The 113112-nt window shown below is 70.6% G+C and carries 105 protein-coding genes and 1 pseudogene (2 of these 106 cut by a window edge); 58 read left to right on the top strand and 48 right to left on the bottom strand.

Annotated elements, in window-relative coordinates; translation table 11 throughout:
• The 5 genes and pseudogenes from abc-f to ACN26Z_RS19285 form a co-directional block, all read left to right on the top strand.
• Window positions 1-293, top strand: partial view of a ribosomal protection-like ABC-F family protein gene (gene abc-f, locus ACN26Z_RS19305; RefSeq protein ID WP_421462653.1) — the 3' end only. 1345 nt of this gene lie to the left of the window's left edge; only the last 293 of its 1638 coding nucleotides appear in the window; the start codon falls outside the window, past its left edge; it ends in the stop codon at window positions 291-293.
• 95 nt (window positions 294-388) lie between these two features.
• Window positions 389-574 (top strand): annotated as a pseudogene (locus ACN26Z_RS19300) (TetR family transcriptional regulator); the annotation flags it as partial.
• Between the two features lie 33 nt (window positions 575-607).
• Window positions 608-1093, top strand: a complete 486-nt coding sequence (locus ACN26Z_RS19295) for a hypothetical protein (RefSeq protein ID WP_421464680.1) — start codon at window positions 608-610, stop codon at window positions 1091-1093.
• Window positions 1094-1237: 144 nt separating this feature from the next.
• Window positions 1238-2152 (top strand): ABC transporter ATP-binding protein, encoded by a 915-nt coding sequence (locus tag ACN26Z_RS19290; RefSeq protein ID WP_282238090.1) that lies wholly within the window; start codon window positions 1238-1240, stop codon window positions 2150-2152.
• Complete coding sequence (locus ACN26Z_RS19285; protein ID WP_421462652.1) at window positions 2152-3813, top strand: ABC transporter permease; 1662 nt, start codon at window positions 2152-2154, stop codon at window positions 3811-3813. Before ACN26Z_RS19290 ends, ACN26Z_RS19285 begins: the two co-directional genes overlap by 1 nt.
• A gap of 91 nt (window positions 3814-3904) precedes the next feature.
• Here the strand turns inward: ACN26Z_RS19285 and ACN26Z_RS19280 are convergent, their stop codons facing one another.
• Together ACN26Z_RS19280 and ACN26Z_RS19275 are read right to left on the bottom strand one after the other, a co-directional pair.
• Window positions 3905-4354 (bottom strand): hypothetical protein, encoded by a 450-nt coding sequence (locus ACN26Z_RS19280; RefSeq protein ID WP_093407065.1) that lies wholly within the window; start codon window positions 4352-4354, stop codon window positions 3905-3907.
• Window positions 4355-4459: 105 nt separating this feature from the next.
• Window positions 4460-5026 (bottom strand): nucleosidase, encoded by a 567-nt coding sequence (locus ACN26Z_RS19275; protein ID WP_421462651.1) that lies wholly within the window; start codon window positions 5024-5026, stop codon window positions 4460-4462.
• A gap of 94 nt (window positions 5027-5120) precedes the next feature.
• On the opposite strand from ACN26Z_RS19275, the gene ACN26Z_RS19270 reads away from it, so the two are divergent.
• A complete protein-coding gene (locus ACN26Z_RS19270; RefSeq protein WP_093407178.1) occupies window positions 5121-6197 on the top strand; it encodes a PIN domain-containing protein in 1077 nt (358 codons plus the stop codon).
• A 44-nt stretch (window positions 6198-6241) separates the two neighbouring features.
• Here ACN26Z_RS19270 and ACN26Z_RS19265 read toward each other — a convergent pair whose 3' ends face one another.
• Together ACN26Z_RS19265 and ACN26Z_RS19260 are read right to left on the bottom strand one after the other, a co-directional pair.
• Window positions 6242-7009 carry an ABC transporter permease gene (locus ACN26Z_RS19265; protein WP_421462650.1) on the bottom strand — a complete coding sequence of 256 codons (768 nt, stop codon included), beginning with the start codon at window positions 7007-7009 and terminating at the stop codon, window positions 6242-6244.
• Window positions 7006-7746, bottom strand: coding sequence for an ABC transporter ATP-binding protein (locus ACN26Z_RS19260; protein ID WP_421462649.1), 741 nt, complete (start codon window positions 7744-7746; stop codon window positions 7006-7008). The genes ACN26Z_RS19265 and ACN26Z_RS19260 overlap by 4 nt, the downstream gene beginning before the upstream one ends.
• Before the next feature lie 111 nt (window positions 7747-7857).
• Here ACN26Z_RS19260 and ACN26Z_RS19255 point away from each other — a divergent pair, with 111 nt between their 5' ends.
• Window positions 7858-8961: a sensor histidine kinase gene (locus ACN26Z_RS19255; RefSeq protein ID WP_421462648.1), complete on the top strand. Its 1104-nt coding sequence runs from the start codon at window positions 7858-7860 to the stop codon at window positions 8959-8961.
• Window positions 8958-9602 (top strand): response regulator, encoded by a 645-nt coding sequence (locus ACN26Z_RS19250; protein WP_282238096.1) that lies wholly within the window; start codon window positions 8958-8960, stop codon window positions 9600-9602. Before ACN26Z_RS19255 ends, ACN26Z_RS19250 begins: the two co-directional genes overlap by 4 nt.
• Before the next feature lie 54 nt (window positions 9603-9656).
• Here ACN26Z_RS19250 and ACN26Z_RS19245 read toward each other — a convergent pair whose 3' ends face one another.
• The gene (locus ACN26Z_RS19245) at window positions 9657-11000 is read right to left on the bottom strand and encodes a glycoside hydrolase family 18 protein (protein ID WP_421462647.1); all 1344 of its coding nucleotides are present in this window, start codon (window positions 10998-11000) and stop codon (window positions 9657-9659) included.
• A gap of 205 nt (window positions 11001-11205) precedes the next feature.
• On the opposite strand from ACN26Z_RS19245, the gene ACN26Z_RS19240 reads away from it, so the two are divergent.
• The 7 genes from ACN26Z_RS19240 (at window position 11206) to ACN26Z_RS19210 (ending at window position 16039) form a co-directional block, all read left to right on the top strand.
• Window positions 11206-11724 (top strand): DinB family protein, encoded by a 519-nt coding sequence (locus ACN26Z_RS19240; protein ID WP_282238098.1) that lies wholly within the window; start codon window positions 11206-11208, stop codon window positions 11722-11724.
• Window positions 11725-12035: 311 nt separating this feature from the next.
• Window positions 12036-12821: a cellulose binding domain-containing protein gene (locus tag ACN26Z_RS19235; protein WP_421462646.1), complete on the top strand. Its 786-nt coding sequence runs from the start codon at window positions 12036-12038 to the stop codon at window positions 12819-12821.
• A gap of 104 nt (window positions 12822-12925) precedes the next feature.
• Window positions 12926-13564 carry a transporter gene (locus tag ACN26Z_RS19230; protein WP_421462645.1) on the top strand — a complete coding sequence of 213 codons (639 nt, stop codon included), beginning with the start codon at window positions 12926-12928 and terminating at the stop codon, window positions 13562-13564.
• A complete protein-coding gene (locus ACN26Z_RS19225; protein WP_093407038.1) occupies window positions 13561-13872 on the top strand; it encodes a transcriptional regulator in 312 nt (103 codons plus the stop codon). The genes ACN26Z_RS19230 and ACN26Z_RS19225 overlap by 4 nt, the downstream gene beginning before the upstream one ends.
• On the top strand, window positions 13869-14768 hold the full coding sequence (locus ACN26Z_RS19220; RefSeq protein ID WP_282238101.1) for an ABC transporter ATP-binding protein: 900 nt from the start codon (window positions 13869-13871) through the stop codon (window positions 14766-14768). Before ACN26Z_RS19225 ends, ACN26Z_RS19220 begins: the two co-directional genes overlap by 4 nt.
• A gap of 9 nt (window positions 14769-14777) precedes the next feature.
• A complete protein-coding gene (locus ACN26Z_RS19215) occupies window positions 14778-15515 on the top strand; it encodes an ABC transporter permease (RefSeq protein WP_421462644.1) in 738 nt (245 codons plus the stop codon).
• Between the two features lie 32 nt (window positions 15516-15547).
• On the top strand, window positions 15548-16039 hold the full coding sequence (locus ACN26Z_RS19210) for a molybdenum cofactor biosysynthesis protein (protein ID WP_282238102.1): 492 nt from the start codon (window positions 15548-15550) through the stop codon (window positions 16037-16039).
• 6 nt (window positions 16040-16045) lie between these two features.
• Here ACN26Z_RS19210 and ACN26Z_RS19205 read toward each other — a convergent pair whose 3' ends face one another.
• Entirely contained in the window at window positions 16046-19399 is a 3354-nt protein-coding gene (locus ACN26Z_RS19205; RefSeq protein ID WP_421462643.1) for a BTAD domain-containing putative transcriptional regulator, read from the bottom strand.
• Between the two features lie 146 nt (window positions 19400-19545).
• Here ACN26Z_RS19205 and ACN26Z_RS19200 point away from each other — a divergent pair, with 146 nt between their 5' ends.
• Window positions 19546-20442: an alpha/beta fold hydrolase gene (locus ACN26Z_RS19200; RefSeq protein WP_282238104.1), complete on the top strand. Its 897-nt coding sequence runs from the start codon at window positions 19546-19548 to the stop codon at window positions 20440-20442.
• A gap of 489 nt (window positions 20443-20931) precedes the next feature.
• Here the strand turns inward: ACN26Z_RS19200 and ACN26Z_RS19195 are convergent, their stop codons facing one another.
• Window positions 20932-23025, bottom strand: a complete 2094-nt coding sequence (locus tag ACN26Z_RS19195) for a glycoside hydrolase (RefSeq protein WP_421462642.1) — start codon at window positions 23023-23025, stop codon at window positions 20932-20934.
• A 257-nt stretch (window positions 23026-23282) separates the two neighbouring features.
• Between ACN26Z_RS19195 and ACN26Z_RS19190 the strand changes: the two genes are divergently transcribed.
• A complete protein-coding gene (locus tag ACN26Z_RS19190; protein ID WP_421462641.1) occupies window positions 23283-23888 on the top strand; it encodes a DUF998 domain-containing protein in 606 nt (201 codons plus the stop codon).
• A gap of 76 nt (window positions 23889-23964) precedes the next feature.
• Here the strand turns inward: ACN26Z_RS19190 and rph are convergent, their stop codons facing one another.
• Complete coding sequence (rph, locus tag ACN26Z_RS19185) at window positions 23965-26616, bottom strand: rifamycin-inactivating phosphotransferase (protein ID WP_421462640.1); 2652 nt, start codon at window positions 26614-26616, stop codon at window positions 23965-23967.
• A 180-nt stretch (window positions 26617-26796) separates the two neighbouring features.
• Here rph and ACN26Z_RS19180 point away from each other — a divergent pair, with 180 nt between their 5' ends.
• Complete coding sequence (locus ACN26Z_RS19180) at window positions 26797-27462, top strand: TOPRIM nucleotidyl transferase/hydrolase domain-containing protein (protein ID WP_421462639.1); 666 nt, start codon at window positions 26797-26799, stop codon at window positions 27460-27462.
• Between the two features lie 55 nt (window positions 27463-27517).
• Window positions 27518-27985 (top strand): NUDIX hydrolase, encoded by a 468-nt coding sequence (locus ACN26Z_RS19175; protein WP_421462638.1) that lies wholly within the window; start codon window positions 27518-27520, stop codon window positions 27983-27985.
• Between the two features lie 53 nt (window positions 27986-28038).
• On the opposite strand, the gene ACN26Z_RS19170 is transcribed toward ACN26Z_RS19175, so the two are convergent.
• Both ACN26Z_RS19170 and ACN26Z_RS19165 read right to left on the bottom strand, forming a co-directional pair.
• A complete protein-coding gene (locus ACN26Z_RS19170; protein ID WP_421462637.1) occupies window positions 28039-29118 on the bottom strand; it encodes a tartrate dehydrogenase in 1080 nt (359 codons plus the stop codon).
• Window positions 29115-29804: a GntR family transcriptional regulator gene (locus ACN26Z_RS19165; RefSeq protein ID WP_421462636.1), complete on the bottom strand. Its 690-nt coding sequence runs from the start codon at window positions 29802-29804 to the stop codon at window positions 29115-29117. Before ACN26Z_RS19165 ends, ACN26Z_RS19170 begins: the two co-directional genes overlap by 4 nt.
• Window positions 29805-29905: 101 nt before the next feature.
• Between ACN26Z_RS19165 and ACN26Z_RS19160 the strand changes: the two genes are divergently transcribed.
• The 6 genes from ACN26Z_RS19160 to ACN26Z_RS19135 all read left to right on the top strand — a co-directional run bounded on the left by ACN26Z_RS19160 (window position 29906) and on the right by ACN26Z_RS19135 (window position 36051).
• The gene (locus tag ACN26Z_RS19160; protein ID WP_421462635.1) at window positions 29906-31180 is read left to right on the top strand and encodes an MFS transporter; all 1275 of its coding nucleotides are present in this window, start codon (window positions 29906-29908) and stop codon (window positions 31178-31180) included.
• Between the two features lie 10 nt (window positions 31181-31190).
• Complete coding sequence (locus ACN26Z_RS19155; protein WP_421462634.1) at window positions 31191-32123, top strand: NAD(P)-dependent oxidoreductase; 933 nt, start codon at window positions 31191-31193, stop codon at window positions 32121-32123.
• Entirely contained in the window at window positions 32120-33730 is a 1611-nt protein-coding gene (locus tag ACN26Z_RS19150; RefSeq protein WP_421462633.1) for an FAD-binding dehydrogenase, read from the top strand. The genes ACN26Z_RS19155 and ACN26Z_RS19150 overlap by 4 nt, the downstream gene beginning before the upstream one ends.
• A 6-nt stretch (window positions 33731-33736) precedes the next feature.
• A complete protein-coding gene (locus tag ACN26Z_RS19145) occupies window positions 33737-35098 on the top strand; it encodes an acyclic terpene utilization AtuA family protein (protein WP_421462632.1) in 1362 nt (453 codons plus the stop codon).
• The gene (locus tag ACN26Z_RS19140) at window positions 35095-35412 is read left to right on the top strand and encodes a DUF4387 domain-containing protein (protein WP_421462631.1); all 318 of its coding nucleotides are present in this window, start codon (window positions 35095-35097) and stop codon (window positions 35410-35412) included. Before ACN26Z_RS19145 ends, ACN26Z_RS19140 begins: the two co-directional genes overlap by 4 nt.
• A gap of 111 nt (window positions 35413-35523) precedes the next feature.
• A complete protein-coding gene (locus tag ACN26Z_RS19135) occupies window positions 35524-36051 on the top strand; it encodes a hypothetical protein (protein WP_282238115.1) in 528 nt (175 codons plus the stop codon).
• Window positions 36052-36175: 124 nt separating this feature from the next.
• On the opposite strand, the gene ACN26Z_RS19130 is transcribed toward ACN26Z_RS19135, so the two are convergent.
• The 5 genes from ACN26Z_RS19130 to ACN26Z_RS19110 form a co-directional block, all read right to left on the bottom strand.
• Window positions 36176-36970 carry a carbohydrate ABC transporter permease gene (locus ACN26Z_RS19130; protein WP_421462630.1) on the bottom strand — a complete coding sequence of 265 codons (795 nt, stop codon included), beginning with the start codon at window positions 36968-36970 and terminating at the stop codon, window positions 36176-36178.
• An 83-nt stretch (window positions 36971-37053) separates the two neighbouring features.
• Window positions 37054-38076, bottom strand: coding sequence for a carbohydrate ABC transporter permease (locus ACN26Z_RS19125; RefSeq protein WP_093406991.1), 1023 nt, complete (start codon window positions 38074-38076; stop codon window positions 37054-37056).
• Window positions 38077-38086: 10 nt separating this feature from the next.
• Window positions 38087-39385: an extracellular solute-binding protein gene (locus ACN26Z_RS19120; protein ID WP_093406988.1), complete on the bottom strand. Its 1299-nt coding sequence runs from the start codon at window positions 39383-39385 to the stop codon at window positions 38087-38089.
• Window positions 39386-40029: 644 nt separating this feature from the next.
• Window positions 40030-40761 (bottom strand): hypothetical protein, encoded by a 732-nt coding sequence (locus tag ACN26Z_RS19115; protein ID WP_282238116.1) that lies wholly within the window; start codon window positions 40759-40761, stop codon window positions 40030-40032.
• Window positions 40754-41329 carry an RNA polymerase sigma factor gene (locus ACN26Z_RS19110; RefSeq protein WP_421462629.1) on the bottom strand — a complete coding sequence of 192 codons (576 nt, stop codon included), beginning with the start codon at window positions 41327-41329 and terminating at the stop codon, window positions 40754-40756. The genes ACN26Z_RS19115 and ACN26Z_RS19110 overlap by 8 nt, the downstream gene beginning before the upstream one ends.
• Window positions 41330-41409: 80 nt before the next feature.
• Here ACN26Z_RS19110 and ACN26Z_RS19105 point away from each other — a divergent pair, with 80 nt between their 5' ends.
• Window positions 41410-42657 carry a YncE family protein gene (locus ACN26Z_RS19105; protein WP_421462628.1) on the top strand — a complete coding sequence of 416 codons (1248 nt, stop codon included), beginning with the start codon at window positions 41410-41412 and terminating at the stop codon, window positions 42655-42657.
• A 70-nt stretch (window positions 42658-42727) separates the two neighbouring features.
• On the opposite strand, the gene ACN26Z_RS19100 is transcribed toward ACN26Z_RS19105, so the two are convergent.
• The 3 genes from ACN26Z_RS19100 to ACN26Z_RS19090 all read right to left on the bottom strand — a co-directional run bounded on the left by ACN26Z_RS19100 (window position 42728) and on the right by ACN26Z_RS19090 (window position 47019).
• A complete protein-coding gene (locus ACN26Z_RS19100; protein WP_421462627.1) occupies window positions 42728-44185 on the bottom strand; it encodes a hypothetical protein in 1458 nt (485 codons plus the stop codon).
• Entirely contained in the window at window positions 44182-46029 is a 1848-nt protein-coding gene (locus ACN26Z_RS19095) for a dynamin family protein (protein ID WP_282238119.1), read from the bottom strand. Before ACN26Z_RS19095 ends, ACN26Z_RS19100 begins: the two co-directional genes overlap by 4 nt.
• A 96-nt stretch (window positions 46030-46125) precedes the next feature.
• Window positions 46126-47019, bottom strand: a complete 894-nt coding sequence (locus ACN26Z_RS19090) for an IniB N-terminal domain-containing protein (protein WP_421462626.1) — start codon at window positions 47017-47019, stop codon at window positions 46126-46128.
• Between the two features lie 297 nt (window positions 47020-47316).
• Between ACN26Z_RS19090 and ACN26Z_RS19085 the strand changes: the two genes are divergently transcribed.
• The 3 genes from ACN26Z_RS19085 to ACN26Z_RS19075 are packed head-to-tail and all read left to right on the top strand — an operon-like array spanning window position 47317 to window position 51606.
• Complete coding sequence (locus tag ACN26Z_RS19085) at window positions 47317-48609, top strand: Hsp70 family protein (RefSeq protein WP_421462625.1); 1293 nt, start codon at window positions 47317-47319, stop codon at window positions 48607-48609.
• Between the two features lie 5 nt (window positions 48610-48614).
• A complete protein-coding gene (locus ACN26Z_RS19080; protein ID WP_421462624.1) occupies window positions 48615-51134 on the top strand; it encodes a LuxR C-terminal-related transcriptional regulator in 2520 nt (839 codons plus the stop codon).
• A gap of 49 nt (window positions 51135-51183) precedes the next feature.
• Window positions 51184-51606 carry a roadblock/LC7 domain-containing protein gene (locus ACN26Z_RS19075; RefSeq protein ID WP_282238123.1) on the top strand — a complete coding sequence of 141 codons (423 nt, stop codon included), beginning with the start codon at window positions 51184-51186 and terminating at the stop codon, window positions 51604-51606.
• A gap of 10 nt (window positions 51607-51616) precedes the next feature.
• Here ACN26Z_RS19075 and ACN26Z_RS19070 read toward each other — a convergent pair whose 3' ends face one another.
• Entirely contained in the window at window positions 51617-52021 is a 405-nt protein-coding gene (locus tag ACN26Z_RS19070) for a DUF2267 domain-containing protein (protein ID WP_282238124.1), read from the bottom strand.
• 165 nt (window positions 52022-52186) lie between these two features.
• Here ACN26Z_RS19070 and ACN26Z_RS19065 point away from each other — a divergent pair, with 165 nt between their 5' ends.
• Together ACN26Z_RS19065 and ACN26Z_RS19060 are read left to right on the top strand one after the other, a co-directional pair.
• Complete coding sequence (locus tag ACN26Z_RS19065) at window positions 52187-53056, top strand: AraC family transcriptional regulator (RefSeq protein WP_421462623.1); 870 nt, start codon at window positions 52187-52189, stop codon at window positions 53054-53056.
• Between the two features lie 120 nt (window positions 53057-53176).
• Window positions 53177-55234: an alpha-glucuronidase gene (locus tag ACN26Z_RS19060; RefSeq protein WP_421462622.1), complete on the top strand. Its 2058-nt coding sequence runs from the start codon at window positions 53177-53179 to the stop codon at window positions 55232-55234.
• A 49-nt stretch (window positions 55235-55283) separates the two neighbouring features.
• Here the strand turns inward: ACN26Z_RS19060 and ACN26Z_RS19055 are convergent, their stop codons facing one another.
• On the bottom strand, window positions 55284-55934 hold the full coding sequence (locus ACN26Z_RS19055) for a class I SAM-dependent methyltransferase (protein WP_421462621.1): 651 nt from the start codon (window positions 55932-55934) through the stop codon (window positions 55284-55286).
• Window positions 55935-56075: 141 nt separating this feature from the next.
• On the opposite strand from ACN26Z_RS19055, the gene ACN26Z_RS19050 reads away from it, so the two are divergent.
• Entirely contained in the window at window positions 56076-56960 is an 885-nt protein-coding gene (locus ACN26Z_RS19050; protein WP_421464679.1) for an AraC family transcriptional regulator, read from the top strand.
• Between the two features lie 73 nt (window positions 56961-57033).
• Window positions 57034-57630 carry a TIGR03086 family metal-binding protein gene (locus ACN26Z_RS19045; protein ID WP_421462620.1) on the top strand — a complete coding sequence of 199 codons (597 nt, stop codon included), beginning with the start codon at window positions 57034-57036 and terminating at the stop codon, window positions 57628-57630.
• Between the two features lie 65 nt (window positions 57631-57695).
• Here the strand turns inward: ACN26Z_RS19045 and ACN26Z_RS19040 are convergent, their stop codons facing one another.
• Window positions 57696-58154 carry a GNAT family N-acetyltransferase gene (locus tag ACN26Z_RS19040; RefSeq protein ID WP_396885367.1) on the bottom strand — a complete coding sequence of 153 codons (459 nt, stop codon included), beginning with the start codon at window positions 58152-58154 and terminating at the stop codon, window positions 57696-57698.
• Between the two features lie 96 nt (window positions 58155-58250).
• Between ACN26Z_RS19040 and ACN26Z_RS19035 the strand changes: the two genes are divergently transcribed.
• On the top strand, window positions 58251-58733 hold the full coding sequence (locus tag ACN26Z_RS19035; RefSeq protein WP_282238130.1) for a GNAT family N-acetyltransferase: 483 nt from the start codon (window positions 58251-58253) through the stop codon (window positions 58731-58733).
• A 46-nt stretch (window positions 58734-58779) separates the two neighbouring features.
• Here ACN26Z_RS19035 and ACN26Z_RS19030 read toward each other — a convergent pair whose 3' ends face one another.
• The 3 genes from ACN26Z_RS19030 to ACN26Z_RS19020 form a co-directional block, all read right to left on the bottom strand.
• Window positions 58780-59898, bottom strand: coding sequence for a phytase (locus ACN26Z_RS19030; protein ID WP_421462619.1), 1119 nt, complete (start codon window positions 59896-59898; stop codon window positions 58780-58782).
• Window positions 59899-59900: 2 nt separating this feature from the next.
• Entirely contained in the window at window positions 59901-60137 is a 237-nt protein-coding gene (locus ACN26Z_RS19025) for a hypothetical protein (protein WP_421462618.1), read from the bottom strand.
• Window positions 60138-60238: 101 nt separating this feature from the next.
• Window positions 60239-61000, bottom strand: coding sequence for an SDR family NAD(P)-dependent oxidoreductase (locus ACN26Z_RS19020; RefSeq protein WP_282238131.1), 762 nt, complete (start codon window positions 60998-61000; stop codon window positions 60239-60241).
• A gap of 77 nt (window positions 61001-61077) precedes the next feature.
• Here ACN26Z_RS19020 and ACN26Z_RS19015 point away from each other — a divergent pair, with 77 nt between their 5' ends.
• Both ACN26Z_RS19015 and ACN26Z_RS19010 read left to right on the top strand, forming a co-directional pair.
• Complete coding sequence (locus ACN26Z_RS19015) at window positions 61078-61527, top strand: MarR family winged helix-turn-helix transcriptional regulator (RefSeq protein ID WP_282238132.1); 450 nt, start codon at window positions 61078-61080, stop codon at window positions 61525-61527.
• 89 nt (window positions 61528-61616) lie between these two features.
• Window positions 61617-62408 carry an aminoglycoside N(3)-acetyltransferase gene (locus ACN26Z_RS19010; RefSeq protein ID WP_282238133.1) on the top strand — a complete coding sequence of 264 codons (792 nt, stop codon included), beginning with the start codon at window positions 61617-61619 and terminating at the stop codon, window positions 62406-62408.
• Window positions 62409-62526: 118 nt separating this feature from the next.
• Here ACN26Z_RS19010 and ACN26Z_RS19005 read toward each other — a convergent pair whose 3' ends face one another.
• The 6 genes from ACN26Z_RS19005 to ACN26Z_RS18980 form a co-directional block, all read right to left on the bottom strand.
• Complete coding sequence (locus tag ACN26Z_RS19005) at window positions 62527-63210, bottom strand: DUF624 domain-containing protein (protein WP_282238134.1); 684 nt, start codon at window positions 63208-63210, stop codon at window positions 62527-62529.
• The gene (locus tag ACN26Z_RS19000) at window positions 63207-64727 is read right to left on the bottom strand and encodes a GH39 family glycosyl hydrolase (RefSeq protein WP_421462617.1); all 1521 of its coding nucleotides are present in this window, start codon (window positions 64725-64727) and stop codon (window positions 63207-63209) included. The genes ACN26Z_RS19005 and ACN26Z_RS19000 overlap by 4 nt, the downstream gene beginning before the upstream one ends.
• Window positions 64728-64798: 71 nt before the next feature.
• On the bottom strand, window positions 64799-66436 hold the full coding sequence (locus tag ACN26Z_RS18995; RefSeq protein WP_282238136.1) for an extracellular solute-binding protein: 1638 nt from the start codon (window positions 66434-66436) through the stop codon (window positions 64799-64801).
• A gap of 45 nt (window positions 66437-66481) precedes the next feature.
• Window positions 66482-67417, bottom strand: a complete 936-nt coding sequence (locus tag ACN26Z_RS18990) for a carbohydrate ABC transporter permease (RefSeq protein ID WP_421462616.1) — start codon at window positions 67415-67417, stop codon at window positions 66482-66484.
• Window positions 67414-68394, bottom strand: a complete 981-nt coding sequence (locus ACN26Z_RS18985) for an ABC transporter permease (RefSeq protein ID WP_282238138.1) — start codon at window positions 68392-68394, stop codon at window positions 67414-67416. The genes ACN26Z_RS18990 and ACN26Z_RS18985 overlap by 4 nt, the downstream gene beginning before the upstream one ends.
• Window positions 68391-70790: a glycoside hydrolase family 3 N-terminal domain-containing protein gene (locus ACN26Z_RS18980; RefSeq protein ID WP_421462615.1), complete on the bottom strand. Its 2400-nt coding sequence runs from the start codon at window positions 70788-70790 to the stop codon at window positions 68391-68393. Before ACN26Z_RS18980 ends, ACN26Z_RS18985 begins: the two co-directional genes overlap by 4 nt.
• 295 nt (window positions 70791-71085) lie before the next feature.
• Between ACN26Z_RS18980 and ACN26Z_RS18975 the strand changes: the two genes are divergently transcribed.
• The 3 genes from ACN26Z_RS18975 to ACN26Z_RS18965 all read left to right on the top strand — a co-directional run bounded on the left by ACN26Z_RS18975 (window position 71086) and on the right by ACN26Z_RS18965 (window position 74890).
• Entirely contained in the window at window positions 71086-72117 is a 1032-nt protein-coding gene (locus ACN26Z_RS18975; protein WP_093406934.1) for a LacI family DNA-binding transcriptional regulator, read from the top strand.
• A gap of 21 nt (window positions 72118-72138) precedes the next feature.
• On the top strand, window positions 72139-73185 hold the full coding sequence (locus tag ACN26Z_RS18970; protein ID WP_093406932.1) for an acetylxylan esterase: 1047 nt from the start codon (window positions 72139-72141) through the stop codon (window positions 73183-73185).
• A 262-nt stretch (window positions 73186-73447) separates the two neighbouring features.
• On the top strand, window positions 73448-74890 hold the full coding sequence (locus ACN26Z_RS18965) for an endo-1,4-beta-xylanase (protein ID WP_282238140.1): 1443 nt from the start codon (window positions 73448-73450) through the stop codon (window positions 74888-74890).
• Between the two features lie 97 nt (window positions 74891-74987).
• Here ACN26Z_RS18965 and manD read toward each other — a convergent pair whose 3' ends face one another.
• The 3 genes from manD to ACN26Z_RS18950 form a co-directional block, all read right to left on the bottom strand.
• Window positions 74988-76196 (bottom strand): D-mannonate dehydratase ManD, encoded by a 1209-nt coding sequence (gene manD, locus ACN26Z_RS18960; RefSeq protein WP_282238141.1) that lies wholly within the window; start codon window positions 76194-76196, stop codon window positions 74988-74990.
• Between the two features lie 176 nt (window positions 76197-76372).
• Window positions 76373-77980 (bottom strand): RICIN domain-containing protein, encoded by a 1608-nt coding sequence (locus ACN26Z_RS18955; protein ID WP_396885348.1) that lies wholly within the window; start codon window positions 77978-77980, stop codon window positions 76373-76375.
• Between the two features lie 192 nt (window positions 77981-78172).
• Window positions 78173-79519, bottom strand: coding sequence for a PHB depolymerase family esterase (locus ACN26Z_RS18950; protein ID WP_421462614.1), 1347 nt, complete (start codon window positions 79517-79519; stop codon window positions 78173-78175).
• Between the two features lie 218 nt (window positions 79520-79737).
• On the opposite strand from ACN26Z_RS18950, the gene ACN26Z_RS18945 reads away from it, so the two are divergent.
• On the top strand, window positions 79738-81375 hold the full coding sequence (locus ACN26Z_RS18945; protein ID WP_421462613.1) for a glycosyltransferase 87 family protein: 1638 nt from the start codon (window positions 79738-79740) through the stop codon (window positions 81373-81375).
• A 3-nt stretch (window positions 81376-81378) separates the two neighbouring features.
• Here ACN26Z_RS18945 and ACN26Z_RS18940 read toward each other — a convergent pair whose 3' ends face one another.
• Both ACN26Z_RS18940 and ACN26Z_RS18935 read right to left on the bottom strand, forming a co-directional pair.
• Window positions 81379-81549: a hypothetical protein gene (locus ACN26Z_RS18940; RefSeq protein WP_282238145.1), complete on the bottom strand. Its 171-nt coding sequence runs from the start codon at window positions 81547-81549 to the stop codon at window positions 81379-81381.
• Between the two features lie 106 nt (window positions 81550-81655).
• Window positions 81656-82762, bottom strand: a complete 1107-nt coding sequence (locus tag ACN26Z_RS18935; protein WP_421462612.1) for an L-dopachrome tautomerase-related protein — start codon at window positions 82760-82762, stop codon at window positions 81656-81658.
• Window positions 82763-82975: 213 nt separating this feature from the next.
• On the opposite strand from ACN26Z_RS18935, the gene ACN26Z_RS18930 reads away from it, so the two are divergent.
• Window positions 82976-83545, top strand: a complete 570-nt coding sequence (locus ACN26Z_RS18930) for an STAS domain-containing protein (protein WP_093406912.1) — start codon at window positions 82976-82978, stop codon at window positions 83543-83545.
• Between the two features lie 67 nt (window positions 83546-83612).
• Here the strand turns inward: ACN26Z_RS18930 and ACN26Z_RS18925 are convergent, their stop codons facing one another.
• The 10 genes from ACN26Z_RS18925 to pgi form a co-directional block, all read right to left on the bottom strand.
• Window positions 83613-83912, bottom strand: coding sequence for a BON domain-containing protein (locus ACN26Z_RS18925; protein ID WP_093407153.1), 300 nt, complete (start codon window positions 83910-83912; stop codon window positions 83613-83615).
• 119 nt (window positions 83913-84031) lie between these two features.
• Window positions 84032-85240 (bottom strand): ATP-binding protein, encoded by a 1209-nt coding sequence (locus tag ACN26Z_RS18920; RefSeq protein WP_421462611.1) that lies wholly within the window; start codon window positions 85238-85240, stop codon window positions 84032-84034.
• The gene (locus tag ACN26Z_RS18915; RefSeq protein WP_282238149.1) at window positions 85237-85932 is read right to left on the bottom strand and encodes a response regulator transcription factor; all 696 of its coding nucleotides are present in this window, start codon (window positions 85930-85932) and stop codon (window positions 85237-85239) included. Before ACN26Z_RS18915 ends, ACN26Z_RS18920 begins: the two co-directional genes overlap by 4 nt.
• A gap of 7 nt (window positions 85933-85939) precedes the next feature.
• Window positions 85940-86869, bottom strand: coding sequence for a S1C family serine protease (locus tag ACN26Z_RS18910; protein ID WP_421462610.1), 930 nt, complete (start codon window positions 86867-86869; stop codon window positions 85940-85942).
• Between the two features lie 37 nt (window positions 86870-86906).
• Window positions 86907-87857, bottom strand: coding sequence for a VWA domain-containing protein (locus ACN26Z_RS18905; RefSeq protein WP_282238151.1), 951 nt, complete (start codon window positions 87855-87857; stop codon window positions 86907-86909).
• Complete coding sequence (locus ACN26Z_RS18900; RefSeq protein ID WP_282238152.1) at window positions 87854-88837, bottom strand: DUF58 domain-containing protein; 984 nt, start codon at window positions 88835-88837, stop codon at window positions 87854-87856. Before ACN26Z_RS18900 ends, ACN26Z_RS18905 begins: the two co-directional genes overlap by 4 nt.
• Window positions 88834-89892, bottom strand: coding sequence for an AAA family ATPase (locus tag ACN26Z_RS18895; protein ID WP_093406899.1), 1059 nt, complete (start codon window positions 89890-89892; stop codon window positions 88834-88836). The genes ACN26Z_RS18900 and ACN26Z_RS18895 overlap by 4 nt, the downstream gene beginning before the upstream one ends.
• Before the next feature lie 120 nt (window positions 89893-90012).
• A complete protein-coding gene (locus ACN26Z_RS18890) occupies window positions 90013-90387 on the bottom strand; it encodes a YciI family protein (RefSeq protein WP_421462609.1) in 375 nt (124 codons plus the stop codon).
• 104 nt (window positions 90388-90491) lie between these two features.
• A complete protein-coding gene (locus ACN26Z_RS18885) occupies window positions 90492-91736 on the bottom strand; it encodes an RNA polymerase sigma factor (RefSeq protein ID WP_421462608.1) in 1245 nt (414 codons plus the stop codon).
• A gap of 31 nt (window positions 91737-91767) precedes the next feature.
• On the bottom strand, window positions 91768-93402 hold the full coding sequence (gene pgi, locus ACN26Z_RS18880) for a glucose-6-phosphate isomerase (protein ID WP_421464678.1): 1635 nt from the start codon (window positions 93400-93402) through the stop codon (window positions 91768-91770).
• A 232-nt stretch (window positions 93403-93634) separates the two neighbouring features.
• On the opposite strand from pgi, the gene ACN26Z_RS18875 reads away from it, so the two are divergent.
• The gene (locus tag ACN26Z_RS18875) at window positions 93635-95080 is read left to right on the top strand and encodes a glucose-6-phosphate dehydrogenase (protein ID WP_396885338.1); all 1446 of its coding nucleotides are present in this window, start codon (window positions 93635-93637) and stop codon (window positions 95078-95080) included.
• Window positions 95081-95144: 64 nt separating this feature from the next.
• Here the strand turns inward: ACN26Z_RS18875 and ACN26Z_RS18870 are convergent, their stop codons facing one another.
• Window positions 95145-96587 carry a cellulase family glycosylhydrolase gene (locus ACN26Z_RS18870; RefSeq protein WP_421462607.1) on the bottom strand — a complete coding sequence of 481 codons (1443 nt, stop codon included), beginning with the start codon at window positions 96585-96587 and terminating at the stop codon, window positions 95145-95147.
• Between the two features lie 194 nt (window positions 96588-96781).
• Window positions 96782-97138 carry a hypothetical protein gene (locus tag ACN26Z_RS18865; protein WP_421462606.1) on the bottom strand — a complete coding sequence of 119 codons (357 nt, stop codon included), beginning with the start codon at window positions 97136-97138 and terminating at the stop codon, window positions 96782-96784.
• A 55-nt stretch (window positions 97139-97193) separates the two neighbouring features.
• Between ACN26Z_RS18865 and ACN26Z_RS18860 the strand changes: the two genes are divergently transcribed.
• The 5 genes from ACN26Z_RS18860 (at window position 97194) to ACN26Z_RS18840 (ending at window position 102163) form a co-directional block, all read left to right on the top strand.
• Entirely contained in the window at window positions 97194-98078 is an 885-nt protein-coding gene (locus ACN26Z_RS18860) for a hypothetical protein (protein WP_282238158.1), read from the top strand.
• Between the two features lie 135 nt (window positions 98079-98213).
• The gene (locus ACN26Z_RS18855; protein WP_421462605.1) at window positions 98214-98537 is read left to right on the top strand and encodes a plasmid stabilization protein; all 324 of its coding nucleotides are present in this window, start codon (window positions 98214-98216) and stop codon (window positions 98535-98537) included.
• A gap of 286 nt (window positions 98538-98823) precedes the next feature.
• Window positions 98824-99189 carry an MmcQ/YjbR family DNA-binding protein gene (locus ACN26Z_RS18850; RefSeq protein WP_093406884.1) on the top strand — a complete coding sequence of 122 codons (366 nt, stop codon included), beginning with the start codon at window positions 98824-98826 and terminating at the stop codon, window positions 99187-99189.
• A gap of 294 nt (window positions 99190-99483) precedes the next feature.
• Window positions 99484-100089 carry a response regulator transcription factor gene (locus ACN26Z_RS18845; protein ID WP_421462604.1) on the top strand — a complete coding sequence of 202 codons (606 nt, stop codon included), beginning with the start codon at window positions 99484-99486 and terminating at the stop codon, window positions 100087-100089.
• 352 nt (window positions 100090-100441) lie between these two features.
• A complete protein-coding gene (locus ACN26Z_RS18840) occupies window positions 100442-102163 on the top strand; it encodes a fatty acyl-AMP ligase (protein WP_282238159.1) in 1722 nt (573 codons plus the stop codon).
• Between the two features lie 37 nt (window positions 102164-102200).
• Here ACN26Z_RS18840 and ACN26Z_RS18835 read toward each other — a convergent pair whose 3' ends face one another.
• Complete coding sequence (locus tag ACN26Z_RS18835; protein WP_421462603.1) at window positions 102201-103070, bottom strand: alpha/beta hydrolase; 870 nt, start codon at window positions 103068-103070, stop codon at window positions 102201-102203.
• A 939-nt stretch (window positions 103071-104009) separates the two neighbouring features.
• Between ACN26Z_RS18835 and ACN26Z_RS18830 the strand changes: the two genes are divergently transcribed.
• From ACN26Z_RS18830 to ACN26Z_RS18780, 11 genes are all read left to right on the top strand, one after another.
• Window positions 104010-104879 carry a hypothetical protein gene (locus tag ACN26Z_RS18830; protein ID WP_093406875.1) on the top strand — a complete coding sequence of 290 codons (870 nt, stop codon included), beginning with the start codon at window positions 104010-104012 and terminating at the stop codon, window positions 104877-104879.
• A gap of 41 nt (window positions 104880-104920) precedes the next feature.
• Window positions 104921-105799, top strand: coding sequence for a diiron oxygenase (locus ACN26Z_RS18825; RefSeq protein WP_093406872.1), 879 nt, complete (start codon window positions 104921-104923; stop codon window positions 105797-105799).
• A complete protein-coding gene (locus ACN26Z_RS18820; RefSeq protein WP_282238162.1) occupies window positions 105796-106044 on the top strand; it encodes a phosphopantetheine-binding protein in 249 nt (82 codons plus the stop codon). Before ACN26Z_RS18825 ends, ACN26Z_RS18820 begins: the two co-directional genes overlap by 4 nt.
• On the top strand, window positions 106041-106868 hold the full coding sequence (locus ACN26Z_RS18815) for a hypothetical protein (protein ID WP_139233173.1): 828 nt from the start codon (window positions 106041-106043) through the stop codon (window positions 106866-106868). Before ACN26Z_RS18820 ends, ACN26Z_RS18815 begins: the two co-directional genes overlap by 4 nt.
• Window positions 106868-107845: an NAD(P)H-dependent flavin oxidoreductase gene (locus ACN26Z_RS18810; RefSeq protein ID WP_093406866.1), complete on the top strand. Its 978-nt coding sequence runs from the start codon at window positions 106868-106870 to the stop codon at window positions 107843-107845. Before ACN26Z_RS18815 ends, ACN26Z_RS18810 begins: the two co-directional genes overlap by 1 nt.
• A gap of 10 nt (window positions 107846-107855) precedes the next feature.
• Window positions 107856-108722: an alpha/beta fold hydrolase gene (locus ACN26Z_RS18805; protein ID WP_170863495.1), complete on the top strand. Its 867-nt coding sequence runs from the start codon at window positions 107856-107858 to the stop codon at window positions 108720-108722.
• Window positions 108723-108752: 30 nt separating this feature from the next.
• On the top strand, window positions 108753-109085 hold the full coding sequence (locus ACN26Z_RS18800) for an acyl carrier protein (protein ID WP_093406861.1): 333 nt from the start codon (window positions 108753-108755) through the stop codon (window positions 109083-109085).
• Window positions 109082-111802 (top strand): aminotransferase class III-fold pyridoxal phosphate-dependent enzyme, encoded by a 2721-nt coding sequence (locus ACN26Z_RS18795; protein ID WP_421462602.1) that lies wholly within the window; start codon window positions 109082-109084, stop codon window positions 111800-111802. The genes ACN26Z_RS18800 and ACN26Z_RS18795 overlap by 4 nt, the downstream gene beginning before the upstream one ends.
• A 5-nt stretch (window positions 111803-111807) precedes the next feature.
• Window positions 111808-112398: a GNAT family N-acetyltransferase gene (locus tag ACN26Z_RS18790; RefSeq protein ID WP_421462601.1), complete on the top strand. Its 591-nt coding sequence runs from the start codon at window positions 111808-111810 to the stop codon at window positions 112396-112398.
• A gap of 304 nt (window positions 112399-112702) precedes the next feature.
• A complete protein-coding gene (locus ACN26Z_RS18785) occupies window positions 112703-112909 on the top strand; it encodes a hypothetical protein (protein WP_204019238.1) in 207 nt (68 codons plus the stop codon).
• On the top strand, window positions 112902-113112 hold the 5' portion of the coding sequence (locus tag ACN26Z_RS18780; RefSeq protein WP_093406854.1) for a phosphopantetheine-binding protein. 44 nt of this gene lie beyond the right edge of the window; only the first 211 of its 255 coding nucleotides appear in the window; it begins with the start codon at window positions 112902-112904; the stop codon falls past the right edge of the window. The genes ACN26Z_RS18785 and ACN26Z_RS18780 overlap by 8 nt, the downstream gene beginning before the upstream one ends.

Here is a 113112-nt window from a genome sequence, read left to right as displayed (position 1 = left end):
GTGCCCGCGCCCAGCTACCGGTCGGCGTCCTCTCCGGCGGTGAACGCCTGCGCGCCACCCTGGCCAGTGTCCTGTACGCCCAGCCGGCACCGCACCTGCTACTGCTCGACGAGCCCACGAACAACCTCGACCTGGTAAGCGTCGGTCAGCTGGAGAACGCGTTGCACGCCTACCGGGGCGCCTTCGTGGTGGTCAGCCACGACGAACGCTTCCTGCGCGACATCGGCGTAGACCGGTGGCTGCGCCTCGACGGGAGTGGCCTCCGCGAGATCCCCGCCCCCGAGCCCGACTGAGCATCGCCGAGGGGGCGAGCCATTCTCAGGTGTCTCGCAGGATTGCGGCGATGGAGGGCTTGTCGGCCGGTTGAACAAGTGTTTAATCTGGTGTCGTGACGTCCTTGGGCGGAGCTTCGGAGGAGCGCGGCGGCGAGTTGGCCACCGCGAGCCGCATCCGTGACGCCGCCATCGCGCGCTTCGGCCGCGACGGCTTCCGGGCCGGGCTGCGCACCATCGCCGCGGACGCCGGGGTGACCGCCGGGCTGATCGTGCACCACTTCGGCTCGAAGGACGGGCTGCGCCGCGCCTGCGACGAGTGGGTGCTGGAGTTCATGCGCCGGGAGAAGAAGAAGGCGCTGACCGATGGCACCGGGACGATGCTGCTGGCGCAGATGGCCCAGGTCGAGCAGTTCGCGCCGTTGGTGTTGTATCTGCTGCGCAGCATGCAGGCCGGCGGGGAGCTGGCGGCCGAGCTGATCGAGCACATGATCAGCGACGCCGAGGCGTACCTGTCGGCGGGGGAGGCGGCCGGGGTCGTGCGGCCCAGCCGTGACCGGGCCGCTCGTACCCGTTATCTGGCCTACCAGGCAACCGGCAGCATGCTGCTCTGGTTCACCCTGCACGGTGGCGACGCGGAGCCCGAGAAGTTTCCCGCCCTGTTCCGGCGCTACATGGACGAGCTCACCCTGCCGGCGCTGGAACTGTTCACCGAGGGGCTGCTCGTCGACCGGTCGATGCTCGACGAATACCTGATGTACGTGCCGGATCCGCCGTCGGCCGCATCGAACGCTGCCGACCAGGACGGTACGGCTAGCTGAACCGCCACCACGCCGCGGCGTGGCCCACTCATCCGCGCACCAGCGCGAACCGCACCGGATCCCGGGTGGCGTGCCCCCGGATCCGTTGATCGATCACATCGCACCCCGGGACGCTCCGGGCTACCTCGAATGAGGTCAACGACCATGACTGCTGCCATCGACATCCACCACCTCGACAAGTCCTTCGGCCGGGTCAAGGCACTGGACGGACTCGACCTGCGGGTCGACCCCGGCACCGTGCACGGCTTCCTCGGCCCCAACGGCGCCGGCAAGTCCACCACCATCCGGATCCTGCTCGGGCTGCTGCGCGCCGACGGCGGCCAGGCCCGGCTGCTCGGCGGCGACCCCTGGGCCGACGCGGTCGCCCTGCACCGACGGCTCGCCTACGTGCCCGGCGACGTGGAGCTGTGGCCCAACCTCACCGGTGGCGAGGCGATCGACCTGTTCGCCCGGCTGCGTGGCGGCACCGACCCCGTCCGCCGGGACGAGCTGTGCCAACGCTTCGACCTTGACCCGAGCAAGAAGGGCCGCACCTACTCCAAGGGCAACCGGCAGAAGGTGGCGCTGATCGCGGCACTGGCCAGCGACGTCGAGCTGCTCCTGCTCGACGAGCCGACCGCCGGGCTGGACCCGTTGATGGAGGCGGTGTTCCAGGAGTGCATCCGCGAGGTGAAGGACGCCGGGCGCACCGTGCTGCTGTCCAGCCACATCCTCGCCCAGGTCGAGGTGCTCGCCGACCAGATCTCGATCATCCGGCAGGGAAAGATCGTCGAGACCGGCTCGCTGACCGAGTTGCGCCACCTCACCCGTACCTCCGTCGAGGCCGTCACCGACCGGCCGGCCGACGGCCTGGCCAACCTGGCCGGCGTACACGGTCTGCGCACCGACGACGGACAGGTCCGCTTCGAGGTCGACGGCGACCAACTCGCCGTCGTGGTACGCGAACTCGGTGACCTCGGTGTGCAGGGCCTGACCGTCCGGCCGCCGACGCTGGAGCAGCTACTGCTGCGCCACTACGGCGACCAGCTCGTCGGTAACGGTGCCGGGAAGGTGGCGTGATGACCGCGACGACGCTCGACCGCGCGGCACCGGCCGGCACGGGCACGGGCACCGCCGTCACCGGGACCGGCAGCCTGCTGCGGTTCATGCTGCGCCGTGACCGGATCCGACTGCCCGCCTGGGCGCTCGGTCTGCCGCTGCTGATGACGTACTTCGCCGCCGCGCTGGACACCATCGCGCAGACTCCGGAGGATCTGGCGGGGCTCACCGCTTTCACCAGCAGCCCCGCCGGCGCCCTGTTCGGTGGACCCGGCTTCGGTTTCGACGACCTGACCATCGAACGTTTCCTCGCCGGCCAGTACGGCCTCTACGTGCTGATCGGCGCCGGTCTGATGGGCCTGCTCACCGTGGTCCGGCACACCCGGACCGAGGAGCGGACCGGTCGGGCCGAACTCGTCCGCGCCAATGTGGTCGGTCGGCACGCCCAACTGACCGCCGCACTGACCCTCACCGCCGTGATGGCGGTACTTGTCGCCCTGCTGATCGGTGCGATGCTGGCCGGCCGTGGCTTCGATCCGGGCGGCTCCATGCTGTTCGGCGCCTCCGTCGGTGCGGTGGCGCTGGCCTTCGCCGGCATCGCCGCGGTCACCGTCCAGTTGTCGGAGTACCCGCGGGCCGCCGCTGGCATGGCCGGGGCGGCGCTCGGTGCCGCGTTCGTGTTGCGCGGCCTCGGTGACATGGCGGCGGTGCAGGGCAGCGGGCCGTCCTGGCTGGCGTGGCTGTCGCCGATCGGCTGGTCCCAGCAGACCGCCGCGTACGTCCACGACCGCTGGTGGCCGTTGGCCGTCTCGCTGGCCTTCGCGGCGGCGACCGCCGTCACCGGCTACGTCCTGTCGGCGCGGCGCGACTTCGGTGCCGGCCTGGTGCCGCCCCGCCCGGGGTCGCCGCGGGCCGCGAGCTGGCTGGCCGGCCCCTTCGCGTTCGCGTTCCGGCTGCACCGGGCCAGCCTGATCGGCTGGAGCGTGGCGCTGCTGGCGGCCGGCGTGGCCTACGGCTCGTTCACCCAGCCCCTGCTGGACGGCTTCGAGGACGCACCCGAGGACCTGGTGGAGGTCATGGGCGGCGGTTCTGGTGACCTGCTCGCCGGCTACCTCGGCATGATGGGCCTGACCATGGCGCTCGTCGTCGGGGTCTACGCGGTACTCGCCGTGCAGTCGCTGCGCGCCGAGGAGACCGAGGGACGGGCCGAGCCGGTGCTGGCGACATCGGTCAGCCGGACCGCCTGGATCGGCAGTCACGTCGCCGTCGTGGCGCTCGGCGTACCGTGGCTGCTGCTGGTCGCCGGCGTGGGCATGGGTGTCGGCGCGGCGGCGAGCACCGGCGATGCGGGTCTGCTCGGTGACGTGCTGGTCGGCCACCTCGCGCACACCCCGGCGGTCTGGCTGGTCCTCGCGGCCGCTGCCCTGCTCTACGCGGCCGCACCGAGAATGCTGCCGGTGATCTGGGTGGTGCTCGGCTACGGGCTGATCGCCGGTTACTTCGCCCCGATCCTGGAACTGCCCGAGGGTGTGCTGCTGCTGTCGCCCTTCGAGCACGTGGGGGAGTACCCGCTGGAGGACATCAGCGTGGTCGCGATGGTGGTGCTGACCGTGCTCGCGGGGGCCCTCGCCCAGGCTGCCGTGGCCGCCTTCCGCCGCCGGGACCTGGCCGGCGGCGCCTGACCTGGTATGAGCCTGCCGACGTGGCGTGCGGCGCGTCGGCAGGCTCGGGCACGGCGGGTGCACGGTGCCGCCGGTGCGGTACAGGTGGCTGTCAGTCCCGGTGCGGCATCGGAAAGCCCGCCACCACGATGCCGTACAGCAGATGGTCGGCGACCAGAGCCAACTGTTCGTGCCAGTCGGTCAACCGTCGGTCGATGCCGAGGACCGGCGCGATTGTGGTGTGGAAGCCGAGCAGCAGCACCATGCCGTAGAGCGGTCCGACCCAGATCCGGTGACGTAGGCGTTTGGGCAGCGCGCCGAAGGCAAGCCCGGCGCCGAGCCCGTAGCTCCAGTGCGCCACCGCCAGGGCCGCCGGATGCTGATCACCGGGCAACCGGTCGAGCAGTCCGGGCACCAGCTTCTCCATCACCGACTTCGGCGGCGAACTCTGCACGAGATTCAGGGAGGTGGTGGCCTGGCGTAGCCCGGACATCGCCATCGCGGCGATGACCCCTCGGATGCCACTCCGCATGATGATCGTCGTGCGTGCCGACAGCTCCATGCCCCGTTCCAATCCGTAGCCGCAGTAGCGCGGCTACCCGCGCCTCCCTGCGTCAAACATTCCGCTCACCGCCGAACATGCGCGGCGAGCGGCCGGCCACGACTGTCAGAGGTTGTCCCGCACCCAACCGGCGAGGACGCTGGCGCAGCCGTCCACCGACTCCTGCCAGCTGCGCTCAGCCCCGTCGCCGGCCTCGTCGCTGACCTGCTTCACCATGCGGACCGGTACGCCGAAGGCAAGCGCCGTCGACGCCACCGCGTAGCCCTCCATGTCCACCAGGTGAGCACGGCGGGCCAGGGCCGAGCGGGCCTCGTCGTCGGCGATGAACCGGTCACCGGTGGCCAGCGTCGGACCGTCGCCCAGGGCCAGCGGCGCGCCGACGGTCTGACCGGTGAGCCGGCGGATGAACTCGGTGTCCAGGTCGTGCTGGAGGACGCTGCCGACCTCGTGGGTGCCGGTCCAACCCGGATGCAGCGCGCCCGCGGTGCCGAGGTTGACAAGCACCGACGGCAGCGGGAAGCGGGCCAGCGTCGCCGCGACGGCGGCGGCGGCGTTGACCTTTCCCATTCCGGTCAGCAGCACCGGAAGCTCCGCGTCGAGGTACGCGGCCTCCTCGGCGATGGCCAGGACGAGCAGTGGACGGTCCGGGCTGATCGTGCCGCGAAGATCCATCGGGCGATGGTAGCGGTTGCCCGTGACGCTCCCGTTGCGGCGCGGTGCCACCGGCTGCCGGTCCGGTCACGGTCGCACGACGTACGCTGCCCGGGTGGAGCATGAGGACCGGATCGCCCTGTTTCTGGACTACGAGAACCTGGCGCTGGGGGTGCGCGACCACCACGGTGGGGCGATGTTCGACTTCCGACCGATCGCCGACGCGTTGGCCGAGCGCGGCCGGGTGGTGGTGCGGCGGGCGTACGCCGACTGGTCGTACTTCGACGAGGACCGGCGGATGTTGACCCGCTCGCACGTCGAGCTGATCGAGATTCCGCAGCGGATGGGCGCCACCCGCAAGAACGCCGCCGACATCAAGATGGCCGTCGACGCGATCGAGCTGGCCTTCGAACGCGGGTACATCTCCACCTTCGTCCTGTGCACCGGTGACAGCGACTTCACGCCGCTGGTGCACAAGCTCCGCGAACTCAACAAGCAGGTGATCGGTGTGGGGGTGGAGAAGTCCACCTCGGCCCTGCTGCCACCCGCCTGCGACGAATTCCTCTACTACGACCGGTTGGAGGGCGTCGACATCCTGCCGACGCGGGGGCGACGGGGCCGTCCGGCCCGGCTGCCCGAGCCGGAGCCGCGGCCCGCCGAGCAGGTGGAGATCGAGGTGCCACCCACCGAGGAGCCGCCCCGCGACGCCGACGCGCTCGCCGTACTTGTCGCGCAGACCGTCGCGGGTCTGCAGGGCAGTTCCGGCGGGGAGGTGACCGCCTCGCGGTTGAAGCGGACGCTGTTGCGGAAGGATCCCACCTTCAGCGAGTCCGACCACGGGTTCCGTACCTTCGGTGAACTGCTGCGCCACCTCGCCGAACTGCGTGTCATCGAGCTGGCGGAAGGCCCGGCCAAGGGAGATCCGGAGGTCTCCCTGCCGGAACACGGCGACCGGGAGACGGCGTTCGCGTTGCTCGGCTCCGTGGTCCGCGATCTCGGCGGGGAGACCGGCGAGGTGGCCCTGTCCGGCCTGAAGAACCAGCTCCGGCGGGTGCGGCCGGACTTCAGCGAGAAGAAGCTGGGCTACCGAGGCTTTCTGCAGTTCTGCAAGGCCGCCGCCACGGAAGGCGCGGTGGGTCTGCGCTGGAGCACCGAGGCGGACGACTACCTGCTCACCGCCGAGCCGTCCTGACCGACCGGCCCGTTCAGCGGGCGTGTTCCGGTGGGCGTGACGGGTCACTCCCACCGGAACAGCAGACCCGCGACCACGGCTCCGACGACGACCGTCGCACCGAGGCCGATCAGGTTCGCCGCCGGTACCGCGGCGCCGGCCCAGGCCGACGACAGGGCCTCGACGGCCGCGCCGAACGGCAGCCAACCACCGATCTCGGCGAGCACCTCGGGCAGGGAGTCCCGGCCGCCGAACATGCCGCCGAGGGCGCCGAGGACGAAGAAGGCGACCAGGCCGATGGCGACGGCGGAGTTGGGGGTGGGCGCGACCGCCGCGACGATCATGCCGGCGCCGTACATCGCCGCCATCGCCAACGCGACCACCCCGACCGCGGCGCCGAGGTTGGCGGGCGGGCTGGCGCCGAAGGCCAGGAACGCCACGACGAGGGCGGCTGCGATGCCGACGAGCGCCTGAAGAACGCTGACGACGGCCTGGGCGGCGAGGACCATGGCCGGCGACGCGGGGGTGACCCCGAGCCGCCGGAGGATTCCGGAGCGACGGTAGTAGGCGAGGAAGCTCGGCATGTTGATGATGCCGATGATCGCGACGACCATGGTGAACACGAGTGGCAGGACGTAGAGGTCCAACGCGGTGCGTCCGTTGGCGACGACGGTCCGGCTCGCGGAGGAGGCACTGGTCAACATGATCAGCAGCGGAAGGCAGAGGGGTACCACCAGCCCGGCCGTGTCCCGCACGACCATCTTCGCTTCGCACCCGATCAGGGTGACCAGCGAGCGCAGTCCGGGTCGACGAGCCTCGACGAGCGTGGTCATGCAGTCTCCTCCGCCAACGGCCGGCCGGTGAGCGCGACGAACGCGTCGTCGAGGGTGGTGGCCCCGGCGCGTGTGATCAGGCCCGCCGGGGTGTCGAGCGCGACGACCCGGCCGGCGTCGAGCACCACGACCCGGTCGCAGAGCCGCTCGACCTCCTCCATGGTGTGACTGACCAGCAGCACGCTCACCCCTTCGGATCTGAGTCGCTCGACCGTGCCCCACATTCGGCGTCGTGCCGTCGGGTCCAGCCCGGTGGTCAGTTCGTCGAGGATCACCACGCGGGGTCGCCCGGCGATGGCGAGGGCGATGGAGAGCCGCTGCTGTTGCCCGCCGGAGAGCTTGTCGAAGCTGGTCCGGCGCTGTTCGGTCAGCTCGACGAGGTCCAGCAGCTCCTCGGTGGTCCGGGGATCGGGGTAGAAGCTGCGGTAGAGGTTCACCAGTTCGGTGACCCGGAGCGCGTGGTGCAGCTGGGCCTGCTGCAGCTGCACGCCGAGGACCTGTCGAAGCCGCGCGCGGTCCCGGCGCGGATCGAGGCCGAGTACGCGTACCCGCCCCTGTTCGGGTACGCGTAGCCCGGCGATCATCTCGACGGTCGTCGTCTTGCCCGCGCCGTTGGCGCCGACCACACCGACCGCCTCACCGACCTCGACCCGCAGACTCACATCGACGACCGCCCGCGTATCGCGGTAGCTCTTGGCGAGGTGCTCGGCGAGGATCGCCGGTTCGGTGCTGTGCATGCCTCGACGCTACGAACGCGTCCGGCCGGTGTCGTGTCCCGAAAGTCATCACCTGCCGGCATTACTTCCGGCACAGGTGGGCTCGCCGTGGTCCGACCTAGAGTGGGGATCATGCGACGGGTCGGGACAGACGAGTGGTCCGGCCTCGCGATGCTCGTGGTGGCGGTCGCCGTCGCCGGTCCCGGCCTCTTCGGCGCCATCGGGACCACGATCGCGCGCGGCTGGTGGATCGTGCTGTTCGGCTGCTACCTGGTCGCCCTGCTCGTCTCGGTGGCCACCCGCGTGTCCCGGCTGGTGCGGTTCGCGGCGTTCGGCGCGACCGTCCTCGCCGCCTGGGCCCTGCTGCTGACCGCCTCCACCCTGGGGCTGTTGCCGGTGCTGCTGGTCCTCACCGCAGCCGTGAGCGTGTACGTGGTGCCGCTGCCGGTGGGTCTGGCGATCGTGGTCGCCAACACACTGGTGATCACCTTCGGTGCGGCGTCGATGACGCGGGCGCCGGCCGATGGCGTCATGCTTCTGATCTTCTACCTGCTCATCCAGGTGGCGACGCTGCTCAGCTCGGTCACCCTGCTGCGGGAGCAGCGGATGCGCCGCGAGTTGGCCGAGGCGCATGTCGAGTTGCAGGCCGCCAGCGTCCTGCTTTCGGACTCGGCTGCCACGGCGGAGCGGCTGCGCATCTCCCGCGAACTGCACGATCTGATCGGCCATCAGCTGACGGTGCTGACGCTGGAGCTGGAGACCGCCCGCCACCTGGAGGGGCCGGCCTTGCGTACCCACCTTGAGCGGGCCGATCAGGTCGCCCGGGAGCTGCTCGGCGACGTGCGGGCCACGGTCGGGCGGCTGCGCACCGAAAGCCCCGATCTTGAGCAGGCGTTGCGTCGGGTGACGCAGGACCTGCCCGGCCTCGACGTGACCATCGACGTGTCCCCGGCGGTACGCGTCGACGAGGACGACGGCGCGGCGTTCGTCCGGGCCACTCAGGAGATCGTCACCAACACCATCCGGCACGCCGACGCGCGTACCCTGCGGATCTCGGTGACCGGCGACGAACGGGAGACCGTGCTGGACGCTCGCGACGACGGCCGGGGAGCACCGGAACCGACGCTCGGCAACGGGCTGCGTGGCCTGGGCGAACGTTTCGCCGCGCTCGGCGGTGAGCTGTCGGTCGACGGCGGTGACGGGTTCCGGGTGACAGCGCGGGTGCCGGCGCGATGACCCGGGTGGTGGTGGTCGACGACCAGACCCTGATCCGGCAGGGCATCCGCGGGCTGCTGGAGGTCGCCGGGATCGACGTGGTCGGCGAGGCCGACGACGGCCGGGCCGCGCTTCCGGTCGTCGCGCGTACCGCCCCCGACGTGATCCTGCTCGACCTGCGGATGCCCCGCTTCGACGGCATCTGGGCGCTGGAACGGCTGCGCGCGGACGGCGTCGACATCCCAGTGCTGGTGCTGACCACGTTCGACGACGACGAACTCGTGCTCGCGGCATTGCGCGCGGGCGCCCGGGGCTATCTGCTGAAGGATGTCACGTTGGACCAGCTCACCCGGGCCATCCGGACGCTCGCCGACGGCGGCACGCTCATCGCCCCGTCGATCACCGACCGGATGCTGCGGGCGATCCGCTCCGGGCCGTCCCCGGCCGGACCGCAGGCGCCGCCGGTGCAGAACCTCACCGAACGCGAGCAGGAGGTGCTGCGGCTCGTGGCGCACGGCTACAGCAACCGGGAGATCGCAGACGGGTTGTTTCTCGCCGAGGGGACGGTCAAGAACCACGTCTCCACGATCCTGACCAAACTCGGCGCGCGAGACCGCACGAACGCGGTGCTCCGCGCGCTGCACGAGGGCATCCTCGGATGAGCGCCCACCGCCCGGCCGCCGCCGGTGCGGGACGGCGGCCGGGCGACGGTACGGCTATCGGGTGGTGAGTCCCAGGCTGATCGTCCTGGTCAGGGTGGCGTGGTCGTCGTCGCCGTCGAGCGACCAGATCATCGCCCCACCCAGGCCGGCCCGGCGGATGTAGAGGGTCTTCTGCAACACCACCACCGGATCGTCGTACGTCCAGAAGGTCGTGCCGTCAAACAGCCAGGCATGTCCGGCGCGCAGGTCGCGGTGGACGGTGAAGCCATCCCGGGCCAGGTTCTTGAGCTGTTTGTAGTCCTCGAACCCGGCGGCGTGGGTGGCCGGCGCGGGCCCGGTGGCCGGTTGGAACAACCCGTTGCCACCGCCGGTGACGCCGGTCCACCCCTGGCCGTAGTAGGGGATGCCGAGGACCAGCTTGTGCCGGGGCGCACCTCGGGCGATCCAGCCGTCGATCGCCACCTCGACCGAGAAGTCCGGGTCGTCCGGCGCGCCCTTCGGCACGCGCAGCGCCGACTGCTGGTTGGTCACCGCCTCCCAGGTGCCGTGGAAGTCGTAGCCCTGCACGGTGGCGAAGTCCAGGTACTTGAAGATCTTGCGTCCCTCGTAGCCGGCGTCCATGGTGGCCGGGTTGGCCGGGAGGAAGGCGGTCAATGGGTGGTGCCGCCGTGTCTGCCGGCCGTACGCGTCGAGCTGCCGGCGGAACTCGGCGAGCAGTTTGGTGAAGTTCTCCCGGTCCTCGGGGCGGATGACGTTGCCGGGTTCACCGAGCCAGTTGGGCCACTCCCAGTCCAGGTCGATCCCGTCGAACACGCCCGCGGCGGCGCCGGTTCCGCCGCTGCCGCCGTCCAGGACCGGCAGGTTCCCCTTGAGGTAGAGGTCGATGCAGGAGGATACGAAGGCCCTGCGGGAGGCGTCGGTGCGGGCGGCGTTGGAGAAGTACGTGGACCAGCTCCACCCACCCAGGGAGATCATCACCTTCAGGTCGGGGTGCTTGGCCTTCAGCTTGGCCAACTGGCCGAAGTTGCCGTTGAGTGGTTCACCCCAGGTGTCGGCGACCCCGTCGACGCTCTCCTCCGCCGGGACGGGACGCTGGTAGTCGGCCCAGGCGTCGCCCTCACCGGGACCGCCGTCCACATAGCACCGGCCGTCCTCACTGACGTTGCCGAAGGCGTAGTTGACGTGGGTGAGGCGGCTCGCCGCGCCGGAGGTGTCGAGTTTCTTCACCGGGAACGCCCGGCCGTAGATGCCCCACTGGGTGAAGTAGCCGACCCGGTGGTAGCCGTCGCTGCGGCCCGGCTTGCCACCGGCGTTGGCGGCGGCCGGTGGCGCGGCGGTGACGAGCAGAGTGGTCAGGGCGACGACGGCGGTGAGGCGGCGGGAACGGGATGATCGCATCGGCACTCCCAGGCGGGGTGGTCGAAATCGTTAAGAGACCTTCCTGATCGATGAAGCTAAGCCGATCACGGTCTGCGGTCAAGGGTCACCGCAGGCTCACCGCCGCCGGTGGAGCCGAGTTCGACCGGGATGTGCCAAGCGCTGGCGGAGGGGACTGTCGGGGGTGGCCAATAGCATCCGGTCGACCGCCGACGAAGGGCCGACCATGACCGGAACCGAGCTGCCAGCCGAGCGCGCCGACCTGCTTCAGGCCCTGCGCCAGCACCGCTTCTTCCTGCGCAACACCGCCCGAGAACTGACCGACCAGCAGGCCGCCGAGCGCAGCACCGTGAGCGAGCTGTGCGTGGGCGGGGTGATCAAGCACGTCGCGCACACCGAGCGCGACTGGGTCGACTTCATCCTCGATGGTCCGGCGGCAATGGGCAGCTCCGACGACCCGGGCGCCTACGAGCGTCATGCGCAGTCGTTCCAGATGCTGCCGGGGGAGACCCTGGCCGGCATTCTGGCGGCGTACGACGAGGTGGCGCGTCGCACAGACGAACTCGTCGCCACCCTGCCCGACCTCGACGCCGGTCAGCCGTTGCCGGAGGCGCCCTGGTTCGAGCCGGGCGCCCGCTGGTCGGCCCGCCGGGTGCTGCTGCACATCATCGCGGAGACATCCCAGCACGCCGGGCACGCCGACATCATCCGCGAGGCCATCGACGGTGCCAAGTCCATGGGCTGACCTGCCTCGCGGGCCCGGTCCTGACGCGACATCCAGGCTCGTGTCCGGTCCGCCGAATCGGCGTGGTTGTATCGAGGGGCGTCGACTGGGAGACTCGGGCTCATCGACCGCGTCCGGGGAGCCGATGCGGTCGCTCGACGGGCGTGGGCGCGCCGTGGATGCCACGCGTCCGGGCAGCCCTCTTGTGCGCGTACCGCCACCGTGACGTCTGCTGTCGACGCCGTCAGCGGTCCGTTGGCCGGTGCCCGACAACCTACCGGCCGTCGGCTGGCTCAGCCGACCCGCCGGTCACCGTCCCTTGGAGGTAACGGATGCTACGTACGCTCGGCGTGGTGCTGACCGCAGTGACCCTGGCCGCAGTCGCCGGGGTCACGGCGGCCGGCGCCGCCGACACCCCGGCCGCCTCGACCCCGGTGCCCCTGTGGACCCCGAGTCCGAGTCCGACCCCAAGCCTGACCCCGACCCCGACCCCGACGGTGGCGTGCCCGCCGGCACTGCCGATCAGTGGGATGGTCACCGGGGTCACCGCCACCTCCGTCACCATCAGCTACTCGCTGATGTTCAGCGGCCCACCCTGCGGCTACGACCTGCCGATGACAGTCCTGCTCTTCACCAGCCGTGACGACGCGGCGAAGTGGCAGAACCCGGTAGCCGAGGCGGTCACCGGGCTGGAGCGCAACGGGCAGGTGACGCTCGACGGGCTGGCCCCGGACACCGAGTACTGGTTCCGGTTCAGCGACGTCGAGGCCCGGCGTGATCCGTACGTCATCGGTGGGCCGGCGCGGACGGAGCCGTTGTCCCCCTGCGGCGCGACGGCCACTATCGACGCCCGTTGGGGCAGCGGCTTCGTCGCCACGGTCACCGTACGCAACGCCGGCAGCGAACCGCTCGACGGTTGGCTCGTCCGGTGGCGGTGGTCCGGTGACGAGCGGATCCAGTCGGTCTGGGGTGGCGTGCCCGACAACTCGGCCGCCGACGTCACGGTCCGCAACGCGCCGTACAACGGCACCGTCGCGCCGGGCGGCACCACCACGTTCGGGCTGCTCGCCTCGGCCAGCACGGTGCCGGCGGGGATCACGATGACCTGCGGAAGCTGACGAGCGATCCCGTTGGCCTGCGGACCGCTGACCGGTCCGCAGGCCAACGGGGCAGCTAGGGGCCGCCGTCGGCACCCTTGACTTTGCGTCTTAAAGTAGTTTGCGTGATCGCCGACGATGACCTGCCACCCGAGGACCCGGCCGCCGCCCTGCGACTGATCGACGAGCAGCGGGCCACCGCCGCCCGTCAGTTCGAGCCGGACCCGCGTGCCTACTACTGGCCCTGGGGGCTGGCCTGGCTGATCGGCTTCGGGCTGCACTTTCTCTACTACTCGCCGGGGGATGCGCCCCTGGTCGAGATGCCCTCCTGGCTGCCACTGACCACGTTGTTCGTCCTGCTGGCCGCCGCCGGTGCCGTCAGCGCGGTGGCCGGCGCACGGGCGTACGGGCAGGTGACCGGGGAATCCGCCCGGCGCGGCGCCTGGTACGGCTGGTCCTGGGGGCTGGGCTTCCTGACTCTCTTCGTGCTCGCCGGTCGGCTCTCCGACAGTCTCCCGCCGGATCTGGTCGGCCTGCTGTGGTCGGCCCTCGCGGTGGGGCTGACCGGCATCCTGCACATGGCCGGCGGCGCGATCTGGTTGGACCGGCCGCTGTTCCTGCTCGGTGTCTGGATCACCGTGGTCAACCTGCTGGGCACCATCGCCGGCCCCGGCTGGCACGCCCTGATCGTCGCGGTTGCCGGCGGCGGCGGGATGCTGCTCGCCGGACTGCTCGCTTGGCTGCGTCGCCGAGGCCGGCGATGACCGAACTCGACCCGGTCATCCACGCTCAGGCCCGGTTGCGGGTGGTCGCCTCCCTGTCCGCCCTGCCCGATTCCGACCAGGTGACCTTTCCTCGCCTCCAGGAGATCCTCGGGATGACCGCAGGGAACCTCTCGGTGCACCTGCGGCGGCTGGAGGAAGCCGGCTACGTCGCCGTCACCAAGACCCATCGGGGTCGTACCCCGGTAACCCTGATCGCGCTCACCCGTCGCGGCCGCCTGGCCTTCGAGGAGTACACGGAGGCGATCCGGGCGCTGCTCGCATCCGCCGATGCCAAGGAGACGTCATGATTCTCGCCCGGGCCGAGCAGGCCACCCGACGCTACGGTGACGTCCTGGCCCTCGACCGGGTCGACCTGAACGTGCCGGCCGGCGAACTGGTCGGCCTCCTCGGGCCGAACGGCGCCGGCAAGAGCACCCTGCTCAACCTGCTCGTCGGGCTGCGTCGCCCCACCGGCGGCCGGGTGCTGCTGTTCGGTGGCGATCCCCGCGACCCCGCGTGCCGTCGCTGGGTCGGGGTCACTCCACAGGAGACCGGGCTGCCCGGCTCGCTCCGCGTCGGTGAGGTGGTCGACTTCGTCGGCGCGCACTTTCCCGACCCGGTCCCACGGGCCGAGCTGCTCGACCGGTTCGGTCTGGCCGACCTGGCCCGACGACAGACCGGTGGTCTGTCCGGGGGGCAGCGGCGGCGGCTGGCGGTGGCGCTGGCCTTCGTCGGTCGGCCCCGGCTGGTCCTGCTCGACGAGCCGACCACCGGCCTCGACGTCGAGGCCCGGCACGCGCTGTGGGACGCGATCCGCGCCTTCCACGCCGACGGCGGTACGGTCCTGCTCACCAGCCACTACCTGGAGGAGATCGAGGCGCTGGCGCAGCGGGTGGTGGTCATCGGGCAGGGTCGGGTGCTCGCCGACGACAGCGTCGCCGCGATCCGCGCGGTGGTCGGTCTGCGCCGGGTCAGCCTGACCACCGACGACCTGCCGACCCTGCCGAACGTGGTCCGGGTGGAACGGGACCGGGAGCGGACTCATCTGCTTACCGCCGACGCCGACCGACTGGTCCGCGATCTGGTCACCGCCGGTGTGGCCTTCCGCGACCTGGAGGTCCGACCCACCTCGCTTGAGGAGGCGTTCCTCACCATCACCGCCGAGAGCCGTCCGGCGGACGCCGGCGTGCCGACCACCGCCTGAGGAGACGCCGTGCAGTACGCCCTGGCCCACGCCCGCTATCAACTGCTGGAACTCGTCCGGACTCCGGTCGCGGTGTTCGGCAGCGCCTTCTTTCCGGCCGTCGCGATGCTCTTCTTCGTGGTGCCCGCCGTCGGTGACAACCCCGTCGGCGCCACCTACGCCACCGCCGCCATGGTCACCTTCGCGGTGCTCAGCGCGAACGTCTTCCAGTACGGCGTCGGTGTCGCCGAGGACCGGGCCCAGCCGTGGGATCCGTACCTGCGGACCCTGCCGGTCGGGCCGGCACCCCGGTTCGCCGGGCGGGTGCTGGCCGGCCTGACCCTGACCTACCTGTCGCTGCTGCCGGTGGTGCTCATCGCTGCGCTGCTCACGGAGGCCCGGACCACCGCAGCGGGGTTCGCGCTCGCCGCCGTCGCCGTCGCGCTGGTGTCGGTGCCGTTCACGCTGATGGGGCTGGCCATCGGGTACGCCCTGCCGAGCAAGGCGGCGATCGTGGTCGCCCAACTGGTGTTCTTCCCACTGGCCGTGGGCGGTGGACTGCTCACCGCACCCGGGCAGGCGCCCGCGTTCATCGAGGCGATCGCACCCTTCCTGCCGACGCGGGGCGCGGTCGAGCTGATGTGGACGGCAGTGGGCGACTTCCGGCCCGGACCGCTCTCGATGGTCATGCTGGGGGTATGGATCGTCGGGCTGGCGGCACTCGCCGGCTGGGCCTACCGGCGCGACGAGGGACGCCGCTTCTCCTGACCCGGTCACCGCGTCCGGCATAGGGTCGGGGCATGCCGGAGATCGTCCAGTTGCTGGCCTCGCCCGTGCACCGGTTCGTCGGCCGGCCGGCGGACGGGCCGGCGCCGGCGGCGGCCGGTGAGCTGGTGGACGAGATCCAGGTCCGGGCCGAGCTGGGCATCGTGGGGGACCGGTACTTCGGCAAGGCCGCACATCGGCAGGCGAGCGTCACCGTCATCGCGGCCGAGTCGCTGCCGGCCGGGACCGGCCTGGCTCAGGTACGGCGCAACATCCTGACCCGGGGCATCACCGTGGACGACCTGGTCGGCTCGGTGCTGGTGCTCGACTCCGGCCAGGGGCCGGTGCGGCTGCGGGCGAACCGGGCGGCGCACCCCTGCGCCTGGATGGACGTGACCATCGGCCCCGGCGCGTGGCGCGGCCTGCGCGGCAGGGGAGGCCTCCGCTGCACCCCGTTGACCGATGGCTTCCTCCGGGTCGGCCCGGTCGACGTGACGATCGAGGACGACCCGGCGCGGCGGAGGTGAGCCCACTTACCCGTGGGCGGACGAGTAGTGGACCTGCGCGCGGTCATGGTCGCCGAGCGCGGCGGCGAGGTCGCCGAGGTGACGGGCGACCGGGCCGAGGGTGAGCACACCGCTGCCGGCACCGGCCAGCTCGCCGTCGGCGGGCAGCAGGTCGGCGTACGTGGCGCGGATGCGGGACCGGTCGCCGAGCGCGACGGCGGCGCGGGCGACGAGGCAGCCGCGGGCCTCGCGCAGCAGATCGTGCGGCGAGTCCGGCACAGCCTCCAAGGCCTCGGCCGCCTCGGTGCGACGACCGGCGGCGAGCAGCAGCAGCGGGCGGACCCAGGGTTCGTACGGGCCCCAGTCCTCGCCCCGCCAGCGGAGCGTCTCGTCCGGTGTCGGGTCGCCGCCGGTGGCCAGACGGAGGCAGAACAGCGCCAGCGGGGCCAGCCCCTGCGCCATGCCGGGCAGTTCGTCCGCGGGCAGGGCGTGATCCGCCTCCCGGTAGGCGTCCTCCGCCTCGGCGGGTCGCCCCTCGATGGCCAGCCGCAGGGCGGCGTACCACCGGGTGAAGAGACCGACCAGGGGCAGCTCGTAGCGACGGGCGAGGTGCTCGGCGGCCGTGGCGCGGGCGTCGGCCGGGGCCAGGTCGCCGACCGCGCAGTACGCCTGCATGGCGATGAGGTGACCGAGCACCTCGAAGGTCACCAGATTCCGCGAGCGGGCCACCTCCGCCAGCTCCACGCCGAGCCGGGCCCGCTCCGGCGCCAGGCCGGCCCGGTGGAAGGTGTGCAGATAGCGGGCGTTGAGCGCCAACGCGAGCAACGGCACGTCGCCGGTCTGCCGGGCGATGTCCTCCGCCTCGCGGGCGGCCCGGTCGCCGCGATCACCGGTGCTGCCGCGCAACTCCAGCGCCAGGGTGGCCAGCAGGTGACCCCGGCGGGTGCGATCGTCCGGAGGCAGGGCCGCCAGTGCCGTCTCGACGGCCAGCGCGACCTGCCGGGACAGCGGCTCGTCGTCGTTGCGGGTCCAGATCGCCGGTACGGCGAAGGCGGTGAGCACGTCCGCCAGCAGCTCGGGGTCGTCGAGTCGCTGCGCGGTGCTGATCGCGGCGGCCCGGTGCCGGCGGGCCTGCGCCAGCCGACCGGTGACCGCGAGGGCCCGTCCCAGACCCATCTGCGCCGCCAACCGGCCGTGCACGTCGCCGTCGGTGGCCCGGTCGTACGCGGTGACCGCCTGCTCCCAGAGCCGGACCGCGTCGTGCGGGGCGGCCCGCGCCTCGGCCTGCTCGGCGGCCGACCGCGCGTAGCGGGCCGCACGGCCGGCGGTGGCCCGGTTGCCGGCGGCGGTGAAATGGTGGGCGAGGGCGGCGGCCTGGTGTGGGTGCAGCCGTTCCAGGGCCTCACCGACGGCGGCGTGCCACCGGGCGCGGCGGGCTGCCGGCAGGTCGTCGTAGAGGGTGTCACGGACCAGGATGTGGGTGAAGCGCAACTGCCCGGCCGTACCGTGCGCGCTGAGGAAGCCGGCCTGTTCGGCCTGGTCGAGAGCGTCGAGGACGACCGCTTCGCGCTCGCCGGTCGACGCCGACAGCACCTCCGGGTCGACCTCGCGGCCGACGACCGCCGCCTGCCGTAGCAGTGTGCGGGTGGCTTCCGGCAGCTGCGCGAGGCGGTGCCGGATGACGTCCCGCACCCCGGCGGGTACCCGGGCGAGCGCCTGCGGACCCTCGGCGGCGAGCAACCGGGCCAGCTCGCGGACGAAGAACGGGTTGCCGCCGCTGCGGTGGTGAATCGACCTGAGGGTGGCGGCGTCGACGTCGAACCCCACGACCTCCCGGGTGAGCTCGGCGGTCGCCACCTCGGACAGGCCGGTGAGGTAGACCCGGGCCGGTTCGCGGGGTGCGAGCCGGGCCAGCGTCGCCGTCAGCGCGGCACCGACCTGCGACGTGCGGTACGCAGCGATGATCATGACGGGGCCGCTGGCCGGTGCGGGCTCGGCGAACAGGCCGGTGAGCAGGTCCAGGGTGCCCTCGTCGGCGCGGTGCAGGTCGTCGAGGACCAGTAGCACCGGGGCTTGCCGGGCTGCCGTGTCGACAAGTGTGATCGCCTCGCGCCGCAACCGGAACCGTAGCGTCTCGAGGCTCCGTTCGCTGCCGTCGACGGGTACCGATCCGGCGTCGGCCGGCGGTGACGGCGTGACCGGCTGTGTCGGCCGGATCCTCGCCGTCAGCGTCTGGTTGATCTGCGTCCAGGGCCAGGCGGTCGGTGCACCGTCGTACTCGGGGACGCTACCCCAGGCGGTCACCCAGCCGTCGGCCGCCAGACGGCGGGTGAGCGCGTCGAGCAGGGCGGTCTTGCCGGCGCCCGCGTCGCCGGAGATCAGGGCGACGGCCGGCGCGCCGTCCCGGGCCGTGTCGGCGGCGACTCGTACGAGGCGGTCCAGCTCCGGTCCGCGGCCGATGAAGGGACGTTGCCCCGGCGGCACGTCGGGACGTTCCGGGGGCGTGCCGTCGGCCCCGACCGGCGCCTCGGGGGAGGAAGCCGGCGCCGCAGCGGGGGCGGCGGGCGCCGGTGTCGGCGCGGTGGGCGTGGTCGGGGCGAGGTGCGGTGCCTGCCGGAGGATGTCGGCTTCGAGCTGACGCAGCCGGGGCCCAGGGTCGATGCCGAGTTCGTCGACCAGGGAGTCGCGGACCCGGCGCAGCGCGGCGAGGGCCTCGCCCTGCCGGCCGGAGCGGTACAGCGCGACGGCCCACAACCGCCAGATGTCCTCGCGCAACGGATGGGCCTCGGCGTCACCCCGCAGGACGGTGGCGGCCTCGACGTCGCGCCCGAGCGCCATCAGCGCTTCGGCCCGCCGCTGGCTACCGAGCAACCGCAGGTCGTCGAGGCGGTTGATCTCCCCACGGGCCCAGCCCTCCCCGTCGTACCCGGCGTAGGCGGGCCCTCGCCACAGGGCGAACGCCCCGTCCAGGCCGGTCAGCGCCGCCTCGGGGCGGGCCTGGTCGAGCAGCCGTCCGGCCTCCCCGACCGCCGCCTCGAACCGCCAGGCGTCGACGCTGTCGGCGGGGGCGCGCAGCGCGTACCCGGGGGGTGTGGTGATCAGCAACCGGGCCGGGCGGCGGGCCGGCCGCTCCGGCTCCAGGGCCCGGCGCAGATCGGCCACGAAGGTGCGGATCGCCGCGATCGACCCTTCCGCCGGCGGGTGCCAGAGGTCGGCGAGGAGTTGGTCGACGGGGACCACCCGGCCCCGGGCGATCAGCAACCGGGCGAGCACGGCGCGGTGCCGGGGACCCTTCAGCCCGACCGGTACGCCACCGGCCCACGCGGTTACCGCACCGAGCACCCCGAAGGACACCGCCGGAACCGTGTCCTGCCTGGTCATGTGACCACTCTAGGGCGAGTGCCGATCATGGCGGCGGTCCGCCCGCACTCATCGGGCACTCATCCGCTGCTGATCCGGCCCGGCGAACCTCGGTGTCGACGACCGGCAACCGCCGTTCGACACCCACGTGATCCGGAGGACCTGGAATGACCCCGCGCATCAGCGGCTTCGACCAGCAGCGCGTTCCCGTCGCCGACGGGGTGGAACTGCACGCCGCCGTCGGCGGCTCCGGCAGCCCGATCGTGCTGTTGCACGGCTTCCCGCAGACCCACCTGATGTGGCGGCACGTCGCCGCCGACCTGGCCGCCGACCACACGGTGATCGTGCCGGACCTGCGCGGTTACGGCGCCAGCGACAAGCCCGCCGATCCGGACGGCACCGCGTACGCCAAACGAACCATGGCCGCCGACGTGGTCGCGCTCGCCAAGGCGCTCGGGCACGAGCGCTTCGCGTTGGCCGGTCACGACCGGGGTGCCCTCGTGGCCATCCGCGCCGGACTCGACCACCCGGAACGCATCACCCGTCTCGCCATTCTCGACGTGCTGCCCACCCTCGACATGTGGGACGTGCTGCACGGTGTGGACGCGGCGGTCGGCTTCCACCTGTACCTGATGGCGCAGCCACCCGGCCTGCCCGAACAGATGATCGCGGCGAGCGCCGACGCCTTCTTCGGCCACTTTCTGGACGTCTGGACCCGTGACCCCGGCGCCATTCCCGCGGACGTACGTGCGGCGTACCTCGCGGCGTCCCGCGCGTCGGTGGACTCGATCGTCGCCGACTACCGGGCCACCGCGGGCATCGACGTCATCCACGACCGGGCCGATCGGGCGGCCGGTAACCGGCTGCGGATGCCGGTGACGGTGCTTCAGCAGGACTGGGGTGCGGCTCTGGGGTACGACGCCGCCGGGTTGTGGCGTGGCTGGGCGTCGGACCTGGTGCACGAGACGGTTACCTGCGGTCACTTCATGGCCGAGGAGGCCCCGGCCGACGTGGTCCGGGCGCTACGCGCGCTGCTGGCCCGAGAGCCCGCTCGGCCGGCGTGACGGACGGCCCGGCCGGGGGCCCCGGCCGGGCCGTCCGTCAGGACATCGGTCTGCATCCACCTTGTTGATGACCCTGGGTGAAACTCACTCAGCGTGTCACTCCCGGCCGCTCTCCCGAGCTGCACTAGCCACGCTTTGCTCTGCTTCAACCCACGCAATAGCCGTTGAGCAGCAGTGGCGCATCGGTGGTGATCTGCCGTTCGACCGGGCGGCGGCACAGAGCGTGACTGTTGCGTCGGTTGAAGCAGAGCAAAGCGGGGCGTGGGTAGGTTGGCGGTCGGACGTGATGTCGCCGAGGGTGACGACCGGCGGACGCTGCCGCCGGAATTCCTGCGGGGAGGAATGCCCGTGGCGGAGGCTGCCCGGCCGGCCGGTGCCTGCGGCGTGGGCGTCTCCGTCAGCTGTGGATGCCGCCGTTGGCGAGCAGGCGGGTGATTGGGAGGGTGGCGGCGCTGAGCGCGACCGTGTGCACGACGAGCCGGCGTATGGTCAGTCGCTGAACTCGGCGCGGTCCACTGTGAAGAGGGTGCCGGCACCGCCGGTGAAGACCAGGTAGAGGTCGTGGAAGCCGTTCGCGGCCTGCGGGCTGGTGTCGATCTCTGTCGTCGCGGTGACCCAGTCGGCGCCGGACCCCGGCGGTACGGTCATCGAGCCGACCAGCGGCCCGTCCGGGCTGCCGATCCGTGCCTCGATGACGCCGCCGGCCATCGGGGCGACGGTGGCGTGCAGGCGAAGTTGGCCCTTCTGGTCGGCGAAGCCCGCCGCCGAGCCGTCCGCGAAGTTGACGTTCGCCCAGCGGAGGTGGCTGCCGTCGCGTACGCCCGTGAGGACCTTGCCGTGCTCGGGCGTCCTGGTCACCCGGAGCCCGGCGGACTGCCCGTCGTTCTCCTCGGCCAGATAGGTGGAGAAGACGTCCTTGCGGTCGGGCAGTGCGGGCAGCTCGGACCACTTCGGCACGAACGTGGTCACGCTGTGACCCCGCAGGTGCGTGCGGAAGGATCCGCCGTGGGTGCGGATGTCGGCCAGCTTCTTCATGTTCTCGTTGCCCGACGTGCGGTACGGCACCATCGACGGACGTGGACCCTTCCCGGCGGCGACGTGAGAGACGCACTCGCCCTGGTTGCGAAACGTCGGGTTGACGAAGCTGGCCCAGCCGCCTCGCTTGCAGTCCTGCCTGGTCTCCGGTGGCAGCGGGAAGCCGCCGGTGAGGTCGACGGTGAGCGGGACGTCGTTCGGGTTGTTGTTGACCACGACGATGGTGAAGTCGTGCGTCGACTCGTCCTTGTACGCGGTGACCGTCACCCCGGGCGCGGGCGTGCTGGTGGCGTCGATCATCACGTCGCCGGGGTCGAGGAAGCGGCTGTACTGGCCGAATGTGTAGTACCGCTTGAAGATGCGGTACTGGCCGGTCTCGGTCGGGTTGCCGCTCTGCGGGGTGCCGGTGTTGACCAGGCGGATCAGGTCCGAGCCGTCCGCACCGTTGTTCGCCACCGGCCACCACCAGAAGTACGCGCCCAGCCGGGTCTCGTCGAACAGGTTGCCGATCAGGGTCGCGTAGCGCAGGCCGTCGCTTATCGTGTTGTTGACGAACAGCCGGTCGCGCGGCGCGCCCTGGTTCATGTACTCGGTCTGCCAGATGGTCTTGCCCAGCGTGTGCGAGGTGGTGAACGCGGTGGGCGCGGCCCGGGTGGCGCCGTCGATCAGCCCGGCGTAGCCGTGCGCCGCGACGACGTCGACGTACCGGTTCGCCGCCGGGTCGGTGATCGCGGGCAGCGCGTACCCCTCGTGGAAGCCGACGCCCTCGCCGAGCACGATCTTCGCGGTGACACCCCGTCGTTCGAAGGTGGGACCGAGGTGGTCGCGGACCAGGACGCGTAGTTCCTCGGCGGTCCACTGGCAGCTGGAGTAACCGGTGGAGATGTCGGGTTCGTTGGTCGGAGAGAGGTGCGTGATCCTGATCCCGAACTCGCGCTCGTAGCCGAGCACGTACTCCGCCAGGTAGTCCGCGAACGCCTGGTACATGTCGGGTCGGAGCTTGTTCGGTGCGCCGGTGGGGCTGGCGGAGGTGACGCTGTTGTTCTGCTTCATCCACGCCGGTGGGCTCCACACGCTGGCGAGGATCGTCTCGACGCCGCGTGCCTGCGCCTGTCGCATCAACCAGACCTGGTACGCGTCGAAGTCGGCCTTGCGCTGCGCCCAGTCGGGCCGGTCCCACACGAAGGTGCCCGGCTCAGGCTCGATCGTCTGCGTCGGCCCGTCGTAGAGCTGGTCGCCCCACACGCCGCCGTCACCCACCATGACGCGCACGATGTCCAGGCCGATGCCGGCCCGGTCGTCGAAGATCATGTCAAGCATCTGCGAGGTGAGCGGCTCGCCGAGCCGCTGCACGCCGCCCGCCTTGTGGAAGGCGAAGGACCCGCCGAAGCCGTCTACCGTCTGCCGCTCGGCGTTCCAGTCGACCACGGCGGTGGGTGGGGTGGCGGACCGGTGCGCGATGCCGCCCCCAGCCGTCGCCGCCACCAGGCCGCCAACGGCGACCAGGACGGTGGCCAGCCGGATCGTCCACGTGGTCGGTCGTTGCATCAAGGAATCCCCCGTCGCTGCAACCACCCGGCGGTACGGCCAGCGGGAACGCGGGCAGCCACACCATCGCGACGCCGTGGGTGGTGATCCATAGACGTCTGCGAATCAAGGCTATGGGTTGTCGTATCGACGGGCAAGGTGGATCGGTCATCCGCTTCGCCCTGCCCGATCTCATGACGAGCGGCACTGTCCGGCCCGGGGCTGACGCGATGTACTGAAGCCGCCGGAGAGCCCGGCAGACGGCAGGAAGAAGTCACGTGGCCTTGTGGGTAGGCGCCATCGGTGCAGTGCTGTTCGTGCTGGTGTTCCTCGCCGACGGCTGGAGTCGACCGGACTACGCCTCGGCACGCCACCCGATCAGCGCGCTGGCGCTCGGCCGGCGCGGCTGGATCCAGACGACGAATTTCGTCGTCTCCGGCTCGGCGATCACGGTGGGTGCGGTCGGGGTGCTCCTCGACGGGCCGAGCGCCCTGCTCGGTGTGGTGCTGACCGTCTTCGGGCTCGCCCTCGTCGCATCCGGTTCGTTCCGGATGGACCCGATGCTCGGATATCCGCCGGGTGCTCCGGCCGGGATACCCGAGGAGCACAGCGCTCAGCACCGACTCCACGACTTTGCCGGCGCCGTCGTCTTCCTGTCCCTGCCCCTCGCCGTGGCGATCGGAGCGTTCACGCTGCCCGGGACGTCGTGGCGGATCGTCTCGGCCGGTCTCGCCGTCGCCCTGTTCGTCGGATTCGGCTGGTTCGGCAGGGCGTGGGAGGAGGTGTCACCACGCCTCGGCCTCATCCAGCGCGCCATCGTCATCCCTGGGTGGGGCTGGCTGGCCGCCCTCTTCACCGCGCAGGCCCTCGGCCTGGGCTGGTAGCTGTACGGCAACCGGTGAACCGGCCCTCGGTCTCGCCGCCCGATCGCTGAGGTTCGCGTAGCCGGCGGCCGCGCGTCTATCGGGGGAGGATTTCCACGTAGCCGTCGGTGGCGTGCACCCGGATCCGCTGCCGGTCGGGGATCAGTCGGGTGGCGTCTGCCACCCCGACGACGGCTGGCAGGCCGTACTCCCGGGCGATCACCGCGCCGTGGGTCATCTGCCCGCCGACCTCCGTCACCAGGCCGGCGACGGCGACGAACAGGGGCGTCCAGCTGGGATCGGTGTGGGTGGTGACGAGGATGTCGCCCGGTTCGAGATCGGCCTGGGCCAGATCCAAGATGACCCGGGCGCGCCCTTCCACGGTCCCGGTGGAGACCGGCAGGCCGACCAGGGCGCCGGCCGGCACGTCGTCGCGTCGGTACGCTCCGGCGACGGCCTCACCCTCCGAGGTGAGCACCCGAGGTGGTCGGAGCGCCTGGTACGACCGGAACTCCTCCCGGCGCTGCCGGATGAGCCGGTCGTCGACGTGGTTGGTGCGTACGGCGTCGTGGAACTCGTCGAAGGTGAGGAAGAAGACGTCCTCCTTCTCGCGGATCACCCGCGCCTCGACGAGACGTTCGGCCTCTGCCAGCAGGGCCTGCTTGTAGACGGAGTAGCGGCTGATGATGTCGTACTTCGGGTACTCCCGATAGCCGGCGAAGGTCCGGACCCGGTCGATCATCCGCTTGGTCTCGGTGGCCTTGCGCTCCCCGTCCGGCAGGGCGCGCAGCCGGGACAGCACCTCCTGCGTCTTCCGCTCCGCAGCCTGCCGGCCCTGCTCGAAACGACGCTCGGCGGCGCCCGGCTCGGCGTGCCGGGCGTGTTCCAGTAGTACCGGCAGCAGCGTGGTGGGACGTTCGTGCCACCGTGGCCTGGTGATGTCGATCTCGCCGACGCAGCGCATCCCGTACCGGTCGAGGTACGCCTCGATGGCGTGGCGCGCCTCGGTGCCGCCGGGCAGCCTGGGTAAGTCGTCCAGGAAGCTCTCACTCTCGACGTCATGCAGGAACGCCACCACCTCGGGGTGCGGGCGGATCACATCGGCGACGTCGAGCAGCGCCAGCCCCATCTCCGACGTCACGTTGCCGGGGGCGGAGAGGGTCAGCGTGTCGGCCGCGTTCTTCTCGCCGAGCCACTCCCCGAGGTGGTCGTTGAGCCACCAGGTGGCCTCCATCCCCGCCATGATCGCCTGCATGCTCAGCGGGTCACTGAGGACTCGTTTGTGCTCCTGGAACGCGGTTGTCAGGAAGTCGAACAACGCCGTGCCGGTCTGCGTCCGGATGTCGCGCCGCAGGGCGGCGATGGAGGCTTGGCTGCGCTCGACCAGTCCGGCGACGATGGCCGGGTCCGTGTCGATCGCAGTGACCTCTGGGCCGGCGGCCGGTGCGCCACCGGTCTGCGCCTCGGGCCGCGTCGGGGCGGATGGGTCCGGCCGGTTCGGAATGAAGTCGGGGCGGTCGAGGATGGTCTCCAGCGCATCCCTGACCAGCGGGTCGCCCTTACCCATGAGCTCCAGCAGGGCGGCGCGGGTCGCGGGGGAGGCCAGCCGCTGGGTGACGTCGACGAACAGCCTCCCGCCGGCCGCCTGCATCGGTGCCATGGCCGTCAACTGCCACATCGACAGCCCCAGCGGCTTCATGGCATCGGTCATCATCTGCTGATGGCCGACCGAGACGAAGACGTGGTTGTCCTGGTCGCCGGTTGCCGGGACAGGGAACAGCGTCGTGATGGGCCGGCTCTGCACGATCTGGAAGGCGTCGCCGACCAGGCACCACTCGATGTCCTGCGGGCAGCCGAAATGTGCCTCGATCCGCCGCCCGAGCTGCGCGAGCCGTACGACCTGGGTGTCCGTCAGGGTCGGCTGCTCCCGCCGCTGCGGGTCGACCGGCTGTTCCCGCGTACCACCGTCGGGGAGGGCGTGGAGGGCCCGTCGTTTGGTGGCGACCGCCCGGGCGACGATCTCGCCGTCGCGCACCGTGAACACGTCGGGGTTCACCAGGCCGGAGACCAGAGCCTCGCCGAGGCCGTAGCTGGCATCCACGGAGGAGACCTTCCGGTTGCCGGTGACCGGGTCGGCGGTGAACAGGATGCCGGTCGCGTCCGGGAAGACCATGCGCTGCACGACAACGGCCATCCGGACCGTACGGTGGTCGACGCCGTTGCGCTGGCGGTAGGTCACCGCCCGCTCGCTGAACAGCGACGCCCAGCACCGGCGGACGTGCTCGACGACCGCGGTCGCGCCCAGCACGTTCAGGTACGTGTCGTGTTGACCGGCGAAGGAGGCCGTCGGCAGGTCCTCGGCGGTCGCGCTGGACCGGACGGCGTACCCGGCCTGCCCGTCGAGTTCCTCGACGGCGGCGGCGATTGCCGCCGCCAGCTCGCCCGGCACAGGGACGGCTTCGATGGCGTGCCGGATCTCGGCGCTGCGCGCCCGGATCGCGTCCCGATCGTCCGGGTCCAGCCGCACCAGCTCATCGAGCCGATCGTCGATCGACGGCACCTCGGCCATGAGCCGTCGGAACGCGGCCGTGGTCACGCAGCAGCCGGCCGGCACCCTGAGGCCGTCGATCCGCGTCAGCAGGCCCAGGTGAACGCCCTTGCCGCCTACGACCCCGAGCTGTGTCTCATCGATGTCCCGCAGGCCCACCACGTACTGCCCGGTCGTCCCGTACGTCGACAGCTCCCGCACGATGTGCCCCCGTTTCTTCGTCGGTGCCGTGTCCGGCCGACGATTCTGCGGCAGAACCCGGGTCTTGCCACAAGCCCCCCGGTGCGCTATACGTTAGGAGTGGCAGGGAGGCGACTCTCTGCCTTTGTCTTTGTCGCCCGTCGCGGGGCTCCACCGCCGACCGGACGGGGGAGGCCCACCATGGATGTCACCTCGCGTCGCGAGCCGGCCCGGACCGGTCTCGACGGGCCGTTGGGTGGCAACGCCGCATCGATGCAGGCCACCGCCCGGGCTCTGGCGCAGGCCGAGTCGGCCGTGGCCGTGGTGCTCGTCGAGGGCATCAGCGACCAGATCGCTCTGGAGACGCTGGCGGCTTGTCGTGGCCGCGATCTCGCCGCCGAACGGATCGTCATCGTTCCGATCGGCGGGGCCCACGCGATCGGTCGCTTCCTGACCAGGCTTGGCCCACCCGGGACCGGTTTGCGCCTCGCCGGCCTCTGCGACCTGCGGGAGGAGGAGATCTTCCGGCGTGGGCTGACCGAGGCTGGTGTCGGTACGCCCCGCACCCGCGCCGAGTTGGCGCAGCTCGGCTTCTTCGTCTGCGTCGACGACCTGGAGGACGAGTTGATCCGTGCCGTCGGCAGTTCGGCTGTCGAGGCCCTCTTCGACACCCAGGGTGACCTGCGGCTGTTCCGTGGGTTCCAGAGCCAGCCCGCCTGGCGCGGCCGGGATCCCGACGCACAGCTGTGGCGGTTTCTGCGCAGCAGTTCTCGCCGCAACCTGCGCTACGCCCGCCTGCTCGTCGAGGCCGCTGTCGCCCGGGACACCGTGCCCCAGCCCCTCGACGTGCTGCTCACCGGCGTGTGATCGGCGTGGCGGCGATGCGGGCGCCCCACGCCCACCCACGGGAACCGTTGCCGGGATGAGTTTCCGGCTGGCCGCCTACGCCGTGTGCATCGACCACAGGCGGGTGTTGCTTGTCCGTTGCGTGTGGCCGTCGGGCGAGACGAACTGGTCCCTCCCGGGCGGCCGGGTCGAGCACGCGGAGGATCCGTTCGACGCGGTGCTTCGGGAGGTTGCCGAGGAGACCGGCTGCGATGGCGTGGTCGAACGCCTGCTGGGTGTGGACTCCCGGGTGATTCCCGCCGCCGAGGCACGGTCCGGACGCGAGCACCAGAACGTGGGCATCTTCTACCAGGTCCGCATCACCGGCGGGGTCCTCCGGCCGGAGCCGAACGGCGCGACCGCCGAATCGGTCTGGACTCCGATAGCGGAGGTGGTTCACCTGTGCCGATCCTCCCTCGTGGACGTCGGCCTCGCCCTGGCGCGGACGCGTCCGAAAACCGGGCACGTTCTGCCGGTCCCGGTCGGTGGGCTCGTCCAGCACTGACGCCAAGCGGTACCGCCGCGCTGCCGGGGGATCTCCGGCGGGCGTGGACGGGTTCAGCGTTCCCGGACGCGTTCGGCGATTGCCCGGCCCAGCTCCTCGGTGGTGCCGGTGCCGTGCAGGTCGGGGGTGAGGGGCGCCTCCTCCGGTCCGAGCGCCAGGACGTCCTCGACGGCGCCGAGGAGGTGGGCGGCGGCTTCGGGATGGCCGAGGTGGTCCAGCATCATCGAGCCGCACCAGATCTGGCCGATCGGGTTGGCGATGCCCTGGCCGGCGATGTCCGGCGCGGAGCCGTGCACCGGTTCGAAGAGGCTCGGGTGGCGGCGGTCGGGGTTGATGTTGGCGCTCGGCGCGATGCCGAGCGTGCCGGTGCAGGCCGGGCCGAGGTCGGAGAGGATGTCACCGAAGAGGTTGCTGGCGACGACCACGTCGAACCATTCGGGATGCAGGACGAACTGGGCGGCGAGGGCGTCGATGTGGAACTTGTCGACCCGTACGCGGGGAAACTGCTCGCTCATCGCGGCCACCCGCTCGTCCCAGTACGGCATCGAGATGGCGATGCCGTTGCTCTTGGTGGCTGATGTCAGGTGTCGTCGCGGGCGGTTCTGTGCCTGCTCGAAGGCGAAGCGCAGCACCCGGTCGACGCCGATGCGGGTCATCACCGTCTCCTGGAGCACCGTTTCCCGGTCGGTGCCCTCGAAGATGCGCCCGCCGACGCTTGAGTATTCCCCTTCGGTGTTCTCGCGTACCACCAGGAAGTTGATGTCGCCGGGCTCGCGGTCGGCGAGTGGACTGCGGACGCCGGGCATGAGCCGGCAGGGGCGCAGGTTCACGAACTGGTCGAAGGTGCGCCGGAACTGGAGCAGGCTGCCCCAGAGCGAGATGTGGTCGGGCACCACGGTGGGCCAGCCGACCGCGCCGAAGTAGATGGCGTCGAAGGCGCGCAGCGTCTCCTCCCAGTCGGCCGGGAGCATCCTCTGGTGTCGCTGCCAGTACTCAGCGCTGGCGAAACCGAAGTCGGTGAACTCCAGCCGCAGGCCGAAGCGGCCGGCGGTCGCCTCCAGGGCTTCGATCCCGGCCGGCACGACCTCCTTGCCGATCCCGTCGCCGGGGATGACGGCGATCCGGTGGTTCATCGGGCCCTCCGCAGTGCGTCGAGGCCGCCCTGGGCGTCCGCGATGGCGATACGTTCGGCGGCGGCGGAGTCGCCGGCCCGCAGTGCCCGGACCAGGGCGCGGTGGCTGGTGTAACGCTCCATCCCGAAGGTGTCGTCCTCGGCCACCCGCTGCAACAGCAGTTCCCGCCGCTGCGGGCGGGTGAACACCCGGCTCTGGCCGAGCATCCGGACGAGGACCGGGTTGTGGGCGCAGGAGTTCACCGTCTCGTTGAACTCCACCATGGTGTCGAGCAGGGCGGTGAGGTGCCGCTCGGTCGGCAGGCCCTGGGTGCGGCGTTCCTTGAGCAGGATCAGCAGGTCGTCGGCCCGGTCGAGGATCTCGTCGAGGGCATCGAGCTGGTCGGCCGTGGCATGCCGGGCGGCGAACCGGGCGACCAGGCCGCGCAGGCCGACCTCGACCTCGGCGAGGTCGTCGATGGCGGCGTCACGGATCTCGGCGACCAGCACGGTACGCGGCCCGATGCGCTCGATCAGCCCGTCGGACTCCAGCCGCCGCAGCGCCTCGCGGGCCGGGGTGGGGCTGATCGCCAGGCGTTCGGCCAGGCCGCGCTCGGTCACCTTCTCTCCCGCTGTGAGCTCACCGGCGGCGATGGCGGCGCGGACCTGACGGTACGCCTGATCGGCGAGCGTCTCCGTGACTGTCATGGCCACACCCTAACTCATGCCATTGCCTAAGTTGCATGCAACTGTTGACGAGTTTGCTATAGCAAACTAGCGTGACGCGGCACACGTTACGTGGAGGTGACATGGCCGACATGAAGACTCGCGACGAGGTGTCATACCGGAAGATCACGTTCTTCATCGCCCTCGCGCTGTTCGCGCAGGAGTCGACCTGGAACTTCTACGACAACCAGGTGCCCGTTCTGCTGCGCGAGCACGTCACCAGCGCCGCCCTCGTCGGCGTGCTGATGGGCATGGACAACCTGCTGGGGATCTTCATCCAGCCCTGGATCGGCAACCGGTCGGACAACACCCGGACCCGGTGGGGTCGGCGCATCCCGTACCTGGCGGTGGGCATGCCCCTCGGCGCGTTGTTCTTCCTGCTCCTGCCCTGGACCACCTCGCTGGTCACGCTGGTCGCGGTGATGGTCTGCTACGCGCTTGTCGCGAACACCATGCGACCGCTCGCCGAGGCGCTGACCCCGGACTTCGTCCCGCCGCAGCGACGCGGCCGGACCAACGCCATCGTCAAGATCGCCACTTCGCTGACCATCATCGTGGCGTCGCTGATCAGCCTCCTGGTGGTGGACGACCACCCCCGGGCGGCCTTCGTCATCCCGGCGGCGATCATGCTCGTCGTCACCGCCGTGATCATCACGAAGGTGCGCGACAGCCGATCCCCGGCCTATCAGGCCGCCGTGGCCGAGGACGCGACCGCCGGGCCTGACCAGACGAAGTCGCCACTGTGGCGGGTCGTCACCGAACTGGTCACCAGCCGGGACCGGCGGCGGGTACTGCTGCTGCTCACCGTCTTCCTCTTCGGCGGCGCCTGGTTCGCGTCCCGGTCACTGATGACCCCGTACGGCATGGAGGTGCTCGGCCTGACCCGCGGTGAAGCCGGCGGGCTCACCCTGCCCAGCGGCGTCGCGTACCTGATCGCGGCCTATCCGGCCGCGCTGGCGGCCGAGCGCTTCGGTCGGCTGCGGGTGATCCTGATCGGCATCGCCGTCTTCGCCGCGGCACTCGCGGCCGGCTCCGTCGTGCGGACCCCCACCGGCACGGTCGTGCTGTTCTGTGTCGCCGCCATGGGCGCCGCCGGATTCCTGATCAACGCGGCGGTCGCGTTGTGGAACCTGGCCCCGTCCAGCCGGATGCTCGGCGCTTACACCGGGCTCTACGCGGTCACCTGGTACCTGGGCGGCTTCGCCGGTCCGGCGCTTGTCGGCGCGGCGGTCGACCTCGTCGGTTGGAACTGGATGCTGCTCGACATCGCCGTGCTGGCCACCCTCGCCGGTGTGGTGGTGATCCGGCTGGCCCGCCTGGAACGGGTCCGCGAGACGACCCCCGCCCTGTCACGTTGAGAGAGAGCCGATGCCGACCATCCTGATCACTACCGACTACCTGCGCCCCGGGGACGAGGTGGACACCTACCTCACCGGCCAGGGCTTCACCACGCGGCACGACCCGATGCGCGGGTCGCGCCGGCCGGCGGACCTGATCGCCGCGCTGACCGGCGCCGACGGCGCGCTGATCGCCAACGAGCCGATGACCGAGCAGGTGCTGGCGGCCTCGCCCGGGCTGCGGGCGATCGTGCGCACCGGCGTCGGGTACGACTCGGTGGACGTACCGGCCGCCACCCGTCTCGGCATCAGCGTCAGCAACCTGCCGGGGATCAACGCCAACGCGGTCGCCGAGTACACCATCGCGTTGCTGCTTGCCCAGGCGCGGCATCTGGTCCCGATGGCGGTCGGTGTCGCGGCCGGTGACTGGCCGCGCCAGGACGGGCACGAACTGCGCGGCAAGACCCTCGGCCTGATCGGTCGTGGCGCGGTGGCCCAGCGGGTGCGACCACTCGCCGAGGCGTTCGGCATGACGGTGCTGGGCCACGAGATCCCGCTGGAACACCTGCTCCGCGACGCCGACTACGTGTCGATCCACACCGCGCTGACCCCGCGCACCCGGCACCTGATCGACGCTGCGGCGCTGACCCGGATGAAGCCGACCGCCCACCTGATCAACACGGCACGCGGGCCGATCGTCGACGTCGTCGCGCTGGCCGAGGCGGTCCGGTCCGGCCGGATCGCCGGGGCGGCCCTCGACGTGGTGGACGTCGAACCGCTGCCCGCCGAGAGCGTGCTGCGCGGAGTCGACGGCATCACCGTCTATTCGCACATGGCCGGCCAGACCACCGAGGCCCGCCGCGACTCGGGCCGGTGCGGGGCGCGCGAACTGGTCGCCGCCCTGGCCGGTAACCCGCGGACCTCCGTCAACGCCCACCTGATCGACCCGGAGCAGAGAAGATGACAGCTGATGTGATCGTTGTCGGGGCCGGCCTGGCCGGGCTCGTCGCCACCGCCGAGCTCGTGGACGCCGGGCACCATGTCCTCCTGCTCGATCAGGAGCCCGAGCAGAGTCTCGGCGGCCAGGCGTTCTGGTCGTTCGGTGGCCTGTTCCTTGTCGACTCGCCCGAGCAGCGCCGGATGGGCATCCGCGACTCGCGCGAGCTGGCCTGGCAGGACTGGCTGGGCAACGCCGGTTTCGACCGGCCGGAGGACGAGTGGCCCCGGCGCTGGGCCGAGGCGTACGTCGACTTCGCCGCCGGGGAGAAACGCGCCTGGCTGCGCCAGCTCGGCGTCAAACTGTTCCCGATCGTCGGCTGGGCGGAGCGCGCCAACAACTCGGTGCCCCGCTTCCACATCACCTGGGGTACCGGGCCGGGGCTGCTGGCGCCGTTCGTCGCCAAGGTGCGCGCCGGGAAGGCCACGGTCAAGTTCCGGCACCGGGTAGACGAGATCGTGCGTACCAACGGCGTCGTGTCCGGCGTACGCGGGAAGGTCCTCGAAACGAGTGGCGCGGAACGCGGCACCGCCACCAGCCGGACGGTCGTCGCGGACTTCGAACTGTCCGCGCCGGTGGTGGTCGTGACCTCCGGCGGCATCGGCGGCAACCATGACCTGGTCCGCCGCAACTGGCCGGAGCGGCTCGGACTGCCGCCCACGCACATGATCTCCGGGGTGCCGGCCCATGTGGACGGCCGGATGATCGACATCGCGGCGACGGCCGGCGGCGCGGTGATCAACCCCGACCGGATGTGGCACTACGTGGAGGGCGTGCAGAACTGGAACCCGATCTGGGACGCGCACGGCATCCGTATCCTCCCCGGACCCTCCTCGATCTGGCTGGATGCCCTCGGGCGCCGGCTGCCGGCGGAGCTCTCGCCCGGGCTCGACACCCTCGGCACCCTGGCTCACCTGCGGTCCACCGGGTACGACCACAGCTGGTTCGTGCTGACCCAGAAGATCATCGAGAAGGAGTTCGCGCTCTCCGGCTCGGAGCAGAACCCGGACCTGACCGCGCGCAGCGTCCGCCAGGTGCTTGGCCGGATCCGGGCCGGTGCGCCGGGGCCGGTCGAGGCGTTCAAGAACCACGGCGCGGACTTCGTGGTCGCGTCCGACCTGGACGAACTGGTGAACGGGATGAACGCGCTCACGGAGACGCCGTTGCTGGATCCGGCCGAGGTGCGGCGGGTGGTCGAGGCACGCGACCGGCAACTGGACAACCCGTTCACCAAGGACCTGCAACTCGCCGCGATCCGGAACTTCCGGAACTACCGGGGGGATCGGCTGATGCGGACCGCCCCGCCGCACCGGATCCTCGACCCGAAGGCCGGACCGCTGATCGCCGTACGCCTGCACGTGCTCACCCGCAAGACCCTCGGCGGCCTGCACACCGACCTCGACGGGCGGGTCCTGGACGCCACCGGGCAGCCGGTTCCCGGCCTCTTCGCCGCCGGTGAGGCCAGCGGCTTCGGTGGCGGTGGCATGCACGGCTACCGCGCCCTGGAGGGCACCTTCCTGGGCGGCTGTCTCTTCTCCGGCCGGCAGGCCGGCCGTGCGATCGCCAAGAATTGAGGAACGATGGCCACCAACCCTGACTCCGTACGCATCCTCGTGCCGGTCGGCATGCTCGGCGCCGGATTCCCGCCCGAGACCGTCGAACGTGGACTGGCTGTCGGCGCCGACGTGATCGCCGTGGACGGCGGCTCGACCGACTCCGGGCCCTACTACCTGGGCACCGGCACCGCCAAGACCGCCCGCGCCGCGGTCGCCCGCGACCTGCGCCTGCTGCTGCGGGCGGCGGCCACGGCCGGCATTCCGCTGATCGTCGGCTCGTGTGGCACCAGCGGCACCGATGCCGGTGTCGACTGGGTCGCCGGCATCACCCGGGAGATCCTCGCCGCAGAGGGCCTGGACCTGCGGCTGGCCACGATCTACAGCTCACAGCAGGCCGCCGACCTCGATCTGGACCGGATCCGTCCCCTGCCGCCAGCCGGCGACCTCGACCGGGTGACACTGGACAGCTGCACCAACATCGTCGGGATGATGGGCCACGAACCGATCGCCGCGGCCCTGACCGCCGGCGCCGACGTGGTCCTCGCCGGACGGGCCACCGACACCGCCGTGGCCGCCGCCTATCCCTTGCTCAAGGGCATGCCGGCCGGACCCGTCTGGCACGCCGCGAAGATCGTCGAGTGCGGTGGGCAGTGCACCACGAACCCGCGTGCGGGTGGTGTGCTGGCCACCGTGGACGCGACCGGTTTCACAATCGAGCCGCTCGATCCGAGCAATGCCTGCACACCCACCTCGGTAGCGGCGCACATGCTCTACGAGACGGTAAACCCGTTCACCATGCGTGAGCCGGCCGGCACCATCGAGGTCGGCGACGCGGTCTACCGCGCTCTGGACGAGCGGCGCGTCCGTGTCGAGGGTTCCCGGTTCGAGCCCGCCGCGCAGCACACCATCAAGCTGGAGGGCGCCCGGATCACCGGGTACGAGACGATGTCGTTCACCGCCATCCGTGATCCGCACATCCTCGGCCAGATCGACACCTGGACCGCCCTGCTCCGCAAGATGGTCATCGAGTGGGTTGCCGGGACCATCGGGCTGGGCGAGGGCGACTACAGCTTCGACATCCGCCGTTACGGGTACGACGCGATCCTCGGCGACCTCGACCCGGCCACCGGCCCGCCCCGCGAGGTGGGCGTGATGCTCCTGGTGCGTGCGGCGGACCAGGCGACCGCGACCGCGGTCGCGAAGGTCGCCAACCCACTGATGCTGCACCTGCCCACGCCGGACATGGATTATCTGCCCAGCCTCGCCTTCGCCACGTCACCGGCCGAGACGGAACGCGGAGCGGTGTACGAGTTCGTGCTCAACCACGTCGTCGAGGTGTCGTCGCCGACCAGCCTGTTCCGCGTCTGCCTGGAGGACAACCGATGACCGTGGTCGCCGATCTCGCGCTGGAGGTCCGGTCCAAGAACGCCGGTCCGTTCTGGGTGACGATGGAGGTGTTCGCCCGCGACGCCGACGCCTACGAGGTGGTCGCTGATTCAGCGTTCCTGGACGCCTCGGTGATCGCCCGCCTCTACGGCGTCCCGGCGCAGGACGTCCAGTTCTACCGGATTCCGTCGCTCAACGTCGTGAAGATCTCGTTCCCGCGGCCGGTGGTGCAGGGCAGCCTGCGCGACCACGACATCCACGCCGGGCAGCACCATGTGCCGCTGGCGATGCTGGCCGTCCCACCCGTCACCTGACAGCGCGGCCGGATCCCGGCAAAGCCGGGGGAATCTACCGATTCAAGTTTCGGCTGGTCGTGCTGAAGTTGGTCATCGGCGGCAAGCGGTGCCGCGGCGGAGGGATGACCTATGGAGATCCTCAGGAGGCTGGCCCAGGCTGCGGTCGTCGGTGGGGTGCTCGCCATGCTCGTGGCGTGTGGGAGCGATGCCGGCTCAGGTTCTTCGACGCCGGGGGCGGCTCCGGGCGCGGCGGACAGCGTCGACGGTGCCGCGCCGGACGACGACGCCGGGTCGCTGACCGAGCCGAAGGGTGAGGAGTGTGAACGCCTCACCACGGACGAGGTCGCGGACGCGATCGGGGCGCACGACGGCGGGCAGCACGACTACCAACTCGGCGGTTGCGTGTGGACGGCGACCTCCGGTGGTGAGGCGATCCACGCGTCGGTGCTGTCCAAGGACGAGTACGAGGCGGTGGCCGAGATCGGGGAACCGGTGAGCGGATCCGCCGACGGGGCCGTCTACGACGAGATCCATGGCGAGCTGTGGTTCCCGTGCGGCAGCGGTGAGTTCTGCGGCATCAAGGCCGACATCGGTGACTCGGGCCGGCGCAAGGAGGTCGCGTTGCGGATGGGCACGGTCCTGCAAGGCCGGGTGTAGCCCCCGCCGCCCGGGGTGGCGCTACCGCCCGACGCGCCGACGCGCCCGGCTCGCCCGGTCAGACCTGAGTCTGGACCGGGCGAGCCGGGCGCGTCGAGGAACTGCCGCCGCTTCCGCTGACGGATCAGCCCTTCACGGCTCCGGTCAGCCCGCCGACGATCCGGCGTTGGAACAGGCTGAAGAAGACCAGCGCCGGGATCATCGAAAGAGAGGTGAACGCCAGGACCTTGGCCGTGTCGACCGAGTACTCCGAGGCGAACGCCTGCACGCCGAGGGGCAGCGTGAAGGTCTCCTCCCGGTTCAGGATGAACAGCGGCAGCAGGTATCCGTTCCAACTCTGGATGAAGGTCAGGATGGCCACGGTGATGACGCCCGGCATGGCCAGCGGGAGCACCATCCGCCAGAAGAAGCCCAGTCGGCTGCAACCGTCGATCGACGCGGCCTCCTGGATCTCGTCGGGGATCGCCCGTACGAACGGGACCAGGATGATGATGGTCAACGGAATGCCGAACCCGATCTGCGGCAGGATCACCCCCGGCAGCGTGTTCATCAGCCCGAGGTTCTTGACCAGGATGTACAGCGGGGTGATCGCCACCGTCAGCGGGAACATCAGACCGGCGGCGAACAGCGCGTACATCGCCCCCCGCCCCCAGAAGCGGTAGCGCGCGATGATGAAACTGGTCATCAGACCGAGCGTCACCACCCCCGCCGTGGTGGCCAGGGCCACGATTGTGGAGTTGAAGACCTGCTGCCAGAAGGTGCTCCCGGTCAGCACGTCGAGGTAGTTCTGGGTCTGCCAGGTGGTGGGCAGCCCGGCCGGGTCGGTGGTGATCTCCGCGTTGGTACGGAAGCCGCCCAGGATGATGTAGACCACCGGGGCCAGCATCGTCGCGATGAGCAGCAGCGCGATGAAGTACACCGACGGGTCCGTCCAGCTGAACGGCTTCCTGGACCGGGATGACCTGCGCGGCGCCCGGCGCCCCGCTACGGCGGTCACGGCCATCAGCGCCTCCCTCCGGTGATCGCGCCCTCGGTGTCCCGGCGCAGGATGAACCGCTGGTACAGCAGGGCCGCGAAGAGCGAGATGAAGAACAGGACCACGGCGACCGCGTTGCCGTACCCGTACTCTCCCGCGTTTCGTCCGTTGGCCACCATGTAGGTGGCCATCGTCGAGGTCCCCGCCGTCGCCGCAACGTACTGGCCCCAGATGATGTAGACCAGGTCGAACAGTTGCAGGGCGCCGATCATCGACAGGAAGGCCCAGATGCGGATGGTCGGCCCGAGCAGCGGCAGTGTGATGCGTCGCTGGATCTGCCAGTACGACGCGCCGTCGATCGCCGCGGCCTCCGTCAGCTCCTCCGGGATGCCCTGTAGCCCGGCGAGGAAGAGGATGACGGCGAAGCCGATGTACTTCCAGGTGAGGATGCCCATCAGCGTCCACATGGCGATCTTCGGATCGGAGAGCCAGTCGTTCTGCAGCCAGCCGAGCCCGATCTTCTCGAGGACGGCGTTGACCACGCCCTCCCCGTGCAGCATCAGGCTCCAGCCGGTGCCGACGACCACCTCGGCGATGACGTACGGGATGAAGACCAGCACCCGGATCAGCGTCTGCCCCCACATCTGCCGGTTCAGCAGCAGGGCGAGCAGGATGGCCGCCGGCCCCTGGAGCAGCAGGGAGAGCACCACGATGATGCCGTTGTGGCGCAGCGCGTCGATGAAGGTGCTGTCTTCGAAGATCAGCAGGTAGTTGCGGAATCCGACGAAGTCCTCAGCCGGCCCGTAGCCCTGCCAGCTGAAGAAGCCGTAGTAGGCGGCCATGGCCACGGGCAGGATGACGAACGACAGGAACACGATAAGTGTCGGCCCCGTCATCAGCGCGATTTCCAGCCGGGCCGGCCAGCCGATGCCCTTGCGTCGGCGGCGCCGGGCCGGGGGCGACACGACCGGCGTGTCACCCCCGACCTTCGTCAGACCCGGTGACGGGTCCGGCGCGAGCCGTACGCTCTCGTGTTGCGTTTCAGACATGGCGTTCGGACTACTGCGCCCTCTTGGCGGCGGCCTTGACCGCGTCGACGATGCTCTGCGGGTCCCCCTTGCCGGCCAGCATGTTCACCACAGCGGTGTTCAGGGCGTTGCCGACGTTCTGCCCGTAGACCGTGTCGAGCCACTGCGAGACGAACGGCGCCTGGTTGTAGGCGGCGAGAATGGACTGCAGGTGCGGCTCGGTGACGGCGGCCTGGGCCTCGCTGTTGACCGGCGGCGCGTTGAACGCCTCGTAGTAGGCCTTCTGCACGTCGGTCTTCGCGATGTAGTTCAGGAAGGCGGTGCACTCGGCCTTGGGAGCCTGGGCCGAGCAGGAGTAGCCGTCGACACCGCCGAGGATCGCGCCGGGCTGACCGGCACCGCCCTCGATGCTGGGGAAGGGGAACCAGCCCAGGTCGGGCAGCGGCTTCTGGTCCGGGGTCAGGGAGGCGATGACGCCGGGGTTCCAGGCGCCCATCAGCTCCATCGCCGCCTTCTTGTTGGCGAGCAGACCGGCCGAACTGCCGGCGCCCTGCTGAGCGGAGGTGGTCAGGAAGCCGTTGTTGAACGGCTCGGACGCGGCGAAGTTCTGCACGTCCTGACCGGCCTTGAGCCAGCAGGGGTCGTCGAAGGTCATCGTCTGACCGGCCTGGGTGATGGTCTCCGAGCTGCACTCACGCAGCGCGAAGAAGTAGTAGTAGAAGGCGGCCGGCCAGGCGTCCTTTGCGCCGAGGGCGATCGGCTGGACGTTCGCCGCCTTCAGCTTGGTCACGGCCTCCTGAAGCTCGGTGAGGGAGGCCGGGGGCTGGTTGATGCCCGCCTTGGCGAACAGGTCCTTGCTGTAGAAGAAGCCGCCGGGCAGGACGGCCACCGGCATCGCGTAGACCTTGCCCTCGATCGTCTGCGCCGTGAACGACCCCTCGGAGATCACCTTCTTGGTGTCGTCGGTGATCGAGTCGGTGAGGTCCATCAGCTGGCCGGCCTTGACCATCGCGGCCATCTTGCCGCCGCCACGCTGCATGAACACGTCGGGGGCGTCGCCGGAGTTGAGGGCGGTCTGGAGCTTGCCGTCCAGGTCCTCGTTCTGGATCGACTGAATCTCGATCTTCACGTTCTGGTTGGCGGCCTCGAAGTCCGCGACCGTCTTCTCCCAGAATGCCTTGCCCGGCCCGGTGCTGGCGTTGTGCCAGAAGCTCATCGTGACCGAGCCGTCGCTGTTACGACCGTCCGAGTCGTCGCCGCCGCAGGCCGCCGTCGCCAGGACGCCCGTCGCCAGGGCTACCGACACAGCCAGTAGTTTTCTCGCCCTCATCAATCTTCCTCTCTGCCAAGTCCGCCAACCTGAAACAACCCTGCGAACGAGCCGAAGGCCAGCACGTGCGCCGTGGCGGCGCCGAAGGGGTGTTTCCTGTCGACAGGCACTGGTCCGGGCTCGCCTCGCGGTCACCTCGCGATCAACCTCGGAGTGACCCAGGCCACCGACGGCCAAAACGGTCGCAGACTTGTCCGAAAAAAACAAGACACGTTTCCGAAACTTCCGTGACCTGAAGTCGGGGGTGACGACGTCGCTGGTCAGCCGGGTTTATCGGTGGCGGTAGCAGGGCGGCTACGAACGTGGCTCTGCGTGACAGGCTGTTTGCGCTAACAAACACTGGTCGGTTACGGGGTCCGAATCGTCCGGAAGCTGGGCTGGGAGCCCCGCCGCACCGCTTCGGCAACCTGGTAGCTCGCATCCTGGTCCCGGAAAAATCCCGGTAGGGACTCCGGGTGCCATCGTCGGGCTCACCCGCGAGGAATCGTTGTGGGCCCGTTACGAAGGCGATACCGAACCACGGGCGGATGGAGGCGCCAGGCAACTCCTGGCGGCACTGGTTGATCACGCTTACAGGCATGATTGCGCGGAATTGTCACCAGCAGCGTACGACCGTCACGTAATGCCAAATCGACCCTGCGGTGTCACGCCAGGGTGGTGGCGATCATCACCGCCTCGGCCATGGTCAGATCGCCTTCCAACCGATACGTCACCCCGGAGTCCGCCCAGATCAGCGTCGCGGCGGCGAGGCGGGCGCTCGCCTGGTGGGTGATCCCGTCGCGGTCCACGTAGGAGACCGGGTGCGGGCCACCGAGCCAGATCGCCTCGGCCGCGCCCACCTGCGTCCACTCGGCGTCCGACCCGCCGGCCTGCTTGAAGAAGACCGGATCGAGGCGGCCGTCGAAGGTGTCCAGGCGCAGGGCGCCGGCCCGGTAGAGCAGGCTCGCCACCCGGTATGCGCCGGTGCCGTCCGGGTCGGCCAGCAGCGCCTGCTCGGGCGGACCCAGCACGGCCGGCGTCCGGATCGGGAAGCGCACCAACCGGCGCGCCTCGTCGAGGGTGGCGGTGCGCTGTCCCGGCGGTGGTGACGGGACGCCGGTCGGTGCCGTCCGGTCGGGCGAGGTGCTGATGGTGACGCCGGCGAAGCGCAGCAGGCCCGCCATCGCGTCGGCGAGCGCGGCCCGTCCCGACGGCAGCATCACCAGCAGCGTTGCGAGCGCCGCCGCGAGCGCGTACCGCCAGCGCCGTCGGACCGCGACGCGGCGGGAGCGTGGTGCGGTGATCAGCCGGGCACGGACCCGGGCCGTGACGTCCGGTGGCTCGGGGGTCGACAGCCAGCCGGACAGGTCGCGTAGCTCCCGCTCCAGATCATCCACGGCTGACCTCCTCGGCGGCGAGCAGGCCGCGCAGTTTCCCAAGTGCCCGCGAGGTGCGCGACTTCACGGTGCCCCGGGGCCAGCCCAGCATGGTGACCGTCTCGTCCTCGGTCAGATCCAGCAGGAACCGGCAGACGATCACCTCCCGGTCCCGCGACGGCAGCGACCGCAGGGCCCGCACGAGGGCGGCGCGGCGTTCCCCGGCGAGGACCGCGCCGACGGCGTCGTCCTCGACGATCTCCGAGCCCGACGCCACCCGCGCCGCACGCAGCGCCAGGCCGTTACGCCGCTCCCGGCTGCGGTGCAGGTTGCGTGTCTCGTTCGCCACGATGGCCAGCAGCCAGGAGCGGAACGACGAGTCGCCGCGGTAACGGTCGAGTTTGCGGTACCCCTTCACGAACGCCTCCTGGATGACGTCCTCGGCATCGGAGCCCGCGCCGAGCAGCACCGCGGTCCGGTACGCGGCCGCGGTGTGCCGAGCGACCAGGGACTCGTACGCCGCCAGGTCACCTGCCTGCGCGCGGGTGACGAACTGCTCGTCGTCCAGGGCTACCTCCGGTGGGATCACCCCTACTGACACCGCTCGTGCCGACGAGGTTCCATCGCGCCGGGTGGGAACCCGGGACGGCCCGCCGGTGTCACCGGGTCATGATGGCGAACACGACGTTCTCGCGGCGTACCCTGCTGACCGCCCTGGCCGGGGCCGGCGCCGCCACCCTGGTCGGCTGCGAGCCGACCCCGGCCGCCGCCGACCCGCTACCGGACCCACTGCTCGTCACCCTCGACGGCGGCCTGACCGTGCTGCGTGGCACCGACCGGCAGCGGATCGGCGCCGGAGTGGCCACCGCCGACGGGCGGCTGGTGTGGACGGCCGCCGCCAACGGCGCCGACACCGACCTGTGGCGCGTCGACGCCGGCCGGGGCGACGCTTCCGAGCGGGTACGGCTGCCGGGCCGTTGGGTGCCGCAGACCGTCTCCACCGACGGCGCCCGGCTGGCGCTGACCACCGAACGCCTCAGCGCCACCGGGGACCGGCCCGCCGGACGTGCCGAGACGCCTGTGTTGATCGCCGACGCCGCTGGGGTGCGGCAACGGCTGCGGCTGCCGGGCAACGTGGTGCCGGAGGCGTTCACCCACGACCTGGCCGGGCTGTTCGTGCTGGAGTGGCTGCCGCCGGCCGCGCCGGACCGCTACCGGGTACGCCTGGTCGACCTCGCCACCGTGGTCACCGGGCCGCTGCTCACCCGGGCCAAGACACCGGTGCCGGAGGGCGCGGAGGAGGAGATGCGTGGTGACGGACGGCAGGCGGTGCTGGCCCCGAACCGCGCCGTGCTCTACACGCTCTACACCCACCAGCCCGACCATCAGCACACCCGGGACCGGATCAGCGGCCGGCCGGGCAGCGACGTGCACGCCTTCGTGCACACGCTGCACCTGGAACAGCGGTGGGCGTACTGCGTGGATCTGCCGCACCCGTTCGGGGAGGGACCCGCCGACGGCCACACCATGGCCATCGCGCCGGACGGCGGCCGGCTCTACGTCGCCGACGTCGGCTCCGGCGCCGTCGCGGAGATCTCCACCGAGGAGCTGACCGTACGCCGCGTCGCCACCCTCGGCGCTGGCAGTGGTCCGGCGTTCGCGGCGGCCTCCACCGAGCGGCTGTTCCTCGGTGCCGGCACCGCCGTACGGGCCGTGGAACTGGCCGGTCTCGCCGTCACCGCCGAGCGGGCCACCGCCGACCCGGTCACCGGCGTCCTGCTCAGCCCGGACGACACTCGCCTCTACCTGGGCCAGCGGGCAGCGGTGTGCTGGCAGGATCCGGTGACCGGCGCGGAACTCGGCCGCGCCGCCGTGCCCGGTCTGGTGGGCCTGCACGCTCCCGCGCGGCCCGCCTGACCCGACATCGTCGATCCCCGACGCGGCCGGTCGTCGCCGAGGCCCGCCGCAGGCGGCAAGGGAATTCCAGCTAGCGGGCGTGGGCGGCGGCCAGGTCGGCGAGCAGACCCTCGCAGCTGCGGGCCACCACCTGCGCGCCCCGCCGCTGTGGCAGCGCGATTCCGGGATCCTCGGCATGCTCGCGCCACCGCCAGCGTGCCTCGGCGGCGGTCTCCCACAGCCACGCCAGTGTCGCGTCGGGCGCGATGCCCAGCCGGGCGGCCGGTTCGTCGCCGTCCCCGCCGACCAGCCGCCGCGCCTCGGCGGCCAGCTCGGCGTCGAACCCGAGCCGGCCGTCCCGCAGCGCGGCCAGCAGCCGGGATTCGGCGAACTCGTGCGCACCGGCGAGCAGCTGCTCCAGCGCGGCGAGCAGGTCGCCGGTGGCCGGACCCGGTTCGTCCCGCAGCAGCGCCTCCACCGCCGTCAGCGCCGACCGCGCCTTGAGCACGTGCCGGCGGTCGACGAAGAGGCGGTTGAGCGACTCGCGCAGCTCACCGAGCCCGCTGCGACGGACCAGCTCGGCGGCCAGCGCCACCCGGTTGTCGCAGCCGGTGCGGACGAGAGTGGCCGCCAGGCGGATCCCGACCACGCCGAGCCGCTCCAGCAGCGCGTTACGGGTGGCCGCGTCCAACCCGGCCGGTGGCTCGCCGCGGGCGAACCGCTCGGCGGAGAGGAGGTACGGCTCAAGCTCGGCGCGCGGCACCCGGGCCAGGGCCGCCAGCGCGGTGAACTCGGTCTCGCCGAGCACCCGGCCGGCCAGGCCGAGCAGCCCGCTGCACGGCACCACCGTCACGCAGAGCGAGTCCACGTGCGGGTCCCGTAGCGCCCGTCGGGCGAGCTGACGGGCGCCGAGCAGCGCGTCGACCCGACCACCACCGGATTCGTCCACCCGGGACAGCACCATGATCGTGTGGACGGGTGCGGCCTGCCCGACCACGCCCTCCCGGGTCGCCCCCAGGATCCGCAGGTCGGCTCCCCGGGCGTCGCGGGTCAGGTACAGCAGCGCGTCGGCCTCCCGCAGCACCCGCGCCAGCACCGGATCCGTTGCCTGCACGTCGGCTGCGCCGATCGCAGGTGTGTCCAGCAACGTCACCTGCCGCAGCGAGCGTGCCGGCCACCGCACCACGATGTCGCGCAGTTCCCCGGCGCGCCAACCGGTGAGGTCGACCCGCATCCCGGTGCCGGAGCGCAGCACCGTCAGCCGCTGCGGGGGGTGACTGGTGGAGTACCCGGTGGCGTCCGGCTGCGGCCCGTCCTCGTACCAGGTGAAGGCGCTCCCGTCGACCGGGGCCACCTCCTCGCCCATCAGGGAGTTGAGCAGGGTCGACTTGCCGCTGCGCCACCCGCCGACGACGGCGACCCGCAGCGGCTGGTCGTAGCGGGCCAACTGGTGCCGCAGCAGCTCGGTGGCCCGGGGGTTGTCGCGGTAGCCGTGCAGCGCCCGGTGCAGCAGGTCCCGGACCCCCGCGTCCAGTCGCCCGCCGTTCATGCCAGCGGCGCCAGCGGCGCCGGGCGGGCGGCGGTCACCTGCTGCGCCTGCTCATACAGCTCGGCCAGCCGGATCATCCGTTGCTGGATCTCCCGCTGGCGTCGCTCGCGTGCCGCCGCGTCGGTGTCGGCCGCCTCCTTGGCGCTGCGCAGCGACTCGATGATGGCGGTCTGCAACTCGTCGGTCAGGGCGGCGAAGTGATCCCGCAGTACCCGCTGCGCCCGGCGGGCCGCGTCCCGGCTGTCCTTGCTGACCTGGATGAAGAAGTCGTCGACGTGCCGCTGTACCGCCGCCTTGACCGTCGCCTGCCGACGGCGCAGCAACTGTTTGCCCTCGTCGCGGATGCTCTTGCCGCCGAACAGGGCACCGGCGCCGATCGAGATCGGGTTGATCATCGGCATGCCGGCCAGGGTCAGAGCCAGGCCGAACATCAGCAGCCCACCGTAGGAGCCCTTCATGCCGGTGAACATCTTCTGGCCGACGGTGAACCGGTCGACATTGGGACGTTCCAGCTCCGGCACGGGTGCGCCGTACTCCGCCGAGGCGGTCAGCGGCCACGGTGGCAGCGACCCGTGGCCGTACCGGGCGAACGACTCGGCGACCCGCCGGGCGATCCAGTCGCACCGCTGCACCAGCCACCGCCGGTTCGCCGCAGCCGCCTCGACGAGGCTCTCCTCCAGCCACTGCGCCACGGCGTCCCATGCCACAAGGGGGTCGGCGGTCTCGAACGCCTCGTCGACCATCCGTAGGATCTGCCGGGTACGGTCGCGCAGGTCGTGCTCGATGTCGGAGATCAGATCGGCCATCTCGTCGGTCAACGTGTTCTGCCAGCGGGTGGCGCACCGCCGCAGCTCGTCGACCTCCCGTTGCGCCGCGTGCAGCCGGGCCATCGGCGCGGACTCCTCGGCCGAGCGCTGGTCGGTCAGTTCGGCCCGTAGCGGGGCGGCGAGCTGCTCCACCACGGTGCGCGCGGTCAGCACCACGGCGGCCCGGGCCAGGGTGTCGGGCTTGGCGGCCAGGTGTCGCCGGAGCAGGGCGATCAGCGCCGGGAAGCCGGACTCCGCGTTGAGCGCGTGGTCGCCGGTGGCGGCAGCGTGCAGGCGCAGCGCGGCGGACACCGGGACCAAGGGGGCCGGTACCCCGGCGTCGGCCAGGTGCCGCCGGTTGCGGTCGGCCACGGCCCGCCAGTCCGGCACCAGGTCCGTTTTGGTCTGTACCACTGCCACGTTGGAGTGCGACCGGGTGAGGTGCAGCAACATGTTCAGCTCGTTGACCGCCAGGTCCCGGGTGGAGTCGGTGACCAGCAGCACGGTGTCCGCGCGGGCCAGGGCGGCGACCGGCGCGCCGGCGCCCACGGCGGCGAGATCACCGCCGCCCGGCATGTCGACAAGCACCACGCCGGCACCGAGCAGCGCTCGGGGCAGGCCGATCTCGATGTACGCGGGGCCGCCGCCGGGCAGCCGGCCGGTGCTGCCACCGACCCCGGCGGCGATCTGGTCGGTCGGCACCGGCGTCCGTTGCACGGCCGGCGGGTCGGCGGCCGGCGGCGTTCCCGGTCTCGTCAGTGGTGTCTGCACCACCGTCGCAGAGGCGACCTCGGCGTGCCGCAGCACCGTCGGCAGCACTGTGGTGGTTCCGTCGCCGACCGGGCAGACCGGTGCGTTGAGGATCGCGTTGACCAGTTGACTCTTGCCCTGGTTCGGCTCGCCGACCACCAGCACGGTCAACGTCGGATCGAGCAGGTGGGCGCGCTTGAGGCGGACCGCCTGAAGCAGATCACCCCGACCATGTTCCTGGCACGTGCGGGCGATGTCGTCGAGCGCGTCGAGCCAGATTCCCGCCATCACCGCACCAAGTGTGCTGAATTCGGCTCAATTATCAAGTGCGAGAAGTGGGCGGGGCCGGCACCGGATGGTGTCGACCCCGCCCGCTGGCGGGTGTCAGAGCAGACCGTCGGTGAGGCCCAGCACCCCGCCGGTCGAGGTGGAGGCCTCGCCGTGGGTTGCCGTGTCCCCGCTCACCGAACCACTGACCCCGCCGTCCAACAACCCCTTCGTGCCGCCGGTGACGGTCCCGGTGACGCCGCCCAACAGGCCATCGACCTGCCCGGTCACACCGCCCACAGTGGAGTCGAGGTCCAGCGACGGCACCACGCCGCCGGTGTCGCCGGTCAGGCCGAGCCCGCCCAGGGTGTCACCGACACCAAGCGAACCGACCAGATCGCCGACCTGACTGGTGGTGCCGGGAAGCAGACCGGACGTGGTGTCCAGCAGTCCGGAACTGGTCCCGTTCACCGCGGACACCGGGTCACCCACCGCGCCGGTGACGTCACCGAGCGCCGGCTCGGTGGTGCGGTCGAGTGGGGCCACCACGTCCGCGTCGAGGGTGTCGGCCACATCGTTCACGCCGGACAGATCCACGCCCACGCCGGTGGGGGTCACGCCGACGCCGACTCCCGGGAAGACGGTCGCCCCCGCGGTCACCGTCGACGGGTCGACGGCGATCGTGCCGAGCACGCCGGCCTTGACGTCCACCCCGGAGTGGGAGCTGCCGACGCTGATCTGCTGCGCCACGCTCTGCAACTGGCTGATCGCGTCGGTGGCGTCACCGACAAGCGGGTCGAGGCCGAGTTGCCCGGTCACCGGGGCGACCGGGGCGAGCCCCTGCACCGGGGCGTAGTCCACCACCAGCGGCACCACGTCCTGGACGTCGGCGGCCGTGATGTCACCGAGGCCGGCGGCCCGCAGCGCGCCCTCCGGGTCGAGGTCGAACGCCGACCGGGCGTCCGCGTCGGTCAGCAGGTTGAGCACGAAGTCGTGCAGGGTCTGGTCCATGTTGGGGGTTCTCTCCTCGGCGAAACGTCAACGACCGGTGATCGCCGATGACGCTACGGGCGGTGCCCGGGTCCGGGCATCGGGGACGATCCCGCAATCCGACCCGTCCGATTAGGGGCATCCGGGCTCTCGTACGTTAGGGGGAGTGGGGGACCGGCGCCCGCCGAAGTTGGGGCTCCTGATGCCGGAGTGATCTCTGGTACGAACGTAGGAGCCCACGGGGTCCCCCGGGGCGGCCCGCAACGGTGGGCCTGTCCGGCCCACCCCCACGGCCGACGCGGTCAAGGAAGAAAGCAGATGGCCTACGTGCTCGGGATCGACATCGGCAACACCAGCACCGTCGCCGCGGTCGCCCGGCACCGCGACGGGCACTGGGGTCACCCCGAGCCGGTCGCCCTGCACCCCGGACCGGGCCCGTTGCCGTCGACGCTGCTGCTGTCCACCGACGGCACATTCACCCTCGGTGAGGGTGACGAATCGGAGCGTACCGCCCGGGGGGTGCTGAGCCGGGTCGGCGACGACGTGCCGCTGCTGCTCGCCGGTGAGCGGTACCGGCCGGAGACCCTCGTCGCGTTGCTCGCCGCGCACGTGGTCGATCAGGTCCACGGCGCCCGGGGCGCGCCGGCCGAGATGATCGTGCTCAGTCATCCCGCGTCCTGGGGACGGTACCGCTGCGACCTGCTGCACAACGCGTTGTGGGACTACGGCCTGGGTGCGGTGACGCTGCTACCCCGCACGGTCACCGTGGCGGAGGGACACGCCGCCCGGGGCTTCGCCGGTGGGGTCGCCGCCGTGTACGCGCTGGGTGGCGGTACCTTCGAGACCGCACTGGTCCGGCGCAACGCCCGGGACCGGTACGAGACCGTCGGCGTCCCCGCGACACTCACCCGGCTCGGCGGCGCCGACTTCGACGAGGCGCTGGCCGCGCACGTACGATCCGTGCTCGCCCGGGATCTGGCCGCCGCCGGCCCCGGTGCCCGTACCGCTCTGCGTCAGCTGCCCGTCGAGTGTGAACGGGCCAAACGGGAGCTGACCGTCGGGTCGCAGACCGACGTGGCGTTGTCGCTGCCGACCGGGCCCGTCCGGGTGCCGGTGACCAGGCTGGAGTTCGAGGAGCTGATCCGGCCGGCGGTTCAGGCCACTGTGGAACTGCTGTCGCAGGCCGTCCGCGCCGCCGACCTGGCACCCGCGCAGCTCGATGGCGTGTTGCTGGCCGGCGGCGCCAGTCGGGTACCGCTGGTCGCCGAGCTGCTCGCCACGGCCGGCTTTCCGGTCGAGACCGCGCCCGATCCGCAGAACACGGCGGCGGCCGGTGCCGCCGCCGCCGGCACCCGGATCCTGTCCCCACGTCCGCTGCCGGCCGGCCCGCCGCCACCGGCCGGTCCACCCGCGACCGTCGGCACCCCCGCCGCCCTCGCGACCGCGTCCGTCGGATCGATGGCGCGCACCGTCGGTCCACCCGTGGGCCCGGCCGACGACCTGACCCCCCGCGAGGAGCCACCGCCCCGCCCGCCGATCCGCTACCCACCCCTCGACCTGCCGAAGCGATCTCGCCGAAAGCTGGCCCGCAACCGGGGACACGAAGGATGACCGCCATGATGACGAGCGCCGTGGCGGACAGCCCGCTGGTCCTCGACGCCGAACCCACCGACCTGCTCGACGCCATCACCGCGGACCCGGCCGCGCCGCTCGCTCTCGGGGTGACCGGACCGGGCGGCCACGGCCGCACCACCTACCTTCAGGAACTGGCCGGTCGGTACGCCCGGGCCGGCGTCACCGTCCATACCGAGGTGCCGGCCACCGACGACGCGTACGTCCCCGACGCGGTGCTGTTGATCGACGATGCGCACCTGCTCGACGAGGCCCGGCTGGGTACGCTGCGGCGGCTGGTGTCCGACCGCCGGCACCGCATCGCGATCAGCTACCGACCGTGGCCCCGGCCGGCAGCGCTGGTCGAGCTGATCGACACGCTGCGTCGGGAGGGCCGCCAACTGCTGCTCACCCCGTTCACCCGGGCGCGCACCGCCGCGTACCTCGCCGCCGTGCCCCGCCTCGGCCGCCGCCCGGACCTGGTCGACTTCGTGCACAGCCAGACCGGCGGGGTGCCTCGGCACGTGGGATGGCTTGTCGACGGGCTGCGCGAGCAGGAGACGGCCACCGGCGTTCCGACCGAACCGCCTCGCCAGGTGGTCCTGCACCTCGGTCCCGACCTGGACCACCTCTCCTCCGACGTGCGACGGCTGCTGATCGCGTTGGCCGCCGGCGTTCCGCTGCCGGCCGAGGCGCTGCGCCCACTGCTGAACCGCGAACCGGCGGAGATCGACGACCTCGTCGCCGAAGCCCGCGCCGCCGGGCTGCTCGGCGCCGACGGCCGACCCACCCCGCTGGTCCGGCGGGCGGTGACGGCGCTGAGCCCGGCCGCCGACCGTACCGCCGTCTGGCATCTGCTCAGCGAACTCGCGCTCAGCCGTGGCGCACCGGTGTTGCCGCTGGTGCGCTCGCTGCTGGCGGCCGGTGTCGCCGGTGACTGCCCGGCCGCCACCCTGGAGGCGGCGGCGGAGGAGGCCCTCGGTGGCGAACCGGCGCTGGCGGCGCACCTGTTCGCCGCGGCGGGCGCCGCCGGCCGCCCCACCGGCGTCCGGCAAGCGGTCGCCGCCGCCCTCGCCGGTGACCTCGACCTCGCGCTGCGACTGGCCGACCGGCTGCTCACCACCGCGCCGCCGGACCAGCGGGCGGAGGCTGCTCTCGTCGCCGCCACCGCACTGGCCCATCGCGGACAGACCGACCGCAGCGTGGAGCTGTACCGCTGGTCCGGTGGGGTCAGCGCGTACGCTTTCGCCACGGTCGGCGCGCTCGCCACCGCCCGTTCCACCGACCATCCCGAGCCTGTCCCGGACAGCCCGCCGACGTTGCAGGCCGGTGCCGCCCGGCTGATGGCCGACGGGGTACGCGAAAGTGTCCACGGCACCCCGTCGGCGGCCCTGTCCACTCTCGTGCAGGCGGCGGCCCTGCTCGAACCCGACGGGCGGGCGGTGCTGCTGCCGGACAGCCCCGCCGCGCTGGCGGCGCTGACCGCCGTGCACTGTGGTGAGCTGGACATCGCCGAGCGGGTCCTCGACCGCGCTCTGGCCAGCGGCATCGGCGGGCCGCTGCTGACCGGCCGACACCGGCTGTTGCGGGCCTGGATCCTGATGGCGCGGGGGCGGATCGCCGCCGCCGGTGAACAACTCGCCGAGGCGACCGCCGGTGCCGGGCTGGAGTCCCGCGACCTGCTCTTCGCCGCCGGGCTGACCATGGGCATCGCCCGGCGCGCGAGCGACCTCGGCGCGTTGCAGCGTGGCTGGGTGCCGGCGCTGGAGGCGGTGGTCCGCCATCCGGTCGACCTGTTCACGCTGCTGCCGCTGGGCGAGCTGGCCATCGCCGGTGCCCGCCTGGGTGACCTGGGTCGCCTCCAGCCCTACCTGCGGGCCGCCCACGAGTTGCTCGGCCGCCTGGCCGATCCGCCGCTGTGGCGTACGCCGCTGCACTGGAGCGGGCTGCATGCGGCGATCCTCACCGACGACCCGGTCGCCGCCGACGAGCACGTCAGCGCGCTGCTCGCCGCCGCCGGCCACAGCCGGTACGCCGGCGTGGTGGCCGCCGCGGCCGAATGCTGGCTGGAGGTGCTGCGCGGCACCGTCGATCCGGTCCGGGTGGAGGCCGCCGCTCGGGGCCTGCACGACACCGGCCTGTGCTGGGACGGTGCCCGGCTGGCCGGGCAGGCCGCCATCCGCACCGCCGACCGGCGGGCGATGACGGCGTTGCTCGACTGCGCACGGGCGCTGCAGGGCCGGTCCGCCGCCGAGGACCGCAAGCCGGCGGCCGGCACCGTCTCGCCCCGGCTCAGCGACCGGGAGCGGGAAGTGGCCGAACTTGTCGTCGCCGGTCTCACCTATCGGGAGATCGGGGATCGGTTGTTCATCTCCGCCAAGACTGTGGAGCACCACGTGGCCCGGATGCGATCGCGGCTCAACTGCGCCAACCGCACCGACCTGTTGGCCCTGCTTCGAACCATTTTGGCTGACCCGTCGTACACCACGAACGGACAGCCGTGGCCCCGACGGGCCACGAACTGAGCCTCGGACCGGCCCTCATCCGCCGGCTCCGCCAACGAGAGGATCTGCCATGACTACTGCGGTGGCCACCGCCGACAACCTCGGCCGCGCGCTCGACAACATCGTCGACCGTGTGCCGGGTGCCCAGTTCGCGGTGGTGCTCTCCCCGGACGGCCTCCTGCTGGGCGCCTCGCGGGGCATCGACGACGAACTCGCCAGCCAACTGTCCAGCATGGTCTGCGGTCTTCAGGCGCTGGGCCTGGCCGCCGCACGGGTCTGCGGGGACGGCGAACTGCACCAGGTGGTGGTGCAGATGTCCCGGGCGTTCCTGTTCCACGCCACCACCGGCAACGGCGCCGTCCTCGCCGTCGGGATCGACGGCGACGCGGAGGTCGGCGACATGGCGTACGAGGTGGCCATGTTCGTCGCCCAGGCCGGCGACAACCTGCCGGTGTACCTGGAGCCGGTGGTGGAACGCGTCGCGCTCCGGTGACGTCCGGCGGTCAGCCCCGGTCGCGGTGTGCGTCGTACTGCGGGGCCGGGTTCGCCACCTGCCAGAACTCCGCGGGCAGGAACGCGATGACATCGTCGTACTGACCGGCTTCCACGGCCTCGCGGATGGTGTCGAGGACCGCGCGGATGCCGGCGGTCGCCAGGTCGGGGTCGACGTCCGCCCGCCCACCGACCCGCTGCACGAACACGTCGAGGCCGAAGCGTTCGGCGTCCTCATGCGGGCCGAACGCGTACGCCCGCAGCCCCTCCGGCAGGTGGCCGGCGAGATCGCGCGCCTCGCCGCCGTCGATCCGCTCCGCCAGCGTGGTCAGCGTGGCTCGGGCGATGGCGGTCGCCTGCTCGGCCGAGGTCCCGGTGCGCTCCGCCACGGAGTCGATGAACTGCTCGTCGTCCACCTCGCCGTACCCCTTTCGCCGCGGATCCGGCGTCTACCCGCCCACGGACGTGCCAAACGAACGCGTCCGGTGCAGCCGTCGGCTCCCGGATGATCGGATCGGGCCAGGACGATCGGGCGCGACGCGGGGCGCGCCGGCCAGCCTTGACGGCGGAAAGGAGGACTCATGATCTCGACACTCAACCGGCTCGTCGACCTCGTCGAGGAGCACCTCACCGAGGAATTCGACGTCACCGGGGCAGCCCGGGCACTCGGCACGACCGAGTACCACCTGCGCCGGATGTTCTCGTCGCTGGCCGGCATGCCGCTGTCGGAGTACGTGCGCCGACGGCGCATGACCGTTGCCGCCGCCGATGTCGTCCGCGGCGAGGACGACCTGCTCCGCATCGCGGTGCGGTACGGGTACGGCTCCACGGAGGCGTTCGGCCGGGCGTTCCGGGCCGTCCACGGCGTCGGCCCCGGTGAGGTACGCCGCGACGGAGGCCCTCTGCGTAGCCAACCACAGCTCAGGTTCCGCCTGACCGTCGAAGGGAGCGTCCCCGTGGACACCCGCATCGTCGACCGACCCGCGTTCCGGCTCATCGGACACGCCACCCGGGTTCCGCTCATCCACCACGGCGTCAACCCGCACATCCAGCGGCACGTCGCCGCGCTGCCGGCCGAGGAGCACCAGCGGCTCAAGGAACTCGGCGACACCGAGCCCGGTGGTCTGCTCCAGGTCACCGACGACGTCGATCCCGACGCCGTCGAGGGCACCGAGCTGACCTACCTGCACGGGGTCGCCGTCGGCCGCGACACCCCGGTCCCCGACGACCTCGACCGCATCGAGGCGCCGGCCGGGACGTGGGCGGTCTTCCGCACCGCCGGACCGTACCCGCAGCAACTGCAACAGACCTGGGCCGCGACCGCGTCCGAATGGTTCCCGTCGAACCCTTGGCGGCTGCGTCCGGGCCCGTCGATCGTCGCGATCCTCGATCGTGCGGCCGATTTCAGCACCGCCACCTGTGAGCTGTGGCTGCCCGTCGAACCAGGCTGACGGGTACGGCGTCAGCGTCCTGGTAGAAGCCGGTGGGCACGCTCGTGCGGCGGGCCCACCGGTGACCGGAACTTCCGGAAGTATCTTGACGTGTTTGGTGGGATCGTTACGATCTGCGCAATGACCGCCCCCGCCCCGACCGACGTCCACCCCGCCTGGTTGCCGCCCGAGGCTTTCCGCGCCATCGGCTCCCGGCACTGTCTCGTAGTCGGTGCCGCAGGGCTCATCGACACGGTCGTCGCCGAGGTCGAGCGGGCCTGCGCCGAGCACGGCGGCAGCGTCCGGCGGAAGGCGGAGGGGCCGCCGCCGAGCCTGGTGCTCGCCCTGGTCCCGGCCGTCGGCGACGGTGGACCCGCCGAGCTCGACGCCGCCCTGGCCGACCTGGAAACGGCAGCCGGTGGGCCGCTCGGCGCGGAAGGCTACGCCCTGGGCCGCCACGGCGAGGTCACGGTGCTGCTCGCCGACCAGCCGGCCGGGCTGCTCTATGGGCTGTTCCACCTGATCCGCCTCGGTGAAACGGCATTCGGCGCACCGTACGCGGCCCAGCCGTACCGTCCCGCGATGCGCCGTCGCATGCTCGACCACTGGGACAACGTCGACGTGCACCCGGTGATGGGGCAGGTGGAACGCGGCTACGCCGGCGGCTCGATCTTCTGGCAGGCCGGCCAGCCCCGGCGGGACCGCGGGCGGGTGCGGGCGTACGCGCGCCTGCTGGCCGCCGTGGGGATCAACGCGGTGACGGTGAACAACGTAAACGTCCACGCCACCGAGGCGCGGCTGCTCACCGAGCGGCTCGACGACGTCGCCGAACTCGCCGACGAGTTTCGCCCGTACGGCATCCGGGTGCACCTGTCGGTCACCTTCGCCGCGCCGGTCGTCCTCGCCGGCCTGCCCACCGCGGATCCCCTCGACGACGCGGTGCGGGCCTGGTGGGCGGAGACCACCCGGGCGGTGTACGCCCGCATCCCCGACTTCGGCGGCTATGTGGTCAAGGCCGACTCGGAGGGCCAACCGGGCCCGTTCAGCTACGGCCGTGACCACGCCGACGGGGCGAACCTGCTCGCCGACGCGTTGGCTCCGCACGGCGGCGTGGTGCATTGGCGGGCCTTCGTCTACAACCACCGGCAGGACTGGCGCGACCGCACCACCGACCGGGCCCGGGCGGCGTTCGACCACTTCGCCCCGCTCGACGGCCGCTTTCGGGACAACGTCATCGTGCAGGTCAAGCACGGCCCGATGGATTTCCAGACCCGGGAACCCGTCTCCCCGGTGATCACCGCGATGCCCGGCACCCGGATGGCGGTGGAGTTCCAGGTGACGCAGGAGTACACCGGCCAGCAGCGGCACGTGTGCTATCTGGCTCCCTGGTGGAGCGAGGTGCTGCGGTTCGGCTGGGGCGACGACGGAGACACCGTCGCCGGTGTGGCCGCCGGCGGTGGCGGCCTGGTCGCCGTCTCCAACGTGGGCGACGACCCGTTCTGGACCGGGCATCCGCTGGCCCAGGCCAATCTGTACGCGTTCGGCCGGCTGGCCTGGGATCCGCGGCTGCGACCGGCGGAGCTGCTCGACGAGTGGATCGAGCTGACGTTCCACCCGGACACCAGCGCCGACCCGGACCTGCTCCGCCGCACCCTGCACGAGATCATGGACGACTCGTGGCGCACCTACGAGCGCTACACGGCCCCGCTGGGCGTGGGATTCATGGTGCGGCCGGGCCTGCACTACGGCCCCGATGTCGACGGCTACGAGTACAGCCGGTGGGGCACGTACCATTTCGCCGACCGCGACGGCGTGGGCGTGGACCGTACCCGGGCCACCGGCACCGGCTTCACCGGCCAGTACCCGCGGCCCTGGTCCCGGGTGTACGAATCCCCGGAGACCTGCCCCGACGAGGTGCTGCTCTTCTTCCACCACGTGCCGTACGAGCATGTGCTGCACAGCGGTCGCACCGTCATCCAGCACATCTACGACACCCACTTCGACGGGGTGGCCGAGGTGGAGGCGGCCTGCCTGCGGTGGAAGTCGCTGGTCGGCCTGGTGGACGCGGCGGTGCACGCCCGAGTGACCGAGCGCCTCGACGAGCAGTTGCGCTGCGCGCGGGAGTGGCGTGACCAGATCAACGCCTACTTCCACCGCAAGTCCGGCGTTCCCGACGCGCACGGCCGGCCCCTGCACTGAGCCGGGCCTCGGCGACGCCGAACTGCGGCGACGGCCGGTGTCGTTGGCCTCAGGGTGCCTCGGCGCGGTAGCAGGCGAAGCGGCCGAACCACGCCTTACCCCTGCCGTTGCTCGCGACGCCGGTCAGGCCGGCGTCGCCCAGCGCGGCCAGCACCCGCTCGGGGAGGCTGGCGGCCACCCGGGCGATGCGGTGCGCCTTTCCGCCACGTCGGCCCGACGGTGTGCCGTCGATGTCGAGCAGGTGCAGTTCACCGCCGCGCCGCAGCACCCGCCTGACCTCCCGCAGCGCCCGGGCGCGTTCCTCGTCGTCCAGGTGGTGCAGCATGAACGCGGACAGCACCCGGTCGACGCTGTCGTCGGGCAGCGGCAGCGCGCCGGCGAACGCCTGCTCGTACCGGATCGGCAGCCCGTGCCGGGCGGCCTTGCGGCGGGCACGGCGTAGCGCGGCCGGGTCCGGGTCGATGCCCAGCGCGTCGATGTCCGGTACCCGACGCCCGAGCGCGGTCAGCAGGTTGCCGGTACCACAGCCGATCTCCAGGATCCGCTGACCGGACCGGAGGTTCGCCCGGTCCATCAGCTGCCCGTGGATACGCCCGACCCCGGCGAGACGGGAGAACGGATCGTAGAGCGGAAGCAGCCAGTGCTTGCCCATGCCGGGCAGGTACTGCTGCGCGTCGGTGCGGTGGGACTGTCCGGTCATGTGACGCTCCGATATCAGATGAAGTTCGGTCGTACTCTCAGCGTCATGGAGCACGACACCGTGGACAATGGCGCAACTGTGGACCGGATGCGACGAATTTTGGTTCCAGCCCCCAGTGCCGTCGGGGTGACCGGGCAGGGCGTGCCGGTCATCGGGTTCGGTCGGGTGCCCGGCCTCGCCCCTATCGCCGTGGCCCGTGTCCCACAGGGCACGCCGATTCCGGGCCCGGCCGCCAGCGGTGCCCACACCCACGACTTCCTGGTGCTCTTCTACGCGCACCGCGCCGACGGCAGGCTGGTGATCGACAGCCGCAGGTGGACGGTGACCGACGGGGACCTGTTCGTCATCGCGCCAGGGCAGGTCGTTTCCCTCCTCGACCCGATCGAGACGACGGTCACCGACGGATGGACGGTGTGGTTCCCGACCGACGTGGTGCGGCCCGGAAGGTCGGGGGCCTACTCGTCGTGGCGGTCAAACCCCTTGCTCCTCCCGTTCGCCCACGGCACAGACCGGGCACAGCGGCTGCGCATCCCACCGTCCGACCGGGCGGGCTGGGTCGAGCGCTTCGCCGCACTGGACACCGAGCTGCGCGCCCGGCGTGACGGGCACCAGGAGGCCGCCCTCGCCCACCTGACCCTGCTGCTGGTGGCCGCGGCCCGGTTGCCGACCGGCGTCGCCGACCAACTGCGCTCGGCGGACGAGCCGATGCTCGCGGCCGTCTTCGACGTCATCGAGCGGCGCTACCAGGAACCCATCTCGCTCGCCGATGTCGCCGCCGAACTGGCGCTCACCGCCGGACATCTCACCACCGTGGTACGCCGTAAGACCGGCCGGACCGTCCAGCAGTGGATCGCGCAGCGCCGCATGCAACAGGCCCGCGTGCTGCTCACCGACACCAACCTGACCGTGGCCACGATCAGCCGCCGGAGCGGCTACCCCGACGTCAGCTACTTCATCAAACGCTTCCGCGCGGAACACGGGGTGACTCCGATCCAGTGGCGCGCCGCCGCCCCCGGCACCCAGTGACCGACCGTCGTCACGGAATGTCTGTCGGTCCCGGAGCGTAGCGTGCGGAGGTGTTCGCGACGAAGGAGCAGAGATGATCGACAGTAACGGCAGCCCGGATCTCGAGCCCGCGGCCCGCGCGCTGAAGGCGCTGCTGCGCGGGTTTACCGACGACCAGCTTGCCAATCCCACTCCGTGCGAGGGTTGGACGGTCGGCGACCTGCTCGACCATCTCATGGGGCTGACGCTCGCGTTCCGGACGGCCGCCGAGAAGGGGCCGGATCCCGCGCCGAACGGTCCGGGTGACCCCTCCGTCGACAGGCTCGACCCCCAGTGGCGCGGCCGACTGCCGGTGCAGCTCGACGAGTTGGTTGCCGCCTGGCGCGAGCCGGCCGCCGGGACGGGCGAGACCGCGGTCGGCGGGGTGCGGCTGCCGGCCGACATCATGGGCGTCGTCGCGCTGGACGAACTGGTCGTCCACGGATGGGATCTCGCCATCGCGACCGGGCAGCCGTACGACATCGATGACCAGACCCTCGACACGGTCCATCGCCTGGTGTCCCAACAGGCCAGCAGCGACGGCACCCCCGGCCTGTTCGGGCCGTCGATCACCCAGCCCGCCGACGCTCCGCTGCTCGACCGGGTTCTCGGGCTCACCGGCCGCAGCCGGAACTGGAGGCCGCTCACCTGATCTGTTCGGCGAGCGCGACCATGATGCCCGCCGGGCCGCGCAGGTAGCAGAGCCGGTAGCTGTCCTCAGCGGCCGCACCGGTCCAGGCGCGTCCAGGGCCAGTCGGTGGCGATCCAGTTGGCGACGGCGGTGGCGAGCGGCTCGTCGAGGTCCGCCCGGTCGGCCCGCACCCAGGACTGGACGGTGACGTCGTACTCCTCAGAGGCCGACGGGTAAAGGTAGACGCAGCCGATTACGTCGCTGTCGACCGGGTCGAGGACGGTGAAGGTGAACCCGGTGCCCCTGGTGAAGTCGTCAGCGTGACGGCGCAGATCGGAGAGGTTCTTCTCCAGCGACATGCCGCTGACAGGTGGCCAGTTGCCGTCCGGGTATCCAGGCGTGGTGCGGATGTGCTCGATGCTCGACATCCAGGCGGCGTGATCCGCCACGTTGTGCTGCGGGCCCAGCGGTTCGAGGCGGAACCGGTCGGTGATCAGCGATGTCGGCGGGGTGAAGCCGGCTGGTACGAAAGCGTCCGAGGTCATGGGCCGGGACGCTACTGCTCTTGCCGGTCTGCCCGCACCCGCGTTTACTCATGACACCGCTGCGGCGGTGACAACGATGTGGGAGGCGAACAGCCGATGGGCCCGTCTGATGCCCCGTCGCTGGGCTCGGCAGCATCTCGTCGTGCTGGTGCCGAGGATGCGCGGGCAGTCGCCGACCTGCTCATCGCTGCCCGCCGTGCCGCGGTCGGCGCGATTCCCGCGGCCGTGCATTCGGAGGCGGAGATCCGGGAGTGGGTCAGGGGCGTCGTCATCGCTGAACGGGAAGTGTGGCTGACGGAGGATGGTCACCAACTGCCGTTGGCCGTGCTGGTGCTGGACGGCCACTGGATCGACCAGCTCTATGTCGATCCCGCCTGGACCGGTCGTGGGTTGGGCTCTCAACTGATCGAGCTTGCCAAGTCCCGTCGGCCGGAGGGCCTTCAGCTGTGGACGTTCGCGACCAACACCGGCGCGCAGCGGTTCTACCGTCGGCACGGCTTCGTTCCGGTTGAGGCGACCGACGGGTCGCGTAACGAGGAGAAGGCACCGGACATCCGCTTTGCCTGGCTGCCGTCGTAGCTTCTACGAAAGCTGCCGCGAGCGGGTCGCTCCGACGTCGTGGGTGTCAACGCAGGCGAGGGTCGTTTCCGGCCCGGGTGTCCACGGTCAGCGACAGTGCCCGCGCGACGTCGCCCCAGGGAACGTACGAGAAGTTGGTGGCGTCGCGCTCGTCGTCCACGTCGGGTCCGGTCTCGGGCTCGTCGTGGGTGACGAGCAGACCCTGCCGGTACGTGCCGACGGGGCGGTTGGTCACGGCCAGGCCGTCGGAGCCGTTGATGTCGTCGGCGCCACCGACGCCGGTGACCCGGAAGCTTCCCACCGCCCGGTTCGTGCCTCGGCGCTGGTAGACCGCGAACGAGTCGTCGCCCTGGCTGGACACGATGACATACCCGGTGGAGCCACGCCCGTAGTAGATGTCGACGCCTTCGGCATCCGCCACGAGTAGGTTCCCGCCATAGCCCTGCGCATTCGGGTCGATCGGGCGGCACTCCTCGGTCTCGCTGTCGTAGACATCGTGGATGCCGAAGTCGATGACCCGGTCGATGAGCGTGGGTCGGCTCCGTGGCCCGAGCGGCAGTTGCAGCCGCCACAGGCCGACGTCCTCCTGTGCGGCGTAGAGCACACCCGATGCCTGGTCCACCGCGACGCCTTCGAGCTGTGGCAGTACGCCTGGCTCCTCGCAGGGCACCCAGGTCGTGCCGTCCGGCAGCCGGAAGTGGCTCGGCATCGCCCGTCGCCGGATGTCCGTGTAACCGAGCTTGCCACCGATGGCCGCGATGCGGACGGTGGCGATGGTCGTCGTGCCCTCCTGGGTGACGACGGCGTACGTCTCGCCGGGGCGTGGCTGCCAGACGGCGAGGCCGTAGGCGGTCTGCTCCTGCTCGACCGCCTCCCGGTCGGGGTTGAACAGGAAGCTCTGGTCCGCTGCGGTGACCTCCGTCAGCGGGGTACGTGCCGCCGCGCCCGCCGGGTGGATGGCGAAGAACCGGAGTTGGTCGTTGTAGCGGTCCGAGACGACGGCGACGTCGATCCGGCGACCGGCCAGGCGGAGGCCGTAGGCGATGTCGACGTTGTTGTAGCGGCCCGGGACAGCGTCGCTCCGTGGTGCCTTCGTGGCGGGCAACGACTGGAGTTCACGGGAGCCCATGTCGTAGACGCGGAGGCCGCCCTCCTTTGCGGTCACGATCACCACGGATTTCGCGAGTCCGCCGGATGGACCCAGATCGCCGGATCGTCACCGGAGGCGTTCCCACCCGCCTCGTCGTCGTACAACACGGGGGTTTCGTTGTTGGTGGTCACGACCGGCGGCTGGGCGGTGCCGGCGGTCGGCGGCCGGGCGGTGGCGGCGGTCACCTGCACCGGGGCGAGCAGCGCGGCGGCGACGACGCCTACCGTCACCGCTGCGCTCAATGTGTGCGTCATGTGCCGAACCCTTCGGCACGGAGATTGCCGCCGATCCGACCGGCGGGTTGCGGGAAGTGGAAATCATTGACACGTACAGACATCGGTGGTTCGTGCCGGCGTCACCCGCGGACGAGTTCCCGACCACCGGCCAGCGACACCGTCTGGCCGTTGACGTGACCGTTCGCCGCCGAGGCCAGGTAGGTGACGGCGGTGGCGACGTCCTCGGGGGTGCAGATGCGGCCGGTTGGGGTCTTCGCCGACTCGGTGGCGACCGCTTCCGGCCCCAGGAACGGAGCGGTCAGTGCCTTGTCGGTGAGGGTGAAGCCGGGGCGCACGATGTTCGTCAGAATGCCGTGGCGGGCTTCCCGGACGGCGAGCACCCGCGCGGCGGTCTCCAGCGCGCCCTTTGCCGTGGCGTAGGCGAGTGGCCCCGCCATGGGCTGCGCGACGATGTCGGTCGACACGACGACGACGCGTCCCCAGCCGGTGGCGCGCATGGCTGGCAGCGCTGCATCGATCAGTGCCAGCGGACCGACGGTGTTGACGGCCAGCGACGTGGTGAGCCCACCGATCTCGTCGGTGTCGAAGGAGGGCCACTGCACGGCGTTGGCGATCAGGGCGGAGACCGGTCCGAGTCGTTCGGCGATCTCCTCGATGATGCCGGGCATGGCGGTCAGAGAGTGGTGATCCAGGTGGATGGCGCAGGCCCGGCCGCCGGCTCGCGTGATCGCCTCGACCACGTCGAGGGCGCTGTTGTGGTTGGTGTACCAGGACACGGCGACGGAGGCGCCATCGGCCGCCAGGCGCAGGGCGGTGGCACGGCCGATGGCCCCGGAGGCCCCGGTGACGAGGGCGACCTTGTTCGACAAACCGGTTTCCATGACAACTCCATAGTCGGCTATATGTTAGTCGACTATGGATCAGTTGGCACCGGCCCGTCAACTCGTACACTGCCCGGGTGGAACTGACGGATGTCCTGGCCACCAACAAAGCGCTGGTCAAGGTGGCCAAGCTGTACCGCAGCGCGCAGGCCGACGTACTCGACGCGCTCGCCCTGCACCCGGGGCAGGACGTGCTGCTGTGGCTGCTCGGTCAGGAGCCCGACGGTATGACGATCTCCGAGATCGCCGCCCGGCTCGGCGTGGAACAGCCCACGGTGACCCGCAGTCTCAGTCGCCTGGATCAGGGTGGTTGGTTCGTCAGGGAGCCCGTACCGGGTGATCGGCGTGCCACCCGGATCCGGTTGACCCACAAGGGTCGCGCCGTCATCCCGAAGATCGAGGCGGCCTGGCGCACGCTCGCCGAGACCGCCACCGCCGGCATGGCGACCGACCAACGGGTCGCGTTCGTCGAACTGCTCGAAAAGGTACGCGGGAACCTCCGCACCCTCACCGCCGAAACCGAGTGAGCGCAACGCTCGTCCGGATGATCACGATGGGCGGCGTACCGAGGTTCGCGCAGACCGCCGCCAGGTAGGATGCGTCGATCGACGCCGATATGCCGTACACGCGCAGCACGCTCGCCAAGGACCTGGTGGCGCTCGGGGTGCGGCGCGGCTCGGTGCTGCTGGTGCACTCGTCGCTCAGCGCGGTCGGATGGGTCTGCGGCGGCCCGGTCGCGGTGGTCCAGGCGCTGCTCGACGCGCTGGGCCCGGACGGCACGCTGGTGGTGCCGACGCACACCCCGGACAACACCGACCCCGCTGGCTGGCGGCACCCACCCGTGCCGGATTCCTGGTGGCCGGTGATCCGCGCGAACATGCCCGGGTTCGACCCGGTGCTGACGCCGAGCCGGTGGATGGGCGTGGTCGCGGAGACGGTACGTACCTGGCCGGGCGCGCGACGTAGCGACCACCCGCAGGTGTCGTTCGCGGCCGTCGGCCCGGCGGCCGAGACGGTGGTGACCGGGCACCAACTCGACGAGATGCTGGGGGAGCACTCGCCCCTGGGTGCCGTCTACCGGCTGGACGGTGACGTCCTGCTGCTGGGCGCGGGACACGACAGCAACACCTCGCTGCACCTGGCCGAGTACCGGTTGCCGGACCCGCCGCGCAGGTGGGAGGGGTCGGCCGTGCGCAGCGATGACGGCCGGACCTGGACCCGTTGGCCGGACGTTGACACCGACGAGAGTGACTTCGACCAGGTCGGCGACGCTTTCGAGGGCACCCGCGGCGTACGGATCGGGCGGGTGGGCGCGGCCGAGTGCCGGCTGATGCGCCAGCGCGCGCTCGTCGACTTCGCCGTCGACTGGCTCGGCACCAATCGGACGCCCCGCGATGCACCCCGCTGAGCGGAAATGTCGATCCCGGCCAGCGTGAACAGCCGGTCGTCGTCGTCCCACACGGCCTCGGGCCACTGCTCGGGGTCGTAGTCGCCACCGAACGGCACCTTGGGCGTGACGGGCAGACTCACTCGACGAACTCCTCGGTGATGATGTCGGTCATCGGTGCGCCACCGCGGACCAGCGCCAGCGCCAGCACCGAGCCGAGGGCGGCGAGCGCCGCCTCCGAGGCGACCATGGTCAGCGCCGTCGCCGCCACCAGCAGCAACGCGGTGCCGACGGCGACCACCGGGGTACGCAGCACGAAGTACCCGGCCAGCCGGAACACGTCGCGCAGCCGGAACGTGAACAGCGACGTGATCACCAGCGCGTTTACCCCCACGACCGACACCACGGCACCGACAAGCGCCAGCGGCACCGCCCACCAGCCGGGCACCCCCGCCGCCGGCAGGTTGACCAGGTTGACCGCGATGACGGTCAGCCACACCAGCGTCGGAACCCAGACCAGCAGCGAACCGGTCAGGTTGGCCCGGTACCCGCGCCAGAACAGCCGCCACGGATGCAGCTCGGTCAGGTCGAGACGCTGCCGGTGCAGGGCGTACAGCGCGGCGGAGAAGGCCGGGCCGAGCGGTACCGCGCAGAGCGCGACCAGCGGCAGGTTGCTCACGTGCCGCTCCAGCGCGAACAGCGCCACCAGGCCGGGCGCCGCGCAGACCAGCAGCAGCAACTCCACCACCAGCAGGGTGTAGATCAGCGCCGCGCCCCGGGACAGCGGGCCGGCACCGAACTCCCGACGGGCGGCGGTGCTCACGACGGCTCCCGACCCAGCAGCCGACTCTCGTCCCACCAGGGCGGCGTTTCGTCGGTCACCGGGCTCACCTCGGCCAGGGTCACCTCGTGCCGGGCCAGGTGCAGGTCCAACTCGACGCGGCCGGCCAGCACCGGCAGCGAGCCGTGTCGCCGGGCCGGCTCGGCGGCCTGCCGCAGGACGTCCAGTTGGCGGGCGGTGGGGGAGGGCGGTCGGCCCATTTCGCCCCAGGCCCGCCAGGCGTTGCCGGACTCCTCGCTGACCGAGGAGCGCAGCAGGAACGCGGTGCGGGCGGTCGGGTCGGCTACCGGCAGCGACAGGCGTACGGTGTGGCCGTCCACCGGTTCACCGCCGGTGACGTCGACCGGCGCCCAGGCCAGCACCGCGATGCGGCCGGTGTCGTCGCGGGTGACCAGGTGGTCCGCGCCACGGGCCAGGATCTGCGGACCCAGCCGGTTCATGAAGGCGTACAGGTGGAACGTGGGTTTGCGGATCTGACGGTGGGTGAGCAGCCCGAAGCCGCCGTGGAACAGCGCGGTAGGGATGCCCACCTCCTCGAACACGTCGCTGAAGGTCCAGTACGCGAAGGAGTCGACCAGGTCGCCACCGCCGGCCAGCACCGGAGCGAGGTAGGCGGCGTGGAAGGCGGTGTCGTGGATGGGGTTGTCCGGCCGGTACGAGCTGTTGAACTCCGTGATGTGCACCGGCAGGTCGGCCAGCGCGCTGCCGGCGAGCAACCGGCGGGGACTGGCGAACTGCTCCAGCAGCCGCTGCGCCGGTGCCAGGGTCTGGTGTACGCCGAACGGCACGTGTTGGGCCGGGCCGGAGGTGTAGGCGTGCCGGCTGACGAAGTCGACGGGCACCGAGCGGTCGGTGACGAACTCGGCGAATCGGGGCAGCCATCCGTCGTCGGCGCCGGGGGAGAGCGCCGGGCCACCGACCTGGAGGTGGGCGTCGACGTCCTTCACCGCGTGCGCGGTCACCTCGTAGAGGCGGTGGTAGGCGTCGGCGTCCGCGTCCTGCCAGAACTCCTTCAGGTCGGGCTCATTCCACACCTCGATCGGCCAGCCACGCACCTCGTGCAGGCCGTACCGGTCGACGAGGTGGCCGATGGTGGCCCGGACCAGGGCTGCCCATTCGGTGTGCGACCGGGGTGGGGTGACGTTGCCGTGCCACCAGAAGACCGTCTGGTCGCCGCTGGCCAGTCCGGACGGCATGAAACCCAGCTCCACGAACGGTCGGACACCCAGCTCGAGGTAGGCGTCGACGACTTGGTCGAGGTAGCCGAAGGCGTGCCGGACGTGCCGTTGACCCTGGTGGTCGTACGGCCGGTGCACACCGACGCCGTCGCTGAGCAGGCCGTGCCCCCGGATGTACCGGAAGCCGATCTCGCGTTGGACCAGGGCCAGTGAGTCCTGGTAGTCGCGCCGCAGTGCCAGGTCGAACCGGCCGGTGCCGACGGCGAGACGCCACGCGTCGCTCAGCCGGCCGACGGGTTGCTCCGCAACGGTGATCCGCATCGTCGTCCCTGTGCTCGGGTGGAAGGTGTCCGGTCCGGTCGCGCCGACACGACCGGACCGGACACGTCTTTCTAGTTCTTCTCCTGGAAGCGCTTGTGTGCCTCGTTGACCATCGTCAGGTAGGCGTCCATGTTCTTGCTCTTCAACTCCGCCACGTACGCGTCCCATTCGGCGAAGTCACGCTGCCCGAGGACGAACTGGAGCGTGGCCTGGTAGACGTGGTCCTTCAGCGGGGTCTCCCAGAGCGACACCTGCTCGCGTTCCTCGTCATTGAGCGGGTACGGCGGCGGCGGCGACTTCGGCGCCCGCGCGTTCATCACCTGCTGGAACTCCTGCTCCTCGGGCGAGAAGAACCCCTGCACCAGCTCGGGCTTGCCGCCGTAGGAGAACACGCCGTTGCCGAAGCCGAAGTCCTTCTGCAGGTGCTTGGGCGCGCCGGGGTTCAGGCCGATCATGTCGACGTCCGGAGCGAGAGTGGGCTTGCCGGCGGCGTCCCTGACGAAGGTGGTGCCCTCGACGCCCCACTTGGCGAACTCCTGGCCCGCGTCCGAATACCACAGCCAGTCGACGAACTGCATCATGGCCACGAAGTTCTTGCTGTCGCGGGCCTTCGAGGAGATCATCATGCCGTTCTCCAGGCGGCTGGCCGGGTTGATCTCGCCGGCCGGGCCGATCGGCAGCGGGATCTTGGTGATTTTCGCCTTCGGGTTGGTCGCGGCCAGGTCCGGCCGGTAGTCGTTGACCAACGTCTGCGCGTTGCTGCTGATCACGAAGGACTTGCTGTTGGCGAGCTTCTGCCGGGCCAGGTCATCGGTCTGGGTGAAGCTCTCCGGGTCGAGCAACTTCTCCGCCACCAGCTTGTTGAGGTACTGCAACATCTGCTTGTACTGCTCGGTGGCGCCGGTGTACTCGAACTGCTGCGCCTGGTCGTTCCATGTGACGTGCTGGAAGTTCCAGCCCGCGCCTGCCAGGCCGTACGACACGGCCAGCATGTTGAGCAGGTTACCCGCCGGGTTGGGCTGGCTGAACCGGTCGGAGAACGGGTAGACGTCCGGGTACGCCGCCTTCATCGCCTTGAGCATGGTGTAGACCTCGTCCCAGGTCTTTGGGACTTCAAGGTTCAGCTCTTCGAGGATGTCGGTGCGGACCGCCAGGGAGTACTCGTGCCAGGGCTTCTCGTGCAGGCCGGGCAGCAGGTAGAACTTGCCGTCCTGCTGGCGCAGGGTGTCCATCTCCGGCTTCAGGTTCCACTTCTCGATCTTGTCCTTGAGGTTCGGCATCAGATCGAGGTAGTCGCTGACCGGCAGGATCGCCCCCGAGGAGACGTACGCGTGCACGTCCGGCGGATAGGTCTTCGGGATCAGCAGGGGAGCGTCGCCGGCACCGATGAGCAGGCTGCGCTTCTGGTTGTAGTCGCTCAGCGGCACGGCTACCTTTTCGAGGCTGACGTTCGTCCGGGACTTCAACTCCGTCCAGAACAGCCAGTCCTCCTTGAGCGGATAGTTGGGGTGGTTGTTGTAGAGGACGGAGAAGGAAAGCGGTTCGGTGGCCTTGAACTGGGTACCGACCGCGTAGTTCTCCATCGCGCCGGCCCGGTTCTCCGACAGGTCCTCGCTGTCGGACGAGTCGTCGCCACAGGCGGTGACGCTGCCGAGGGCCAGCAGCACGGCAGCAGCCGCCGCCGCGTGACGCCACGATCTGCGGAACATGGCGGGATCCTTTCAACTCGGTGGTGAGAGGGGTGTTTCTTCTGGTCAGCCCTTGACCGCGCCGAGCATGATGCCCCGGACGAAATACCGCTGGACGAAGGGATAGACCAGGAGGATCGGCAAGGTGGTGAGCACGATGGTCACGGCCTTGAGGGTCGCCTCGGCCTGTACCTCGTTGGCCTCGGTGATCGACCCGACGTTCTCCGCGCCGGTGGCACCGGCGATCAGGTTGCGCAGGTACACGGTGACCGGCCACAGCTCCTGCCGGTCCATGTAGAGGAAGGCCGCGAACCAGGAGTTCCAGAAGGCCACCGCGTAGAAGAGCACCATCGTGGCGACGATGGCCTTCGACAGCGGCAGCACGATCCGCAGCAGGATGCCGTACGTGTTGAGCCCGTCGACCGCGGCGGCCTCCTCCAGCTCCGTCGGCAGGCTCTCGAAGAACGCCTTCATCACCAACAGGTTGAACACGTTTATGGCGTTGGGTAGCGCGATGGCCCAGACGCTGTTCTTCAGGCCCAGGCTGGTGACCAGGACGTAGTTGGGAATGAGACCGCCGGTGAAGAACATGGTGAAGACCGCGATGCCGACCAGCATCCCGCGCCCCTTGAGCTGCTTCTTCGACAGCACGTACGCGTAGCAGGTGGTCATCACGATCGAGATGACCGTGGCGGTGACCGTGTAGAACACGGTGTTGCGATAGTTCGTCCAGAACAACGAGTCGGACATCAGCAGCTGGTACGTCTCCAGGGTGAATCCGCGCGGCACGAGATTCACCTGGCCGGCGATGATGTACGCCTCGTCGCTCATCGAACGAGCCACGATGTTGACGAACGGGTAGAGCGTCACCACCACCACGAGGGTCAGGATGATCCCGTTGACCACCTGGAACACCCGGTAGCCTCGGGTCTGCTGGATGCCTCGGCGACGGCGAGGGCGGGGCTTGGTCTCGGTGGGCCGCTTGGCGGCGTCGATGGTCACCACAGGCTCGTCCCCACCGTGCGGCGGGCGATCAGGTTCGCCGAGACGACCAGGATCAACCCGATCACCGCCTCGAACAGCCCGATCGCGGCGGCGTAGCTGAAGTTGCTGGACTGGAAGCCCATCCGGAACAGGTAGGTGGAGATCACGTCCGCGGTCGGATAGGTGAGCGGGTTGTACAGCAGCAGGATCTTCTCGAAGCCGACCGCCATGAAGGCGCCGATGTTGAGGATCAGCAGCGTCACCATGGTCGGCCGGATGCCCGGCAGCGTGACGTGCCAGGTCTGCCGCCACCGGTTGGCGCCGTCGATCCGGGCGGCCTCGTAGAGGTCGTCGTCGATGGTGGTGAGCGCCGCCAGGTAGAGGATCGTGCCCCAGCCGACGGTCTGCCAGACCTCCGAGGAAACGTAGATGGTGCGGAACCACTCCGGCCGTTGCAGGAACGGGATGGCGTCACCGCCACCGGCGCGGACGAGCTGGTTGACCGTGCCATCCATCGACAGCAGCTGCATGACGATGGCCGCCACGATCACGATGGACAGGAAGTGCGGCAGGTAGGACACCGACTGCACGAAGCGCTTGAGCTTGCGGGCCCGGACCTCGTTGAGCAGCAGCGCCAGCACGATCGGCAACGGGAAGCAGAACAGCAGGGTCAGCGCACCCAGCACCAGCGTGTTGGTGAAGACGTTCCAGAACGTCGGGTCGTTCAGGAACATCTTGAAGTACCGCAGCCCGACCCAGTACTCGCCGAAGATGTTGCCGCCGGGCTGGAACCGGCGGAAGGCGATGATGTTGCCCAGCATCGGTAGGTACCGGAAGATCAGGAAGAACAGCAGCGGCAGGATCGCCAGCGAGTACAGCTGCCAGTCGCGCCGCAGCGCGCGCCGCCAGGTCTGCCGGGCGGCCCGTGGTGGCCGCTTCGGTGGCGTCGTGTCCGGACTGGACGCCGACGAGGTCAGGGTGGTCACGCTGCTCATGGCCGGTCCTCCGGCGCGGGCCCGGTGACCGGTTCGACGCGTACCCGGGACAGCAGTTCGCGGTGGTGACCGACCTCGCGCTCGTCACCCTCCAGCCGCAGTGCCAGGCTCGCCACCACGTCAGCGCTGGAACGGCTGAGCCGCAGCTGCACCTCGCCGGGCTCGACCACTCGCCGGCCGTGCAGCCCGGTGAACGAGGTGACGTCGGCAGGGACCGTGAAGCTGACCCGAGCCGCTCCGCCGGGCGCCACCGGGACCCGCGCGTACCCGATCAGACGCACCACCGGTCGGGTGGTCTGCGCCACCGGATCGTGCAGGTAGAGCTGGACCACCTCGGTTCCGGCCCGGGTGCCGGTGTTGCGGACGGTGACGCCGACGGTCACCTCCCCGTCGACCGGCCAGGTCGCCGGAGCCGCGGTGACATCGCCAGACGCGTCGCTCACCTCGGCGTCGTCCCACTCGAAGGTGGTGTAGCTGAGACCGTGGCCGAACGGGAACGCCGGCGTCGGGTCCACCGACGACACCTTCGACCGTCGGCCGAGGATGGGCGTGAGGTAGGTGCCGGGGAGCCCACCGGCGTGCCGGGGCACGCTGACCGGCAGCCTCCCGGACGGGTCGACCGCGCCGGTGAGGATCTCGGCCAACGCCTGACCGCCGAGCTGGCCGGGAAAGAACGCCTGCACGATGGCGCTCGCGCTGTCCGCCGCGTCGCCCAGGGCGTACGGACGGCCGGAGAGGACCACCAGGACGACCGGCGTCCCGGTGGCCAGCACCGCGCGTACCAGTTCCGCCTGCACTCCGGGCAGCTCAAGGTCGACCGCGTCGCAGCCCTCGCCGGACGTCCCCCGGCCGAACATGCCGGCCCGGTCGCCGACGGCCAGGACGCAGACGTCGGCGTCGGCGGCCGCCTGAACCGCCGCCGCGATGCCCGATGTGTCGTCGCCGGTGATGTCGGTACCCGGTACGTGGGTGAGCTGCGGATGCCGCCGTGCGAGCGCCTCGCGCAGAGAGGGGATCTCGACCCCGATGCCGTGCTCGGGGTGGTGCACCCCGACGTGCAGCGGGAACGTGTAGCAGCCGAGCATCGCCATCGCGTCGTCCGCGACCGGACCGACCAGGGCGACCCGCTGGTGATCGGCGAGGGGCAGCAGCCCGTCCCGGTTGCGGAGCAGTACGACGGACTGGCGGGCCAGCCGCAGGGCGACGGCCTGATTGGCCTCGTCGTCGAAGCGCAGCGCCTCGACGTCCGCCGGCAGCTCCTGCCAGCCCTCGTCGAGCAGCCCCAGCTCGATCTTCTGAATCAGCACCCGCCGCAGCGCCCGGTCGACGAGGCCCTCGCTGATCTCGCCGGAGCGTACCGCCGCCGCCAGGGGCGCGCCGTAGGCGTCCACGGTGGGTAGCTCGACGTCGATGCCGGCCCGTAGCGCCAGCCGCGCCGCCGCCGCAGCGTCCGCGGCGACACCGTGCAGGGTCTGCAGGAACCGGACGGCGAAGTAGTCCGCGACGAGCACGCCGTCGAAGCCCCACTGTTCCCGCAGCGTCCGGGTGAGCAGATCCTCGTCGGCCGCCGCCGGCACACCGTCGATCTCGGCGTACGAGTTCATCACCGACCGCGCCCCACCGAGCCGCAGGGCCATCTCGAAGGGCGGCAGGATCACGTCGGCCAGTTCCCGGCGCCCCATCGCGGTCGGTGCCAGGTTCCGGCCGCCGCGCGACGCCGAGTAGCCGGCGAAGTGCTTCAACGTCGCCACCACGCCGGCCCGTTCCAACCCGCGCACGTACGCCGCGCCGATCGTGCCGACCAGGTAGGGATCTTCGGCGATCGTCTCCTCGGTGCGCCCCCAGCGGTAGTCGCGGGTGACGTCCAGCACCGGTGCGAGTCCCTGATGGACGCCGGCTGCCCGCATCGACCGGCCGATCAGCCCGGCCATCTCCTCGACCAGCTCCGGGTCGAAGGCCGCGCCCCAGCTCAGCGGGGTCGGGTAGACGGTCGCCCGCCAGGCGGCGAAGCCGGTGAGGCACTCCTCGTGCACCTGCGCCGGAATGCCGAACCGGTTTGCCGCAACGATCTGCGCCTGGGACGCGGCCAGGGACCGGGCGCCGAGGACCGGGTCGACCGGCGCGGTTCCGAACGGCCGGGTCAGCTGCCCCAGGCCGTGCCGGATCGCCTCCGACCACGGTGGAGTGTGCTCGACCATGTCGGTCTGGTGGGGAGCGACGCCCTCACCGGAAGCGTCCGCACCGACCCAGAGGCCGACCAGCTGAGCGAGTTTCTCTTCCAGCGACATCAGCGGGATGAGCGCGTCGGCCCGTTCGTCCGGTCGCAGCTTCGGATCACGCCACCGATCGGCGTGAGTGGACGCCAATCGGTCGTCGACGGGCAGCTGACTTGTCATGCGAACCCCTCCGGCCGGGGCCGGGAGGTCTCCCGGCAGGCCACGCCGACCGCCGTGGAGCACGGCGATTATCGAAATTTTCGGAAACCAGTCGGACACCTGTGTCGGGGAACCTAAGCGCGTCGACAGGGCATGTCAAGAGGCATGGAAAGACTGTTCAGGCCGTACTTGCCGTGCTGGTAAGCGATTGCCCGTATTCATCTCCGCGAGTGGGCAGCATCGACTTGGGTCACCTTCCGCCGGTCCGATGCGTGCTACAGTCTCCGAAAATTTCGGAATCGTTGCAGAGGATCCGATGGCAGAGAAGCGTTCGCCGGCAGCGCTCGGCTCCGCGACCATCGCGACCATCGCGCGGGAGGTCGGTGTCTCCTCGGCCACGGTCTCGAAGGTCCTCAACGGACGGTCGGACGTGGCCGCCGTGACCCGGGCGCGCGTCGAGGCCAGCCTGCAACGGCACCGCTACCGCCGACGCTCCCGTCGGGCGCCCGGAGAGGGCCAGATCGACCTGGTGTTCCACGAGTTCGGTTCCGACTGGGCCCTGGAGATCATCAGGGGGGTCGAGGCGGTCGCCGCCCTCACCGGGGTGAACGTGATGCTGTCGCAGCTCAGCGCCGCTCGCCGGCCACCGCAGTCCTGGGTCGACGCGGCGGTCGCCCGGCGCCCCCTCGGGGTGCTGCTGGTCATGTGCAACCTCACCGAACCGCAGCGGCAGCAGTTGCAGCGCCAGTCGATCCCCGTGGTCGTCATCGACACCGACAGCGCCAGCGTGGCCTCCGTTCCGACCGTCGGCTCGAACAACTGGAACGGCGGTCTGATCGCCACCCGGCACCTGTTGGATCTCGGGCACCGCCGGATCGCGGTCATCTCCGGTCCACGGGACGTGCTCTGTGCCCGGGCCCGCACGGCCGGCTTCCGGTGCGCCCATGAGGAACTCGGCGTCCCGATCGATGCCACGCTGGTCCGCCATGGCAACTTCCACCTCGACGCCGGTTACACCCACGGCATCGAGTTGCTCAGTCGGCCCGACCGTCCGTCGGCGATCTTCGCCGGCTCCGACCTGCAGGCGTTGGGGGTGTTGCGGGCGGCCCGGCAGCTCGGCCTCGACGTTCCCGGCGACGTGTCGGTGGTCGGCTACGACAACCTGCCACTCTCGGCCTGGGTCGGTCCGGCCCTGACCACGGTCCATCAGCCGCTGCGCGACATGGCCGGCACCGCCACCCAGATGCTGCTCGACCTAGCGCGCGGCAACGCCCTGCCCACCAGCCGGATAGATCTGGTCGCCGAACTGGTGATCAGGGAGAGCACCGCGCCGCCCCCACATTCATGACCGAGCCCGCTGCGAGGAGCCATGCCCCTGTTCGACCTCCCGCTGGCCCAGTTGCGCCAGTACACGCCGGCCGTGGCCGAGCCCGCCGACTTCGACACGTTCTGGCAGTCGACCCTGGACGCGGCGACCCAGTCGCCGGTGCTGCTCGACCTCCGACCCGAACCGACCGACCTGCGCCTGGTGGACAGCTGGGACGTCACCTTCGCCGGTTTCGGCGGCGACCCGGTCCGGGCCTGGTACAACCGTCCGGCCGGGGTCGACGAGGCGCTACCGGTGATCGTGGAGTACGTCGGCTACGGCCGTGGTCGGGGGCTGCCACACGAACGCCTGACCTGGCCGGTTGCCGGCTATGCCCACCTGCTGATGGACGCCAGGGGACAGTCCGGCCAGTACGGCGCGGGGGATACACCGGACCCGCACGGTGCGGCACCCGGTGGTCCGTCGCCGGTGACCCGCGGCATCATGACCCCGGAGGGCTACTACTACCGCCGGCTCATCACCGATGCGGTGCGGGCGGTGCAGGCGGCCCGTGCGCTGCCGGGAGTCGACCCGCGTCGGGTGGTGGCCGCCGGCAACAGCCAGGGTGGCGGTTTGTCCCTCGCGGTCGCCGGCCTGGTCAGTGACCTCGCCGCCGTGCTCACCACCGCACCGTTCCTCTGTCACCCGCAGCGGGCCCTGGAGATCACCGAGGTCGGCGTGTACGGCGAGATCGTCAACTACCTCGCGGTCAACCGCGACGCGGAGCCGGCCGTACGACGCACGCTGTCGTACGTCGACGGGGTCAGCTTTGCCCGTCGGGCCAACGCGCCGGTCCACTTCGGTATCGGGCTGCGGGACATGGTGTGTCCCCCGAGCACCGGGTTCGCCGCCTACAACCACTACGGTGCCACCGTTGGTGGTCCGCCTCCCGAGCGCACGATGCATGTCTATCCGTTCAACGGCCACGAACACGGCGACGCGACTCAGGTGCGGCGGCAGCTGCGCTGGCTGGCTGACGTGCTCGGCGAGGAAACCACGGATCGGTCGGACGGCCCGAAACTTTCGAGGGCTCTGATCTCACCGGCATGACCACATTCCCGGTGGCGCGCCGACGACGGCGGAGTCGGACCGGTACGGGGGTGAACGGTCAAAGAGTGCTGCGGCGCGTTGAGCTTTCGGACCTGTTTCGATAAGGTTTTCGATACAACAGCCTCGATCTACTCATGATGGCCGGCTGAGTGCACCGGCCGACGCGGCATCCGGGCGACCGCGTCGGTGACGAGGGCCATCGTGTTGGGCAGTAGTCGGGGCCGGCTTCTCATCAGCACGGCTTCGTCGAAAGGCTCATGCCATGAACAACGCCCACGCCCGCGCCAGCGGGCGGCCGGCTACCCGACTGCGAACGCGCGCTGCGCTGGTCTCGGCCGCAGTCGGTCTCGCCCTCGTTGCCTCCAGCCTGGTGGTGACCTCCAGCGCCCAGGCCGCCGAGTCCACCCTCGGTGCGGCTGCGGCCCAGTCCGGCCGGTACTTCGGTGCCGCGGTGGCGGGGCACAAGCTCTCCGATTCCACCTACGTCAACATCCTGAACCGCGAGTTCAACTCGGTCACGGCCGAGAACGAGATGAAGATCGACGCGCTCGAGCCGCAGCAGGGGCGGTTCACCTACACGAACGCGGATCGGATCGTCAACCACGCCCTGTCCCGCGGCTGGAAGGTCCGGGGTCACACTCTGGCCTGGCACTCGCAGCAGCCCGAGTGGATGCGGAACATGTCGGGCACCGCGTTGCGTAACGCGATGCTCAACCACGTCACCCAGGTCGCGTCCTACTACCGGGGCAAGATCGACTCGTGGGACGTGGTGAACGAGGCGTTCGACGACGGCAACAGCGGCGCACGGCGGGACTCGAACCTGCAGCGCACCGGCAACGACTGGATCGAGGCCGCGTTCCGGGCCGCCCGGGCCGCCGACCCGGGTGCCAAGCTCTGCTACAACGACTACAACACCGACAACTGGACCTGGGCCAAGACCCAGGCCGTGTACCGGATGGTGCAGGACTTCAAGCAGCGTGGCGTGCCGATCGACTGCGTCGGGTTCCAGTCGCACTTCAACGCGCAGTCGGCGTACAACAGCAACTACCGCACCACGCTGTCCAGCTTCGCCGCGCTCGGGGTGGACGTGCAGATCACCGAGCTGGACATCGAGGGCTCCGGCTCCCAGCAGGCGGACACGTACCGTCGGGTGGTCCAGGACTGCCTCGCGGTCCCGCGGTGCAACGGCATCACCGTGTGGGGCATCCGGGACAGCGACTCGTGGCGCTCGTACGGCACCCCGCTGCTGTTCGACAACAACGGCAACAAGAAGCAGGCGTACAACGCGACGCTCGATGCCCTGAACGCGGGCGGGACCACCCCGCCGCCCACCACCCCGCCGCCGACCACTCCTCCGCCGAGCACCCCGCCGCCCAGCACCCCGCCGCCGAGCACTCCGCCGCCCGGTGGATCCGGATGCACCGCGTCGGTGGCGTCGCTGGACCAGTGGAACGGTGGCTTCGTCGCTCAGATCCGGGTCACCGCAGGCTCCAGCAGTTTGAACGGCTGGGCGGTAACCATCGGACTTCCGGGCGGTAGCTCGGTGACCAATACGTGGAACGCCAGCTCCAGCGGAACCAGTGGCAACGTGACGTTCCGCAACGTCAGCTACAACGGTAGCGTCGGCGCCGGCGGCACCGCCAGCTTCGGCTTCCAGGGCACCGGTACCGGGCCATCCGGTAACTTCGCCTGCTCCGGGAGCTGATCCGTCAGCACCACACCGGGCCCGGCGCGGACATGTCCGCGCCGGGCCTCGGCGCGCCAGGTGCCGCCTGGCTCAGCGGGTCAGGCCGAGCGCCACGTCACCAGTTGTGCAGGGTGCCGTCCTCCAACCGGTTCACCGGCAGCGAAGCCGGGCGGTACGGATGCCGCGCCGCCAACTTCTCGTCGATGTCGACGCCGAGCCCCGGTTCCTCCGACGGGTGCAGACAGCCGTCGGCGAAGCGGTACGAGTGCGGGAAGACCGCGTCGGTCGCCTCGGTATGTGGCAGATACTCCTGCAGACCGAAGTTGGGGATGCTGACGTCGAGATGCAGGGCCGCGGCCAGGCACACCGGGGACAGCGTGGTGGTGCCGTGCGACCCGCTGCGTACGTGGTACAGGTGGGCGAGGTCGAAGATCCGGCGCAGGTGGGTGATGCCTCCCGCGTGCACGACGGTGGCCCGCACGTAGTCGATGAGCTGCTCGGTGATCAGCTGCTGGCAGTCCCAGACGGTGTTGAAGACCTCGCCGACGGCGAGCGGCGTGGTGGTGTGCTGGCGGATCAGCCGGAAACCCTCCTGCAACTCCGCCGGCACCGGGTCCTCCAGCCAGGTCAGCGCGTACGGCTCCAGGGCCTTGCCCAGCCGGGCGGCCTCGATCGGGGTGAGCCGGTGGTGCACATCGTGCAGCAGCTTCACCTCCGGCCCGAACTCGCTGCGTACCTGGGCGAAGACCGACGGCACATGGGTGAGATACCGTTCGCTGCTCCACACGGTCTCGGCCGGGACGGCCGCGCCCGTCGGCTCATGTGCCGCGCCGTCCTGAGTCACGCCGTAGGTGTCGGCCAGCCCGGGCACGCCGCACTGCACCCGGATCGCGCGGTACCCGAGATCGAGGTGGCGGGCCATCTCGGCGAGCAGGCCGTCCACAGTGGGCGCGTTCGCGTGGCCGTAGACGGTGACCCCGTCGCGGCTGCGGCCGCCCAGCAGTTGGTACACCGGCAGCCCGGCCACCTTGCCCTTGATGTCCCACAGCGCGGTGTCCACCGCCGCGATGGCGCTCATCGTCACCGGGCCGCGCCGCCAGTACGCGCCCCGGTACAGGTACTGCCAGGTGTCCTCGATCCGGTCGGCTTCCCGACCGATCAACAGCGGTACGACGTGCTCGGTCAGGTAACTCGCGACCGCGATCTCCCGGCCGGCGAGGGTGGCATCGCCGACCCCGGTCACCCCGTCGTCCGTCACGAGCTTCAACGTGACGAAGTTCCGGCCGGGACAGGTGACGATGACCCGGGCATCGGCGATCTTCATCCAGGCTCCTCACCGGTGGCCGACGGCATCGACGCGAGCCAGTCTGGGATCACCCCCATGATCTGTCAACCGACTCCGAGCGGGTGGCCGTGCGGCCGTTCGGTCGCCTTACCTTGCCCGACGCACCCGCGCGCCCGGCGGTCCGTTGACGGACCGCCGGGACGGGTGCGGGCGAGTCAGCAGCGGTTGATGCTCGAATTGCTGAGGGTGACATTGCTGATGGTCAGGTTGGTCGTGCAGGGGCTCTCCAGAATTCGGCTGTTGGCCAGGGTGAAGTTGCGCAGGGTGATGTCCCGGTTGCCGGGGAACTCCGTCCGCGCCGCCAGTCGAACCTCCCCGCCACCGCTGATGGTGCCACCGCCGGCCGCGATGTCCACGCCGTAGCAGTTCTCGATCAGGATCGCGTTGTTGCCGGTGTTGGCGATGTCGACCCGGTTGACCGCCACACCGCCGGACTCGGAGACGCAGAAGATGCCTCGGCCGCCGCCGCGTGCCCGTACGGTGCCGACCCGAATGTTGATCGGGTAACCGGAGCCGATCCGCCCGGCGCGGTTGGCGGTGCGGAACGCCGCGTAGCCGGTGCCGGTGCCGGCGTTCTCCGCGTCGACGGTGGTCACGGTCGCGTTGATGGTCTCGTTGAGCAGCAGGCCGGAACCGCCGACGTTGCGGGCGGTCACCGTGCCGACGGTGAGGCCGTCCACGCCGTACGTCTCGACGCCGTGGGTGCTGGTGCCGGAGACGAACACGTTGTCGATGCGGACGTTGCGCGTCCACTGGCTGGTGTCGCCCCGGTTGTCGATGCGTACCCCCAGGCCGCTCGACAGGCGCAGGTCGATCTGGCCGAGGATCACGTTTGTGACGTTACGCATGAAGATGCCGTAGAGGGGCGTGCCGGTGACGGTGAGGTTCTGCACCTCGACCTGGGTAGTGCCGCGCGAGTAGATCGGTGCCTGGTCACCGGAGCCGGAGCCGGTCACGTTGATCGTGCCGCAGACGTCGATCGTCGTGTAGCTCGGCAGGGAGATGCGCGAGCCGGCGCTGATCGAGCCGGAGCCGCGTACCACGACCCGTTGCTTGCTGGTCCGGCCGGCGCTGAGGCTGTTCACCGCGGCCTGCACGGCGGACCGCATGTCGCTGCCGGTGTAGACCGTGCTGCCACCGTTGCGGGCGGTCCAGGTGCCGCCGTTGAGCACCGCCTCGGCCTGGAACGAGCCGCTGCCGCAGCCGTTGCCGTTGCCGCCTCCCAGGGTGACCAGCTGCCACTGCTGGTTGGCGCCGTCGTGGTCCTGGTACTGCGAGATCATGCCGCCGTCGGCGGTGGACCAGCCCCACACGTCGAGGGCCTTGTTCGAGTGCCGGTTGAGGAACCGGACGTACCCGCCGGCGGAGTCGGCGAGGCGGAAGTGCTGGCGGGTGTTGCCGCTGGCTGCGGCGTTCTGCACGAGTTGGACACCGTCGGTGGCGTTGGGCAGTTCGAGGACCTTGCCGCTGTGTACGGAGCGGATCTGGTAGTAGCCGTTGCCGACGTCGACGAACCGCCACTGCTGCACGGCGGCGTCGTTGCGGGTGTACTGGTTGATCGGGGCGTTGTCGGCGGTGGACCAGTTCCACACATCCATCGCCTTGCCGCTGTGCCGGTTGACGAACACGTAGGTGGCGTTGGGATCGACCGTCGCGGCCCGGGCGCTCGGCGAGGCCACCGTCACACCGGCGCCGACCAGCGCCAACGTGCTGACGGCGACCAGCCAGCGCCGAGCCGTTCGTCTTCCTGTCCTGAGCAGCATGCGGGTTCCTCCGGGTGCGAGTGCGGTGGTGGAGCGCGTGCCGGAGTGGTGAACGACGCAGAGCAAGCGCTTTCCTAACATCGACAGCAATATATCTTCCGGTCTGGCCTAAACCAAGTGAGCGGCGGCGACGCCGGTGTCCGTACGGCGGTAGCTGTACGGACACCGGGCCGATCCGGGCGAGGGCTACGGTCAGCTGACCGCGCAGGGAGCGCCGTTGAGCGCGAACGAGGACGGGCTGGCGGTGTTGCCGCTGTGGGTGGCCTGGAAGCCGATGGTGACCGAACCGTTGGGAGCGATGGTGCCGTTGTAGGAGACGTTGCGGGCGGTCACCGCCCCGGAGGTCGGGGAGTAGGTCGCGTTCCAACCGTTCGTGATGGTCTGCCCGGCAGGCAGGGTGAACGCCAGGTTCCAACCGTTGACCGCTGTGGCGCCGGTGTTGGTGATGGTCGCCGACGCGGTCAGCCCGGTGTTCCAGGCGTTCACCGCATAGCTGACGCGGCACCCCGTGCCCGGCGGCGGCGTGGTGGGCGTCGGCGTGGGAGTCACCGTCGGCGTCGGCGTGGGAGTGGGAGTGGGAGTGGGAGTGGGAGTGGGCGTCGGCGTCGGGGTGGGCGACGCGGCGTCGAGTCCGAGGAACCGGATCGCCTGCGCGGCGTCGACCGGCAGGTTGTGCGACACGCCCTGCATGCTGATCGCCTCGACCGGTGCGTTACCGCCGGAACCGCCGTACCGGGTCCGGGTGTAGCCGGACTGCGGGCTGTCGGTGAAGGTCGGGGTCTGGCTCAACCCGTGCAGGTTGGTCCACTGCTTGATCTGCTCGCCGAAGTTCGGGTAGCGCAGGATGTCGTCGTTGGTGCCGTGCCAGATCTGCATCCGTGGCCGCGGGCCGGTGTACCCGGGATAGGCGTTGCGGACCAGGTCTCCCCACTGCTGCGGGGTGCGGATGATCTGCCCGTTGGCACACTGGCTGTTCCACTCCGAGCCGCCGGTGGTGGCGAAGCAGCCGAAGGGCACCCCGGCGAAGGCCGCGCCGGCGCGGAAGACGTCCGGGTAGAGCCCGAGCAGGACGTTCGTCATCATCGCTCCGGACGAGGTGCCCGTCGCGGCGATCCGGGCCGGGTCCACCGAGTAGCGGCTCCGGACGTGCTCCACCATCGACATGATGCCGACCGGGTCGCTGCCGCCGCCGCGACGCAACGCCTGCTGCGAGTAGACGTCGAAGCACTGGCTGCTGCGGGTCACCGACGGGTAGATCACGATGAAGCCGTACTGGTCGGCCAGGCGTGCGTACTGGGTGCCCGAGTACATCGCCGGCCCGTTGCCGGTGCAGTAGTGGGCCACGACCAGCAGGCCCGGTCGTGGCGCGACCCGGTCCGGTACGTAGAGGTACATGCGTAGGTTGCTCGGGTTGGTGCCGAAATTCGTCACCTCGGTAAGCGTCGCCGCCGACGCCGATGTCGGGAGCGACAGCGCGGCGAACGCGGTCAGGACGATGGTTGCCAGGGCGGCGCACCACAGTCGGATCGCTTTTCTCATGGAACGGGTCCTCCGGACGGAAGGAGACATGGTGGTGTTCCGATCGAGGGCTGCCCGGTGCCCTACCTCGTCCGGCTCTCAGAACATCGATGATTCTCTTCGCCTGCGTCGTGGCGTCACAAGGTGTGGTGGAGCAGCCGCGCTGAGCGGTGGTGGGGCCGCGCCGAGCGGCGCGCCGCCTCGCGCCCAGCGGTCGCGGGTACATCTATTCTCTGTCCATGCGGGATCGTCGGGCGGCGCTGCTGTGGGTAGGGTTCGCGGTCGCGGCACTGGTCTCCGTCGCGCTGGTGCTGCGGCGCCCTGACCGCCTGTCCGACCTGCACATCTACCACGGAGCGTTGACCGATCTGCGGGCCGGGCGTCCGCTGTACGGGTACGTGGCGCCGAACGGTGGGCCGTTCACGTACCCGCCGTTCGCGGCGCTCGTGCTCTGGCCGATCACGACCGTGCCGCTCGGCGTGGTCGAAGCGCTCTGGCTGGCGGCGACCTGTGCCGCCGTGGTGGCCATCGCCGTACCCGTCGGTCGTGCCCTGGCCGAGGGGCGCGCCGCCATGCCGAGCCCGGGTACGGCCGGGACTCGCACGACGACGTCGGCGTCCGTCAGCATCGCGGCGGTCGCGGCGGTGCTCATGGTCGCCGCGCCGGTGCAGAGCAACCTGCGGTTCGGGCAGGTGAGCATCTTCATCGTGCTGATGGCGCTGCTCGACGGGATGGCGCCGCCGTCACGGATGCGCGGTGTGCTGATCGGCGTGGCGGCGGCGATCAAACTGACGCCGCTGCTGTTCGTGCTCTACTTCCTGGCCTGCGGCCGGTACCGCGACGCCGCCCGCGCGCTGGCCGCCTTCGTCGGCTGCGCGGCGCTCGCCCTGGCCGTCCTGCCCGCCGAGAGCCTGACCTACTGGGCGGGCACGGTCACCCAGACCTCCCGGATCGGCAACCTGGCGTCGCTGGGCAACCAGTCCGTGCACGGGATGCTGCTTCGTATCGGCATGGACGAGGGGTCCCTTCCGCTGGTCTGGGCCGCCCTGGTGGCCGTCATCTGCGCCCTGGCGTTGCTCCGGGCGCGGGCGCTGTCCCGGCTGGGGCGACCGGGGCACGCCGCTGTGCTGGTCGGCTGCGCCACCGTGGCCGCGTCCCCGGTCTCCTGGACCCACCACCAGGTGTGGACCATCCTGGCCGCGATGCTGCTGGTGGGCGCCGTCGGCGTGGCCCGGCGGGTCGCCGGTGCACTGCTGCTGGCCAGCATGGTGTTGTCGCTGGGTGTCGTGCTGGCCCCGGTGTCGATGCGACCCGGTGTGCAGTTTCTCTTCGAGAACGCCCGTGCCATCGGCACCGTCGTGCTCTGCGTGGCAGGGTTCGGCGCGGTCGCGCTCACCACCGCCCGTACCCATGCCAACCGGGCCTTCCCGCGAGGGTGGCTGCGGGTCGGCGTGGCGTCCCTCGGCGCACTGGCGTTCTTCGCCGTGCAGCCGTTGCCCGCCGGGGCCGATCCCACCTTCAAGGCATACCGCCTCCCGGACGTGGTCAACTCGCGGTACTTCTTCGTCTGCCGGGGGCCGGTGGAGTGCGCCCGCTACGGCACCGGTGCCCCGGTCACCTTCGGCACCCGCAGCGAAAAGACCAAGGTGCGCGTCAACGGCGTGGTCTCCGACCAGGTGGCGCGGCTGGACTACCACTCCGCTCCGGGCGGTCCGCCGCGCACCATCCCGCTGCTGGCCGCCTATCCCGGGGTCCGGACGTTCTCGTTCCGTTCGGCCACCATGGCGCACGGGCAGCTGATCGCCTACTCCGCCGACGGGCGTACCCTGGCCCGCTACGACGACGAGCTGACCGCCGCGGTACGCGTCGGCGGGTAGCCGTTACTGCTCCCCGTCGATCACGTCGGTCTCGCCGTCGTGGGCGTACGTCACCGGCAGGTGCTCGTCCGGTAGCGGCGTCTGTGCCGGATTGTGGTGCGGGTCGCCGTCCGGGGAGAACAGCACCGGGTCGGTCTTCGCGCTCTTCTCGCGTTCTTCCTCCGGCTCGGTCACGACCCGGCTCCTCACCTCGTCGGTATTCCCCTCCGACGCTATCTGCGGCGCATGGCCCGCCGCCCCGATCAGGTGCCGCTTCCACCCGATCGGGGCGTGCCGGTCGTCACGGTCGCAGCAGCACCGGGCCCGCGTCGATGCGGGTCCGGAACAGGGCGTACGGCCGGCGTCGCAGGTCCCGGCCGCGGTTGAACGGCGGCTGCCGGTGCACCTGGTTGGCGATGATGTAGAGGTGCCGGTTGGTGGCCACGCTTAGCGTGTCCGGCCAGAGCAGCCGGGCGTCGTGCACCACGGTCTCGTACTCGCCGTCGGGCCGGCGTCGCAGTACCGCGTTGTGCTCGTAGTTGGTGAGATAAATCCGGCCGGCGTCGTCGGACTCCAGGCCGTCGGCGCCGCCGCCCTTGTCGCCCTCGTCGAGCACCGTCGCGGCGACCTCCGCGTCGCCCAGGGCGCGGTCGGCCAGGGCGTCGGTGGCGACGCTGTACCAGCGGCGGGTGGCGAGGGCGCAGTAGTACAGCCGCGTGCCGTCGGCGGAGATCGCGATGCCATCGGCGCCGACACCCACCGGCTGCGGGGGAGCGTCCGGGGGCCGGACCAGGAACGGGCGTCCCTCGACCACCGGACGGAAGTCCTCCAGCGGCGCGGCCTTCGTGGACGGGTGGTCGTTGAGTCGCCGCCACGATGCCCCGCTGGCCAGGTCGACCACGATGAGGGCGTTGGGGGCACCATCGGCGGAATCGGTGATGTATGCCAGCCCGGCCTCCCCACGGCGCAGGTCGAAGCGCACGTCGTTGAGGTACGACGTGGGCAGCACCACCTCGGGCGGGAAGGTGATCACCTGGGCGACGGTGTCGGTTCTCAGGTCCACGCGGACCAGCTTCGGCCCGCCGGGCGATGTCGGCTGGAACATCGGGCTGCCCGTGTCGAGCGCCCAGAGCCGGTCGGCCGGGTCGACCACCACACTCTGCACCGACACGAACGCGGACGGGTCGTCGTCGCTGGACGGTGTGTTCCACCGCAGGTCGGGATAGGGAACCTCGCGTCCGCGTCGCAGCTCCACCACGGTGGCGGGCACCTGGTCGCCCCAGCGAGGGAAGTTGACGAAGATCCGACCGCGGTGCGAGACGGTCACCCCGGTGGGCATCGGGCCGTGGAACCGGTGCACCACGTCCAGGGTGCCGACCGGTTCGTCGGTGGGTAGTGCCTTTCGCATCCTTCGACCTCCCGTCGCACACAGGGATCAACTGATCGCTCTACGTCTATCGTCGCAAAGCGGACGACGTACGCGGCGCCGACGTCGCCCATCCGACCCGCAAGCAGCGGGAAGGCGATTCGTCACCCAACCGTCATGTGTCCGCGCGGTGCCCGCCACCTGGCCCCGGCAGGGTTGGGACCTCAACCCCTCCGACCTGGGAAGGAGCGCGCCATGGCCGTCGTTCTCGATGACCACCTGGTCACCCTGACCTGTGACAACTGCGGTGACACGGTCGCCGGGCCGCGGACGCACTCCGCCGCGGAGGTGGTGTGGCCGCTGGTGTCCGAGCACGGCTGGAGCGGTTCCCCGCTGGCCGACGGTCCGCACCGCTGCGCGCACTGCACCCAGCTCGGCCCCGCCGCTGCCGGCGTGCCCGGTGGCATCCTCGGCATCGAGCACCTCGGTGCCGTCACCGTGGTGACCGTCGCCGGCGACGTCGACGTCGACACCGGCGAGACGCTGGGCATGGCGTTGGGGCACGCGGCCGACATGGGCGGGCACGTCCTGGTGGATCTCGGTGGGACGGATCTTGTCGACTCCACCGCGCTTGGGCTGCTCGTCCGCGCGCATCGCGCCGCCGCTGACCGCGGCGCACAGCTCTGCGTGGCGTCGACCTCGCCGCTGATCCGTCAGGTGCTCCGGGTCACCCGGCTGGACGAGGTGTTTCCGGTCGCGGACACCCGCGCCGACGCGCTCGCCCGCTTGCAGAGACACCCGGCGGCAGCGGACGCGGCGGAATAGGCGACCTGCCCGGGTCCGGCTCGTCCACGGCACCGGTGCCGTGGCACCGTGGACGAGCCGAAGTTCATCAGCGGCGACCTCGCCGGTGACCGGCGAGCCGTAGCGCGTTGCAGACGTCCGTCACGCCCTCGATGTCCCAGGCCAACTCGCCGGCCGCGCGGCGGGTCTCGGCGCTGGCGACCAGGCCGGTGAGGATCACGACCCGGTTCTGCACCATCACCGTGATCTGCTGCCTGCGGGTCGACCAGTCGGCGCTCAGCCGCTGCGCGACCAGGGCGGCGAGACGGACATCCTCGTCGTGATGCTGTGGCTCGTCCCACAGCGCGCGGAAGGAGTGATCGTCGGGCATCGGCCAAGGCCACGGCATCACCACAGCGGTCTCCTTCGTTGTTGATGCCGGCGACCCGACGCGCCGTCCCGATCGATCACCACCTTGCGCAACGACCTTGGAGTCGACCGCACGGTTGGATGACAGTTGGATGACAGTCACAGCGGCGTGCTTGCCGGCGGCCGGGTGTCTCCGGTCCGATCGGCGGCCGGCAGCCACAACACGAAGGTGCTGCCCGTACCCGGCCGGGAGAACACCGCCACCTGTCCACCGTGCGACTCGACGATCTGCCGGACGATGGCCAACCCCAACCCGGTCCGCCGGTCGCCACCGGAGCCACCCCGACCGGCCTCGCCCCGCCAGAACCGGTCGAAAACCCGTGCCTGGTCGGCCTCGGCGATGCCCGGCCCCTCGTCGGCGACGGCCAACCACAACCAGTCGCCCACCCGTCCGGTGGCCACCTTGATCGCCCCGCCGAGAGGGGAGAGGCGTACCGCGTTGGACAGCAGGTTGCCGGCGGCCCGGCGCAGCGCGTCCGGGTCGCCGATCAGCGTGAGATCCGGGTCGAGCGCGAACCGCAGGCGCAGGCCACGGCCGGTGGCCAGGGCGGCGAAGTCCTCGCCGGCCTCACGGGCCACGGTGCTGAGGTCCACGTCCGTGTCGGACATCGAGTCGGCGTCCCGGCGGGCCGTGGCCAGCAGATCCTCGACCAGCCGGGACATCCGGTCGGTGGCCCGGTCGATCGTCGCCACCGCCGCGGCACGCTCCTGGTCACCGGCCTCCGGTGCGGTCAGCGAGGCGTCGAGATTGGCGCGGATGATCGCCAGCGGGCTGCGCAACTCGTGCGAGGCGTCATCGATGAGCTGCCGCTGGGCGTGGAAGGCATGATCCAACCGGTCGAGCATCGAGTCGATGGTGTCGCCGAGGTCGCGCAGTTCGTCGCGGGGACCGGCCAGGCGGATCCGTCGGGACAGGTCGGTGGCCTGGATCTCCCGGGCGGTACGGGCGATCGCGCCGACCGGACGCAACGCCCGGCCGGAGAGTACCCAACCGATGCCGAGGCTGGCCACGAAGAGCCCGCCGAGCGCGATCAACGAATAGTCCCGGACCGTCTGCAACAGCCGCAGGTTCACCTCGTCCTCGATCTGCTGCACCTCGGCCACCTCGAGCGTGGTGCCGGTCGGCACCGTACGCCCGTCGCTCTTGAGCTTGACCAACTGCGCCTCGTACCGCTTGGTGATCGGCTTGGGATCGACCGCGCGGTCCACCGCCACGTACGCCACCAGCAGGCCGGCGCCGGCAAGCGCGAACAACAGCGTCGAGTAGAGCACGGTCAGCCGGAACCGGATCGACCGGAAGACAGTCATGCCAGCACCTCCCGCAGCCGGTAGCCGCGCCCGACGACCGTCTCGATCGCCGGGGAGTCGCCGCCACCGCTGAGTTTGCGCCGCAGCGTACCCACGGTGACCCGGACGGTCTCGGTGAACGGGTCGGCGTTGGCGTCCCAGACGTGCTCCAGCAACTCCTCGGCCGGCACCACCCGCCCGGGACGGGTCATCAGGTACTCCAGGACGCCGAACTCCTTCCGGGTCAGGTGCAGCTGGCGGCTGCCCCGCCGGGCCTCCTGCCGCGCCACGTCCAGGGTCAACGCGCCCACGGTGAGGACCACCCCGGTACCGCCGGTGTCCCGGCGCAGCAGCGCCCGCACCCGCGCCAGCAACTCGACAAGCGCGAACGGCTTCACCAGGTAGTCGTCGGCGCCCTCGTCCAGGCCACGGACCCGGTCGGTCAACGCACCGCGGGCCGTGAGCATCAGCACCCGAAGATCCCGCCCACCGGCCACCTCGACCGCGCCGGAGCGGATCGCCCGACACAGCGCGAACCCGTCGCCATCGGGCAGATTGACGTCGAGCAGCATCAGGTCGTACGCGTTGACCAGCAGCAGGTCGTACGCCTGCGCCGCGTCGGCGGCGAGATCGACGGCGTAGCCGGCGCGGGCCAGCCCGACCCGCAACGCGCCGGCCAGATCCTCTTCGTCCTCCACCACGAGCAGCCGCATCTGTCAGTTATCCCCTCGCGATCAGCCCCTGCGCCACCTGAGCTGCCCGCTCCACCGGGATGGCGAAACCGATCCCGATGTTGCCGCTGCCCTCCAGCGTGGCGATGGCGGTGTTCACGCCCACCACCTCGCCCCGACCGTTTACCAGTGGGCCGCCGGAGTTTCCGGGGTTGATGGACGCGTCGGTCTGCACCGCCGGCTGCCGGGCGCCACCGCCGAGCCGGACGGGCCGGTCCAGCGCGCTGACGATTCCGGCGGTCACCGTGCCGGAGAGTCCGAGCGGCGAGCCGACGGCGAGCACCGGCTCACCGACCCGGGTCTGGCCGGCCGAGGCCAGCGGTAGCGGGCGCAGCGCGTTGCCGGGATCGACCCGCAGCACGGCGATGTCGGTACCCGGGTCACGGCCGACCAACCGTGCGGTGAGCCGACGGCCGTCCCGGCCGACCACCTGGAAGGTGTCCCCGCCGGCCACCACATGGCTGTTGGTCACCACATGCCCCCGCTCGTCGATCAGGAACCCGGAGCCGGAGGCACCTCGGCCGCCGCTGGTCACCCGCACCGACACCACCCCGGCAAGCACCTGGTCCGCGGCGGTGACCAGGTCGGCGGTCGTACTTCCGGTCGCACCGGCCGGCGCGGCTCCCGGGTCGGCTGCCGGTGTGTCGCCGGCGGTGAGGTGCCCGGCGACGCCGCCGGCGCCGGCCGACACCGCCACCACGGTCAGCCCGGCCAGCAGCAGCCGGGGCCAGCGCGACGCACCGGAGTCCGTTTCCGCGCTCTGGTCCGCCAGGCCGTGTGCCGGGTCGTCGGGCCCGGTCAGCGCGCCCGGGATCGGCGCGACCGGAGTGGACCCGGTCGGCTGATCGTCGGTCGACAGGGCAGGCGAGACGAAGCGTGGTCCGCGCGGCTCACCCAACCCCGGAATCGTGCTGTGCATGCGATGTCCCTCCTCGAAGAGGTCCGTAGGACGGCCGTCAGGGCAGTCGGGAGAACCAGAACAGGGAGCCGGCGGCGGCCAGCAGGGCGAGCACCAGGCCGGCGCCGATGAACCGCGCCGACACGTCCTGACGCTCCAGCCGGTGACCGACCGACGAGCCGATGTCGGCGTACGCGGCACGTAACTCGTCGCCACTGCCCGCCTCGTAGTAGCCGCCGCCGGCCTGCTCGGCGACGGCACGCAGGGTTTCCCCGTCGACCGGGACCGACTGGCCGCCACCGATGCGACCGTCGGGGGTACCGAAGGAGATGGTGTCAACAGGTACGCCCGCCTGCACCGCGTCGGCGGCAGCCTGCGCCGGGTCCCTTCCCGAGGTGTTCGCCCCGTCGGAGAGCACCACCACCCGTGCCGGCGGCGGATCCTCCGCTGCCTGCGCGTCCAGGGTGCGGATCGATTCCAGCGAGGCATGGATGGCCTCGCCGATCGCCGTTCCCTGTAGGCCGGTGACACCCTCGTCGAGCTGGTCGATGCCGGCGGTGACCGACTCCCGGTCGCCGCCCGGTGCGACCAGCACCGACGCGCTGCCGGCGAAGGCCACCAGCCCGACGTTGAACTCCGCCGGCAGGTCGGCCACGAACTCGCGGGCCGCTTCCCGGGCCGCGAGCAGCCGGTCCGGCGGTACGTCGTCGGCGAGCATGGACCGGGACACGTCGACGGCCACGATGACGGTGGCCCGTTCCCGCGGCACCCGTACCTCGTCGGTCGGGCGGGCGAAGCCGACCACCAGCAGCGCCAGCATCGCGACGAACAGCCCGGCCGGTACGTGCCGGCGCCACGCCGGGCGGGTGGGCGCCACCTTGTCCAGCAGGCGCAGGTTGGTGAACCGCACGGCGTACCGGCTGTGTCGGCGCTGACGCAGCAGGTACCCGACCACCAGGGCGGCAACCCCGGCCAACAGCCACAGCCGTTCGGGGGACTCCCAGCTCACGCGGCGCCTCCGTTCGTCGGTCGGGTCGCCCGGGCCAGCCGGCGCTGGGCGTGGACGTGCCGGACGATGTCGGCGATCCAGTCCCGGTCGGTGCTCAGCGGTAGCTGCGCCGCGCCGGCCCGGCGCAGCGCCCGCGCCACGGCCAGCCGTTGCGCGGCGGCGGCCGCCGCGTAACGGTCGCGCAGCCGGCGGCTGCCGGTGGCGACCTCGCGCCGTCGCCCGCTCTCCGGGTCGAGCAACGTGATCAGGCCGACGTCGGGCAGCTCCAGCTCGCGCGGATCGCGGACCTCGACCGCGAGCACCTGGTGCCGCGCGGCCAGCCGCCGTAGCGGTCGCTCCCAGTCCGGGGGGCGGCCTCCGGCACCGGCCACCCCCTCGTCGGGCAGGCCATCCAGGAAGTCGGAGACGACCACCGCCAGCCCGCGACGGCCGGCCGACCGGCGCAACCCGTCGATGGCCTCGGCCAGCGGCACAGGGTCGCTGGCCGGCCGGCCGCGTGGCACCTCCAACAGGGTGCGCAGCAGGCTGAGCAGGTGATACCGGCCGGTGCGGGCGGGGAAGCGGCGCACGCCGGCGTCGCCGAGCAGATGCGCGCCGAGCCGGTTGCCGGAGCCCGCGGTGAGGAACCCGACGGCAGCGACGGCCGCCACCGCCAGCTCGCGCTTCTCCAACTCGGCGGTGCCGAAGTCCATGCTGGGCGTCGCGTCCACCAACGCCCAGGTGGTCAGCTCCCGGTCGGCGTCGACGGTACGCACGTGCGGCACGGTCGTCCGCGCGGTAACCGACCAGTCCATCCGCCGTACCTCGTCCTCGCCGGGGCGATACTCCCGGCTGCCCGCCGGTTCGCTGCCCGGGCCGGGCAGCAGGCCCAGGTGCTGCCCGTGCAGCAACCCGTCGAGCCGGCGGGTGATGGTCAGTTCCAGCCGGCGCAGCCGACGCTGCGGCGCCAGGTGCCCGAGGCTCGTCGCGTTCTCGTTCATGCCGCCGTCCCCAGACCTGGCCCCTGGGTTTCCTGGGCGGGAGCGATCTGCGGGGGCGGCACCGCCTCGACGACCTGCCGTACCAGTTCGTCGGGGTCGACGTCGTCGGCGACCGCGTCGAAGGAGAGGACCAGCCGGTGGGCGAGCACGTCGCCGGCGATCTCCCGTACGTCGGCGGGGAGCACGTAGTCCCGGCCACGCAGCAACGCCAGGGCCCGGGCGGCGGCGATCAGACCGAGGGTGGCGCGGGGGCTGGCACCGTACGCCAGCTGCGCGGCCACGTCCGGTAGCCCGAACCGGCGCGGATCGCGGGTGGCCAGCACCAGCCGTACGACGTACTCGGCCAGAGCGTGGTGGACGAAGACCTCGCGGGCCCGGGCCTGCAACGCCACCAGCCGAGTCGGGTCCAGCACCGGCCGGGCGGCCGGGGTGCCGGTGCCCATCCGGTAAAGGATGCCCAGTTCCTCGTCGTCGGTCGGATAGTCGACCACGACCTTCATCAGGAAGCGGTCCCGTTGGGCCTCGGGCAGTTGGTAGACGCCCTCGGACTCGATCGGGTTCTGGGTGGCCAGCACCAGGAACGGGGTGGGGACCGGGTACGTCCGCCCACCGATCGAGACATGTCCCTCGGCCATCACCTCCAACAGCGCCGACTGCACCTTGGCCGGGGCCCGGTTGATCTCGTCGGCGAGGACCAGGTTGGCCATGACCGGCCCCAGCTCGACGTCGAACGTCTCGGTCGAGGCTCGGTAGATCCGGGTGCCGAGCAGGTCCGACGGCACCAGGTCAGGAGTGAACTGGATCCGGGCGAAGCTGCCGCCCACCGCCGTGGCCAGGGTCTCCGCGGCGAGGGTCTTGGCCACGCCGGGCACCCCTTCCAGCAGGCAGTGGCCCCGGGCGAGCAACGCGGTCAGCAGCCGCTCCACCAGCCGATCCTGGCCGACGATCACCCGCTTCACCTCGAACAGGGTCCGCTCCAGCAGCCGGGTGTGGTCGGCGTGCTCGCCTGGGGCGTCCAGCTCGCTCACGGTGGCGCTGTTGATGGTGCTCCGCATGGGCTGTGCTCCTCGGTCGCGTCGTCGTGACGCGGGGGCCCGGACAACGGGGGGAGTCCGGGCACCCGCACGTGACCCATTGGGCCAGAACGGACCGAAAGACAACCGAACGGCGGAAGGTCAGCCTCGCCTGCCGGCCTGGCGGAGCATCTCGTCTGTTTCCGGGTCCGGCATGAGCTGCCGCACCTCCTGCGCACAGCGGCAGGCGACGGCGATCTTGGCGGCCCACGCCAGCGCCTCCTCGCGTGCGGCTACGTCGACGACCATGAATCCGCCGATGACCTCCTTGGTCTCCGGGTACGGGCCATCGGTCACCAGCCCGTCCGTGGCCACGACGCTCGCCCGCTGCCGTTGCAGTCCGGCGCCGAACACGAACACCCCGGCGTTCACGGCCTCCTGGGTCACCGCGTGCGCGGCCTTGCCCACGTTGGGCCAATCCTCGTCGGGGATGTGGTCCATCGCGCCATCGTTGAACGAGATCAAGTACCGCGCCATCGCGTAGCTCCCATGTCCCGGCGGCCTCCTCCGGCCGCCTCTCACCTCATCTACGAGCGACCCGCCGCCCATCCGACAAGGTGCCAGAAGATTTTTCCCACCGGTCAGCCGGCGAGCAGGTCGCGGCGGCGGGTGAGATAGGCCCGCTCGGCAGGGTTGCCGGCAAGTCCGATGGCCCGGTCGTACGCCACCCGTGAGTCGCCGTCGCGTCCGAGCCGTCGCAGCAGGTCGGCTCGGGCGGCGTGGAAGGCGTGGTAGCCGTCGAGGGCCGCGACGAGTGGTTCGATCTCAGCGAGGCCGACCGCGGGGCCGCCGACCTCGGCGACGGCGACCGCCCGGTTGAGCCGCACGATCGGCGAGGGGTCGAGCAGCGTCAGCTGGTCGTAGAGGGCGAGGAGGCTGGACCAGTCGGTTTCCCGGCTGGAGGGGGCATTCGTGTGGACCGCGTTGATCGCGGCCTGCAACTGGTAGGGCCCGGGTGGGTCACCGCCCGCGGCCACCACCTTGATCCGTTCGTGGAGCAGCGCGTTGCCCTCGGCGATCCGATCGCGGTCCCAGGCGTTGCGGTCCTGCTCATCGAGGGTCACCAGCTCCCCGGTGCGGGACACGCGCGCCGATCGCCGGGCGTCGGTGAGCAGCATCAGGGCGAGCAGGCCGGCCACCTCACCGTCGTGGGGGAGAAGGGTCCGGAGCAGCCGGCCGAGGCGGATCGCCTCGTCGCTGAGGTCGACGCGTACCGCCTCGTCCCCCGCGCTGGCGAGGTAGCCCTCGTTGAAGACGAGGTAGACGACCGCGAGCACACCGACGAGCCGTTCGCGGATGTCGTCGGGCGAGGGCACCCGGTAGGGAATGTGTGCCGCCTTGATCTTCACCTTGGCGCGGGTGATCCGTCGCGCCATCGTGGTCTCCTGAACCAGGAAGGCGCGGGCGATCTCGCCGACGGTGAGGCCGCCGAGCAGGCGCAGCGTCAGCGCCACCCGGGCCTGCATCGCGAGCGCCGGGTGGCAGCAGGTGAAGACCAGCCTGAGCCGGTCGTCCTCGACCCCGCCGGTCGGCTCGGCCGGGGAGTCGTCGTGGACGATCCGGGCCGCCCGGTGCTTGGCCTCGCGCTGCGACTCGCGACGGAGTCGATCGATTGCCCTGCGGGCGGCGGTGGTGGCGAGCCAACCGCCGGGACTGGGTGGTACGCCCTCGCGCGGCCACCGTTCGACGGCCGCCACGAACGCCTCGGCCGTCGCGTCCTCGGCGACATCGAGGTCACCGAAGCGGCGCGCGAGGCTGGCGACCACCCGCGCCCACTCCTCCTGGTGGGCGCGGGTGATCGCCTCCTCAACGCTCAGGCCAGTCACGGCTCACGCAGCGTTCGGACGGTTCCCGGGCTCAGTCCCGCTGGCGCTGGACGCGGTAGCGCCGGATCAGGGCGGCGGTGGAGGAGTCCAGCTCGGTCAGGTCGGCCTGGTCGCCGGTGAGCAGCGGAGCGAGCTGGTTGGCCATCACCTTCCCCAGCTCAACACCCCACTGGTCGAACGGGTTGATGTCCCAGATCGCGCCCTCGGTGAGCACGATGTGCTCGTAGAGGGCGACGAGTTGCCCGAGCGTGGCCGGGGTGAGTCGGTCGGCCACGATCGACGTGGTCGGGTGGTTGCCGGCCATCACCCGGTGCGGCACGAGGTCGGCGGCAGTCCCCTCGGCCGCGACCTGCTCGGCGGTCCGACCGAAGGCCAGGGCTGCGGTCTGGGCGAAGAAGTTCGACATGAACAGGTCGTGCATGTCGCCGATGTCGTGGTTGGGCTCGCTGAAGGCGATGAAGTCCGCCGGCACCAGCCGGGTGCCCTGGTGCAGCAGTTGGTAGAAGGCGTGCTGGCCGTTGGTCCCGGGCTCGCCCCAGAAGATCTCCCCGGTGTCGTACGACACGGGCTGCCCGTCGGTGCGGACCGACTTGCCGTTGCTCTCCATGGTCAGCTGTTGCAGGTAGGCGGGGAACCGGTGCAGGTACTGCGAGTACGGCAGCACCGCATGGGTCTGCGCGCCCAGGAAGTTGGTGTACCAGACGTTGAGCAGGCCGAGCAGGACCGGCGCGTTGGCTGCCAGCGGCGCGGTACGGAAGTGCTCATCCACGGCGTGGTAGCCGGCCAGCATCTCGTCGAAGCGCGCCGGCCCAATGGACAGCATCACCGACAGTCCCACCGCCGAGGGCAGCGAGTACCGGCCGCCGACCCAGTCCCAGAAGCCGAACATGTTGGCCGGGTCGATGCCGAAATCCGCCACCCGCTGGGCGTTGGTGCTGACCGCGACGAAGTGGCGGGCCACCGCGTCGGCATCGGCGTCGAGGCCGGCCAGCAGCCAGCGCCGGGCCTGCTCTGCGTTGGCCAGGGTCTCCTGCGTGGAGAAGGTCTTCGACACCACCACAAACAACGTGGTGGCCGGGTCCAGGTCGGCGGTGGTGTCGTGAATGTCGGTGGGATCGATGTTCGACACGAAGCGGCAGCTCAGACCGCCGTCGCGGTACGCCTTCAACGCTTCGTACGCCATCACCGGCCCCAGGTCGGAGCCGCCGATACCGATGTTGACCACGGTGCGGATCCTTTCGCCGGTGTGCCCGCGCCACTGCCCGGAGCGCACCTTCTCGGCGAACTCGGCCATCCGTTGCCGCACCGCGTGCACGTCGGCTGCCACGTCCTGCCCGTCGACGGTGAGCGTGGCGCTGGACGGCAGCCGCAGCGCGGTGTGCAGCACCGCGCGATCCTCGGTGCTGTTGATGTGGGCACCGGCGAACATGGCGGCGATCCGGTCGGTCAGCCCGACCCGCTCGGCCAGGGCGGTCAGCAGGCGCAACGTCTCGTCGGTGACCAGGTTCTTGCTGTAGTCGACGTAGAGGTCGGCCACCTCGACGGTCAGCCGCCGGCCCCGTTCGTGATCGGTGGCGAACAGCTCCCGCAGGTGTGTCCCGCGGATCTCGTCGGCGTGCTTGCGCAGGGCCTGCCACTCGTCGGTGCTGGTGACGTCCGCAGCCATCGGATCGATCGTCTCCTCGCAGGGGTCGGACTCACCGCCGGCCTCGTCCCGGCCGCCGGTGAGACCAGACTGCCACATGAAGATCGGCTCGCCAGCCCGACACCACGACCGGTGGGATCGCCGGACACCACCGGGGTGACGATCCGCACGGACCTGGGTGCGGTGCGCGAACAGTCGGCGAGTCCACGGGGTCCGGTGCGTGCCGGTCGCCGGGACAGGGCATGGTGGTGGCATGACGACGCCGGCATCGAGCGCCCCCGCAGCTGTCCCCGCAGAACCCGCCGCCGCCACCGGCGTACGGCAGACACTGCTGGTGCTCGGCGCCAGCGGTGACCTGACCGGGCGTTTGCTGCTGCCCGGGCTCGGCCGGTTGCTGGCCACCGGAGCTGTCCCCGGGTTGCGGCTGATCGGCAGCGGCATGGACGGCTGGGACGACGAGCGCTGGCGGCGCCGGGTGGCCGACTCCTTCGGCACCGTCGGCGCGGTGGGTCCGGTGGAGTCCGAGGTGATCCAGCAGACCCGCTACGTGCCGGCCGACGTGACGCGCGAGGAGGACCTGCGGTCGCTGCTGGGCTGCTGCACCGGGCCGTTGGTGATCTTCTTTGCGCTGCCGCCGCTGGTGACGGCCCGCTCGGCCGCCGCGCTGGCCCGGATCGGTGTGCCTCCCGGCACCCGGCTGATGCTGGAGAAGCCCTTCGGAGTCGATCGGATCTCGGCCCGCTCGCTCAACGAGCTGCTGGCCACCCTCGTACCGGAGGGCCAGGTCCACCGGATCGACCACTTCCTCGGCAAGTCGACGGTGCTCAACCTGCTCGGCCTGCGCTTCGCCAACCGGATCTTCGAGCCCGTACTCAACTCGTCGCACGTGGCCTGCGTGGACATCGTCTTCGACGAGACGCTCGGCCTGGAAGGGCGGGCGGGCTACTACGACCGTGCCGGGGCGCTGGTGGACATGGTGCAGTCCCACCTGCTCCAGGTGCTGGCCCTGCTCGCCATGGATCCGCCGCCGACGCTGCGGGCCGAGGAACTGCGGGGACGCCAGGCGCAGGTGCTGCGGGCCACCCGGCTGTGGCACGACGATCCGGCGGTGGCCAGCCGGCGGGGCCGGTACACCGCGGGAGAGATCGACGGGCGGCGGCTGCCGAACTACGCCGACGAGCCCGGTGTCGATCCCGCGCGGGGCACGGAGACGCTCGCGGAACTTGCGGTCACGGTGGACAACTGGCGCTGGGCGGGAGTGCCGTTCCGGCTGCGCTCAGGCAAGGCGGTGGACGCCGTACGCAAGGAGGCGATCATCACCTTCAAGCAGCCGACCCGGGTGCCCGACGGGTTGACCGGCTACGAACGGCCCGACCGGCTCCGGATCGGCTTCGGACCCGATCGGCTCGGCCTGGATCTCAACATCAACGGTCCCGGGAATCCCTTCGAGTTGGAACAGGCGAACCTGACGGCGGACTTCGGCCCCGGCGACCTGCCCGCGTACGGCGAGGTGCTGCGCGGCGCCTTCGACGGCGATCCGACCCTGTCGGTTCGCGGCGACGTCGCCGAGGAGTGCTGGCGCATCGTGGAGCCGGTGCTGGCTGCCTGGAAGGCCGGTGCGGTGCCGCTACAGGAGTACCGGGCGGGATCCGCCGGGCCGGCCGATTCGCTGATCGGCCCGGTGTCCGACGTGCGCTGAGCCTGCGCACCAGTGCGGCCCCGGCGGTGAACCGCCGGGGCCGCGTGGTGGTGGTGCGCTCGGATCAGCTGGTGGGGAAGTTGTCCGGGGTGCGGATGCGCTCGCGCATGAACGCCCCGGAGGTGGTGAGCATTGAGGTGCCGGTGTAGGAGCTGCCGTTGCAGGTGCCCGGTCGCAACGCGGCGCTGCCCTCGGCCTTGTCGGAGAAGGTCCAGTTCGCGTAGCCGATCTTCAGCCGGTCGAGCAGGTCGAGCCACTGGGCGCTGCTGGTCAGGTCGACGCCCCCGTCACCGGTGTAGTCCACCGTGCCGAACTCCGTGACGAACAGCGGCAGCCTGGCGGCGGCCCGCTCTACCTCGGCGCGGTAGTTGTCCTTGTGCGACGCGGCGTAGAAGTGGAACGCGTACATGACGTTGCTGGCGTTCACCGGGTTGTTGACGATCTCGGTGTGGTTGGCGCCCTCGGAGACGCCCAGCGAGGACCAGGCGCGGGTGCCCACGATGACCACCGCGTCCGGGTCGTTGGCCCGGATCACCGGGATCACCTGGTCGGCGTAGTTCTTGATGGTCGACCAGCTCACCCCGTTGGGTTCGTTGGCGATCTCGTAGATCACGTTGTTCTTCGCGGCGTGCCGGGCGGAGACGGCGGCGAAGAAGGTCTTGGCCCGCTCCAGGTTGTACATCGGGTCACCCGGGGTGAGCAGGTGGAAGTCGATCATTGCATACATGCCGCGCCGGGTGGCCTCCTCGACCAGGTTGTTGACCCGGTTGGTGAAGCCGGCTGGGTCGGTCTCGTAGCCCTGCTCCTGCACGTACATGGCGATGCGGAACAGGTCGGCGCGCCAGTCGGTGGCGAGCGCGTCGAGCGAGGCCGGGTTGTAGCAGTTGCCGAACCACTGGATGCCGTGGCTGCTCATGCCGCGCAGCTGGATCGGTCGACCGTACTGGTTGCAGAGGTTGACCCCGCACACCCGCAGCTGCCCGTTGATGGCCACCGGGGTCTGACCGCCGGGCGGGGGCGTGGTGGGTGGCGGCGTCGTCGGCGGCGGGGTGGTGGGCGGCGGGGGAGTGGTCGGCGTGGTCGAGCCCGTGCACACGGTGCCGTTGAGCGTGAACGAACTCGGTGACGGGTTGGCGCCGGTGAAACTGCCGTTGAAGCCGATGTTGGTGCTGGCGCCGGTGCCGAGCGAACCGTTCCAGCTCGCGCTCTGCGCGGTGACGGAGCTGCCACTCTGACTCCAGGTAGCCGACCACCCCTGGGTGAGCCGCTGGCCGCTGTCGGGGAAGCTGAAGCCGAGCGTCCAGCCGTTGACCGGGTCGCCGAGGTTGGTGACGGTGACGCTCGCGGTGAACCCGCCGGACCAGCTGTTCGTCGTGTAGGTCACGGAACAGCCGGTGGCGGCCATCGCGTTGGTGGTGGGCAGGGCCGTCAACGCGCCGAGGGTCAATGCGCCGACGGCGCCGGCCGCGACCAACAGGCGCCGCAGCCGGCGCGGAGGTTGCTTCATGGTGGACCATCGCAATCTGGTCGTGGTGGTGGGGGCACGGCACTCCGGCGGCAGCGACGAGGAGGCCGGGAGCGCTCCCACGGCAGCCTACGTGGCTTCGAAACGATGACGCAATATTTCGATACATCGAAGGCTGTAACCAACTGTGGCCCCGGGACGACGTCTCGGGGCCACAGTTCGGTACAGGGGCCGACTCAGTCCTCGCCGGCGGCCCGTCGTCGGTCGGCTTCGGCATCGGCAGCGCCGACGGGAGTCGGATCGGTGTCCCGTTCTGCCGCTGCCAGGTCGATGTCGGCGCCGGCTCGTACGGCATCGGCCGCCGCGTCGTCCGCGCCGACCAGTTCGGTGCCGGTGTCGCCGTCGTCGTCGATCAGCTTGCCGGTCCCGGTCATTGCGATCGGCGTGTACCTCGGGTCGGTCGTCATCTCGTCCTCCTCTCCGGTGTCCGACAGGTACCCGCCGCGCGGTGTCGGCACACCGGTAACCCGCGCTCCGACGTCCGCCGGCTGGGTGGTCGGGGAGTCGATGGCGTTCGGACTTGCGCTGCTCACTACCCTGACTGTGATCATCGGCCAGGTAACCTCTCGACTTCGACAAGGGCATCAGATGAGTGACAGCCACCCTCCGTACGGTGGGCAACAGCCGGATCCGAACGCCGCCCCCTGGGGCACACCACCCGGCTCTCCGGTCGGTCCGCCGGGCTCGCCGGTCACCCCGGCCGGCTACCCGTCGCCGTACGGGGCGCCGGTGCCGCCGCCACCCCCGGCGTACGGGACGACGCAGCCGAAGAAGTCCTCGAACAAGGGCCTCTGGCTCGGTCTGGGGATCGGTGCCGCCGTGATGGCGGTGCTTGTCGCCTGCGGCGGCGTCATCGGCTTCTTCGTGCTGGCCGGTGACGACGAGGGTGAGCCGGTCGCGGGCCAGCAGAGCGACGCGCCCGGTGCACCGACCGACGCGCCGTCGATCGCGCCACCGGCGGAGGAGCAGCCGGACAACAACAACGCGGTCACCGCCCGCAACTCCAGCGACATGTCCGCCGTCTGCGAAGGCAGCCCGATCCTCAACGCCGCGCCCTACACCGGGGCCAAGGGCACCAAGGTCTACACGTTCGCCAACTCCCCGGAGCGTCCGGAGTCGTGGCTGAGCAAGTCGGTCGGCTTCGACAAGCCTTACTACGCCAAGACCGCCGAGTGGGCATCGGTCTCCGTCGTCGGCTGCCTCACCTTCGAGCAGGGCAGCGAGGGTACGCCCCGCAAGTGCCAGTACAAGGACCGCGACGACAAGCAGGTGACCGTCGACTACGTCTCCTCGCGCTACACGCTGACCTTCTACGCAGCCAAGACCGGCGAGAAGATCGGTGAGGGCGGGCGGGTCAACGCCCCGGCGGTGCGGTGCCCGAGCTTCATCTCCTACAACAAGGAGACCATGCGGGCGTACGCCCAGCCGGACAGCGGTGCCATCGAGTTGGCGCTGGACAAGTTCACCTCCTGAGTCATCGGCATCCCGGGCGGCGGGGCGGACATCGTGCGTCCCGCCGCCCCGGTGCTGCGGCGGGTCCGCGAGTGTTTCGGCGTCCGACGGTGGGGCACCTGAGCGGTGAACACTGTCGGTGGAGGGAGGCACTCCATGCCCGCGGGATCCAGCCCGAAAAGAGAACGGCAGTACGAGCACGTCAAGGCCAGTGCCAAGAAGCGTGGCGTGTCCACCAGCCGGGCCGAGGAGATCGCGGCCCGTACGGTAAACAAGGAGCGGGCCCGCTCCGGTGAGGCGCGGACCGCGAGCCGATCGTCGCTCGGCGACGTCTCGTCCGGCCACCGCGGCGGCAAGCGTTCGCACCGTGGCGCCGGCGGGCGCACCAAGGAACAGCTGTACAACGAGGCGAAGAAGCGTGGCGTCAAGGGCCGCTCGTCGATGTCGAAGGCGGAGCTGGAGAAGGCGCTGGCCCGTTAGAGACCTCGACCCGGGACCCCTGAGCTGGCCCGACGCCTGAGCTGGCCCGATGCCTGAGCTGGCCCGACGCTTGAGCTGGCACGGCGGCCCGCCGAGCCCGATGAGGCGGTGGGCCGCCGGCCGGTGTCTGCGGGCAGCGACCTGCGGATGGTCCCGTCCGCCGCCGCTCTCGCGGCAGTCCGCGTTAACCGGCCCGCGAGCAGGGGAGATGCCCGACGCGGTGTCGATGTCGGAGTCAGCGGCTAACCTCTCGGCATGCCGCGATGGGTGAGCTCAGGGGGAGGCGATGGCTGACGCCTGCGACGTACGCCGGTTGGCCCTGGCGCTACCGCACGCAGTGGAGATCGACAGTGACGGCTTCGACTTCCGGGTCGCGGACAAGGGCTTCGTCTGGTCCTATCCCGAGCGCCGACCGGGCAAGCCGCGCGTCATCCGCACCGACATCGCCGTGTTGTACGTCGGCGACGAGGCCGAGAAGCAGGCACTGCTCCTCGGCGAGCCGGCGCTGTTCTTCACCACCCCCGCCTACGACGGGCTACCCCTGGTCATGGTGCGTCTGGCCGAGGTCACCGTCGAACGGCTCGACGAGCTGATCACCGACGCGTGGCGGATGCGCGTACCGGACCGTCAGGTAGCGAATCGCCTCCCCTGACTCGGACGCCGACAGGCGACGTGGCGCGCTGTCCGCCACCGTCTCCGGTCGAAGCGCCGCGATCCCGACGACCTTCCTGGTCCGATCGGCCGAAGGCCGGACAACTATCGCGAATTTGACACTGTCATGCTTGTCGCAATCTTGATCCAGTGAATGTCCACAGTGGTAGCAAATTGCACGTCCGGCGCTGTCAGATATCGACCTTCAGATTTTCGTACGCGTGTGACATTATGACGTCGAGGGTGCGCGCTGGGCCCCCAACGGCGCGGTCGGGGAACCGTCTGGAGGGAATAAGTGGCAATCGACGTGCTCGTGTCCGACGTTCTGCATCTGTCCCGTTTTGCGCTCACTGCCCTCTTGGGGCAGGAGGAGGAGTTCTGCGTCGTCGGATCCATGAGTAACTATTTGGACGCGTTGGATTTCGCCGAGCTGCATCGGCCCGACGTGGTGATCATCAGCTTTCAGCGCGAGGAGAGCGACGCGGTCGCGTTCGCCGAGAAGGTGGCGAGCACCCCGGGGTGCCGGAGCATGCTGCTCGCGACCTCCTTCACCCGGCCGGTCGTGCGCCGGGCCTTCGCGGGAGAGATCGCGGGGCTGGTGCAGCGCGATGTTCCACCGCGCCAGTTCTTCGACGCGATCCGCCGCGTTCACCTCGGCGAGCGCGTCTTCGACGCGGAGCTCACGGTGGCCGCCCTGGGCAATGGGGACTGCCCACTCACGCCACGCGAGCTCTCGGTACTCACCCACGTCTATCAGGGGGACACCGTCGGCGAGATCGCGGCTCGGCTGCGCCTCTCCGACGGCACGGTGCGTAACTACCTGTCGTCGGTCGTCGCGAAGCTGAATGCGCGCAACCGGATCGACGCGCTGCGGATCGCCCGGGAGTCGCACTGGATCTGAGTGGGACGGGAGGGGGCCCCGGGTCCAATCAGCACACTCCGGTCGGATTTCTTTACGAAACCTTTCCTTGCGGTAAAAGGCGGCTTTATGCTGGCGAATCTCCAGTGTGGGAGGCATTGCATCCAAATGTGTTTCTAATACTCGGGGTATGCATTTCTCAGCAGTGGCGATGGTTTGGTGGATGGCCCGCCCGGCCGGTGCTAGCCTGCTGATCCATGCGATTCTCCGCAGAATCGACGGCACCTGACGCAACCGACGCGTCTTCCGTCGTTCGCTGACTTCCTGGAGCGCCTCGACGGGTCATTCGTGGTGCTTGCGGTTCGTGCACACGGCAGGGAGAGGAACCGGGGCAATGATGGATCTGTCGCTCACCGCGAGTGCCACCGCCGTGATCCGTGGGCACGCCCGTGCGACACCCGAGCGCACCGCGCTGATCGTTGTCGATGACATCGATCATGCGGACGGCGATCGGCGCTGGTCGTTCGCCCAGCTGGATGCCGAAGCAAGGAAGATCGGGGCCTGGCTACGGGCCCGTTACCCGGCCGGCGACCGGGTGTTGCTGCTGTATCCCACCGGCTTCGACTTCGCCGCGGCCCTCGTGGGTTGTCTCTACGCCGGGATGATCGCAGTGCCGGCACCGCTGCCGGGCCGGTATCCCCATGAGCGGTCACGCGCCCGAGGTATCGCGGAGAACGCCGGGGTGTCGGTGGTACTGACCGACACGGTCAACCGCTCCGCCGTCATGGCGTGGGCGCAGTCGGTCGGGCTGAGCTACCTACCCCTGCTGGCCACCGACGAGGCGGCCGTACCGGAGGCGGAGTCATGGTCACCGAGCGAGCTGGGCCACGACACGCTCGCCATCATCCAGTACACCTCGGGCACCACCGGCGAGCCCCGGGGCGTGCCGGTCAGCCACGGCAACCTCCTGCACAACATGGAGAGCCAGCGCCGCGTGTATGGGCTGACCGCCGAGACCAGGCTCGGCGGCTGGGTCCCGCTGCACCACGCCATGGGACTCTTCGGTCACCTGATGCCTGCGCTGCTGGTGGGCGGCGGCTGCGTACTGATGCACCCGGCCGCCTTCATCCGCCAGCCGCACCGCTGGCTACGCATGATCGACAAGTACGACATCCATGTCTCCGCCGCCCCGGATTTCGCCTTCGAGATGTGTCGCGCCAGGGTCACCGACAGCCAACTGAGCGGGCTGGACCTGTCCCGGTGGCGCATCGGAGTCAACGGGGCGGAACGGGTGCACGCCGAGACGCTGGAGGCGTTCGCCAAGCGGTTCGCTCCGGCCGGGCTGCGCGACGATGTGGTGTGCCCCTGCTACGGCCTGTCCGAGGCGACGCTGCTGGTCTCGGCGGACCCGTTCCGCAAGGCCGTCGTGACCAGGGTCGACGAGCATGGGTTGGAGCGGCACCGGTTCACTCCCACCGACGCGGGTCCGGGCGTGGTCAGCTGCGGCGCACCCCGCGACGTCGAGGTGCTGGTCGCTGACCCGAGCACCGGTGCGGCGCTGCCGGCCGGGACGATCGGCGAGATCTGGGTACGCGGCCCCGGCGTTTCCCGTGGCTACTGGCGCGACGAGGCCGCGACCGACCGGACGGTCACGGTCGACGGCTACGTCCGCACGGGGGACCTCGGCACCATGCACGAGGGCGAGCTGTATTTGACCGGGCGGACAGCCGAACTGCTCGTCGTGGATGGACGCTGCCTCTACCCGCAGGAGATCGAGCGGGCGTTGCGGGCGCAGATCCCCGGTCTGGGCATCATCGGTGCGGTCTTCACGGTACCGCTCGACGGATCCGGGTCCGGCAACGCCCTGGTCGTGGTCTCCGAGGTCAACGGGCGGCCGTCCGAGGACCGGCTGCGCCATCTGGCCGACGAGATCACGCGTACGCTCACCCGCGAGTTCAGCGTCCGCCCCGGCGGAACCGTCCTGCTGCGCCGGGGCGGCGTCCGGCGTGCCACGAGCGGCAAGGTCAAGCGCTCGGAGATGCGCCGACTGTTCCTCGGGGGCGGCCTGGACCCGGTCTACACCGACTGGCAGCCGCTGGTGACCGCGACCTCGTGAACACGTCCGGTCGCCGCGGCGGCGAGGTGGCGGCCGGTCATGCGGTGTGCCGGTGGGCGGCGGTGAGGAGGGCGTCGACCTCCCGGACGACCTGCTGGGCGTTGGCCGCCGCCGCGGGCACGATGTCCTGGATCAGGAAGGCGCCGTGCACCAGGCCCGGTCCCGGCACGTGCCGGGCGGGTACGCCCGCGGCGTGTAGGTGCTCCACCAGCAGCTCGCCCTCGCGTTGCAGCGGATCGAACTCGGCCGTGGCGACGATCGTCGGTGGTAGACCGCGCAGGTCCGCGCGTAGCAGATCGACGGCCAGATCGCTCCGATGCCGTGCATCGGGAAGATACTGCTCGTAGCACCAGGTCAGGTCCTCGACGGACAGCAGGTACCCCTCGGTGTGCGCACTGGCGGCGGCGATCCGCAGACTCGGGTCGACGGGCGGATACATCAGCAACAGCGCGGCGATGCGCGGGTCGCCGTTGGCGCGGGCGTCCAGGGCGGCACCGAGGGCGAGTTGGGCACCCGCGCTGTCGCCGGCGAGAACGTGGTCGCGGTCAGGGAACATCCGGCCGGTCCAGCGCGCGGCCGCGATGGCGTCGTGCAGCGGGGTGGGGTACGGAAACTCCGGCGCCCTGCGGTAGTCGGCGGAGACGACGACCGTGCCCAGTGACGCCGCGAGCACCCGACAGGCCAGGTCGTGCGTGTCGAGGTCACCGGTCACCCATCCGCCGCCGTGCAGGTAGGTGATCACTCGGTCGGTGTCGGATCGCGGTGTGTAGACCCTGCACCGGATCGGCGTGCTGTCCAAACTGTCGATCTTTTCGTCGACGACCACCGTTGGATCCGGGTCGCCGCCCTGGCCCCGGGGGCGGAAGGCACTTGCGCGGTAGCGCTCGCGGGCCTGTTCGACCGGCATCGTGCGGAGCGGAGGCGGCGCACCGTCGGCATGTTGCCAGGCGATGAGACGGCGGAGTATCCGATCCAACGGCATGTTGGCCCCTTCGACGGCTTGATCGGGCGACTGTGGCCCGCCGATCCGCGCCCGCCACGCCGCACCGCGACGCCGCGCTGGGCGTCCGTTGTGCCGCACCCTACGATACCGGCGTCGGATCGGAATACGACCATGAGAAATGCACGTGGGGTTGCGCTGTCATGGCGGTTGCATTTCTACGGTATGTCGGCTATCCGACGTGGTGAAGAGGTGGCCTGTCTGCGGCCCCGTGCAACCTGCAAAACGAATATGTCACCGGTTGTTGGTCCTGGCGTCGGCGGGCGCGGTTTCGGCGATGTTGTCGTTGCAGCCCTGATCGGTGACCCGCTCTTCATTCCCAGGCCATATACACTTTCATTGTGTGACCTATGCCACATGGTTGTTGGTGGCGGTTCCGTATCGGATCCCCGACACCGGCGGAAGGCACTCTGAGCTGCGCAGACAGGGCTTCAACTGGCTTTTCCGCTGGTCGTGGGAGTGTTAGTGCCGGCCGAGCTGTGAAGGGGTGCTGCCGGCGTAGCGGAGGAATCGGCGGAATCGTGCGATGCGTGGGAAGCGCACAGCCGCATATGCAGAATTAACGGATTGCGGGACGTTGGGTGGGTGGTAGCGTGCGTTGGTGTTCCGCAGGGCCAGGCAGGGCCCGGCTGAATGTCGTGAACCATACTGATGGCCCATTGTCGGGTGTTTCGTAATCCTGTGCGGTCGGGACCGGTGTTGATCCGGTCGTAGACCCGGTTGACGCTGCCTGGGGGAGAGACCGTGCCACAGCAACAAGCGACTGCCTGTCCACCGTGGGAAAAAGTCGCCGAATCGATCGAATTCGTTCCCGATCAGTTTTCCCGCAAGACTCAGCCGGAGTCCGTGGCCCGGGAAATGCTGCACTGCGACTCGGCCGACGTGGACCGACTGGTCGACGCCGGACTGCCGGCCGAGGAGCGGGACGGCGTACGTTACTTCGACCCCAACGACCTCTACAACCTCGGCATGTACTCGTACCGGTCGAACACGCAGCCGGAGTTGGCGTTCCGGATGCTGTTCCGGTTCGCGGGCCGGTCGGTCGACGACCTGCTGCGGCCGAAGACCTGGAGCTTTCGGGTCCGACTGGAGTGCCACGAGTGCTCGGGGGTGGCGCCGTGGCGGCTGGAGGGGCCCGACGTGGTCCGGTTCGGGGGCCAGCTGGAGGAGATCACGCCACTCACGCCGAGCGCAGGGTCGGCGGAGTACGCCGCGACAGTCACCAACACCGGCGCGCGTACCCCTCTGGTATCCCCGACCCTGCGGACGTTGACCCGCGACTACCTGCACGCCGGCTACCGCTGGCAGATGATTCCGGTGCCGATGCAGGCCGACTACGCGCTGGTGCACGAACTCGGGGTGACGAGCTGCATCGCGGCGAGCCTGCTGCTGGCCGAGCGGTTCCGCGCGGCGGGATACCGCGCGGAGGCGAAGCGCGGGTGGTTCACCGGGGTGCTCGGCGGCGCGCTCGACCTGCCGCACGCGTGTGTCGAGGTGACCGACGACGACGGGGTGACCAAGACGGTCGACATCGCCAAGGCGCAGCTCGCGGCGCGGCTGTCCGCCGACACCGAGCAGTTCCAGGAGCTGTGTCTCGGATCGATCTACAACAAGGTCATCCCGTCGACCGCCTCCGGCAACGCGTCCTTCGGACACCACGAATGTGGGTCGCCACAACCGGCGCTGTTGCGTGCCGACATCAGGTCGGCGCGGTGAACCTGACCTCTTGAACCACCTATCGGGGAGGACGACTGACAATGGCGGTACGAGAGATCGAACCGATCGAGCTGGAGCTGGACCGGCTCGAGCACATGGCCGAGTCCGGCTACTACAACCCGTACACGTTGTTCGACTGGCCGGACGCCATCGAGCCGGACCTGCCGTGGATGAGCGAGAGCCTGACCACCCTCGCGGGCACGCCGATGTGGGACGAGCTCACCCGTGAGCAGCAGATCGCGCTTACCAAGTACGAGGCCATCAACTTCTTCAGCCTCAACATCCACGGCATCCGCGAGCTGATGAGCGAAGTCGTGATGCGCATCCACGAGCGGACGTACGCGAACGTCTCGGAGTTCCTGCACCACTTCATCGGTGAGGAAAACGAGCACATGTGGTTCTTCGCGCAGTTCTGCCTGCGCTACGGCGGCAAGCTGTACCCGGCCCAGCCGTCCCTGCAGGCCGACTCGGTGGAACACCTGTCGCCGGTGGCCCGTGAGCTGGTGGTGTTCGCCCGCATCCTCATCTTCGAGGAGATCGTGGACCACTACAACGCGTACATGGCCACCGACGAGTCGTTGCCGCACATCGCCCGCGAGATCAACCGGGTGCACCACCAGGACGAGAGCCGGCACGTGGCGTTCGGGCGCATGATCTTCACCAACCTGCTCGGCCAGGTGGCCAAGCGCGACCCGGCCGAGGTGCCGCTGGTCGCCGAGTACCTGGAGAACTACCTGCGGTACAGCATCGCCACGCTCTACAACCCGGCGGCCTACCGCGACGCCGGCATTCCGGACGCGTTGGCGTTGCGCCGCCGCGCGTTGGAGCACCCGGCCCGACACGCCGCGCACGAGCGGATCCTCAAGCGGACGCGCAGCTTTCTGACGAAGGCCGGCGTGGGCAGGGAACTGGTCAAGTGAGGACCGAACCGATGCAGGCGGTGCGGGAGTTCATCCTGAACCGCAATCCCAAACTCGACAAGCTGGACGACGACCTCGACCTCATCGACAGCCGGGCGATCAACTCGCTGGCCTTCGTCGAGTTCATCTTCCTGCTGGAGGAACTGACCGGCGAGTCGATCGACCCCGAGGAACTCGACCTCGACGACTTCCGCACCCTCAACGCGATCGGGGCGCGGTTCCTGAAGCAGAAGGCGGCGTCATGACTACCGTTACCGACAATGGCTTGCGGGTCCTCGACGGTGGCCAGCTGCGATTGCTGAGAGCGATCGACGCGGTGTTCCGGCGATTCGGGGACGGCTGGGGTGCCGCGGAGTTCCGGTTCCCGTTCCTGCTGCGCACCCGGGACCTGGACACCTTCGACTACTACGACAACTTCCCGCATCTGGGGCTGGCGGCCGCCCGGCTCGACCCGGAGCGGGTGGGCACCCTGCTGGCTACCGCGTCCCGGCCGTTGGAACAGGTGCCGGCCGACGTGCTGCGGCCCGCCGAGTTCGCCCTGCCCTCGGCCGCCTGCTACGCGATCTACCTGGACCTGGCCGGGTCGGTCCTGCCCGCAGACGGAGTCCTGCGGACCACGTTGGGCACCTGTTTCCGCAACGAGGAGCATTACGACGGCCTACAGCGGCTGCTCGGCTTCTCCATGCGGGAGATCGTCTTCGTCGGCCAGGAGGAGGGTGCCAAGCAGCACCTGGGCCGGGCCAAGGACGCGGTGCTGGCGCTGTGCGCCGAACTCGGTCTCGACGTCAAGCTCGAGGTCGCCACGGATCCGTTCTTCGACAAGAACAGCGGCAAGGCGAAGATGCAGCGGTTGTTCCCGGTGAAGGAGGAGTTCGTCGTCGATGGCCTGGCCATCGGCTCGGTCAACTACCACCGGAACTTCTTCGGCGAGCGGTGCGAGATCCAGGCCGGAGACGACACCGCCCACACCAGTTGTCTGGCGTTCGGCGTCGAGCGGTGGGTGCACACGCTGACGGCGCGTTTCGGTGGTGTCGAGGCCGCGCTGTCCGCAGTGGAGAGCCTGGGCTGATGCGGTCGAGCGTGGCGACGGTGCTCGGCACCGACGTGGCCCTGCTCCAGTCGGGCATGGGTGGCGTCGCGGGCACGGAGTTGGCGTGCGCGGTCTCCAACGCGGGTGCGGCCGGCTGCGTGGGCGGCTACAAGCTGATGGGTGAGGCACTGTCGGCGGTGCTGAGCCGGTTGGTGGCGGGCACGTCGCGACCGGTCGGCGTGAATCTCATCCCGGAGGTTGTCGGTCCCGACGACCTCGACCGCCAGGTGACGCAGGTGCTCACCGAGACGCCGCCGCACGTCTACGTGTCGCTGTTCGGCATGCCCGAGGAAGCGGTGTTCGAGCGCGTCGCCGCCACCGGCCGGGTTCTCGTGGTCCAGGTAGGCACCGTGGAGGATGGCGTACGGGCGGCGGAGCGGGGCGCTGTCGTGGTGGCGCAGGGCATCGAGGCAGGTGGGCACCTGCTCGGTGGGTCGCGCCGCGACGAGTTGGTCGCCGAGCTGCGTGACCGGGCGCCCAGCGCCTGCGTCGTCGCGGCGGGTGGCATCGGTTCGCCGGCCGACGCCGAGCAGGCGATAGCCGCCGGAGCCGACGGCGTGCTGCTGGGGACGGCGTTCGTCGTCGCCCGGGAGTCCTGGGCCCATCCCCACTTCAAGACGGCGGTGTGCGCGGCTGACGGTGCCGACACAGTGATCACCGACGTCTACGAGATCGGGTGGCCGGGTCGGCGTCACCGGGTGCTGGCCACACCGGTGACCGAGGACCCGCGGCAACCGAAGAAGTTCATCGGCCGTACGAGGGTCGAGGAGCGTTCGTACCTGGTGCCCCGCTTCAGCGCCGCGGTGCCCACCGTGGCGACCACCGGCCGCATCGAGGAAATGGCGATGTACTGCGGCCTGTCCTGCGAATCGGTCTCCGACGAGACGTCGGCAGCCGATGTCGTCGCCGGGTTCGCCGGCGTACTTCCTGCTGCTGAACGCATTGAACTGGGATAAGGGGGATGTGGTGTCTGCTGGTGAGGTTCTCGAACGTCTTGAGGTGGCGTACCGCGAGGATGCGGTGCGGGCCCGTGGGCGAGAGGGTGTCGAGCTGTACTACGAGTCGACCGGTACGGGTCCGGTGGTCCTGACGCTCAACAACTTCTTCATGACGACTCCGACGTGGCGGGTGTTCACGGACGAGTTGTCGGTGGGCCATCGCGTGGTGAGTTACGACCTGTGCGGTCATGGTCGGTCGTCGCACCCGGAGAAGTATCCGACGTGGGACGAGCACGTCGAGGACGTCGTCGGGCTGCTGGATGCGCTGGAGATCGACCAGGCGTACCTGTTGTCGACCTCGATCTCCACGGTGTTGGCGCGGGACGTGGCCCTGAAGCACCCGGACCGGGTCAAGGGGATCGTGCTGGCCGGTCCGGCGCTCGGTCCCCGGGGGATGCGTCGTCATCGTCTGGTGCAGCGGGCGTGGCTGCTGACGCTGGAGCAGCACGGAATGGCGGCGTTGTACGCGCACCTGTACCCGGAGGTGTTCGGCGCGGAAATGATCGAGGAGTTGGGTACGCCGGGCTTCCTCGGGTTGCGGGAGAGCTTCCTGGCTCTGTCGACGAAGGAGGATCTGGTCAACGGGTTGAAGTTGGCGTTGACCGGTGAGACGAGCGCGGATGTGCTGGCTCGGATCGAGGCACCGACCCTGGTGGTCATCGGTGACGACGACGTGTTGCTGAGCCCGTCCGGGGCCAAGGAACTGGCGGAGAAATTTCCCAACGGTCGCTACGAGATCATGCCGGGAGCGGGCCATCTGCCGTTCCTGGACGACGCGGCGGGTTTCCAGGCGTTGGTCGCGAAGTTCATCGACGAGGTCGAAACCCGTGCCTGACCGGTCGACGGTCGGAAAAGCCCGGTCGAGGTGCGCTCGACCGACGAGGCGGCTGCCGAAGCGCCGGGCGGGATGGCGCTTTGCGTGAGGAGGGGGAGCGCAGTGGATCGCGAAGTTCTGGATGTGGTTGACGAATTGTTCCGTCGTCGGTTGCAGGTGCCGGAGTTGGATCCGGACACGCCACTGGCGGATTACGGCCTGGACTCGGTGCGGTCGATCGATCTGATCGTGGAGATGGAGTCTCTCTTCGAGGTGCAGATGTCCGACGGACAGGCGGCGTCGATGCGCACGCTGCGTGACGTCGTGGACCAGGTCACCGCGTCGATGACCGTACGGGTCGGAAACGGGATCGGCCAGCCGTGAGCACCGACCTCGATTTCGGCCGCTACGCCCGCCCGGAGCTGGGCCGCCTGTTTCAGGCACTCAACCTGGACGTGGCGTACCGCCGCGGGCACGGCGACCATCTCACGCCGGAGTCGTCGGACGGTGCCGAGACCGCCGACCAGGTCCTCGACCTGGTCGGCGGTGCCGGGTCCTCCCTGTTCGGGCACAACCACCCGGCGCTGGTCGCGGTGGCCCGACGGTGCCTCGACGAGCAGCTTCCCTTCAACGCGCAGGCCAGCATCCGCCCGGGGGCGGCCGTGCTGGCCGCGAAGCTGTCGGCACTCGTGCGGGCCACCACCGGTGTGGACTATGTCGTGACGCTCGGGTCCACCGGTGCGGAGGCGGTGGAGGCTGCGGTGAAGCACGCCGTGGTCGAGCGACGCAGGCGGCTCGGCGCGCTGCGCGAGGAGCTTGAGCGGTCCCTGCGCCGGTTGCACCGCGACGGCCTCGCCGACCTGCCGTGCGGCAGCGGGCCGGCGGCCGGACGCCCCTGCGGCGAGGTGGTCGGTGCGGCGGTCGAGAAGGTGACCGAGCTGCTGCGGGCCGAGCCGGTCCTGGTCTCGCTGCGCGACGCGTTCCACGGCAAGACGACCGCCGCGGGCACCCTGACCCACGGCTCCAACGTGCCCGAGGACCTGCACGTGCCGGGGCCCCGGCGAGTGCGGTTGGCCGACTGGACGCCCGAGGCGGTGGTGGCAGCGCTGGACGACCGGCTGGTCGAGATCTGCACCGTCACCCTGGACGCGGACGGGGTGCCGCAGTCCCGGGCCCGCAACCTGTCTCCGGTGGCGGCGTGTTTCGCCGAGCCGGTACAGGGTGAGGCCGGGGTGCGGGAGGTTCCGACCGAGACCCTGGCCGCACTGCGGAGACTGGCCGACCGGCACGACGCGGCGCTGGTGTTCGACGAGATCCAGTGCGGCATGGGCCGCACCGGTACGTTCCTGGCGTCCGAACCGTCCGGTGTGGTCGCCGACTACTATCTGTTGTCGAAGTCGCTCGGCGGTGGACTGGCCAAGATCTCGGCGATGATGGTCGCCGCCGACCGCTACGTCGCCGACTTCGGTCGCCACCACACGTCCACCTTCGCCGAGGACGACTTCTCCGCGCTGATCGCCGCGGCCGCCCTGGAGCTCTACGAGAGTCACCGCGATCGGATCGCCGCGACCGGCGCGGAGCTGCGGGACCGACTCGCCAGGGTGGCGGCGCGGTGGCCGGAAGCAGTTGTTGAGGTCCGCGGCCGCGGGCTGCTCATCGGCGTGGAGTTTCACCTGCCGCAGCCCGAGTCGGCCCTGTTGCGTGCGGTGTTCGACGCCGAGTCGCTCGGCTTCCTGATCGCGGGTCGGTTGCTGCACGCGCACCGGGTCCGGGTCATGCCGACCCTGTCCGCGCCCACGACCGTCCGCGTACAGCCGTCCGCCCTGCTCGCACCCGAGGACATCGAGCGGGCCGTCGCGGCGTTCGACGACGTGGCCGGCCTGCTCGCCAAGGGCGACTACGCGACGTTGCTGTCGCACCTGGCCGTGCCACCGACGGGAGCCTGGCGGCCGCGCCAGCATGTGCCCTCGCCACCCCGCCCGCGCCGGGCGCGCCACGACGCGGACGTTCCGCACGTGGTGTTCCTCGCCAACCTCGACAACGCCGCCACGGTTCGGTCCCTGGCGCCCGAACTGGCGGAGTGGTCGGAGAGTCGGTGCGCGGCGGCCCTGGACCGGATGCGCGGCGAACTGGATCCGTTCGAGGTGGTCCGGCGTCGGGTGACCTCTGCAACCGGGCGCGAGGCCGATGTCAGCGTGGTGGCGGTGCCGTTCACCGCCGCCCAGGCGGTCGACGCGCTGCGCGCGGGGCACCGGCCCTGGTTGTCCCGAACGGTACTGGACGCGGTGGAGCTGGGCGTCGCCCTCGGCGGCGACGTGGTCGGTCTGGGCGGCTACACCTCGATCGTCACCGGCGCCGGGCGGGACGTGATCGAGCACGAGGTACGCGTCACCTCCGGCAACTCACTCACCGCCGCCTGCGCGTACGACCTGCTTCAGCGCCACCTGAGCAGCAGCGGTTCCGGTGCGCGTCGGGTCGGGCTGGTGGGCGGCATCGGCAACATCGGCGCGGTGATGGCCGATCTGGTCGCTCCACACTGCGACTCGCTCGTCCTCGTCGGCCGACCCGGCTCCGGGCGCAGGCTCGCCGCGGTCGCGAAACGAATGGCCCACCTGGTCGACGTCTCGGTGGCCGAGGACCTCGACGCGCTGCGCGACTGCCCGATCGTGGTGAGCGCCACGAACGCGGCTGACCCGGTCATCCTCCCGACCCACCTGGCGGCCGACCGGGAGGTCCTCGTCTGCGATCTCGCGGTGCCGGGTGACGCTCACCCGGCGGTGGCGGGTCTGCCGAACGTCACCCTCGTGTCCGGTGGCCGCGTCCGGCTCCCCAATGGGCAGACGCCCCACTTCCCGGGCATCACGTTGCCGCCGGGCATCGTCTACTCGTGCCTGGCCGAGACCATCCTGCTCGGCCTCGAACCGGCCGCCGCGAGTCCGTCCTACGGCGGACTCTCCGTCGACGGTGTGCTGTCCGCTCTCGAACTGGCCGGTCGGCACGGCTTCCATCCCACCCGGATCACTGCGGCGGACGTATCGACGACGCCGTGGATGGTGCGGGATTCCACCGGACTGACGACCCACCCGGAGGTTGGCATATGAGCGTGGTGACCGTACGGCGGATCACGCCCGCCGAGATGGACGAGGCGAGCCGGATCGTCGGCCTCGCGTTCGCCCTGAATCCGAGCAACCTGGCGATCGCCGGCGGCAACCGCGACAAGGCCGCCCGGATCATGGAACACGCTGCCCGTACCCTCAAGCTCGGCAATACGGCCAGCCACGTGCTAGTCGCCGAGCGGGAGGGCGAGCTCGCCGGGGTGCTCAAGGCCGCGGAGTGGCCGCACTGCCAGATGACGGTCCGCGAAAAGATCAAATCGGTGCCCTCGCAGGTCCGCACGATGGGCTTCGGGCTGCCGCGTGCCTTGAAGGTGGTGGGTGGACGGGCCAAGCACGAACCCCACAAACCCCACTGGCACATCGGACCGATCGCGGTCCACCCAAACCAGCAGGGGTACGGGATCGGCTCGGCACTGCTCACGGCCTTTCTCGCGGACGTGGACCGGCAGCAGGTGCCGGCGTTCCTCCAGGCGGATGTCGACCGCAACGTCGTGCTCTACGAGAGGTTCGGCTTCCGGGTGGTCTCCCAGGAGGCGATTCTCGGCATCAATACCTCTTTCATGTGGCGCGACGCGCGTTAGGTCGCGTCCGGATTTTGTCAACATCTGTGGACCGTCGGGAAATGGAAATCTCCTCCCGGCGGTTCACAGGTGTGGTTCGACCCATTATTCGCTGCCTGTCACGTGGGAAGCGCACAACAGGGTATGCAGAATTAATGGATTGCAGTACGTCGATCAGATGATAGCGTACGGTAGTGCTCCGCCGGTTTGGGGAATGGGCGCAATCCGCGCGATGCCACGAGATCAGTGCGGTTGTCGCGCCATCAGGCGCCGCCATGGAGGCGACGCCCGGTGGACGCTCACCTGACTGAGGTGCGCCCATCAAGTGCGCTGGCGGGACGTGACGCAGTCATCCGAATGCGCCTTGGGCGCGCAGGGGATGAACAAGGGGGATGTGGTGTCTGCTGGTGACCTTCCTGGGTGTCCGCCGAACGTGACACTCAGCAGTTTTCAACTCGAAAAGAATCCGACGAGGATTGAGCAGCCGGCCTCGGTGGCGAGGTTTGTCGACGAGGTCGACAACAATGGCTGACCAGGTGACAGAGACCCGGCAGCGCATTCGCGAGCTGCTGGTCGAGATGCACGGCCCGGACAGCTTCGTCCGGACCGTGTCGGACACGGTGTCGCTGCGCCAACAGGGGCTGTCCTCCGCCGCGCTGGTCAGCCTGCTCGTGGCGATGGAGGATGCGTTCGGCTTCGAGTGGGACGACGACATCCAACCGGAGGTGCTGCGCT

This window comes from Verrucosispora sp. WMMD703, assembly GCF_049178935.1.
Classification (GTDB): Bacteria; Actinomycetota; Actinomycetes; order Mycobacteriales; family Micromonosporaceae; genus Micromonospora; species Micromonospora sediminimaris.
The sequence above is the reverse complement of the archived record's forward strand: the minus strand, read 5'-3'. Positions and strand labels throughout refer to the sequence as shown.

Excerpts from the sequence above, each read along its gene's own strand:
- ACN26Z_RS18980 (WP_421462615.1), bottom strand. The coding sequence starts at position 70,790 with ATGACAAGTCAGCTGCCCGTCGACGACCGATTGGCGTCCACTCACGCC.
- ACN26Z_RS19180 (WP_421462639.1), top strand. The coding sequence starts at position 26,797 with ATGGATGTCACCTCGCGTCGCGAGCCGGCCCGGACCGGTCTCGACGGG.
- ACN26Z_RS19090 (WP_421462626.1), bottom strand. The coding sequence starts at position 47,019 with ATGGACCAGACCCTGCACGACTTCGTGCTCAACCTGCTGACCGACGCG.
- ACN26Z_RS19225 (WP_093407038.1), top strand. The coding sequence starts at position 13,561 with ATGACCGAACTCGACCCGGTCATCCACGCTCAGGCCCGGTTGCGGGTG.
- ACN26Z_RS19220 (WP_282238101.1), top strand. The coding sequence starts at position 13,869 with ATGATTCTCGCCCGGGCCGAGCAGGCCACCCGACGCTACGGTGACGTC.
- ACN26Z_RS19075 (WP_282238123.1), top strand. The coding sequence starts at position 51,184 with ATGACTACTGCGGTGGCCACCGCCGACAACCTCGGCCGCGCGCTCGAC.
- ACN26Z_RS19260 (WP_421462649.1), bottom strand. The coding sequence starts at position 7,746 with ATGCACAGCACCGAACCGGCGATCCTCGCCGAGCACCTCGCCAAGAGC.
- pgi (WP_421464678.1), bottom strand. The coding sequence starts at position 93,402 with ATGGCTGCGGACGTCACCAGCACCGACGAGTGGCAGGCCCTGCGCAAG.
- ACN26Z_RS18925 (WP_093407153.1), bottom strand. The coding sequence starts at position 83,912 with ATGCCGTGGCCTTGGCCGATGCCCGACGATCACTCCTTCCGCGCGCTG.
- ACN26Z_RS19145 (WP_421462632.1), top strand. The coding sequence starts at position 33,737 with ATGGCCACCAACCCTGACTCCGTACGCATCCTCGTGCCGGTCGGCATG.
- ACN26Z_RS18850 (WP_093406884.1), top strand. The coding sequence starts at position 98,824 with ATGGCTGACGCCTGCGACGTACGCCGGTTGGCCCTGGCGCTACCGCAC.
- ACN26Z_RS19095 (WP_282238119.1), bottom strand. The coding sequence starts at position 46,029 with ATGGCGGGAATCTGGCTCGACGCGCTCGACGACATCGCCCGCACGTGC.
- ACN26Z_RS19025 (WP_421462618.1), bottom strand. The coding sequence starts at position 60,137 with ATGACGCACACATTGAGCGCAGCGGTGACGGTAGGCGTCGTCGCCGCC.
- ACN26Z_RS19125 (WP_093406991.1), bottom strand. The coding sequence starts at position 38,076 with ATGTCTGAAACGCAACACGAGAGCGTACGGCTCGCGCCGGACCCGTCA.
- ACN26Z_RS19040 (WP_396885367.1), bottom strand. The coding sequence starts at position 58,154 with ATGACCTCGGACGCTTTCGTACCAGCCGGCTTCACCCCGCCGACATCG.
- ACN26Z_RS18915 (WP_282238149.1), bottom strand. The coding sequence starts at position 85,932 with ATGCGGCTGCTCGTGGTGGAGGACGAAGAGGATCTGGCCGGCGCGTTG.
- ACN26Z_RS19065 (WP_421462623.1), top strand. The coding sequence starts at position 52,187 with ATGATCTCGACACTCAACCGGCTCGTCGACCTCGTCGAGGAGCACCTC.
- ACN26Z_RS18855 (WP_421462605.1), top strand. The coding sequence starts at position 98,214 with ATGCCCGCGGGATCCAGCCCGAAAAGAGAACGGCAGTACGAGCACGTC.
- ACN26Z_RS19210 (WP_282238102.1), top strand. The coding sequence starts at position 15,548 with ATGCCGGAGATCGTCCAGTTGCTGGCCTCGCCCGTGCACCGGTTCGTC.
- ACN26Z_RS18840 (WP_282238159.1), top strand. The coding sequence starts at position 100,442 with ATGATGGATCTGTCGCTCACCGCGAGTGCCACCGCCGTGATCCGTGGG.
- ACN26Z_RS19205 (WP_421462643.1), bottom strand. The coding sequence starts at position 19,399 with ATGACCAGGCAGGACACGGTTCCGGCGGTGTCCTTCGGGGTGCTCGGT.
- ACN26Z_RS18935 (WP_421462612.1), bottom strand. The coding sequence starts at position 82,762 with ATGCGAAAGGCACTACCCACCGACGAACCGGTCGGCACCCTGGACGTG.
- ACN26Z_RS18995 (WP_282238136.1), bottom strand. The coding sequence starts at position 66,436 with ATGTTCCGCAGATCGTGGCGTCACGCGGCGGCGGCTGCTGCCGTGCTG.
- ACN26Z_RS19155 (WP_421462634.1), top strand. The coding sequence starts at position 31,191 with ATGCCGACCATCCTGATCACTACCGACTACCTGCGCCCCGGGGACGAG.
- ACN26Z_RS19000 (WP_421462617.1), bottom strand. The coding sequence starts at position 64,727 with ATGCGGATCACCGTTGCGGAGCAACCCGTCGGCCGGCTGAGCGACGCG.
- ACN26Z_RS19255 (WP_421462648.1), top strand. The coding sequence starts at position 7,858 with ATGCGACGGGTCGGGACAGACGAGTGGTCCGGCCTCGCGATGCTCGTG.
- ACN26Z_RS19265 (WP_421462650.1), bottom strand. The coding sequence starts at position 7,009 with ATGACCACGCTCGTCGAGGCTCGTCGACCCGGACTGCGCTCGCTGGTC.
- ACN26Z_RS19100 (WP_421462627.1), bottom strand. The coding sequence starts at position 44,185 with ATGAACGGCGGGCGACTGGACGCGGGGGTCCGGGACCTGCTGCACCGG.
- ACN26Z_RS19235 (WP_421462646.1), top strand. The coding sequence starts at position 12,036 with ATGCTACGTACGCTCGGCGTGGTGCTGACCGCAGTGACCCTGGCCGCA.
- ACN26Z_RS18965 (WP_282238140.1), top strand. The coding sequence starts at position 73,448 with ATGAACAACGCCCACGCCCGCGCCAGCGGGCGGCCGGCTACCCGACTG.
- ACN26Z_RS18920 (WP_421462611.1), bottom strand. The coding sequence starts at position 85,240 with ATGACTGTCTTCCGGTCGATCCGGTTCCGGCTGACCGTGCTCTACTCG.
- ACN26Z_RS18945 (WP_421462613.1), top strand. The coding sequence starts at position 79,738 with ATGCGGGATCGTCGGGCGGCGCTGCTGTGGGTAGGGTTCGCGGTCGCG.
- ACN26Z_RS18910 (WP_421462610.1), bottom strand. The coding sequence starts at position 86,869 with ATGCACAGCACGATTCCGGGGTTGGGTGAGCCGCGCGGACCACGCTTC.
- ACN26Z_RS18825 (WP_093406872.1), top strand. The coding sequence starts at position 104,921 with ATGGCGGTACGAGAGATCGAACCGATCGAGCTGGAGCTGGACCGGCTC.
- ACN26Z_RS19175 (WP_421462638.1), top strand. The coding sequence starts at position 27,518 with ATGAGTTTCCGGCTGGCCGCCTACGCCGTGTGCATCGACCACAGGCGG.
- ACN26Z_RS19105 (WP_421462628.1), top strand. The coding sequence starts at position 41,410 with ATGATGGCGAACACGACGTTCTCGCGGCGTACCCTGCTGACCGCCCTG.
- ACN26Z_RS19240 (WP_282238098.1), top strand. The coding sequence starts at position 11,206 with ATGACCGGAACCGAGCTGCCAGCCGAGCGCGCCGACCTGCTTCAGGCC.
- ACN26Z_RS19285 (WP_421462652.1), top strand. The coding sequence starts at position 2,152 with ATGACCGCGACGACGCTCGACCGCGCGGCACCGGCCGGCACGGGCACG.
- ACN26Z_RS18950 (WP_421462614.1), bottom strand. The coding sequence starts at position 79,519 with ATGAGAAAAGCGATCCGACTGTGGTGCGCCGCCCTGGCAACCATCGTC.
- ACN26Z_RS19280 (WP_093407065.1), bottom strand. The coding sequence starts at position 4,354 with ATGGAGCTGTCGGCACGCACGACGATCATCATGCGGAGTGGCATCCGA.
- ACN26Z_RS19055 (WP_421462621.1), bottom strand. The coding sequence starts at position 55,934 with ATGACCGGACAGTCCCACCGCACCGACGCGCAGCAGTACCTGCCCGGC.
- ACN26Z_RS19195 (WP_421462642.1), bottom strand. The coding sequence starts at position 23,025 with ATGCAACGACCGACCACGTGGACGATCCGGCTGGCCACCGTCCTGGTC.
- ACN26Z_RS18930 (WP_093406912.1), top strand. The coding sequence starts at position 82,976 with ATGGCCGTCGTTCTCGATGACCACCTGGTCACCCTGACCTGTGACAAC.
- ACN26Z_RS19170 (WP_421462637.1), bottom strand. The coding sequence starts at position 29,118 with ATGAACCACCGGATCGCCGTCATCCCCGGCGACGGGATCGGCAAGGAG.
- ACN26Z_RS19250 (WP_282238096.1), top strand. The coding sequence starts at position 8,958 with ATGACCCGGGTGGTGGTGGTCGACGACCAGACCCTGATCCGGCAGGGC.
- ACN26Z_RS19080 (WP_421462624.1), top strand. The coding sequence starts at position 48,615 with ATGATGACGAGCGCCGTGGCGGACAGCCCGCTGGTCCTCGACGCCGAA.
- ACN26Z_RS19290 (WP_282238090.1), top strand. The coding sequence starts at position 1,238 with ATGACTGCTGCCATCGACATCCACCACCTCGACAAGTCCTTCGGCCGG.
- ACN26Z_RS18970 (WP_093406932.1), top strand. The coding sequence starts at position 72,139 with ATGCCCCTGTTCGACCTCCCGCTGGCCCAGTTGCGCCAGTACACGCCG.
- ACN26Z_RS18895 (WP_093406899.1), bottom strand. The coding sequence starts at position 89,892 with ATGCGGAGCACCATCAACAGCGCCACCGTGAGCGAGCTGGACGCCCCA.
- ACN26Z_RS19165 (WP_421462636.1), bottom strand. The coding sequence starts at position 29,804 with ATGACAGTCACGGAGACGCTCGCCGATCAGGCGTACCGTCAGGTCCGC.
- ACN26Z_RS18810 (WP_093406866.1), top strand. The coding sequence starts at position 106,868 with ATGCGGTCGAGCGTGGCGACGGTGCTCGGCACCGACGTGGCCCTGCTC.
- ACN26Z_RS18955 (WP_396885348.1), bottom strand. The coding sequence starts at position 77,980 with ATGCTGCTCAGGACAGGAAGACGAACGGCTCGGCGCTGGCTGGTCGCC.
- ACN26Z_RS19200 (WP_282238104.1), top strand. The coding sequence starts at position 19,546 with ATGACCCCGCGCATCAGCGGCTTCGACCAGCAGCGCGTTCCCGTCGCC.
- ACN26Z_RS18870 (WP_421462607.1), bottom strand. The coding sequence starts at position 96,587 with ATGAAGCAACCTCCGCGCCGGCTGCGGCGCCTGTTGGTCGCGGCCGGC.
- ACN26Z_RS19020 (WP_282238131.1), bottom strand. The coding sequence starts at position 61,000 with ATGGAAACCGGTTTGTCGAACAAGGTCGCCCTCGTCACCGGGGCCTCC.
- ACN26Z_RS19060 (WP_421462622.1), top strand. The coding sequence starts at position 53,177 with ATGACCGCCCCCGCCCCGACCGACGTCCACCCCGCCTGGTTGCCGCCC.
- ACN26Z_RS19010 (WP_282238133.1), top strand. The coding sequence starts at position 61,617 with ATGCCGTACACGCGCAGCACGCTCGCCAAGGACCTGGTGGCGCTCGGG.
- ACN26Z_RS18815 (WP_139233173.1), top strand. The coding sequence starts at position 106,041 with ATGACTACCGTTACCGACAATGGCTTGCGGGTCCTCGACGGTGGCCAG.
- ACN26Z_RS18860 (WP_282238158.1), top strand. The coding sequence starts at position 97,194 with ATGAGTGACAGCCACCCTCCGTACGGTGGGCAACAGCCGGATCCGAAC.
- ACN26Z_RS19150 (WP_421462633.1), top strand. The coding sequence starts at position 32,120 with ATGACAGCTGATGTGATCGTTGTCGGGGCCGGCCTGGCCGGGCTCGTC.
- ACN26Z_RS18985 (WP_282238138.1), bottom strand. The coding sequence starts at position 68,394 with ATGAGCAGCGTGACCACCCTGACCTCGTCGGCGTCCAGTCCGGACACG.
- ACN26Z_RS19085 (WP_421462625.1), top strand. The coding sequence starts at position 47,317 with ATGGCCTACGTGCTCGGGATCGACATCGGCAACACCAGCACCGTCGCC.
- manD (WP_282238141.1), bottom strand. The coding sequence starts at position 76,196 with ATGAAGATCGCCGATGCCCGGGTCATCGTCACCTGTCCCGGCCGGAAC.
- ACN26Z_RS18875 (WP_396885338.1), top strand. The coding sequence starts at position 93,635 with ATGACGACGCCGGCATCGAGCGCCCCCGCAGCTGTCCCCGCAGAACCC.
- ACN26Z_RS19295 (WP_421464680.1), top strand. The coding sequence starts at position 608 with ATGCGCCGGGAGAAGAAGAAGGCGCTGACCGATGGCACCGGGACGATG.
- ACN26Z_RS19245 (WP_421462647.1), bottom strand. The coding sequence starts at position 11,000 with ATGCGATCATCCCGTTCCCGCCGCCTCACCGCCGTCGTCGCCCTGACC.
- ACN26Z_RS19140 (WP_421462631.1), top strand. The coding sequence starts at position 35,095 with ATGACCGTGGTCGCCGATCTCGCGCTGGAGGTCCGGTCCAAGAACGCC.
- ACN26Z_RS18975 (WP_093406934.1), top strand. The coding sequence starts at position 71,086 with ATGGCAGAGAAGCGTTCGCCGGCAGCGCTCGGCTCCGCGACCATCGCG.
- ACN26Z_RS19135 (WP_282238115.1), top strand. The coding sequence starts at position 35,524 with ATGGAGATCCTCAGGAGGCTGGCCCAGGCTGCGGTCGTCGGTGGGGTG.
- ACN26Z_RS18900 (WP_282238152.1), bottom strand. The coding sequence starts at position 88,837 with ATGAACGAGAACGCGACGAGCCTCGGGCACCTGGCGCCGCAGCGTCGG.
- ACN26Z_RS18890 (WP_421462609.1), bottom strand. The coding sequence starts at position 90,387 with ATGGCGCGGTACTTGATCTCGTTCAACGATGGCGCGATGGACCACATC.
- ACN26Z_RS19035 (WP_282238130.1), top strand. The coding sequence starts at position 58,251 with ATGGGCCCGTCTGATGCCCCGTCGCTGGGCTCGGCAGCATCTCGTCGT.
- ACN26Z_RS19275 (WP_421462651.1), bottom strand. The coding sequence starts at position 5,026 with ATGGATCTTCGCGGCACGATCAGCCCGGACCGTCCACTGCTCGTCCTG.
- ACN26Z_RS18835 (WP_421462603.1), bottom strand. The coding sequence starts at position 103,070 with ATGCCGGTCGAACAGGCCCGCGAGCGCTACCGCGCAAGTGCCTTCCGC.
- ACN26Z_RS19160 (WP_421462635.1), top strand. The coding sequence starts at position 29,906 with ATGGCCGACATGAAGACTCGCGACGAGGTGTCATACCGGAAGATCACG.
- ACN26Z_RS19120 (WP_093406988.1), bottom strand. The coding sequence starts at position 39,385 with ATGAGGGCGAGAAAACTACTGGCTGTGTCGGTAGCCCTGGCGACGGGC.
- ACN26Z_RS19045 (WP_421462620.1), top strand. The coding sequence starts at position 57,034 with ATGATCGACAGTAACGGCAGCCCGGATCTCGAGCCCGCGGCCCGCGCG.